Annotated in this window: 104 protein-coding genes, 1 pseudogene and 1 riboswitch (2 of these 106 running past the window's edge); of the genes and pseudogenes, 27 read left to right on the top strand and 78 right to left on the bottom strand. The window is 68.9% G+C overall.

Features of this window, described 5'->3' with window-relative positions; translation table 11 throughout:
• Together JOE57_RS16675 and JOE57_RS16670 are read right to left on the bottom strand one after the other, a co-directional pair.
• On the bottom strand, positions 1 to 457 hold the 5' portion of the coding sequence (locus tag JOE57_RS16675; protein ID WP_204919716.1) for an RNA polymerase sigma factor. The gene continues 26 nt to the left of window position 1, outside the view; only the first 457 of its 483 coding nucleotides appear in the window; the start codon lies at positions 455 to 457; the stop codon falls past the left edge of the window.
• 83 nt (positions 458 to 540) lie between these two features.
• Positions 541 to 1,254, bottom strand: coding sequence for a dienelactone hydrolase family protein (locus JOE57_RS16670; protein ID WP_239578978.1), 714 nt, complete (start codon positions 1,252 to 1,254; stop codon positions 541 to 543).
• A gap of 106 nt (positions 1,255 to 1,360) precedes the next feature.
• Between JOE57_RS16670 and JOE57_RS16665 the strand changes: the two genes are divergently transcribed.
• Positions 1,361 to 2,164, top strand: coding sequence for a trans-aconitate 2-methyltransferase (locus JOE57_RS16665; RefSeq protein ID WP_204919715.1), 804 nt, complete (start codon positions 1,361 to 1,363; stop codon positions 2,162 to 2,164).
• Entirely contained in the window at positions 2,161 to 2,793 is a 633-nt protein-coding gene (locus JOE57_RS16660; protein WP_204919714.1) for a GNAT family N-acetyltransferase, read from the top strand. The genes JOE57_RS16665 and JOE57_RS16660 overlap by 4 nt, the downstream gene beginning before the upstream one ends.
• Positions 2,794 to 2,868: 75 nt before the next feature.
• Here the strand turns inward: JOE57_RS16660 and JOE57_RS16655 are convergent, their stop codons facing one another.
• The 7 genes from JOE57_RS16655 to JOE57_RS16625 form a co-directional block, all read right to left on the bottom strand.
• The gene (locus JOE57_RS16655) at positions 2,869 to 3,765 is read right to left on the bottom strand and encodes a carbohydrate ABC transporter permease (protein ID WP_204919713.1); all 897 of its coding nucleotides are present in this window, start codon (positions 3,763 to 3,765) and stop codon (positions 2,869 to 2,871) included.
• Positions 3,762 to 4,655, bottom strand: coding sequence for a carbohydrate ABC transporter permease (locus JOE57_RS16650; protein WP_239578977.1), 894 nt, complete (start codon positions 4,653 to 4,655; stop codon positions 3,762 to 3,764). The genes JOE57_RS16655 and JOE57_RS16650 overlap by 4 nt, the downstream gene beginning before the upstream one ends.
• A 59-nt stretch (positions 4,656 to 4,714) precedes the next feature.
• Positions 4,715 to 6,067, bottom strand: coding sequence for an ABC transporter substrate-binding protein (locus JOE57_RS16645; RefSeq protein WP_204919711.1), 1,353 nt, complete (start codon positions 6,065 to 6,067; stop codon positions 4,715 to 4,717).
• Positions 6,068 to 6,387: 320 nt separating this feature from the next.
• The gene (locus JOE57_RS16640; RefSeq protein ID WP_204919710.1) at positions 6,388 to 7,650 is read right to left on the bottom strand and encodes an ATP-grasp domain-containing protein; all 1,263 of its coding nucleotides are present in this window, start codon (positions 7,648 to 7,650) and stop codon (positions 6,388 to 6,390) included.
• 17 nt (positions 7,651 to 7,667) lie between these two features.
• Positions 7,668 to 8,417, bottom strand: coding sequence for an alpha/beta hydrolase-fold protein (locus JOE57_RS16635; RefSeq protein WP_204919709.1), 750 nt, complete (start codon positions 8,415 to 8,417; stop codon positions 7,668 to 7,670).
• 55 nt (positions 8,418 to 8,472) lie between these two features.
• Complete coding sequence (locus JOE57_RS16630) at positions 8,473 to 9,093, bottom strand: hypothetical protein (RefSeq protein ID WP_204919708.1); 621 nt, start codon at positions 9,091 to 9,093, stop codon at positions 8,473 to 8,475.
• A gap of 9 nt (positions 9,094 to 9,102) precedes the next feature.
• Complete coding sequence (locus JOE57_RS16625) at positions 9,103 to 10,017, bottom strand: 3-hydroxyacyl-CoA dehydrogenase family protein (RefSeq protein ID WP_204919707.1); 915 nt, start codon at positions 10,015 to 10,017, stop codon at positions 9,103 to 9,105.
• 133 nt (positions 10,018 to 10,150) lie between these two features.
• On the opposite strand from JOE57_RS16625, the gene JOE57_RS16620 reads away from it, so the two are divergent.
• Complete coding sequence (locus tag JOE57_RS16620) at positions 10,151 to 12,142, top strand: penicillin-binding transpeptidase domain-containing protein (protein ID WP_204919706.1); 1,992 nt, start codon at positions 10,151 to 10,153, stop codon at positions 12,140 to 12,142.
• 261 nt (positions 12,143 to 12,403) lie between these two features.
• Here the strand turns inward: JOE57_RS16620 and dgoD are convergent, their stop codons facing one another.
• Positions 12,404 to 13,600 (bottom strand): galactonate dehydratase, encoded by a 1,197-nt coding sequence (gene dgoD, locus JOE57_RS16615; RefSeq protein ID WP_204920532.1) that lies wholly within the window; start codon positions 13,598 to 13,600, stop codon positions 12,404 to 12,406.
• Between the two features lie 111 nt (positions 13,601 to 13,711).
• Between dgoD and JOE57_RS16610 the strand changes: the two genes are divergently transcribed.
• From JOE57_RS16610 to JOE57_RS16600, 3 genes are all read left to right on the top strand, one after another.
• Positions 13,712 to 14,356, top strand: a complete 645-nt coding sequence (locus JOE57_RS16610; RefSeq protein WP_204919705.1) for a bifunctional 4-hydroxy-2-oxoglutarate aldolase/2-dehydro-3-deoxy-phosphogluconate aldolase — start codon at positions 13,712 to 13,714, stop codon at positions 14,354 to 14,356.
• Positions 14,343 to 15,107: a FadR/GntR family transcriptional regulator gene (locus JOE57_RS16605; RefSeq protein WP_204919704.1), complete on the top strand. Its 765-nt coding sequence runs from the start codon at positions 14,343 to 14,345 to the stop codon at positions 15,105 to 15,107. The genes JOE57_RS16610 and JOE57_RS16605 overlap by 14 nt, the downstream gene beginning before the upstream one ends.
• Before the next feature lie 73 nt (positions 15,108 to 15,180).
• On the top strand, positions 15,181 to 16,116 hold the full coding sequence (locus JOE57_RS16600) for a cation diffusion facilitator family transporter (protein WP_204919703.1): 936 nt from the start codon (positions 15,181 to 15,183) through the stop codon (positions 16,114 to 16,116).
• A 34-nt stretch (positions 16,117 to 16,150) separates the two neighbouring features.
• On the opposite strand, the gene JOE57_RS16595 is transcribed toward JOE57_RS16600, so the two are convergent.
• The 11 genes from JOE57_RS16595 to JOE57_RS16545 form a co-directional block, all read right to left on the bottom strand.
• Positions 16,151 to 18,016, bottom strand: a complete 1,866-nt coding sequence (locus JOE57_RS16595; protein WP_204919702.1) for a glycoside hydrolase family 2 protein — start codon at positions 18,014 to 18,016, stop codon at positions 16,151 to 16,153.
• Between the two features lie 114 nt (positions 18,017 to 18,130).
• Entirely contained in the window at positions 18,131 to 19,195 is a 1,065-nt protein-coding gene (dprA, locus tag JOE57_RS16590; RefSeq protein ID WP_204919701.1) for a DNA-processing protein DprA, read from the bottom strand.
• A 59-nt stretch (positions 19,196 to 19,254) separates the two neighbouring features.
• Complete coding sequence (locus JOE57_RS16585) at positions 19,255 to 20,808, bottom strand: YifB family Mg chelatase-like AAA ATPase (RefSeq protein WP_204919700.1); 1,554 nt, start codon at positions 20,806 to 20,808, stop codon at positions 19,255 to 19,257.
• Positions 20,808 to 21,182, bottom strand: a complete 375-nt coding sequence (locus JOE57_RS16580; RefSeq protein ID WP_338041354.1) for a YraN family protein — start codon at positions 21,180 to 21,182, stop codon at positions 20,808 to 20,810. Before JOE57_RS16580 ends, JOE57_RS16585 begins: the two co-directional genes overlap by 1 nt.
• A 152-nt stretch (positions 21,183 to 21,334) precedes the next feature.
• Positions 21,335 to 21,655, bottom strand: a complete 321-nt coding sequence (locus JOE57_RS16575; protein WP_204919698.1) for a DUF2469 domain-containing protein — start codon at positions 21,653 to 21,655, stop codon at positions 21,335 to 21,337.
• Positions 21,652 to 22,311 carry a ribonuclease HII gene (locus JOE57_RS16570; protein WP_204919697.1) on the bottom strand — a complete coding sequence of 220 codons (660 nt, stop codon included), beginning with the start codon at positions 22,309 to 22,311 and terminating at the stop codon, positions 21,652 to 21,654. Before JOE57_RS16570 ends, JOE57_RS16575 begins: the two co-directional genes overlap by 4 nt.
• Complete coding sequence (lepB, locus tag JOE57_RS16565; RefSeq protein WP_204919696.1) at positions 22,311 to 23,090, bottom strand: signal peptidase I; 780 nt, start codon at positions 23,088 to 23,090, stop codon at positions 22,311 to 22,313. The genes JOE57_RS16570 and lepB (JOE57_RS16565) overlap by 1 nt, the downstream gene beginning before the upstream one ends.
• Before the next feature lie 5 nt (positions 23,091 to 23,095).
• A complete protein-coding gene (gene lepB, locus JOE57_RS16560) occupies positions 23,096 to 23,842 on the bottom strand; it encodes a signal peptidase I (protein ID WP_204919695.1) in 747 nt (248 codons plus the stop codon).
• Positions 23,843 to 23,972: 130 nt separating this feature from the next.
• Positions 23,973 to 24,329: a 50S ribosomal protein L19 gene (rplS, locus tag JOE57_RS16555; RefSeq protein WP_204919694.1), complete on the bottom strand. Its 357-nt coding sequence runs from the start codon at positions 24,327 to 24,329 to the stop codon at positions 23,973 to 23,975.
• A 232-nt stretch (positions 24,330 to 24,561) separates the two neighbouring features.
• Complete coding sequence (locus JOE57_RS16550) at positions 24,562 to 26,133, bottom strand: ABC-F family ATP-binding cassette domain-containing protein (protein ID WP_204919693.1); 1,572 nt, start codon at positions 26,131 to 26,133, stop codon at positions 24,562 to 24,564.
• A 201-nt stretch (positions 26,134 to 26,334) separates the two neighbouring features.
• Positions 26,335 to 27,318: a Rossmann-fold NAD(P)-binding domain-containing protein gene (locus JOE57_RS16545; RefSeq protein WP_204919692.1), complete on the bottom strand. Its 984-nt coding sequence runs from the start codon at positions 27,316 to 27,318 to the stop codon at positions 26,335 to 26,337.
• A gap of 185 nt (positions 27,319 to 27,503) precedes the next feature.
• Between JOE57_RS16545 and JOE57_RS16540 the strand changes: the two genes are divergently transcribed.
• Positions 27,504 to 28,001 carry a SigE family RNA polymerase sigma factor gene (locus tag JOE57_RS16540; RefSeq protein WP_204919691.1) on the top strand — a complete coding sequence of 166 codons (498 nt, stop codon included), beginning with the start codon at positions 27,504 to 27,506 and terminating at the stop codon, positions 27,999 to 28,001.
• Complete coding sequence (locus tag JOE57_RS16535) at positions 27,994 to 29,523, top strand: hypothetical protein (protein ID WP_204919690.1); 1,530 nt, start codon at positions 27,994 to 27,996, stop codon at positions 29,521 to 29,523. Before JOE57_RS16540 ends, JOE57_RS16535 begins: the two co-directional genes overlap by 8 nt.
• Here the strand turns inward: JOE57_RS16535 and JOE57_RS16530 are convergent.
• The 3 genes from JOE57_RS16530 to JOE57_RS16520 are packed head-to-tail and all read right to left on the bottom strand — an operon-like array spanning position 29,520 to position 32,962.
• On the bottom strand, positions 29,520 to 30,266 hold the full coding sequence (locus JOE57_RS16530; protein WP_204919689.1) for a succinate dehydrogenase/fumarate reductase iron-sulfur subunit: 747 nt from the start codon (positions 30,264 to 30,266) through the stop codon (positions 29,520 to 29,522). The two genes, JOE57_RS16535 and JOE57_RS16530, sit on opposite strands and share 4 nt — an antisense overlap.
• Positions 30,263 to 32,251: a fumarate reductase/succinate dehydrogenase flavoprotein subunit gene (locus JOE57_RS16525; protein ID WP_204919687.1), complete on the bottom strand. Its 1,989-nt coding sequence runs from the start codon at positions 32,249 to 32,251 to the stop codon at positions 30,263 to 30,265. The genes JOE57_RS16530 and JOE57_RS16525 overlap by 4 nt, the downstream gene beginning before the upstream one ends.
• Entirely contained in the window at positions 32,252 to 32,962 is a 711-nt protein-coding gene (locus JOE57_RS16520; protein WP_204919685.1) for a succinate dehydrogenase/fumarate reductase transmembrane subunit, read from the bottom strand.
• Positions 32,963 to 33,116: 154 nt separating this feature from the next.
• Here JOE57_RS16520 and JOE57_RS16515 point away from each other — a divergent pair, with 154 nt between their 5' ends.
• Positions 33,117 to 33,821, top strand: a complete 705-nt coding sequence (locus JOE57_RS16515) for a hypothetical protein (protein ID WP_204919684.1) — start codon at positions 33,117 to 33,119, stop codon at positions 33,819 to 33,821.
• 39 nt (positions 33,822 to 33,860) lie between these two features.
• Positions 33,861 to 35,153 (top strand): HNH endonuclease signature motif containing protein, encoded by a 1,293-nt coding sequence (locus tag JOE57_RS16510; protein ID WP_204919683.1) that lies wholly within the window; start codon positions 33,861 to 33,863, stop codon positions 35,151 to 35,153.
• Between the two features lie 455 nt (positions 35,154 to 35,608).
• Here JOE57_RS16510 and trmD read toward each other — a convergent pair whose 3' ends face one another.
• The 4 genes from trmD to rpsP form a co-directional block, all read right to left on the bottom strand.
• Positions 35,609 to 36,763 carry a tRNA (guanosine(37)-N1)-methyltransferase TrmD gene (gene trmD, locus JOE57_RS16505; protein WP_338041352.1) on the bottom strand — a complete coding sequence of 385 codons (1,155 nt, stop codon included), beginning with the start codon at positions 36,761 to 36,763 and terminating at the stop codon, positions 35,609 to 35,611.
• Positions 36,763 to 37,317 (bottom strand): ribosome maturation factor RimM, encoded by a 555-nt coding sequence (gene rimM / locus JOE57_RS16500; RefSeq protein ID WP_204919682.1) that lies wholly within the window; start codon positions 37,315 to 37,317, stop codon positions 36,763 to 36,765. Before rimM ends, trmD begins: the two co-directional genes overlap by 1 nt.
• A gap of 97 nt (positions 37,318 to 37,414) precedes the next feature.
• On the bottom strand, positions 37,415 to 37,687 hold the full coding sequence (locus JOE57_RS16495) for an RNA-binding protein (RefSeq protein ID WP_204919680.1): 273 nt from the start codon (positions 37,685 to 37,687) through the stop codon (positions 37,415 to 37,417).
• A gap of 2 nt (positions 37,688 to 37,689) precedes the next feature.
• Positions 37,690 to 38,148 (bottom strand): 30S ribosomal protein S16, encoded by a 459-nt coding sequence (rpsP, locus tag JOE57_RS16490; RefSeq protein ID WP_204919679.1) that lies wholly within the window; start codon positions 38,146 to 38,148, stop codon positions 37,690 to 37,692.
• A gap of 388 nt (positions 38,149 to 38,536) precedes the next feature.
• Between rpsP and JOE57_RS16485 the strand changes: the two genes are divergently transcribed.
• Genes JOE57_RS16485 through JOE57_RS16470 form a run of 4 tightly spaced genes read left to right on the top strand, consistent with a single transcriptional unit; the run spans position 38,537 to position 43,010 of the window.
• On the top strand, positions 38,537 to 40,306 hold the full coding sequence (locus JOE57_RS16485) for a type 2 periplasmic-binding domain-containing protein (protein WP_204919678.1): 1,770 nt from the start codon (positions 38,537 to 38,539) through the stop codon (positions 40,304 to 40,306).
• A complete protein-coding gene (locus tag JOE57_RS16480) occupies positions 40,306 to 41,238 on the top strand; it encodes a carbohydrate ABC transporter permease (protein WP_204919677.1) in 933 nt (310 codons plus the stop codon). The genes JOE57_RS16485 and JOE57_RS16480 overlap by 1 nt, the downstream gene beginning before the upstream one ends.
• A gap of 12 nt (positions 41,239 to 41,250) precedes the next feature.
• Positions 41,251 to 42,237 (top strand): ABC transporter permease, encoded by a 987-nt coding sequence (locus JOE57_RS16475; protein WP_204919676.1) that lies wholly within the window; start codon positions 41,251 to 41,253, stop codon positions 42,235 to 42,237.
• Positions 42,238 to 42,266: 29 nt separating this feature from the next.
• On the top strand, positions 42,267 to 43,010 hold the full coding sequence (locus JOE57_RS16470; protein ID WP_204919675.1) for a dienelactone hydrolase family protein: 744 nt from the start codon (positions 42,267 to 42,269) through the stop codon (positions 43,008 to 43,010).
• Positions 43,011 to 43,020: 10 nt separating this feature from the next.
• Here JOE57_RS16470 and JOE57_RS16465 read toward each other — a convergent pair whose 3' ends face one another.
• The 20 genes and pseudogenes from JOE57_RS16465 to JOE57_RS16370 all read right to left on the bottom strand — a co-directional run bounded on the left by JOE57_RS16465 (position 43,021) and on the right by JOE57_RS16370 (position 67,655).
• Complete coding sequence (locus JOE57_RS16465) at positions 43,021 to 43,872, bottom strand: ABC transporter permease (protein ID WP_204919674.1); 852 nt, start codon at positions 43,870 to 43,872, stop codon at positions 43,021 to 43,023.
• On the bottom strand, positions 43,869 to 46,691 hold the full coding sequence (locus JOE57_RS16460; RefSeq protein ID WP_204919673.1) for an alpha/beta fold hydrolase: 2,823 nt from the start codon (positions 46,689 to 46,691) through the stop codon (positions 43,869 to 43,871). Before JOE57_RS16460 ends, JOE57_RS16465 begins: the two co-directional genes overlap by 4 nt.
• Positions 46,672 to 47,754 carry an amidohydrolase family protein gene (locus tag JOE57_RS16455; protein WP_204919672.1) on the bottom strand — a complete coding sequence of 361 codons (1,083 nt, stop codon included), beginning with the start codon at positions 47,752 to 47,754 and terminating at the stop codon, positions 46,672 to 46,674. The genes JOE57_RS16460 and JOE57_RS16455 overlap by 20 nt, the downstream gene beginning before the upstream one ends.
• A gap of 9 nt (positions 47,755 to 47,763) precedes the next feature.
• Entirely contained in the window at positions 47,764 to 49,332 is a 1,569-nt protein-coding gene (ffh, locus tag JOE57_RS16450) for a signal recognition particle protein (RefSeq protein ID WP_204920531.1), read from the bottom strand.
• A gap of 75 nt (positions 49,333 to 49,407) precedes the next feature.
• Positions 49,408 to 50,619, bottom strand: coding sequence for a signal recognition particle-docking protein FtsY (gene ftsY / locus JOE57_RS16445; protein ID WP_204919670.1), 1,212 nt, complete (start codon positions 50,617 to 50,619; stop codon positions 49,408 to 49,410).
• Positions 50,620 to 50,741: 122 nt separating this feature from the next.
• Positions 50,742 to 50,936, bottom strand: a complete 195-nt coding sequence (locus tag JOE57_RS16440) for a hypothetical protein (RefSeq protein ID WP_204919668.1) — start codon at positions 50,934 to 50,936, stop codon at positions 50,742 to 50,744.
• A gap of 300 nt (positions 50,937 to 51,236) precedes the next feature.
• Positions 51,237 to 54,812, bottom strand: coding sequence for a chromosome segregation protein SMC (gene smc / locus JOE57_RS16435; protein WP_204919667.1), 3,576 nt, complete (start codon positions 54,810 to 54,812; stop codon positions 51,237 to 51,239).
• Between the two features lie 106 nt (positions 54,813 to 54,918).
• Complete coding sequence (locus JOE57_RS16430) at positions 54,919 to 55,488, bottom strand: GtrA family protein (protein ID WP_204919665.1); 570 nt, start codon at positions 55,486 to 55,488, stop codon at positions 54,919 to 54,921.
• Between the two features lie 61 nt (positions 55,489 to 55,549).
• Positions 55,550 to 56,905, bottom strand: coding sequence for a mannitol dehydrogenase family protein (locus JOE57_RS16425; protein ID WP_204919663.1), 1,356 nt, complete (start codon positions 56,903 to 56,905; stop codon positions 55,550 to 55,552).
• The gene (uxaC, locus tag JOE57_RS16420) at positions 56,902 to 58,356 is read right to left on the bottom strand and encodes a glucuronate isomerase (RefSeq protein WP_204919661.1); all 1,455 of its coding nucleotides are present in this window, start codon (positions 58,354 to 58,356) and stop codon (positions 56,902 to 56,904) included. The genes JOE57_RS16425 and uxaC overlap by 4 nt, the downstream gene beginning before the upstream one ends.
• 249 nt (positions 58,357 to 58,605) lie before the next feature.
• Positions 58,606 to 59,460 carry a bifunctional DNA-formamidopyrimidine glycosylase/DNA-(apurinic or apyrimidinic site) lyase gene (gene mutM, locus JOE57_RS16415; protein ID WP_204919659.1) on the bottom strand — a complete coding sequence of 285 codons (855 nt, stop codon included), beginning with the start codon at positions 59,458 to 59,460 and terminating at the stop codon, positions 58,606 to 58,608.
• Positions 59,461 to 59,469: 9 nt separating this feature from the next.
• Entirely contained in the window at positions 59,470 to 60,213 is a 744-nt protein-coding gene (rnc, locus tag JOE57_RS16410; RefSeq protein ID WP_204919658.1) for a ribonuclease III, read from the bottom strand.
• 89 nt (positions 60,214 to 60,302) lie between these two features.
• Positions 60,303 to 60,494, bottom strand: a complete 192-nt coding sequence (gene rpmF, locus JOE57_RS16405) for a 50S ribosomal protein L32 (RefSeq protein WP_204919656.1) — start codon at positions 60,492 to 60,494, stop codon at positions 60,303 to 60,305.
• Positions 60,495 to 60,569: 75 nt separating this feature from the next.
• Positions 60,570 to 61,124 (bottom strand): YceD family protein, encoded by a 555-nt coding sequence (locus tag JOE57_RS16400; protein ID WP_204919654.1) that lies wholly within the window; start codon positions 61,122 to 61,124, stop codon positions 60,570 to 60,572.
• A 102-nt stretch (positions 61,125 to 61,226) separates the two neighbouring features.
• On the bottom strand, positions 61,227 to 61,736 hold the full coding sequence (locus tag JOE57_RS16395; RefSeq protein ID WP_204919652.1) for a hypothetical protein: 510 nt from the start codon (positions 61,734 to 61,736) through the stop codon (positions 61,227 to 61,229).
• Between the two features lie 193 nt (positions 61,737 to 61,929).
• Positions 61,930 to 62,424 carry a pantetheine-phosphate adenylyltransferase gene (gene coaD, locus JOE57_RS16390; protein ID WP_204919651.1) on the bottom strand — a complete coding sequence of 165 codons (495 nt, stop codon included), beginning with the start codon at positions 62,422 to 62,424 and terminating at the stop codon, positions 61,930 to 61,932.
• Positions 62,421 to 63,008, bottom strand: a complete 588-nt coding sequence (gene rsmD / locus JOE57_RS16385) for a 16S rRNA (guanine(966)-N(2))-methyltransferase RsmD (RefSeq protein WP_204919649.1) — start codon at positions 63,006 to 63,008, stop codon at positions 62,421 to 62,423. Before rsmD ends, coaD begins: the two co-directional genes overlap by 4 nt.
• Positions 63,005 to 65,273, bottom strand: a pseudogene (locus JOE57_RS16380) (ATP-dependent DNA helicase RecG). Before JOE57_RS16380 ends, rsmD begins: the two are co-directional and overlap by 4 nt.
• Entirely contained in the window at positions 65,270 to 66,868 is a 1,599-nt protein-coding gene (locus JOE57_RS16375; RefSeq protein WP_204919645.1) for a DAK2 domain-containing protein, read from the bottom strand. Before JOE57_RS16375 ends, JOE57_RS16380 begins: the two are co-directional and overlap by 4 nt.
• A gap of 85 nt (positions 66,869 to 66,953) precedes the next feature.
• Entirely contained in the window at positions 66,954 to 67,655 is a 702-nt protein-coding gene (locus JOE57_RS16370; RefSeq protein ID WP_204919643.1) for an ArsR/SmtB family transcription factor, read from the bottom strand.
• 113 nt (positions 67,656 to 67,768) lie between these two features.
• Between JOE57_RS16370 and JOE57_RS16365 the strand changes: the two genes are divergently transcribed.
• Together JOE57_RS16365 and rpmB are read left to right on the top strand one after the other, a co-directional pair.
• Complete coding sequence (locus tag JOE57_RS16365; RefSeq protein ID WP_204919641.1) at positions 67,769 to 68,011, top strand: hypothetical protein; 243 nt, start codon at positions 67,769 to 67,771, stop codon at positions 68,009 to 68,011.
• A gap of 142 nt (positions 68,012 to 68,153) precedes the next feature.
• Complete coding sequence (rpmB, locus tag JOE57_RS16360) at positions 68,154 to 68,339, top strand: 50S ribosomal protein L28 (RefSeq protein ID WP_204919639.1); 186 nt, start codon at positions 68,154 to 68,156, stop codon at positions 68,337 to 68,339.
• A gap of 138 nt (positions 68,340 to 68,477) precedes the next feature.
• On the opposite strand, the gene JOE57_RS16355 is transcribed toward rpmB, so the two are convergent.
• Positions 68,478 to 70,163, bottom strand: a complete 1,686-nt coding sequence (locus JOE57_RS16355) for an RNase J family beta-CASP ribonuclease (RefSeq protein WP_204919638.1) — start codon at positions 70,161 to 70,163, stop codon at positions 68,478 to 68,480.
• A gap of 909 nt (positions 70,164 to 71,072) precedes the next feature.
• Between JOE57_RS16355 and JOE57_RS16350 the strand changes: the two genes are divergently transcribed.
• On the top strand, positions 71,073 to 71,645 hold the full coding sequence (locus tag JOE57_RS16350; protein ID WP_338041350.1) for a GNAT family N-acetyltransferase: 573 nt from the start codon (positions 71,073 to 71,075) through the stop codon (positions 71,643 to 71,645).
• 21 nt (positions 71,646 to 71,666) lie between these two features.
• On the opposite strand, the gene JOE57_RS16345 is transcribed toward JOE57_RS16350, so the two are convergent.
• The 5 genes from JOE57_RS16345 to rpsO form a co-directional block, all read right to left on the bottom strand.
• Positions 71,667 to 72,380 carry an LmeA family phospholipid-binding protein gene (locus JOE57_RS16345; RefSeq protein ID WP_338041410.1) on the bottom strand — a complete coding sequence of 238 codons (714 nt, stop codon included), beginning with the start codon at positions 72,378 to 72,380 and terminating at the stop codon, positions 71,667 to 71,669.
• Between the two features lies 1 nt (position 72,381).
• On the bottom strand, positions 72,382 to 73,122 hold the full coding sequence (gene dapB, locus JOE57_RS16340; protein ID WP_204919634.1) for a 4-hydroxy-tetrahydrodipicolinate reductase: 741 nt from the start codon (positions 73,120 to 73,122) through the stop codon (positions 72,382 to 72,384).
• 55 nt (positions 73,123 to 73,177) lie between these two features.
• Complete coding sequence (locus JOE57_RS16335; protein WP_204919633.1) at positions 73,178 to 74,401, bottom strand: insulinase family protein; 1,224 nt, start codon at positions 74,399 to 74,401, stop codon at positions 73,178 to 73,180.
• A 111-nt stretch (positions 74,402 to 74,512) separates the two neighbouring features.
• Complete coding sequence (locus JOE57_RS16330) at positions 74,513 to 76,714, bottom strand: polyribonucleotide nucleotidyltransferase (protein WP_204919631.1); 2,202 nt, start codon at positions 76,712 to 76,714, stop codon at positions 74,513 to 74,515.
• A gap of 421 nt (positions 76,715 to 77,135) precedes the next feature.
• Positions 77,136 to 77,399: a 30S ribosomal protein S15 gene (gene rpsO / locus JOE57_RS16325; protein WP_204919629.1), complete on the bottom strand. Its 264-nt coding sequence runs from the start codon at positions 77,397 to 77,399 to the stop codon at positions 77,136 to 77,138.
• 201 nt (positions 77,400 to 77,600) lie between these two features.
• On the opposite strand from rpsO, the gene JOE57_RS16320 reads away from it, so the two are divergent.
• Positions 77,601 to 78,527, top strand: a complete 927-nt coding sequence (locus JOE57_RS16320; RefSeq protein WP_204919622.1) for a PfkB family carbohydrate kinase — start codon at positions 77,601 to 77,603, stop codon at positions 78,525 to 78,527.
• 41 nt (positions 78,528 to 78,568) lie between these two features.
• Here JOE57_RS16320 and JOE57_RS16315 read toward each other — a convergent pair whose 3' ends face one another.
• The 8 genes from JOE57_RS16315 to rimP all read right to left on the bottom strand — a co-directional run bounded on the left by JOE57_RS16315 (position 78,569) and on the right by rimP (position 88,111).
• Complete coding sequence (locus tag JOE57_RS16315) at positions 78,569 to 79,489, bottom strand: bifunctional riboflavin kinase/FAD synthetase (protein WP_204919620.1); 921 nt, start codon at positions 79,487 to 79,489, stop codon at positions 78,569 to 78,571.
• A 127-nt stretch (positions 79,490 to 79,616) separates the two neighbouring features.
• Entirely contained in the window at positions 79,617 to 80,513 is an 897-nt protein-coding gene (gene truB / locus JOE57_RS16310; protein WP_204919619.1) for a tRNA pseudouridine(55) synthase TruB, read from the bottom strand.
• 4 nt (positions 80,514 to 80,517) lie between these two features.
• Entirely contained in the window at positions 80,518 to 80,958 is a 441-nt protein-coding gene (gene rbfA / locus JOE57_RS16305) for a 30S ribosome-binding factor RbfA (RefSeq protein WP_204919618.1), read from the bottom strand.
• Positions 80,959 to 81,134: 176 nt separating this feature from the next.
• The gene (infB, locus tag JOE57_RS16300; RefSeq protein ID WP_204919617.1) at positions 81,135 to 84,101 is read right to left on the bottom strand and encodes a translation initiation factor IF-2; all 2,967 of its coding nucleotides are present in this window, start codon (positions 84,099 to 84,101) and stop codon (positions 81,135 to 81,137) included.
• A 221-nt stretch (positions 84,102 to 84,322) separates the two neighbouring features.
• Positions 84,323 to 84,601: a DUF448 domain-containing protein gene (locus tag JOE57_RS16295; RefSeq protein ID WP_204919616.1), complete on the bottom strand. Its 279-nt coding sequence runs from the start codon at positions 84,599 to 84,601 to the stop codon at positions 84,323 to 84,325.
• A 435-nt stretch (positions 84,602 to 85,036) separates the two neighbouring features.
• The gene (locus tag JOE57_RS16290) at positions 85,037 to 85,978 is read right to left on the bottom strand and encodes an endonuclease domain-containing protein (RefSeq protein WP_204919615.1); all 942 of its coding nucleotides are present in this window, start codon (positions 85,976 to 85,978) and stop codon (positions 85,037 to 85,039) included.
• 659 nt (positions 85,979 to 86,637) lie between these two features.
• Positions 86,638 to 87,621, bottom strand: a complete 984-nt coding sequence (gene nusA, locus JOE57_RS16285) for a transcription termination factor NusA (RefSeq protein ID WP_204919614.1) — start codon at positions 87,619 to 87,621, stop codon at positions 86,638 to 86,640.
• Between the two features lies 1 nt (position 87,622).
• On the bottom strand, positions 87,623 to 88,111 hold the full coding sequence (gene rimP, locus JOE57_RS16280; RefSeq protein WP_204919613.1) for a ribosome maturation factor RimP: 489 nt from the start codon (positions 88,109 to 88,111) through the stop codon (positions 87,623 to 87,625).
• A gap of 126 nt (positions 88,112 to 88,237) precedes the next feature.
• Between rimP and JOE57_RS19010 the strand changes: the two genes are divergently transcribed.
• Positions 88,238 to 89,272 (top strand): DUF4439 domain-containing protein, encoded by a 1,035-nt coding sequence (locus JOE57_RS19010; protein ID WP_204919612.1) that lies wholly within the window; start codon positions 88,238 to 88,240, stop codon positions 89,270 to 89,272.
• Between the two features lie 12 nt (positions 89,273 to 89,284).
• On the opposite strand, the gene JOE57_RS16270 is transcribed toward JOE57_RS19010, so the two are convergent.
• From JOE57_RS16270 to JOE57_RS16260, 3 genes are all read right to left on the bottom strand, one after another.
• Complete coding sequence (locus JOE57_RS16270; protein ID WP_204920529.1) at positions 89,285 to 90,037, bottom strand: sulfite exporter TauE/SafE family protein; 753 nt, start codon at positions 90,035 to 90,037, stop codon at positions 89,285 to 89,287.
• 42 nt (positions 90,038 to 90,079) lie between these two features.
• Complete coding sequence (locus JOE57_RS16265) at positions 90,080 to 91,840, bottom strand: proline--tRNA ligase (RefSeq protein WP_204919610.1); 1,761 nt, start codon at positions 91,838 to 91,840, stop codon at positions 90,080 to 90,082.
• Positions 91,841 to 91,971: 131 nt separating this feature from the next.
• Positions 91,972 to 92,979, bottom strand: coding sequence for a CapA family protein (locus JOE57_RS16260; protein ID WP_239579995.1), 1,008 nt, complete (start codon positions 92,977 to 92,979; stop codon positions 91,972 to 91,974).
• Here JOE57_RS16260 and JOE57_RS16255 point away from each other — a divergent pair.
• On the top strand, positions 92,951 to 93,226 hold the full coding sequence (locus tag JOE57_RS16255; protein ID WP_204919607.1) for a hypothetical protein: 276 nt from the start codon (positions 92,951 to 92,953) through the stop codon (positions 93,224 to 93,226). The genes JOE57_RS16260 and JOE57_RS16255 overlap by 29 nt on opposite strands.
• Before the next feature lie 37 nt (positions 93,227 to 93,263).
• On the opposite strand, the gene JOE57_RS16250 is transcribed toward JOE57_RS16255, so the two are convergent.
• From JOE57_RS16250 to dxr, 4 genes are read right to left on the bottom strand one after another with little or no spacing between them, the layout of a single operon-like run.
• Positions 93,264 to 94,127: a GNAT family N-acetyltransferase gene (locus JOE57_RS16250; protein WP_338041349.1), complete on the bottom strand. Its 864-nt coding sequence runs from the start codon at positions 94,125 to 94,127 to the stop codon at positions 93,264 to 93,266.
• Between the two features lie 17 nt (positions 94,128 to 94,144).
• Positions 94,145 to 95,290, bottom strand: coding sequence for a flavodoxin-dependent (E)-4-hydroxy-3-methylbut-2-enyl-diphosphate synthase (ispG, locus tag JOE57_RS16245; RefSeq protein ID WP_204919606.1), 1,146 nt, complete (start codon positions 95,288 to 95,290; stop codon positions 94,145 to 94,147).
• Positions 95,291 to 95,350: 60 nt separating this feature from the next.
• A complete protein-coding gene (locus JOE57_RS16240) occupies positions 95,351 to 96,652 on the bottom strand; it encodes a M50 family metallopeptidase (protein WP_204919604.1) in 1,302 nt (433 codons plus the stop codon).
• Positions 96,653 to 97,924, bottom strand: a complete 1,272-nt coding sequence (dxr, locus tag JOE57_RS16235; RefSeq protein ID WP_204919602.1) for a 1-deoxy-D-xylulose-5-phosphate reductoisomerase — start codon at positions 97,922 to 97,924, stop codon at positions 96,653 to 96,655. It abuts the gene before it with no gap.
• Positions 97,925 to 98,022: 98 nt separating this feature from the next.
• On the opposite strand from dxr, the gene JOE57_RS16230 reads away from it, so the two are divergent.
• Both JOE57_RS16230 and JOE57_RS16225 read left to right on the top strand, forming a co-directional pair.
• On the top strand, positions 98,023 to 99,114 hold the full coding sequence (locus tag JOE57_RS16230) for an LOG family protein (protein ID WP_204919600.1): 1,092 nt from the start codon (positions 98,023 to 98,025) through the stop codon (positions 99,112 to 99,114).
• Positions 99,115 to 99,180: 66 nt separating this feature from the next.
• On the top strand, positions 99,181 to 99,741 hold the full coding sequence (locus JOE57_RS16225; RefSeq protein WP_204919599.1) for a hypothetical protein: 561 nt from the start codon (positions 99,181 to 99,183) through the stop codon (positions 99,739 to 99,741).
• Positions 99,742 to 99,798: 57 nt separating this feature from the next.
• On the opposite strand, the gene JOE57_RS16220 is transcribed toward JOE57_RS16225, so the two are convergent.
• Positions 99,799 to 100,770 (bottom strand): cation diffusion facilitator family transporter, encoded by a 972-nt coding sequence (locus JOE57_RS16220; protein WP_338041348.1) that lies wholly within the window; start codon positions 100,768 to 100,770, stop codon positions 99,799 to 99,801.
• A gap of 111 nt (positions 100,771 to 100,881) precedes the next feature.
• Positions 100,882 to 101,122: riboswitch (cobalamin riboswitch) on the top strand.
• Between the two features lie 127 nt (positions 101,123 to 101,249).
• Between JOE57_RS16220 and JOE57_RS16215 the strand changes: the two genes are divergently transcribed.
• Both JOE57_RS16215 and JOE57_RS16210 read left to right on the top strand, forming a co-directional pair.
• Positions 101,250 to 103,838 carry a ribonucleoside-diphosphate reductase subunit alpha gene (locus JOE57_RS16215; protein WP_204919597.1) on the top strand — a complete coding sequence of 863 codons (2,589 nt, stop codon included), beginning with the start codon at positions 101,250 to 101,252 and terminating at the stop codon, positions 103,836 to 103,838.
• Positions 103,839 to 103,908: 70 nt separating this feature from the next.
• Entirely contained in the window at positions 103,909 to 104,910 is a 1,002-nt protein-coding gene (locus JOE57_RS16210) for a ribonucleotide-diphosphate reductase subunit beta (protein WP_204919596.1), read from the top strand.
• A 32-nt stretch (positions 104,911 to 104,942) separates the two neighbouring features.
• Here JOE57_RS16210 and JOE57_RS16205 read toward each other — a convergent pair whose 3' ends face one another.
• From JOE57_RS16205 to rpsB, 7 genes are all read right to left on the bottom strand, one after another.
• Positions 104,943 to 105,815 carry a prephenate dehydratase gene (locus JOE57_RS16205; RefSeq protein ID WP_338041347.1) on the bottom strand — a complete coding sequence of 291 codons (873 nt, stop codon included), beginning with the start codon at positions 105,813 to 105,815 and terminating at the stop codon, positions 104,943 to 104,945.
• A 108-nt stretch (positions 105,816 to 105,923) separates the two neighbouring features.
• Positions 105,924 to 107,039, bottom strand: coding sequence for a dual-specificity RNA methyltransferase RlmN (gene rlmN, locus JOE57_RS16200; protein WP_204919594.1), 1,116 nt, complete (start codon positions 107,037 to 107,039; stop codon positions 105,924 to 105,926).
• Complete coding sequence (locus JOE57_RS16195) at positions 107,036 to 107,926, bottom strand: phosphatidate cytidylyltransferase (protein ID WP_204919593.1); 891 nt, start codon at positions 107,924 to 107,926, stop codon at positions 107,036 to 107,038. Before JOE57_RS16195 ends, rlmN begins: the two co-directional genes overlap by 4 nt.
• 3 nt (positions 107,927 to 107,929) lie before the next feature.
• Entirely contained in the window at positions 107,930 to 108,484 is a 555-nt protein-coding gene (gene frr / locus JOE57_RS16190; protein WP_204920521.1) for a ribosome recycling factor, read from the bottom strand.
• A 63-nt stretch (positions 108,485 to 108,547) separates the two neighbouring features.
• Positions 108,548 to 109,261: a UMP kinase gene (gene pyrH, locus JOE57_RS16185; protein WP_204919592.1), complete on the bottom strand. Its 714-nt coding sequence runs from the start codon at positions 109,259 to 109,261 to the stop codon at positions 108,548 to 108,550.
• Positions 109,262 to 109,364: 103 nt separating this feature from the next.
• Positions 109,365 to 110,186, bottom strand: a complete 822-nt coding sequence (gene tsf, locus JOE57_RS16180) for a translation elongation factor Ts (RefSeq protein ID WP_204919590.1) — start codon at positions 110,184 to 110,186, stop codon at positions 109,365 to 109,367.
• Positions 110,187 to 110,225: 39 nt separating this feature from the next.
• The gene (gene rpsB, locus JOE57_RS16175; RefSeq protein ID WP_204919589.1) at positions 110,226 to 111,176 is read right to left on the bottom strand and encodes a 30S ribosomal protein S2; all 951 of its coding nucleotides are present in this window, start codon (positions 111,174 to 111,176) and stop codon (positions 110,226 to 110,228) included.
• Between the two features lie 354 nt (positions 111,177 to 111,530).
• On the opposite strand from rpsB, the gene JOE57_RS16170 reads away from it, so the two are divergent.
• Complete coding sequence (locus JOE57_RS16170; protein WP_204919587.1) at positions 111,531 to 112,544, top strand: M23 family metallopeptidase; 1,014 nt, start codon at positions 111,531 to 111,533, stop codon at positions 112,542 to 112,544.
• Between the two features lie 32 nt (positions 112,545 to 112,576).
• Here JOE57_RS16170 and JOE57_RS16165 read toward each other — a convergent pair whose 3' ends face one another.
• Positions 112,577 to 113,521 carry a tyrosine recombinase gene (locus tag JOE57_RS16165; RefSeq protein ID WP_204919586.1) on the bottom strand — a complete coding sequence of 315 codons (945 nt, stop codon included), beginning with the start codon at positions 113,519 to 113,521 and terminating at the stop codon, positions 112,577 to 112,579.
• A gap of 90 nt (positions 113,522 to 113,611) precedes the next feature.
• Between JOE57_RS16165 and JOE57_RS16160 the strand changes: the two genes are divergently transcribed.
• Together JOE57_RS16160 and JOE57_RS16155 are read left to right on the top strand one after the other, a co-directional pair.
• Entirely contained in the window at positions 113,612 to 114,691 is a 1,080-nt protein-coding gene (locus tag JOE57_RS16160; protein WP_204919584.1) for a lactonase family protein, read from the top strand.
• A gap of 10 nt (positions 114,692 to 114,701) precedes the next feature.
• Positions 114,702 to 115,343, top strand: partial view of an amidohydrolase gene (locus JOE57_RS16155; protein ID WP_338041346.1) — the 5' portion only. Its footprint extends 624 nt past the window's final position; only the first 642 of its 1,266 coding nucleotides appear in the window; its start codon is at positions 114,702 to 114,704; its stop codon lies beyond the right edge, outside the window.

Below are 115,343 nucleotides of genomic sequence, written 5' to 3'. Positions count from 1 at the left end.
TTCTGCGCAGGTTGTGGATGCCGTCGGCGGCGGCGCGGCGTGCCGCGGTCTCGCTGTTGCCGAGGATCCTGGCCACCTCGGCATAGGGAAGCCCGGCCAGGTGGTGGTAGGCGACGGCGGCGCGCTGCTTGTCCGGCAGCCTCCGCAGGGCCTGCCAGAGGTCGTCGGGGAGGCCGACCTCCGGAGGGTCGTCGGCCGGCTCGTACAGCTCTGCCAGCCGCTCGACCGGCACCGGCGCCCGCTTGCGGAGTCGATGCTGGTCGATGGCCTTGCGATGCGCGATGGTGACCAACCACGCCTCGATGTTGCTGGTGGCGGGCAGCTCCGGGTAGGCGCGCATCGCTGCCAGGAAGGTCTCCGACCAGGCGTCCTCGGCCTCCACCGGACCGAGCATGGCCCGACAGACTCGGAACACGGTGGCCCCATAGTCGGTGACGATCTGTTCGAACGGTCTCATGCTCACAACAGGTAGACGACGGTCATGGCCCGAATGTGAGCCCGCAGCCCCACCGCGATCTGATGGCCACGATCATGGTCCAGCTAGCCCCGCCCAGGCGCGAGTTTGTCGGTCAGGAAGGCGGCGGTGCTCTGCCAGGCAAGAGCCGACGCCTCCCGGTGGTGGAACGCGGGGTGGGGGTTGTCGAAGGCGTGCCCGGCCCCCGGATAGGTCTCGACGACCGTGTTCGGGCCGGCCACGGCGTCGCGAATGGTCTCGACGGTCTCCCTGTCGAGGTAGGCGTCGGCCAACCCGAAGTGGTGCAGACTCGGGGTGCCCACCTGACCTGCCAGACCCAGCAGGCTCGGCAGAGCAGAGCCGTAGTAGCTGACCAGCACGTCCGGGTCGCTGACGGCGGCGATGTTGAAGGCCAGCCCGCCGCCGAAGCAGAAGCCGATCAGGCCGACTCCCCCGCTGACGTCGGGCATCGAGCGCAGCTGCTCGAGTGCCGCCCTGCCGTCGGCCACGGCCGCGTCCCAGTCCAGTCGGTTGACCACGGCCATGGCCTGCTCCAGGAAGTCCGGCCGGGACTCGTCGATGCTGCTGTCATCCAGCCGCCAGTAGATCTCCGGGGCCACCACGACATAACCCAGGGCCGCCAGGTCAGCCGCCCGCTGCTTGATGTAGACGCTGACGCCGAAGATCTCCTGCAGAAGCACCAGCCCCGGTCCCGAGCCTGTTGGCGGCAGCCACCGGCTCGCAGGCATCGGCCCGCTGACGGTGCTGATCATGGTCGGCTGAGCTGCAGGAGTCGGCATGAGGCTCAATGTAGCCGTCGGCGGGACAGGTCGTCATCTATCTTGACCTCAAGAGATATTCCAGCTTATCTTGAGGTCAAGAGATCGACTGACGATCGGAGGTCCCATGCGACCCGCGGCCTGGCACCCGGCCACCTACCTGCAGTTCGCGGACGAGCGGTCCCGTCCCTTCGTCGACCTGACAAGCCGAGTCGGTGCATCTCGTCCATGCCGCGTCGTTGATCTCGGCTGCGGTCCGGGACAGCTCACCGCCACCCTGGCCGACCGTTGGCCGGAGGCGGAGATCGTCGGAGTGGACAACTCCGAGGAGATGATCAGCTCGGCCCGACAGTACTCCTCCGGTGGGCTCTCGTTCAGCGTTGCCGATATCCGGAACTGGCGGCCCCAGGAACCGGTCGACGTGATCATCAGCAACGCCGCTCTGCAGTGGGTTCCCGAGCACCGTTCGCTGCTGCCCCGCCTGGCCGATGGCCTGGCACCCGATGGCTGGCTGGCCTTTCAGGTGCCGGGCAACTTCGGTGAGCCGAGCCACCGACTGTTGCGCGAATGTGCGGCCGACCCCCGGTTCTCCGGGCACTGCCGAGATGTCGAGGTTCCGGACGCGTCCGGCCCCGAGACCTACCTGGCCGACCTGGTCACCTTGGGCTTCCGGGTGGACGCCTGGGAGACCACCTATCTGCATCTGCTGACCGGCCAGGACGCGGTGTTCCGCTGGATCTCGGGCACCGGCGCCCGGCCCGTGCTGCAGGCTCTGCCAGAGCCGCTGCGGGCCGAGTTCGAGCGGGAGTACAAGGAGCTTCTCAACCGGGCCTACCCGCCCCGCTCTTACGGCACCGTGCTGCCGTTTCGCCGGGTGTTCGTGGTGGCGCAGAAGGTCGCCGAGCCGGCGCCCGACCTGTCCGCGGCATGACGGGCGACTGGTACGAGCAGGTGCCGCTGGTCGGGCGTCGTCTGACCCTGGCACCGATCAGCACCGCCGATGCCGAGGAGTACCTCGCTGCACTGGGCGACCGGGCCACTGCCGAGGAGGTGACCGAGCACCTGAGCTTCCGCCCACCACAGACGGTCGAGGAGGCTGCGGCCCTGATCATCAGCGCGCAGCGGGCTCCCGGTCGGCTGGCCTACTCACAGCGCCTGACCAGCACCGGCGAGTATGTGGGTACGACCTCGTTCTACGACCTCGACCCGGAGCTCCGCTCGGTGGCGATCGGCCACACCTGGTTGGCGCGGAGATTCTGGCGAACCGGCCTGAACGCCGACTCGAAGCTGATCATGCTCACCCGGGCCTTCGAAGGGTTGGGTGCAGAACGGGTGGTGTGGCACACCGACATCCGCAACGTCCGGTCCCAGGCGGCGATCGAGCGTCTCGGGGCGACCCGCGAGGGCGTGCTGAGGCATCATCGGATCCGGCGGGACGGATCGTGGCGGGACACGGTTCAGTACTCGATGCTGGCAGCGGAATGGCCGGCTCTCAAGAGCGCCTTGACAGCAGACTGGTGGTCCGGCCCCCTCTCGGCTCCAGGCGCGGCGACGCCCTGACACGAAAAGCCCTTCCCGAGCCAGGCTCAGGAGGGGCTTCGCGCTTCTGCTGGGTTGTGCTGGTGCTCCTTCTGCCTACGTCTTGGACCCCGAGAGAGCGATACCCTCGACGATCTGACGCTGGGCGATGATGAAGACGATCAACAACGGTGCGGCCGCAAGGGTCGCCGCCGCCATCAGGCCCGTCCAGTCGGACGAGTACTGACCCTTGAACTGGTTGACCAGCAGCGGGATGGTGAAGTTGTCCTCGGTGTTCAGGAAGATCAGCGCGTAGAAGAAGTTGTTCCACTGCGCCAGGAAGGTGAAGATCCCCAGAGCCACCATCGGTGTCCGCAGCAGCGGCAGGATGATGGTGAAGAAGCTCCGGATCCGCCCGGCCCCGTCGATCGCGGCCGCCTCCTCCAGCTCGATCGGGATGCCCCGAACGTACTGCCTGAGCAGGAAGACCCCGAAGGCGCTGAACAGTGCCGGAGGCACGATCAGAGCCAGGTGGGTGTCCACCCAGCCGATCTTGGACATGATGATGTACAGCGGGATCACGGTCAGCTGCCCGGGCACCATCAGAGTGGCCAGGAAGATCGTGAACAGCAGGTTGTTGCCCGGGAACCTGATCCGGGCGAACCCATAGGCCGCCATGGCGCAGGTGAACAGGGACACCACGACGACGGTCAACGAGATGTAGATGCTGTTGAAGAACGCCCGGCCGAAGTTCGCCCCGGCCAAGGCGTTGGTGTAGTTCTCCGGCGCCCACTGGATCGGCAGCAGCTTGGGAGGCTGCAGGAAGATCTCACCCAACGGCTTGAAGGAGGAGAACACCATCCAGGCGAACGGCAGCGCCATACCCACCGCACCGACGGCAAGGATGAGGTGCAACGGGATCTGCGTCCACTTGAACGGCCTTCTGGTCCTGACGTCCTTCTCGTGAGCCACCGTCTCGACGGCGTTCGCACCAAGTGTGGAGATAGTAGTCATTCTGTGTAATGCACCCACCTTTTCTGTGCGGCCAGCTGGAGGCCCGTGAGAGCCAGCAGGGCGAGGAACAGAACGATCGCGATCGCGCAGGCCACGCCGAAGTTGAACTCGACGAAGGCCTTCTGGTAGATCTCGTACACGATCGTCCGGGACGCCGACGGTGCATTTGTCCCCATCAGCACGAAGACCAGGTCGAATATCTGGAACGAGCCGATGATCCCGGTGATCGAGAGGAACAGGATCGTCGGCGACAGCAGCGGCACCGTGATCTTGCGCATCTTCTGCCACTCGTTGGCACCGTCGATGTCGGCGGCCTCAAGCAGCGACTTCGGCACATTCTCCAGACCGGCCGAGAACATCACGACCTGGTAACCGATGCCCTGCCAGATCGCCACTACGGCGAACGCCGGAATCGTGAACCTGGCGTCCTGCAGCCAGTCCGGTGCCGGCAGGCCCATCTTCTTCAGGGTCGTGTTCAGCGGGCTGATGTCCGGGTTGAGCAGCCACAGCCAGATCACCGCTACCGCGACCGAGGAGGTCACCACGGGTGCGAAGTAGAAGGTCCGGTAGAACGACTTGCCCCGGACCACCTTCTGCAGCATCCACGCCACGATGAAACCTGACAGCAGCTGCCCCGGCACCGACAAGACGGCGAACCAGACCGTGTTCCTCGACGAGGTCACCAACTGCGGGTCGGTGAACACCGTCGCGAAGTTCTTCAACCCCGCAAACGTCATCGTGCCGAAGCCGTCCCAGTTCGAGAACCCCAGGACGAGCGCGAAGACGAGCGGACCGAGCATGAACACCAGCAGACCAACCAGCTGCGGACCGAGGAAGAAGTACCCGAGGGCCGTCTCCTTGCGCCGGTGGGCCTTGGCCGACTCCCGCATGGGCGGGGGGACGAACTTTGTCTTCCCCCCCGCCTCATGCTGCACCGCGGTGGCCATGACTAGCTGCCGCCGCCGGTGAGGATGGCCGTCAGCTTGTCGCTGAACGACTTCGGGGTCTCCTTCTTCGACTTGAGCATCTTGTCGATGTCCAGGCTGAACTTGGTCGCCACCTCAGGGTTGCTGACGATCAGCTTCGGCACTGCGAAGCCCTTGGCTGCGACCTCGGAGAAGAACTTGCCGTGCGCCGGGTCGTTGCCCTCGGTGACCAGGCTCTCCAGGCCCTTGATGGTCGGGACGGCGTTGCCACCGCCGGAGAGCCGGTACTGCTGGCCGTCCTTGTTGACGAAGTCGCTGGCGAACTTCAGCGTCACGTCCATGTTCTTCGCCTTCGGGTTCACCGACATGCAGGCGGTGTACACACCGACCGGCATGACGTCCTTACCCGACTCCGACGGCAGCGGCGCGATGTCGTAGTCGACCGTCTTCTTCAGCTTCTTCAGGTTCGGCAGGATCCAGCGACCGTAGCCGATGGCCGACGACTGGCCGGCGTAGAACAGCGCATCGACGCCCTGGCCCTTGGGCAGGGAGCCGCCATAGCTCATGTAGTCCTTCGACATCATGTCGAACAGCCAGGTGATGATGTCCTGCGCCTTCGAGTCATCGGCGAACTGCGGGTTGCCCTGATCGTCGAAGGTCTTGCCGCCGAAGGTGGAGATCCAGCTGAACAGCTCGAACCAGTTGCCCTCGAAGACGTAGCCGCGCTTGCCGGACCCCTTGACCTTCTCCAGCATCTTGGTGATCGCGTCCTGGTTCCAGGTGCCCGCCTCGTACCAGGCTGCCGGGTCCCCGTCGACGCCCGCTGCCTGGAGCACCTTGCGGTTGAACCAGAACAGCTTCGGGTTGCAGTCGACGGTCAGGCCGTACACGCCGCCGTCCGGACCCTTGCACCACTCGAGCAGCTTCGTGTACATGTCGTCGAGATTCACGGTGGCATCAGGGCTGGCCAGGAAGTCGTCGAGCTTGACAACCTGCTTGGCCTTGATCAGAGCGGCGATCGTGTCGTCGCCCACATAGAACGCGTCCGGGGCGCTGTTGCCCTGGAGCTGGGTCATCAGCTTGGTCTTGTAGTCGCCCACCACGGTCTGGTAGGTGATCTTGTTCCCGGTCTTCTTCGCGTAGTCCTTCGAGTACGCCTTGAAACGCTCGGCCTCGCCAGGGTTGGCCCAGGATGCCCAGGTCACCGAGCCGGTCTTCTTGCCACCACCACCGGCCCCGCCACCCGAGCTGCCGCCTCCACATGCCGCCAGCACCGAGCCGCCGGCTGCAACTCCCACGCCGGCCAGTGCCGTGGTGGTCAAGAACCTCCGCCTGGTCATCGGGCTGCGAGTGAAAGCGTCTTTGGTTTCTTCCATCGGTTTCCTCCTGTTAGGTATGGCACGGTGCCAGCGAAGGGAGCCGCTCAGCACGTGGAGCCAGGGCGCACCAGAATGCAGTGCTGGCCCCCCGAGGCGCAGAGTCACTCATCTTCTGTAATTCGTGTGTGATCTTTGTCCCATGCTAGGGGTGTGTCAATGGCATCGGGCGCAAAACAGGTCACGCCTTGATGACAGTTTCCATTGCGACGAAGAAAAGGGCGCAGGTCCCCCAGATAGCGGTTTCTCTGCGCTATCGTGCCCACCGACAGCCGCCTGACCGCCCGATCGAGGTCTACAGTCGTGTCGCACGGCCGCTCTCAGCCACCGACCGGGGAGCTTCCGCGCAGAGAGGCCTCGTCGCCGACCCACAGGCCGATCAGTCCCCGGAAATGCCCGATGAAGCGGTCCTGCTCATGTTCGGGATAGGTGGCCCGGACGGTGTCCAGCAGCAGCCGGTCGAACTGCGGGGACGACACCCATTCGAGCACCAGGTCGTCCAGGTCCGGCAGCGAGGTGGCGCAGAACTCGGCGTACCGGTCCTTCTCGAAGTGCAGGTCCGCCAGCTGCTGATAGCGGACCAGCTTGTCGCCGTAGGAGAGGTCCGGGTCGTCGCCGATGGCGAACCAGGGGTCGGGGTCGACATGCAGCCGGGCCTTGCGGTTCGTCGCCGCGCAGTAGGCGGTCCACCTCACCAGCGCCTTCATCGCCCAGGGGAAGTAGTAGTGCAGCGAGGTGACGGCAACGTCGGGGCAGGCGTTGGCGTAGTCGATCGGTAGCACGGTGTCGCCCTGCACCAGCATCTCGCAGGAGTTGAACTCCCATCGGAAGAAAGCGTTCACCGTCTGGCTGATGGTGACCGCCTCCTGGCCGGCCGCCACTGACAGGAAGTCATGATCAACTTGGTAGCGGTCATGCATCGGCTCGTCCGGACGGAAGTGCATGACCATCGACTCTGGCCCGATGGTCAGGGCGCGAGCGAACACGTCGAAGGGCTCGACCGCCTTCTGCAGGTGCATCAGCATCTCGCCCGAGTCGTCGTAGGCCGACCACAGGTCGGCCTCGTTGTTGATCCTGGACACCCCGCGCCAGCCGCCCCCGTCGAACGGCTTCATGAACAACGGGTAGCCCATCTTCTCCGCAATGGCCGCCAGGTCGAACGGGTCGTTGTAGTTCTTGGACGTGTAGGCCCACCGGACGTTGTCGATCGGGTTCTTGTACGGCACCAGCACGGTGTCGGGGATGCGCATGCCGAGCCTGATCAGCGCGCAGTAGGCCGAGTGCTTCTCCATCGACTGGAAGGTGAACGGCGAGTTCAGCAGGTAGACGTCGTCCATCAGGGCGACCTTCTTCAGCCATTCCCGAGGGTGGTAGTACCAGTAGGCGAGCCTGTCGATCACCACCTGATGACGGGCCGGGTCTCGGAGGTTGAACGGCGCGATCCGGACCCGCTCGGTGTCCAGGACGTGGCGTCGCCCGGCATGGGTGAAGACACCGATCCGAGACGTCAGCGCCTCGAACGCCCGCGGCCAGTCCTCCTCGGCGCCCAGCAGCAGACCCACCAGATGATGTTCCTCCGACACCTGCGCCTCCTCGTGGCTCAGCAGAATCGCGGCAGATGGTGGGCGAGCTGGCGCTGCCACCACTCCCAGTCATGACTGACGTCGAACCCCCACAGGTCGAGCTCGCAGCGGATGCCCTTCTCCTGCAGCAGACCGGCGATCTTGACCGTCGACGGCAGCGAGCCGGTGGGATGGGTCTCCCAGGCCCCCTGTCCCACCACCAGCAAGATCGACAACCGACCACGGAGCCAGTCGAGATGATCACCGTGCAGGTTGGGCACGTAGTCGGTGGGATTGGCGAAGTAGGTCGCGTCGCCGCGTTCGCCCCACGACTCCCAGGTGCTGACGTCGTAGTTGCCGGACAGCCCGATGGCCAACGGGACCAGGTCGGCGCGCTGAAGCGCGAAGTGCACGGCATGGTAGGCGCCCAGGCTGCAACCGACGGTGATCAGCTCGGCTCCGCTGGCGGTGTCCTGATGGATGAAGGGCACCACATGGTGGGTGAGCCAGCGGGTGTAGATCTCGTGCCGGGTGGCCCGCTCCTCGATCGGCAGGCCCTTGTCCGACCAGGTGTCGGCATCCAGCGAGTCGACACAGTAGAGCTTGACTCGACCATCGTCCAGCAGGTGCTGGATGCCCGCCAGCATCCCGTTGTTCTCGAAGTCCCAGGCGCGGCCAGCCTCGCTCGGGAAGACCAGCACCGGCCGGCCGTAGTGCCCGTACCGGATCACCGTCATGGCCGTGTCGACGCCACTACCCAGGGGAAGCTCGAACTGGTGCCGGTTCACACGCTCATCATTTGGCACCCGCGCGTGGAGCGCAAGGGCGCCGCCGAACCCGGCGTCAGTCCTCGTGCATCCGGGCGGGCAGTCGGAGACCGGCCCGGCGGAGCTCGGCGTCGGCGAGCCGGTGCACCACGGCCGGGTCACCGCGACGCCAGTCCGCCACCGGGTCGTCGCTGATGCCGGCCAGCACGTGCATCGGCTGGTTGGCCAACGCACGTAGAGCGAACAGGTCAAGGTCGGCCTGGGCATCGATGAACCGCTGCGCGGCGCGCGAGAGCCGGTAGAAGCGGATCCGCCTGGGCAACCAGAAGGCGACCACGATGGACACCGGGATCAAGAAGACCAGCCAACCCACCAGGTCGGCGATCCGCTCGACCGAGATGATCTGGTCGTTGAGGGACGTCATGATCTGGGTCAATGACTCGGCGGCGTTGTCGAAGGGCTTGCGCAGGTTGTCGCCGACCCCCGGCACCCGGGACATCTCCGACCCGGCCGAACGGAACTGGCCGGACAGGTCCGAGGCCGACGACGAGGCCCGGCGCAGCGGCGTCGCCACTGAGCCGATCGTGGCATCGATGAACCTGCCGGCGAGCGCCCAGAACACGCCCCAGGCCAGCACCAGGACGTCAACGGTCAGCTGCGCGGCGAAGCGGGCCGGCCGGCGTGCGTAGAGTCCCATGCAGGCACCCTATGCGGTGCTGCAGGCGCTGTCCGCCTCCTCCCCGACTGACGCCGTCGCACCCGCCGCCTGGGTCCAGCCGTAGAAGCCTCGTCCGCTCTTCCTGCCCAGCTCCCCCGCCGCGACCTTGTCCACCAGCAGCTGCGGCGGTGCGAACCTGTCACCGTAGGCCTGCTGCAGGTTCCGGGCGATGGCCAGCCGGACGTCCAGGCCCACCAGGTCGGTCAGCCGGAGCGGGCCCATCGGATGCCCGTACCCCAGCTCCATCGCCTTGTCGATGTCATCGGCGCTGGCCACTCCGTCAGCCAGCATCCTGATCGCCTCCAGTGCCAGCCCCACACCCAGCCTGCTGGTGGCGAAGCCCGGCAGGTCACGGACGACGATCGGCTCCTTCCCCAGCTGGGCGGCCAGCAGCAGGGCGCGATCGACGGTTTCCTGGGACGTCGCCTCGGCCCGCACCACCTCCAGCAGTGGCATGGACCAGACCGGGTTGAAGAAGTGCAGGCCCACCAGCGCTGCAGGCTCGGTCAGGGACTCGGCGAGGCTGCCGATCGGTATGCCGCTCGTGTTGGTACCCAGCAGCCCGGGCGCACGTCCTTCGGCGACCCGCAGCACCGATCGTTTCAGCCCGAGCTGCTCCGGCACCGCCTCGATGACCACGTCGCAGCTCAGCGGCATCCGTTCGATGCTGGCCACCCGTACCACCCTGTCGAGCAGTCCGGCCAGACCGTCCGGCGGCTCGTGCCGGGCGGCCGCCTTCTGGGCCTGCCGGGTGAGAGCAACCAACGCACGGTCGGCTTGCGCGTCGTCCGGCTCGACCAGCCAGACTCTGGCCCTGCTGTGGGCGAGGACGTAGGCGATGCCGACCCCCATCGTGCCGCCGCCGATCACGCCGGCGGTGTCAAACGCTAACTCCGATCTCATCCCTCAAGTCTCCCCGTTGCCGGCGACGACGTCATCTGGGAGCGCCGAGGGCCTGCGACCCGGGGACGACAGCACATCCTTCCGCGGGATGATCATGGTCTGCCCGTAGGCTGGCACCCTTGCTGAGACAGCCGTGACCGACACCCCCTTGAAGGGCCCGATGTTCCAGACCCGAAGAAGCCTCGCCGTCCTCCTCATCAGCGTCATGATCGTCCTGGCCGGTTGCACCGGCAAGGGCGGTGCACCGGACAAGCCGACGAACTCCAACACGGCCGAGCAGGCCGCCGCGGATCTCGCCCGGGCACTCAGTGCCGAGGATGTGTCGTCCCTGTCGGTGTCGGGGACGACCAGCGAGGAGGCCGACCGCCAGCTCACTGTCGTCACGGCCGGCATGAGGTCGGCGAAACCGACGTTCAGGGTCGCCTCCGTGACGACCGACGGCGCCGCCTCCGCGGTAGCTCTGAACGTCTCCTGGGCGATCCCCGGTCTGCAGCAGCCGTGGACGTACGACAGCAGCGCCCAGCTGGTCGACGAGGGTGATCTGTGGAAGGTGCGCTGGCAGCCGAGCATCGTGCATCCCGACCTCGACGGCAACAACCGACTGGTGCAGCGCCGTACCCCCGCCAGCCGCGGTGAGGTGCTGGACGGCAGCGGACACCCCATCGTGACCAGCCGTGACGTCTGGCGGATCGGCATCGACAAGACCCAGGTCCGCGCCGAGCGCGCCGCAGCCTCGGCCGTTGAGCTGGCCAAGCTGGTCGGCATCGACGCGAAGACGTACGCCGCCCGGGTCAAAGCCGCCGGCGCCCAGGCGTTCGTCGAGGCCATCGTGCTGCGGGACGGCTCCCCCGACCTGCCCAGCGACAAGCAGCTGGCGAGGATCGATGGCGCCATCGCGGTCGGCAGCACCCGGATGCTGGCCCCGACGCGAGAGTTCGCACAGGCCATCCTCGGCTCTGTCGGCGAGGCCTCCAAGGAGATCGTCGATTCGTCCGGCGGAAAGATCGTCGCCGGCGACCAGGTGGGCCTCTCCGGTCTGCAGCGCCGCTATGACGAGCAGCTGCGTGGCACTCCGGGAGTCGCGGTTCAGGTCACCCCGGTCGAAGACTCGACGACCCCCAGTCCGTCGCCGAGCGGAACCCCGACCCCGTCGGCGAGCGCCACGCCCACCCGGCCCGTCACCGTCTTCGAGACCAAGCCAGTCGACGGCAAACCACTCCGCCTGACCCTGGACACGGACCTGCAGCGGGCTGCCGAGAAGATCCTGTCCGACGTCAAGCCGGCCAGTGCCATCGTCGCGCTGCGTCCGTCCACCGGCGAGGTCCTGGTGGCCGCCAGCGGTCCGGGCAGCAAGGGTCAGGCCACTGCGACCACGGGCCAGTATCCGCCGGGGTCGACCTTCAAGATCGCCTCGTCGCTGGCTCTGCTCCGCTCCGGCCTGAAGCCCTCCTCGCCCGTGTCCTGCCCGCGCACGGTGACGGTCGATGGCAAGAAGTTCAAGAACTACTCCGACTATCCCAGCAGCTCGCTGGGTCGGATCACCCTGCGTACGGCGGTGGCGCAGTCCTGCAACACGGCGTTCATCGGCCAGTACGACCGCCTGGACGACGGTGCACTGGCCGAGGCTGCGGCCTCGCTCGGGGTCGGCACCGACTACGACGTCGGGTTCCCGGCCTACTTCGGCTCGGTGCCTGAGGACACGTCGAAGACGGGACGGGCAGCAGCGATGATCGGCCAGGGCAAGGTGCAGGCCTCTCCGCTGGCGATGGCCGCCGTGGCGGCGTCCGTGGAGGCCGGCAAGACGGTGATTCCCCATCTCGTGGACGGGCACCAGGCCTCTTCGACAGCCAAGCCGCTCACCTCCGCCGAGGCCAGGCAGCTGAAGCAGCTGATGGGTGCAGTGGTGAGCGACGGCAGCGGCAGGTTCCTGTCCAGCCTCAGCGGCCCCCCGGTCATCGCCAAGACGGGAACCGCGGAATACGGGACGAAGGAGCCGTTCCGCACGCACGCCTGGATGATCGCCGGTCAGGGCGACCTGGCGGTCGCGGTGTTCGTCGGCGACGGCCAGTCCGGCTCGCGGACCGCCGGACCGCTGCTGAAGAAGTTCCTGCAGCGAGCACAGTAGGTGGCCCTGCCCCTGCCGCGCCCTGAACCTGTCGCGCCCTGAGCCTGTCGCGCCCTGAGCCTGTCGAAGGGCGAAGGGCGAAACCCCTCGTACGGCAGCGTGTGGCTGGAAAAGTGGCGTCCGGGCAGCCATACGCTGCCATTGGCCATCCCCACGGCCCTTCGACCAGCTCAGGGCACGTACGGTCGGCCCTTCGACAAGCTCAGGGCACGGCAGGGCTCAGGGCGCGGCAGGGCTCAGGGCACGTGGGCAGGGCGGAGGTCACCACTCGGCGAAGGATCCGTCGGGATGGCGCCAGAGGGGGCCGCGCCAGTTGTGGCCGATCTCGTCGGCCCGGCGCACGGCGGCCTCGTCGACCTCGATACCAAGCCCGGGTGCCGTGCTGCGCTCGACGTAGCCGTCAGCGAAGGCGAAGACCGTCGGGTCGACCAGATAGTCCAACAGGTCGTTGCTCTGGTTGTAGTGGATTCCGAGGCTCTGTTCCTGGATCAGGAAGTTCGGCGTGGCGAAGTCCACCTGGAGGCTCGCCGCCAGCGCGATCGGGCCCAGCGGACAGTGCGGCGCCAGCGAAGCGCCGAAAGTCTCGGCCAGCGTGGCGATCCGGCGTACCTCGGAGATGCCGCCGGCATGGGAGAGGTCCGGCTGGGCGACCGCTATGCCGGCCTGCAGCACCGGCAGGAACTCCTGCCGCGAGAACAGCCGCTCACCGGTCGCGATCGGGATGTTGGAGGCGGCCATCAATGAGGGCAGCATGTGGCCCTCTTCGGGAAGCAACGGCTCCTCGACGAAGAAGGGCGAGGTCTCGGCCAGCAGCGGCAGCAGTCGGCGGGCGTTGGCCCTGCTCACCCGGCCATGGAAGTCGATGGCGAAATCACCGCTCGGGCCGAACGCCTCCCGCGCGGCCACCGCGCGGTCGACCACAGCGGAGATCTCGGCGGCACTGGCGATCGGGCCCATGGCATTGCTGGCGTTCATCTTGACCGCCGAGAAGCCGGCGGCTCTGCGTTCGGAGATCTGCTCAGCCACCTCGGCCGGCTCGTCACCGCCGACCCAGCTGTACACCCGCACCCGGTCACGAACCGGGCCTCCGAGCAGCTCATGGACCGGCGCCTTGCGCACCTTGCCGGCGATGTCCCACAGGGCCTGGTCGATCCCGGCCACTGCGCTGGCCAGCACCGCGCCGCCACGGTAGAAACCGGACTTGGTCATCACCTGCCAGAGATCCTCGATCCGCAGCGGGTCCTGCCCGATCAGGATCTCGGAGAGCTCGGCGACGCAGGTCCGTACGGTGGCCGCGCGGCCCTCGACGACCGGCTCTCCCCAGCCCACTACGCCCTCGTCGGTCCCGATCCGACAGAACAGCCAGCGCGGCGCAACCAGGAACGTCTCGACGGAGATGATCTTCACAGGTAGGTCCTTGTCCTCAGCGACTTCTAATAGTCGTACTGTAGTACGAATGCGTACCAGGATTGCGGATGCTCTCCTCCGCTGCCGCGCTTCCAGGTGGCATGCTGGCTGTCTGGCTCGCCGGAGCCACCAGCATCCGCCGACGACAGGAGTTGATCACCCATGGCCACGTCGCTCACCCGCTCCGACGTGATGGCGATCATCGCGGACGATGGTGTTGTCGGCATCGTGCGCGCCTCCGACGCCGACCAGGCCGTTTCACTGGCCCAACAGATCTGGGCAGCCGGGCTGTCCGTCGTCGAGATCGCACTGACCACACCGTCGGCGATGTCGGCCATCACCAGACTTGCGGAGCTGGCGGTCGGGCGACAGGTGATCGGCGCCGGCACCGTGCTGGATGCCGCCTCGGCCCGGCTGGCCGTGCTGTCCGGCGCCCAGCTGCTGGTCACGCCGACCCTGGAGGAGGACGTGATCGAGGTCGGACGGCGCTACCAGGCCGCGACCGTCATCGGCTGCGCCACCCCGACAGAGATGCTGCACGCCACCGAGCTCGGCGCGGACGCGGTCAAGGTGTTCCCGGCCAGCCTGTGGACGCCCCGTGTTCTCGCTGACGTGCTGCAGCCGCTCCCGCAGCTGCACTGCATCCCGACCGGGGGGGTCACGCCTGACTCAGCCGCCTCCTGGATCGAGGCGGGAGCGTTCGCGGTGGGCATCGGCTCGGCGCTGACACGGACTTCGGACCCGGCCGGCCAGGCTGGCAGGCTGCGCGAGGCCATCGCCAGGGCGAGGACGGATGTCCACAGCTGAGCGGCCCCTCCGCTCCGAGCAGACATCCAGCAGTCTGCGGGCACAGAGTGATCCGCCGCCGCTCCAGGGCGGCCTGCACGGACTGGTCATCGACCACCTGGGACGGCAGATCGCCAGTGGCGAGCTGGCTGCGGGCCAGCAGATCCTGCCCGAGGAGGTCGGTGGGCGGCTGAACGTGTCCCGGACGGTGGTCCGGGAGGCTCTGCGCGACCTGCAGGCCAAGGGCATGGTGCTGCCGCGACCCAAGACCGGCACCCGGGTGCTCGGGGTGGAGTCCTGGAACCTGCTGGACGAGCAGGTGATCGGTTGGCGGGTCCGCACCTCGGCGCGCCAACAGCAGCTCCGCGAGCTGATGGACCTGCGCTCGGCGGTGGAGGTGGCCGCTGTCCGCGGCAGCTGCCGGTCCGCGACACCGGAGGATGTCGGCCGGCTCACCGCCTGCTGCGACTCGATGGCCGTGGCGCTCCAGCACGATGATCTGCACGCGTTCACGGAGGCCGACATCGAGTTCCACACTGTGCTGCTGCTCGCGTCCGGCAACCTGGTGTTCCGGCGTTTCATCGCACCGTTCGCCGCCGTCCTGCGGGCTCGTGACGATCTTGATCTGCTGCCCGCACCGGTGCAGAGTTCAGTCGTGGAAAGCCACCGTGAGCTGGCCGACGCCATCGCTGCCGGCCGGCCGGACCGGGCGGTGCCCGTGGCCCGCGGGCTGATCGACCACGCCAGGGCGGAGATGGGGCTGGCACCCTGATGGGACCACGCTGGCCCGCGCCACCGACGCCACGCGCGCATGTATCAGGCTCATCGACAGGTCGGAACCGCTGATGGCTGCGGGACATGGGCACGCGCATGGTCACGCGCCGGAGGTCGTCGGGGCGACACACCGCCGCCGGCTGGCAGTGGTGTTCTCGATCACGCTGGCGAACCTCGTGGCCCAGCTCGTCGGTGCAGGGCTGTCCGGAAGCCTGGCGCTGATCGCCGACGCGGGCCACCTGCTCACTGACGCGCTCGGGCTGCTGCTGGCGCTGACCGCCGCCTCGCTGATGCTGCGGGCCGCCAGCCGTCGACGCACCTGGGGGTTCCACCGGGCCGAGGTGCTCGCAGCCGCGGTCCAGGCGCTCGTGCTGGTCGGTGTCGGCGGCTATGTCGTGGTCGAGGCCATCAGACGCCTGATCAGCCCACCCGCGATAGCCACCGGTCCCATGATCATCTTCGGTGGCCTGGGGCTGGTGTGCAACATCACCGCCATGTTGATCTTGCTCCGGGACCGGTCGAGCAACCTCAACCTGCGCGCGGCTTTCCTCGAGGTCCTCAATGATGCTCTGGGCTCGATGGCGGTGATCGTCGCAGCGATAGTGATCGCCACCACCGGCTGGCGGCAGGCCGACGCCGTCGTATCGCTGCTGATCGGGGCCTTAATCCTGCCTCGGTCGGTGCTGCTGCTGCGCGATGCAGGTCTGGTGCTGCTCGAGTCCACCCCGAAGGGCCTCGATCTGGACGAGGTCCGCCGCCACATCCTCGAGCTCCCGCACGTACACGCGGTGCACGATCTGCACGCCTCACAGATCGCCACCGGAATACCGGTGCTGACGGCTCACGTCGTGGTGGACGACTCCTGCTTCCTCGACGGTGACCTACCCCGACTGCTGGACCAGCTGCAGAGCTGCGTTGCCGACCACTTCGCCGTCGGGATCGAGCACTCCACCTTCCAGTTCGAGCCGCTCAGCCATCAGGGACACGAGCCCGCGACCCACGACTGAGCGACCCGGAGCGCACCGCACCTTGGGCGGCTGGTCACTCCCCCGTACGCTTCGTCCCCGACTCGTACGCGGCCCGCGCGTTCTGGGTCCTGCGGATCCGCTCCAGGTCGAACTTGGCCGTCCGGTCGAAATGGTAGATGCCGTTGGTCTCCTGGAAGACGTCGGTGAGCTGGGTGTAGCAGTAGCCGAACATGAGCGGGTTGCCCAACAGCGCCTCGACCAGTCCGTCGAACCGCTGGTGGAACTCCTCGATATCGCGGACGCGTTCGCCGTAGCCCCAGGTCTCTGACGTCGGGTCGGCCGCAGCCGCCTCCTCGGCGTTCCACCAGATCCCGCCGAACTCGCTGACGAAGTAGGGCTGGCCGTTGTACGGAAGGTTGAACTCGCCGCGTCGGCCGCCGTTGTTGGAATACGGTCGCCCCTCGGCCAGGCCCGCCAGCTGGTCGGCGAACAGGGCCGGGTCCTGCTCGTAGTTGTGGCTGTCCCAGACGTCGGTGTCGAACACCCGATGGCTGTAGCCGGAGGTGTCCAGCACGGGGCGGGTCAGGTCAGCGGCCTTGGTGGCCAGGAACATGGCCCTGGTCACGTCGTCCAGCACGGTAATCCGGTCGTGCAGCACCTGATGGGTCTCGTTCAGCGGGCACCAGCCGATGATCGCGGGGTGGTTGTAGTCGCGGTCCAGCACCTCCAGCCACTGCGTCACATAGGTGGCGCTCGGACGCTGGTTGTCCCGTTCTGTGCCCACCGAGCACCCCCAGTCGGCGAACTCGCCCCAGAGCAGGTAGCCCATCTTGTCGGCGTGATAGAGGAAGCGCTCCTCGAACACCTTCTGATGCATCCGGGCACCGTTGAAACCCGCCTCCATCGACAGCCGGATGTCGTCGATCAGGGCCTGCTCGCTCGGTGCCGTCATCAGCGACTGGGGCCAGTAGCCCTGGTCCAGCACCAGCCGCTGGAACAGCCGTTCGCCGTTCACCAGGATCGCCTGACCGTCGATCGAGACCGACCGCAGCCCGGCGTAGCTGTCGACGGTGTCGACGACCGTGCCGTCGGCGCCGAGGATCGTCAGGGTGAGTCCGTAGAGGAACGGGTCCTCCGGGCTCCACAGCCGACGGTGCTGCTCGTCCACGTCGAGCACCAGCTGCGCCGCGAGCTCGGTGCCGACCGCGGCCGAGTCGGTGCTGATCTGCTGGCCGTCCACGAGCAGATCGGCCCGGACCCGCAGTCCGTGACGGCCGCGGTTGGTGAGGGGTACCCGCAGGTGGAACCGGCTGCCGGCGACATCCGGGGAGATCCGCGGCCGTTGCAGGTGCGCCACCGGCACCGGCTCCAGCCAGACGGTCTGCCAGATCCCGGTGGTTCGGGTGTAGTCACAGTCGTGGTTGTGGAACAGCGAGGACTGCTTGCCGCGTGGCTGCGGCTCGTCGCGGGTGTCTCGGGCCCGAACCACGATCTCGGCCACGTCGTCCTCGACCAGGGCTGCGGTGATGTCGGCGGAGAACGGCGAGAAGCCCCCGCGGTGCCGGGTCACCTCGATTCCGTTCACCCACACCGTCGCGTCGTAGTCGACGGCCTGGAAGTGCAGCAGGATCTGCTGCCCCTGCCAGTCGGCCGGGACCTGCACCTCCCGCCGGTACCAGACGGCGTGCAGGAAATCGGTGTTGCCGATGCCCGACAGCTCGGCTTCGGGCGCGAACGGCACAGTGATCGACGAAGCCAGCGGGCGGGACAACAGCCCCCGCTCCAGTCCGGAGTCGCCCTGGTCGATCTCGAACTCCCACTCACCGTTGAGGTTCAGCCAACGCTCGCGCACCAACTGCGGACGCGGGTATTCCGGCCTGGGGACGCTGTCGTCGCGGGCGGCGGTCGTGGTGGCGGTGGAACCGGGGTCGGCGGGCATCGCTGGTCCTTGATCTGGGAGGGGACGGTTCGGCCCCGGAGTCTAGTTGTCGGACCGCTGCGGCCGTCACCCCTCGGCTCAGCGACTGGACCCGCGGGGTCCCGCGTCGGCTCATCAGCTGATCCGCCAGCCATCGGCGCTACTCCGGACCAGACCGGCCGACTCGAGTGCGGCGAGCTCGGCCAGGCAGAGCGGAACGGTGACGCCGGCAGTCAGCGCGATGTCATCCACCCGGGCAGGTCTGCGGGCCGGGACCGCCTCGAAGACGGCCAGCCGCTGCGGACCGAGCTGGTCAGTCGACCGCTCGGCGCCGCGCCGGGTGGCCAACAGGTGCTCACCGATCGGCGCGATCGCTTCCAGCACCTCGGCCGCCCGGGTGACCAGGAGGGCCTGCCCGTCCCGGATCATCTCGTGCGGAGCCACCGACAGCGCCGAGTGGACCGGTCCGGGGACCGCCATCAGCGGCCGCCCGCACTCCTGCGCCCAGGCTGCCGTGTTCCGAGCGCCGGAACGGATGGCCGCCTCGACCACGACCGTGCCGCGGCCCAGGGCGGCGATCATCCGGTTCCGTGCCAGGAAGCGCATCTTGGTCGGCGTTGCGGCGGGTGGCAGCTCCGACACCAGCAGGTGGTCCCTGGCGATCCAGTCGAACAACCGGGCGTTGGACCGTGGATACGGCACGTCGACGCCACAGGCCAGTACGGCGATGGTCGGCCCCCGGACGGCGAGGGCACCCCGGTGGGCGGCGGCGTCGACGCCGTAGGCGCCACCGGAGATCACCGTGACCCCGTCCTCGGCCAGCTCTGAAGCCAGATCCGCCGCAACACCAGCGCCATAGCTGGTGGCCGCGCGCGACCCGACAATGGCGACGGACCGCTCTGTCATCGCCGCCAGATGCCCTGGCCCCCTGACCCAGACCCCGATCGGCGGTCCACCCCGCCGCTGCACCGCCTGGCCATGCCCGAGGTCCTCCAGCCCCGACGGCCACTCGTCGTCATCGGGCACCAGGAAGCGTGCTCCACAACGGTCGGCCAACTCGTCGATCCGGTCACAGTCGACCTGTGCCGCCCGGGCGGCCAGCGGCGCTCCCAGGTCGCCGTCGGCCACCGACGACCAGGCTGCCTCGGCCCCAGCAGTGGCCACCAGACCGGCGACGGTGACATCGCCCGACTCGACCACACAGCCCAGGGCCTTCCGCGCGTCACGGTCACCACGGGGGCGCCTCGCTGACTGACTTCTCACATCGCTCCCCGTTCCTGTGCTCCACCGGACTCGCCGCGGCGCATCGCCAGCGCGATGTTCACCTGCTCCGGTCCGGGTCGGTCCCGGCCGGCCAGGTCGGCGAGGGTCCAGGCGATCCGAAGGATCTTGTCCACCCCGCGTGGGCTCAGCCGGCCCCGCCGAACCGCCTCCTCGACCGCGCCGAGACCTTCCGGCAACGGCAGATGCGAACGCAGGTAGGGCCCGGACACCTCGCCGTTGGTCTGCCAGCCGCTGCCCGCCAGCCGACCCCGCTGCCGTTCCCGGGCCTCCGCGACCCGGCCGGCGACAACAGCCGAGGGTTCGGCCCGTTCCAGGGCCGCCCGCAGGAAGGCCTTCTTCATCGGCAGGAAGGTCTGGTGGATGTCAATCCGGTCACGGATGGGCCCGGAGATCTTCTCGCGGTAGCGACGCACGGCCAGCGGCGGACAGGTGCAGTCGGCCCCAGGGGTCGCCGCCAGTCCGCACGGACACGGGTTGGCGGCCAGGATCAGCTGGAAACGGGCCGGGTAGCGGGCCTGCACCTCGCTCCGACCGAGGGTGATCACCCCCGACTCCAGCGGCATCCGTAAGGCGTCCAGCACCCGGGCGCTGAACTCCGGAGCCTCGTCCAGGAACAGGACGCCACGGTGAGCACAGGAGATCGCCCCGGGTTTGGCCATCCGGGCACCGCCGCCGACGATGCTGGCCAGCGACGCGGAGTGGTGCGGGTCGGCGTACGGCGGTCGCCTGATCAACCCGTCGGTGAGGTGGAACCCGGCCAGGGAGTGCACCGCCGACACCTCGAGCGCCTCGTGCAGATCGAGATCGGGGAGCAGCCCCGGCAGACGCTCGGCCAGCATCGTCTTGCCGACGCCCGGCGGACCGCTGAAGAGCAGGTGATGCCTGCCGGCCGCGGCCACCTCCAGGGCCCACTTCGCCTCCAGCTGACCCACGACGTCGCACAGGTCCGGCGCCCGGCGGCTCGTTCGCACCCGCTCCCCGGCCAGCGGTATCGGCTCGACCTTCGGCATGGTCTCCCGGTTGAGCAGCGCTATCAGCTGGCCCAGGGAGGCCACCCCGAAGACCTCCAGGTCGTCGACCAGGGTGGCCTCGGCCGCCTGGGCGTACGGGACGATTGCCCGCCGGAAGCCCTGCTGGGACGCGGCCATCAGCGCCGGCAGCACGCCGCGGATCGGTCTGACCCGGCCGTCCAGGCCCAGCTCGCCGAGCAGCACCGTATCGGCGAGCTCCTGGCGGTCCCTGATCACCTCGGCCGCGGTCAGCACCGCAGCCACGATCGCCAGGTCGTAATGCGACCCGGCCTTCGGCAGGGTGGCCGGTGAGAGGTTGATGGTCAGCAGCGACTGGGGCCAGCACTGACCCGAGTTCGCGACCGCCGCTTTGCACCGGTCACGTGCCTCGTAGAGCGACGTGTCCGGGAGGCCGACGAGCACCGTCCGGGGCAGTCCGGAGCCGATGTCGGCCTCGACCTGGACCGGACGCCCGTCGAGCCCGACCAGGGCCACCGACCAGGAGGACGCGAGCACCATCAGCCGATCGCCCGCACGTGGGTGATCACCGGTTCGGCGCCGGGAGACAGCACCACCCCCACAGCATCCAGCCTGATGTCATCGGCGTGAGTCCCTTCGGCCACCAGCCAGTGCGCCGCCAGCTGTCGGAGCCGGCGGAGCTTCTGGCCGGTGATCGCCTCCAGCGGCGAGCCGAACCCGAGCCCGCTGCGACACTTGACCTCGCAGAACACCAGCGTCCGTCGATCGCCGTCGTTCTCCAGTGCGACGATGTCCAGCTCGCCGAGCCGGCATCGCCAGTTGCGCGCCAGTATCTGCATCCCGGCCTCGGCCCGCAGATAGTCAGCTGCCAGGTCCTCCCCTCGAACCCCAACGTCACGCTTCGACGACGGCACCTGCCCTGCACCTTGGCTCAACCGCGACTCGGCCATCTCGCACCTCCCGCAGTAACACTGCGGATCGGCGGGCAAAAAGTGCAGCAGGCCGGGCGTCCTGTGGAAACCGGCGGTACGGGCCTGTGGATACCGGCCGGGTCAGGGCCGCCGGGTCACTCGCCGGAGACGCTCTTGGGCACCTGCAGCTCACTGTGCGCAATCTCCTCGATGGAGACGTCGCGGAAGGTGAGCACCTTGGCACTCTTGACGAACCGGGCCGGACGGTACATGTCCCACACCCACGCATCACCCATCGAGACCTCGTAGTAGACGTCACCGCCCTCGGTGCGCACCTTCAGATCCACCGCGTTGCACAGGTAGAAGCGCCGCTCGGTCTCCACCGCGTAGGTGAAGATGCCGACCACGTCCTTGTACTCGCGGTAGAGCTGGAGCTCAAGGTCGCTCTCGTACTGCTCAAGGTCTTCGGCGCTCATGACGAAGAAACTCTAGCCGCTCGGGCCACGTTCACGTAACGCATCCGGTGGGTGGCGCAGGGACCGTGACGGTCCAGCAACTGCTGGTGCTCGGGCGTGCAGTATCCCTTGTGGGTGGCGAAGTCATACTCCGGATAGGTCTCGTGCAGCTCGATCATGATCCGGTCCCGGGTCACCTTGGCGACCACAGACGCCGCCGCGACGCAGGCCGCCACCCGGTCGCCCTTCCAGACGGCCAGGCCGGGAACGCCCAGCCCGTCGACACTGAAGCCATCGGTGAGGACGTAGGTCGGGGCCAGATCCAGCCTGTGCAGGGCCCGACGCAGGGCGGAGATGTTCGCAACGTGCATTCCCAGCCGGTCGCATTCGCCAGGCTCGACGCTGACCACCGACCAGGCCAGTGCCTTGGCCATGATCTCGTCGTAGCAACGGTCCCGCTGAGCCGCGGACAGCAGCTTGGAGTCACGCAGCCCGCGGATCTCCTTGGACTTCGCATCGGACAGGATCACCGCAGCAGCGACCAACGGTCCTGCGCAGGCTCCCCTACCCGCTTCGTCAGCTCCCGCGACCGGCGCCAACCCGGCCCGCCGGAGGGCGCGCTCATAGCCGTACAGGCCGCTGTTGCGGCGGACGACGATGCTGGCGGAGGTGCTCATCAGCAGGTGACGCCCTTGGGCTTGATCACCGCTCGGGACGGGGCGGGCTTGCTCGGGGGCGGCACCTGGGCGAAGGTCTTGGGAGTGTCCAGAAAGTGGGCGTGCTCGAGCGGGGTGGCGACGGCGAAGGCACGGCCGACCACCAGGTCGATCGGGACGAACGCCACCATTCCCGCCGCCTGGTCCCGAGACAGGTCCGACAGGTGACAGCGCGAGTCCGCACTGGCGTCGCGATGGTCACCCATCACGAAGATCCGGCCTGCGGGCACGACCACCCTGAACCGGATGTCGGACGGGTCGACCCGGATGTTCTCCTCGGAGTACAGGTAGGACCGCTCGTCCAGCGGCTGATCGTTCACCGTGATCCTGCCCTTGCTGTCGCAGCAGACCACCGTGTCGCCCGGCATGCCGATCACCCGCTTGATCAGATGCTCGGTGCTGGTGTCCGGAAGCACTCCGACGAACTCGAAAAACTGCCCGATCGGGCTGCGTTCCTCGGGGGCGCTGTCGCCCATCCAGCCGCCGGGGTCGGCGAAGACGACGACGTCGCCACGGTGGAAGTCGGTGATCTTCTGTACGACCACCCGGTCACCGATCCGCAGGGTGTTCTCCATCGAGCCTGACGGGATGATGAACATCTGCCCGACGAACGCCCGGAGCAGGGAGGAGACGATGATCGCGCCGACCACGACGACGATGATCTCCTTCACGAACGAGCCGACCCGCTGACCGGCCGTCGACCCACTACCCGAGTCGGCTGTACCTCTCGCCCTGGCCATACGGCTCAACAGCTCGCTTCGGGCCCGGCATCGATCTGCGGCTGAGCGGGAGCGGGCTTCTTTCCGGGTGGCACAGTGTCGAATGTAGCCGGAATCCTCAAACGCGACGCCGAGCTCAGCGGCCAGACCACGGCAAAGCCCCGGCCGACCACCAGATCCAGCGAGACGAAGCCGTTCAGGCCCTTCGGACCACCGGACCGCTCATCGTTGAGGTGGCAGCGCGAGTCGCGGCTGTTGTTGCGATGGTCGCCCATGACGAACATCCGGTCGGCCGGGACGACGACGTCGAACGGGATCTCCGACGGGGCCACCTGGGTGCCGTCGGCCGCACGGTAGAGATAACCGCTCTCGTCCAGAGCCTGACCGTTGACCGTGATCCTGCCCTTGTCATCGCAGCAGATGACCTCGTCGCCGGGAAGCCCGATCACCCGCTTGATCAGGTGTTCGGTCCCGGTGTCCGGCAGCACGCCGACAAACTCCAGCGCTCGGCCGACGGGACCGCGCTCGGCCGGTGCGGGACCGCTCAGCCAGCCGCCCGGGTCAGCGAACACGACGACCTCGCCGCGCTTGACCGAGCTGATCTTCTCCACCGCCACCCGGTCGTTGATGAGCAGGGTGTTCTCCATCGAGCTGGAGGGGATCAGGAACATCTGGCCGACGAAGCCACGCAGCAGCGACGCCACGATGACGGCGCCGATCACGACGACCACCAGCTCCTTGGCGAAGGCCAGGACGTGCTGGCCGAAGGTCATCGACCGAGGCCCGGCGTCCTCATGCGCTTCGTGCCTCCCGAGCACCTCAGGCTCGAGGCCGGCGGGCTCGGGGCCCACCTCCTGCCGCGGCCGCAGCTCGTCGTCCGATTCGGACGAGACGCGCGACACGTCAGCCGACGACTGAGCGCTTCTCCTTGATCTTGGCGGCCTTGCCGCGCAGACCACGGAGGTAGTACAGCTTGGCCCGGCGGACGTCGCCCTGCCGGTCGACCTCGATCTTGTCGATGATCGGGCTGTGCAGCGGGAAGGTGCGCTCGACGCCAACGCCGAAGCTCACCTTGCGGACGGTGAACGTCTCCCGCAGGCCACCACCGACGCGGGAGATCACGACACCGGCGAAGACCTGCACCCGGGAGCGGTTGCCCTCGACGACCTTGACGTGCACCTTGACGGAGTCGCCAGGACGGAAGACCGGGATATCGGTCCGCAACGAAGCCGAGTCGAGCTCGTTGATCAGCTTGCTCATGATGCAATCCTCGCCAGTGCCACAGGTCACCACGGTGGTGTGTTTCGATGGGATGTGCCTGGGCCTTGGACAGTCCCCCTGTGGCAGGAGCCGAGACCAGCAAGCAACAGCGCACCAGTTTGCCACATCGGTGCTGCCGGGACGAAATCGGCGACCTGCGCCGTTCGGCTGGCTGACGCTCGTCGGCCGGCACGACTCGGAGCGTGGCTGCCAGGCCGTCGACCGCCTCAGTCTAGGGCGCCCCCAGCTCAAGCTGCCCGGTCAGCCCGATGTCTTCGAGGAAGGGCTGGTCGTGGCTGGCGACGAGCAGCGCCCCGCGGTAGGCGCAGAGCGCGGCGGTCAGCTGCCGGACGCTGTCCAGATCCAGGTTGTTGGTCGGCTCGTCCAGGATCAACAGCTGCGGCGGCGGCTCGCTCAGCAGCAACGCGGCCAGGCTGGCTCGGAAACGTTCGCCGCCGGACAGGCTCCCGGCCGGCCGGGCGATCATGTCGGCGTCCAGCAGGAACCGGGCCAGTTGGGCCCGCAGAGTGTTGTCATCCGCACCCGGCGCCAGCTTCGACACCCCCGCGAGCACGGTCAGGTCGTCGTCGAGCACCTGCAGCCGTTGCGGCAGCAGCCGGTGCGGCACCCGCAGGTCGACGGAGCCGGAGCGAGGCTGAATCGCCCCACGCACGGTGTCGATCAACGTCGTCTTGCCGGCACCGTTGGGACCGAGCAGGCCGATCCGTTCCGGCCCACGAAGGTGCGCCGACACCCGCACCCCGTGGCGCAGCACCACATCGTCCAAGATCAGCACATCCCGACCCGGTGGCACCAGGGTCGAGTCCAGCTCGATCCTGATCACGTCGTCGTCGCGGACCCGCTCCTCGGCGGCCTCCAGCCGCTGCCGCGCCTCGGCCAGGTCGGCCTCGTGCCCGCCCCGCAGCTTCGCGGCCGAACCCTCGGCCTGGTTGCGCTTGGCGTTGGCCACGATCTTGGGCAGGTTGTCGGACTGGCTCCGGGCAAACCGTTGCCGCCGGTCCAGCTTGGTCTGCGCCTCGATCAGGTCACGTCGCTGCCGGCGCACCTCGGCCTCAGCGCTGCGTACGCCCCTGGCGGCAGCCTCCTGTTCGATCGCGAGCGCCTCCGTATAGGCGCTGAAGTTGCCGCCGAAGAAGCGCAGGGACCCCTCGCGCAGCTCGGCGATGGAGTCGACCAGCTCCAGCAGGGCACGGTCGTGACTGACCATGATCGCTGTCCCCCGCCAGGACGCCACCGCCTCAAAGAGCCGCTCACGGGCAGCGACATCGAGGTTGTTGGTCGGCTCGTCCATGATCAACAAGTCCGGCCCGGCGACGAACAGGCCGGCCAGTGCGATCAGGACCGCCTCACCGCCGGAGAGGGTACCGATGGTCCGGTCAAGATCGACATCGGCGAAACCGAAACGGGTCAGCACCGCCGCCGAGCGCGCCTCGACGTCCCACTCGTCGCCGACGGTTTCGAAGTCAGCAGGCTCACCGGCCCCGGCGTCGATACGGCGGAGGGCGGCAACGACCTCGCCGATGCCGAGGACGTCGGCGACTGTCAGCTCTTCGGCCAGCACCAGGTTCTGCGGCAGGTAGCCGATGCTGGTCGGCACGGAGAGCCGACCAGAGGTGGGCGACAGCTCGCCGGCGAAGATCTTCAGCAGGGTGGACTTGCCGACGCCGTTGCGCCCGACCAGCCCGGTGAGACCAGCCGGAAAGACCGCATCGAGCTGGGTGAAGACGGTCTCGCCGGAGGGCCAGCCGAAGGTGAGGTCATGACAGACTAGCGAAGGGTGCATCTGTGCTCCTGAAGTCGAAAAGGGTGCAGCGCCGTGACAATGGGTCACGGGCTGGCGGGTGGAGGTTTCGACCTCAGAGCGACACGGGCTGTCCTTCGATCGGCGACAGGGACCCGTAAAGGCTAAGACAGCCGCCCGACGCCCGCAACACAGTTTCTGCTGCGGCTCGGAAGGCGCCACAGGCCACCGACGGCGTCGCAGCTAGCGGAGATCCCAGAGCCGCAGCAGCTCGGCTTCCCGCTCGGGGCTGAGCCCGGCCCGCCGTCGCCGGCCGAGTCCTCGCCGCCGCTCGTCGTCCAGTGTCTCGGCGATCAGCTGGTCGACCGGTGCCAGCCGTAGTCCTGCCTGCTTCGCCGCCGCATTCGACCTGGCGCCGAACCCCTGATAGCCGGAGGGCAGCCAGAGCGGCAGCGACTCCGGTCCCGACCAGTAGCCCACCTGCTGCTCGACCAGCCAGTCGTGATCGACTCGGACCTGGTCGCCACGATGGTCAGCCACCCGTTGCACCCGGTCGAGCAGCTCGGGCAGCGGGAGTGGTTCACCGACAGCGTTGAAGATCCCGGTCGTGCCGTTCGCGGCCGCATCGACGACCCACCGCGCCAGGTCGTGCACACCGATCACCTGGGTGTGCCGACCGTCGTTCGGCACCAGCACCCGTTCATCCGGTTGCCGGGCGAACCTTGCCGGCCAGTAGCCGAACCGGTCGCTGCCGTCGCCGGCACCCGCAATCAGCCCCGGTCGGCTGATCTGCAGCCGGTCACCGACCGCCGCCAGCGTGGCCTGTTCACAGGCCACCTTCGCCTCGCCGTACCTCTCGGCCGACACCGGGCCGTCGCCCACCTCCGCAGCCAGCAACGGCGCCGACTCGTCCGCCCCCGGGACGTCGTTGTCGGCGTACACCGAACAGGTCGACACGTAGGTCCAGTGCCCCGTCCGCTGGGCCAGGGCGGCCAGCGCCTGCCGGACCTGTCGGGGCTGCCAGGAGACCTCCACGACGGCGTCCCAGTCACCGGCCGGATAGGCCTCGGCGCCGCTGTCACGGTCGGCCCGGATCCACCGTGCGCCAACGGGCGGCTCGGCTGTGGTCCCGCGAGCCAGGCAGCTGACGTCGATACCACGACTGAGAGCCTCACGCGCGACGGCCGCGGACAGGAAGGCGGTTCCGCCAAGGATGAGTAGGCGCATGTCCCGATCCTGGCAGATCGAGCTCCGACGCTGCCGCCGTCCGGCCATCACACCGGCCGTCGCGATGAAAGAGTGGGCGGTGACGTCCTTGCCCGCGACACCCCCGCCCGCACATCCGGTGGTCGAAGCATGCAACCTGGCCCTGCCCGGCAGCGTAGAGACAGCAGTAATGAGATGGAGGACTGGTGGACGAACAAGCGTTCGACGTGTTCTACACCCAGTCCTTCGGACGACTGGTCGGCCAGATCTACGCCATCTGTGGCAACCTGACCGAGGCCCAGGACTGCGTCCAGGAAGCGTTCGTACGAGCGTGGGACAAACGCAGGACGCTGGACACCGACCAGTCGCCGGAGGCCTGGGTCAGGACTGTTGCGTACCGGCTGGCGGTCAGCCGGTGGCGCAGGGCCCGACGCGCCTTCCTGCCACCGGACCGGGCCCACGAGCCGGCGCCGCCGCCGCAGCCCGACGTCACCCGCGTCGCCCTCAACGACGCACTGCAGACACTTCCCCACGACCAACGGCGAGCCATCGTCCTGCACCACCTGTGCGACCTGTCGGTCGCCGACGTGGCGCACGAGGTCGGAGCGCCGGTCGGCACGGTCAAGGCTCGACTGTCGCGCGGCCGCGCCGCACTGGCCCGGCTGCTCGCCGACGAGGTACCTCAGGAGTTGCGCCATGGCTGAGAACAACCACTTCCCCGGGCTGGAGGAGTTGGCTCACGAGGGTGAGCGCTACGCCACTCCATTGCCCGCCGAGCGGGTCCGCGAGCTCGGCACCCGCCGTCGCCGGCGCCGGCACGCCGTCGCCCTGGCTGCGGCACTGGCCGCTGTCATCCTCACCGGTGGCGCTGTGGTCACCGGGAACGGCCTCTTCACGACGCTGCCGCCGCCGGTGGCGCACACGCCGAAGCCCCAGCGCACCGCTGCGCCGGTGCCGCTGGTGTCAGCCACCAACCTGCCGACCGAGGCCGACCTCGAATGGCATCAGCCCGGCGACTTCAAGGTCTCCGAGACCTACTCGGGCGCCGGTCAGGATGTGGCGAGCAGCTGCTTCCTGGCCAACCCCGAGTCGTTCGGACCGGTGGCCATCTTCCGCCGCGACTATGTCCTGTCCGGCAGCACCAAGGGCAACTTCGCCAGCGCCGTCACCATGCAGTTCGACACGGCTGCCCAGGCTGAGGCAGTCGTCAAGACGATGACCGGCTGGGCCGATGACTGCGCTCGGACGCTCACCCGGCAAGGTCATCACAAGGCCGGCCATGGTGACTGGTATGACGTGGACGCGGGCGCCGGTCAGGCGAAGTTCATCGAGGTGTACGCCGACGTGCTCGGCGCCCCCGGCTCGAGCCCGCTGAGCTTCGACTACTACGGGCTGGTCCGGGTGGACGAGCGGGTCACGTTCGTCTCCATGCTGACGAGCGGCCAGGACTCCCACTGGTCCTACGACAAGGGCTCAGCCAAGCTCCCACTGCAGCCGATGTTCCGGTCGCTGCCCAAGGTGGCAGAGCGCCTGGCGGGCACCCGGGCCACGGATCGGCCGTCCCCGAAGACCCGTACGCTCAGCAGTCGAAATCTCATCCCGGCGGCCGACCTTCCGCCGCGGCCGGCCTATCGGATCGCCTCGTCCCGCCAGATGCCGGCCGGTGTCGGCCGTAGCCTGGATCAGCTGTCGGTCTGCCAGCGGGCCGGGCTGGAGGTGCTGGGCGCGAGCAGCCGGCTTGGGCGCAACTACCGTGAGGTGCCCCCCACCAAGCCCGCCGCCGACTACCCCCTCAGGGACCTGCCGAACATCTACACCCTCGTATTGCAGTTCCCTGACGAGGCAACGGCGCGGAAGGCCTTCCGCACCTACACCGGCTGGGTCGACAGCTGTCCCGGCGCGCTGGCCCAGGCCGGCTTCCAGGTCCGCGAGACCCAGAACGGCAAGCCCAGCAGGCCCGAGTGGTATCCGGTCACGGTGGAGAACGGCAGCGCGAAGTTCACCGAGATCGTCTACAAGCGGCCGGCCGAGACCACCCGGGACGCGGGCTACTTCGAGGGCATCGGGATGACCGTGGTCGGTGACCGGATGATGATCGGCGTGTACCTCTGGTACGGCACCGAGCACTACTGGGCGGTCGACCCGACCAACGATCCCTCAGGTGGCGGGCCGCATCCGCTGGCCCGGATCCTGCCGTTGGCCGCAACCGCCCTCGGTCGTGGCTAGGCCTGGTTGCGGGAGAGGGCGCCCAGCAGGTCCCGGTTCATCCTCGAGATCGTCTCGAGCGGGATCCCCTTCGGGCAGACTGCGGTGCACTCGCCGATGTTGGTGCAGCTGCCGAACCCCTCCTCCTCGTGCTGGGCCACCATGCCCAGCACCCGGGAGTCGCGCTCCGGCTGACCCTGCGGCAGCAGCCCGAGGTGGGTGATCTTGGCGGCTGTGAAGAGGGTCGCCGAGCCGTTCGGGCAGGCGGCCACGCAGGCCCCGCAGCCGATGCAGGTGGCGGCGTCGAAGGCATGGTCGGCGTCGCGCTTGGGCACCGGCGTCGCGTGCGCGTCGGGTGCCGAGCCGGTCGGTACGCTGATGAACCCGCCTGCCTGGATGATCCGGTCGAAGGCGCTCCGGTCCACCACCAGGTCCTTGATCACCGGGAACGGCTCCGCCCGCCACGGCTCTACGTCGATGACCGCCCCGTCGGCGAACGACCGCATATGGAGCTGGCAGGTCGTGGTCTGCTGCGGCCCGTGGGCGATGCCGTTGATCACCACACCGCACATCCCACAGATGCCCTCCCGGCAGTCATGATCGAAAGCGATCGGGTCGTCGCCCTCCAGCGTGAGTCGCTCGTTGAGGACGTCCAGCATCTCCAGGAAGGACATGTGCTCGGAGACGTCTTCGACCCGGTAGGTGACCATGCGGCCCTCGGCCGCAGCGTTGGGTTGACGCCATACGCGCAGGGTGATGTTCACTTGTAGCTCCGTTGTTTCATCTCGACGTACTCGTACTCCAACGCTTCCTTGTGCAGGACGGGCTGACCGCCGTTGCCGAACTCCCAGGCCGAGACGTAGGCGAACTCGTCGTCATGCCGCAGCGCCTCACCGTCCTCGGTCTGTGACTCCGACCGGAAGTGACCGCCGCACGACTCCCGGCGGACCAGGGCATCCACGCACATCAGCTCGGCCAGCTCGAAGAAGTCGGCCACCCGGCCGGCCCGTTCGAGGGTCTGGTTGAGCTCCTCGTTGGTGCCGAGCACCTTGACGTCGACCCAGAACTCGTCCCTGAGCTCGCGGATCCGGGAGATGGCCTTGCGCAGGCCCTCCTCGTTGCGCTCCATCCCGCAGTACTCCCACATGATGTGGCCGAGCTCCTTGTGGAAGCTGTCCACTGTCCGGGTGCCGTTGATGGAGAGGAACTTCTGGATCCGCTCGTTGACCGACTGGACCGCCTCGAGGGCGGCCGGGTGCGCAGCGTCGACCGGCTCGAACGGCCCGGCGGCCAGGTAGTCGTTGATCGTGTTCGGCAGCACGAAGTAGCCGTCCGCGAGACCCTGCATCAGAGCGCTTGCTCCGAGCCGGTTGGCTCCGTGGTCGGAGAAGTTGGCCTCTCCGGCCACAAACAGCCCGGGCAGGTTGGACTGCAGGTCATAGTCGACCCACAGACCGCCCATCGTGTAGTGCACTGCCGGGTAGATCCGCATCGGCGTCTCGTAAGGGTTCTCGCCGGTGATCTGGGCGTACATGTCGAACAGGTTGCCGTACTTGGCCTCGACTGCCTTCCGGCCCAACCGTTGGATGGCATCGGCGAAGTCCAGGTAGACACCCAGGCCACCGGGGCCGACCCCCCGACCCTCGTCGCAGACATACTTCGCGGCGCGGGACGCGATGTCCCGCGGCACCAGGTTGCCGAACGAAGGGTAGATCCGCTCCAGGTAGTAATCCCGGTCGGCTTCGGGGATCTCGCGCGGGTCGCGCTTGTCCTCGCCGCTCTTGGGGACCCAGATCCGGCCATCGTTGCGGAGCGACTCGCTCATCAGGGTCAGCTTGGACTGATACGCACCACTGACCGGGATGCAGGTCGGGTGGATCTGGGTGTAGCAGGGATTGGCGAACAGGGCGCCCTTGCGGTGCGCCCGCCAGGTGGCGGTGACGTTGCAACCCATGGCGTTCGTGGACAGGAAGAACACGTTGCCGTAACCGCCGGAGGCCAGCACCACAGCATCGGCGAAGTGCGTCTCGATCTCACCGGTGACCATGTCGCGGGCCACGATGCCGCGGGCCTTGCCATCGACGACGATCAACTCCAACATCTCGTGCCGGGTGTGCATCTCAACCGTCTTCGCGGCCACCTGACGTTCCAGAGCCTGGTAGGCACCGATCAGCAGCTGCTGGCCCGTCTGCCCACGGGCATAGAAGGTCCGCGAGACCTGGACCCCGCCGAAGGAGCGGTTGTCCAGCAGGCCGCCGTACTCGCGGGCGAACGGCACCCCCTGAGCCACGCACTGGTCGATGATCTCCACACTGACCTGCGCCAGCCGGTAGACGTTGGACTCGCGGGAGCGGAAGTCGCCACCCTTGACCGTGTCATAGAAGAGCCGGTAGATGGAGTCGCCGTCGTTACGGTAGTTCTTAGCCGCGTTGATGCCGCCTTGGGCGGCGATCGAGTGCGCGCGCCGCGGGCTGTCCTGGTAGCAGAAGCTCTTCACCCGGTACCCCGCCTCGCCCAGAGTGGCAGCCGCCGAGGCACCTGCCAGCCCGGTTCCGACGATGATCACCGACAGCTTGCGCCGGTTGGCCGGGTTCACCAGCTTGGCGGTGAACCGGCGCAGGTCCCAGCGCTCGTTGATCGGGCCGCCGGGCGCCTTGTCATCCTTGATCGGAGCACCCTCGGTGTAGAGCGTGTCCGCGTCGACGGACTTCAGGGTGTCGACAGCGGCTGCTGTCGTGTGTTCGGTCATCTATCTCACCAATCCAAAGAGGACGAAGTACGGCGGGAGCAGGAACCCGACCGTGATCACCACTGCGACGAGCCAGGCGAGCCCGTTGAGGACGGACCGGGTCTTGGCGCTCCGGTTGGCGCCCAAGGTGGCGAAGGCACTCCAGAAACCGTGACGCAGGTGCAGGCCCACCGCGAGCATGGCGATGGTGTACGACAGCACCACCCACCAGATGGAGAATCCGTTGACGACCCGCTGGTACGGCGAGGCCGAGGCACCTCCAGGCGCGATCACGTTCGCCGTCAGGTGCAGCAGGTGGTAGATCACGAAGAGCAGGATGATCACTCCTCCCCAGCGCATCGTGAACGACGAGTAGGAGCGCTGGACCCCGCGACGTGCCCGACTGCTCTGGTAACGGCTGACGCCTCCGCGAGCCCTGTTGTTTCGCCGCCACAAGGTGATCGCCGCATAGAAGTGGATCAGCACACTGGCCAGCAGGACCACCCGGATGATCCACAGCAGGCCGGAGTGCGGCAGCAGCGGATAGAGGATCACACGCAGATGGTGGGAGTAGCCGTCGAACGCCTCCCGACCGGCGAACAGCTTGAGGTTGCCGTACATGTGCAGGATGAGATACCCGACCATGATCAAGCCGCTGATGGCCATCAGGCTCTTCAGCACCACAGTCGACCTGACAGCCCGCTGTTGCGGGGTCAAAGAAGTTGTCGCCACGTGGTCAACACTAGAACGCAGCCGGGCAAACCGCTAAGTTAGGCAAGCCTGGCGTGGCGTACGTCTCATCCTGCGTCGGACCCGCAATCGCGTCGCTCCGGGAGCGTCGTAGCGCAGCCTTCTCCTTCACCACCGGCTGGCCTAGATTGAAGGCATGAACCAGGACCGCTTCTCCGGTGACCCCGACGACTCCGACGAGGATTGGGAGCCGGAGTTCTCGGCTCGGAGCGCGGCCGCGGTGCGTCTCGCCGCACAGGACGTCATCGAGGCCTTCAAGCATCATGTCGACGTCGTCTGCGCCGCCACCAGCCCCGCGGCCGAGGACAGTATCGACACGTCGGCCGAGGTGCTGCGTGAGGCTCTGCACCGCTTCACGGAACGGCAGTCTGACCACTGCGGCGAGTGGACGCCGTTCTACGACGCGTTCGAACCCGAGGACGACGAGGAGGACGAGCTGGACGACCTATTGGAACAGCTCATCGACGGCGACGACGGCCTCGGGCCCGTAACGGGCATCAGTCGGCTGGCCCGCTGGGACTTCGAAGTCGTCGACGAGGACGCCGTGATCGCGGCCGGCAAGGCGGCGTGGCGGGAGGAGTACCCCGACACCACCGAAGACGACCTGGCCAGTCACAACCACAATGTCGGCCTGGCCATCTACAACATCACCCACGTACGCGGCCAGGAGGCCCTGCTGGAGACCGAGGGCCTGGAGCCGACCTGGGGCTACATCGCGACCTACCAGCAACAGGAGCTGGGTCCGCTGGAGACCGATGACGGCTCAGACGAGGTGTTCGCGATGGAGCGCCCACCGCTGTTCTCCGAGGAGTATGTCTTCAGCGAAGATGAGCCTTCCTGAGGTCTTGTATTCGAACGCATGTTCGATTAACATGGATCCATGGAACTGCTGGATCAGCTGGACAGGGTACTGGCTGACCTGATCGCGCTCGCGGAGAGCGGAGGGCTTCAGAACCTCAACGACGAGTCCCTGGCCGAGTTCGGGCAGGACTTCGAACGAGTCAGAAATCGGCTGGCTCTCGTGGATCATCAACTGATCGCCGAGTGTGACCAGCGTGGCCTTGGGCGACGGTGGCTTCAGCGCGATACGGCGGGACTGCTCAGCCAACTGCTGAGCGTGTCTTCGGGCGAGGCCCGGAACCGGGTCAGGGCAGCCGAGGCGTTGCGCCCTCGGTCGACGCTGCAGGGCGATCCGTTGCCGCCGAACCGGCCGGTGTTGTCAGACCTGCTCCGCAGCGGACGACTCAACCCGGAGCAGCGCACTACCGCGATCGACACCCTGGAGCTGCTCGAACGTGCCGGTCTCGACCCGACCGAGGTGTCGGCTGCAGAGCAGACGCTGACGGACCTCAGCGGACAGCTCGTACCGAAGGACTTCCGCAAGGCGGCCAGCAAGCTGGTGGAAGTGCTGCTACCCGATGGCCGGCTGGACGACATCGCGCACAGCAACCTGCGCGACTTCTGGCTGCGACCGAACCGCGATGGCTCCTTCACCCCCGGCGGGAGGGTGACTCCCGGACTCGGCGCCAAGCTGTTCGCGGTCCTTTCGCCGTTGGCAGCGCCCAGACCCACCGACGCCGACGGTCCGGACCCACGGAGCGCCGGTCAGCGACTCCACGACGCGTTGGAGGATGTCGCCTCCCGACTGCTGCGTGCGGGCGGACTGCCGGACTCGGGCGGAACGCCGGCCACGGTAGTCGTCATGATCGACGTGGAGAAGCTGTTGGCGCGGTGCGGCCATGGTGAGACCTCTGACGGCACCCTGCTGCCGGTGAGTGAGGTCCTCAAGCTGGCCAACGAGGCCGAGATCATTCCCGCCGCCTTCACCCGGAGCGGCCTGCCGCTCGACCTTGGCCGTGACCGTCGGATCGCCAACAAGAACCAGACGCTGGCCCTGATGGCTCGCGATGGCGGCTGCTCATTTCCCGGCTGCAGCGCCCCACCGGAGTGGTGTGAACGGCACCATGTGCGTTCCTGGCTCGACGGTGGCCGCACGGAGGTCAACAATCTGACGCTCCTCTGCGGCTACCACCACCGGGAGTTCGCCGACCGCGGCTGGAGCTGCGTCATGATCAACAAGCTCCCCGCCTGGGTACCCCCGCGATGGCGCGACCCCGCCCAACGCCCCCTCGTCCACCATCGAATCCGACAGCGATTCGGCCTCGCCGCCTGACCGTCTGACCTCGCCCCTCAACCTGTCGCCGCGCCCTGAGCCTGTCGCCGCGCCCCGAGCCTGTTTATATGCGCCCTGAGCCTGTCGAAGGGCGTGCCCTGAGCCCGTTTACGCGCCCTGAGCCTGTCGAAGGGCCTAGCACCACCGCCCGCTGAGCCCGTTTACGCGCCCTGAGTCCGTCGAAGGGCCCCACACCACCGCCCGCTGACCCTGTTTACGCGCCCTGAGCCTGTCGAAGGGCGGACCTGAGCTCGAAGGGCACTGCACCAGGTCTTCGACGAGCTCAGACCACGTAGTCCGCAGGGAGTCGGGGGTCTTCGACGAGCTCAGACCACGTAGTCCGCAGGGGGTCGGGGGTCTTCGACCAGCTCAGACCACGTGGTCCGCAGGGGGTCGGGGGTCTTCGACAAGCTCAGACCACGTAGTCCGCAGGGGGTCGGGGGTCTTCGACAAGCTCAGACCGCAGGGTCGGGGGGCGCGATCCGCATGCTTTGACAGGTAGCCGGCGCGAGCCGTTGGATCTCGGCCCGGAGTCGTTCGCCGATCCCACGGTTCCGCAGGTCGGGCACCACCATCGGCCTGCCGACGCTCCAGACCTCGCCATCGACGACCTCACCTCGCGCTGAGCCCACCAGCCGGCCGTTCTGGCGGGCCACCAGCACGGTGGCGCCCTGCAGCGAGGCCAGCACGTCATCCAGCGTCACGGACGACGTATCAGCGGCGCCGGCGGCCAGCTGCAGGGTCAGCAACTCCCCTGCATCCGACGAGGTGGCCTCGCCGACGATGATCTCGCGCAACTCAGCCGGCAGCAGGTCGGGTCGGCGTGCCCGGGTCTTCTCCACCGCCTGTTCGCGCCGCCAGCGAGCGATCTCGCCGTGATGGCCTGAGAACAGGATGTCCGGCACCTGCAGGCCTCTCCAGCTGGGTGGCTTGGTATACACCGGATACTCCAGCAGGCCGTCGTGGCCGGCGGAGTGGGACTCCTCGGCCAGTGACTCCGGATTGCCGATAACGCCGGGAATGAGTCGGACGAACGCCTCGGTGATCACCAGTGCAGCAGCCTCGCCCCCGTTGAGCACGTAGTCGCCGATGCTGATCTCGTCGACGCGCATCCGAGCGCGGGCATGCTCGACCACGCGTGCGTCGATGCCCTCATAGCGCCCGCAGGCGATGACCAGGTGCCTCTCCAGGGCGAGCTCGCCGGCGAGCGCCTGGGTGAACGGTCGACCCGACGGTGTCATCACCAGCAGCCTGGGCGCGCCGACCAGAGCCCTGTCGTCCTGAGACCGGTCATCGGGGGCCTGATTCCCTTGAAGTTCGTCGTCCCGCCCCAGCTGGGCTGGGACCGGCGCGTCTGGGACCGGCGCGTCAGGGACCGGCGCGTCTGGGACCAGCTCGTCCAGAGCCTCTCCCCACGGCTCCGGCTTCATCACCATCCCGGCGCCGCCACCGTAAGGCGTGTCATCGACGGTCCGATGCCGGTCGTGGGTCCACCGCCTGAGGTCGTGCACCCGCAGGTCGACCAGCCCGGACTCGATCGCCTTACCCGGCAGCGACAGCGACAGCGGGGCCAGGTAGTCGGGGAAGATCGAGACGATGTCCAGCCGCACTAGTGGTCCGTCCCGGCGTCGTTCGCGACCTGGTCATCCTCGTCGGCCAACAGGCCCGGGACCTCGGCCAGCCGGAGGAGGCCAGCCGCCAGGTCAACCTCGGGCACCAGGGTGGCCACGAACGGCACCAGCCGGGCCGAGCCGGCCGTACTGATCTCCAGCAGGTCCTGGGCCGGCAGATGGACCACCTGCAGCACCTTGCCGACCTCACGACCGGCCGCGTCCAGGACGCGCAGTCCCACCAGCTGCCGGTCGTAGTACTCCCCGTCATCCTCCGGCGTCTCGTCCTGGGGCACCCGGGCCACCAGAAGCAGGCCACGCGCGCCCTCGACGGCCGTGCGGTCAGTGAGCTCGGCGAACGTCAGCAGCAGCCGACCGTTGTGCATCCGTCGGGCGGCGACGGTGAGCGTACGGTCCTCGTCTTGCACCGACAACACCTGGCCGACAGCGAACCGCCGCTCGGGCTCGTCGGTGCGCAGCTCGATGGCGACCTCACCCCGAAGGCCGTGCGGCCGGCCGATGACGCCGACGATCACCTCGACTGTGCTGGTCATGCTTCCTCTCGTGTCGACCCGGAAATGCCGGACGCCCCGGTCCGATCCCGAGGGATCAGCCAGGGCGCCGGTGCGTTCAGCTGCGCAAGGTTAGGGATCAGCGCCGCCCGCGGCTTTGGCCACCGGATCGAGGACGCTTGTCGACATCGACGAAGTCGACACGCACCTGCTCCCGACCCGCCAGTGCGGCGACGACGGTGCGCAGAGCCGTCGCCGTGCGACCAGAGCGTCCGATCACCTTGCCGATGTCACTCGGGTCAACGCGAACCTCGAGCATCCGACCGCGACGCAGATCCTTGTCCTCGACCCGGACCTCGTCCGGGTTGGACACGATGCCACGGACCAGATGCTCGAGCGCCTCGGCCAGCACGATCAGCCTTCGGCGCCGGTCGACCCAGCCTCGTCAGACGCGGCCACGTCGGACTGGTCGGACGAAGTCTCGTCCTTGTCGCTCTTCTTCGACCGCGAGATGGCGGCGCTGGTCGGCTCGTCCTTGGAGTCGGCCAGAGCGGCGTTGAAGGCCTCGGTCTTGTTCTTCTTCTCCGGCTGCGGGTCGACGCCAGACGGGCTGGTGTCGCCGGTGAACTTCTGCCAGTCACCGGAGCGCTTGAAGATGGCGATGACAGCCTCCGTCGGCTGGGCGCCGACAGACAGCCAGTGCTGCGCCCGCTCCGAGTCGACCCGGATGACCGACGGGTCGTTCTTGGGGTGGTAGAGACCGATCTCCTCGATGGCACGACCGTCGCGCTTGGTGCGCGAGTCGGCGACCACGATGCGGTAGTGGGGCGAGCGGATCTTGCCCAGTCGCTTCAGACGAATCTTGACAGCCACGTGTGTGGATACTCCTGTATGGGTGTGCCTGGGTCCTGGCCCAGACTGTACGGGTGAACTCGTCATCTGGCGTGGGGCACCAGGAACTCGTTCGGATGGATCTGCATGCCCGGCGATGAGAGGGCACCATGACATACAGACGCAGCGTGCATTCTGCCAGACAGGATGGCCTCGATGCGAACCGAACCACCCGCGGTCCCCGTGGGGTCAGGACCGGCCACCCTTCCCGTTTGTGCGTCAGCCCACCGCTGGACTAGATAACGATCTAGGATGACACCCTCGAACAGTGGCCATGTCGTTGACAAAAGTCTGATCTTTGATGAATGATCCAGTCAGGCTTCCGCCTACAGACCTGTCCCGACCCACATCGAAGTGGAGATTCGCCGCTATGTCATCAGATGTATTGCCTGGATCATCATCGAATGTTTCGCGCAGAGCGTTCTTCAAAGCAGCCGGCCTAGGGCTGGGAACGGTTGCCTTCCCCTCCCTCCTGACCGCCTGCACAGGCGAGAAGACCAGCAGCGGTGACAAGCCCAAGGGCCTCGAGAACGTCAAGAAGGTCGAGTTGGGCGAGGCGACGCCGGGGGTTCTCTACCCCGAGGGCTACGTCGGGCCCCGCGCGACCCAGAAGAAGCCGTTCCATGACGGGTCCAAGACCTTCAAGGTCGTCGTGCAGCAGAACGCGCAGGTCGTCGGCGACTGGAACAAGAACGGCTTCACCAAGTGGATGGAGGAGCGGACCGGTCTCAAGGTCGAGTTCCAGGCCATCCTCACCACCGGTTCCGATGGCTCGATCGACCTGACCAAGGTCAACGCCATGATCGCCTCCGGCGAGCTGCCGGACGCCTTCCTCGGCATTCCGTTCAGCAATGACCAGATCTCGCTGTACGGCCAGCAGGGCATCTTCGTCGCCCTGGACGACTACATCGAGACCTATGCCCCCGAGATGCGGCGGGCGCGGACGGACTACCCCGGCTTCAAGACGCTCACCGCGGCCACCGACGGCAAGACCTACCAGTTCTCCGGCATCAACGACTGCTTCCACTGCCGGATCAGCCCTGGACGTGCCTGGATCAACAAGAAGTACCTGGACAAGGTCGGCGCCAAGATGCCAGAGACCACCGATGACCTGCGTCAGGTGCTGAAGCTGTTCAAGGACAAGGACCCGACCGGCAAGGGCAACATCATCCCGTTCGGCGCCAACGTGAACAACCAGGTCGACCGCTACATCATGAACGCCTTCCTCTACAACCCGGGCGGCGACGCCAATGGTGGCTGGATGCAGCTCAAGGACGGTAAGGTCGACTTCGTGGCCAACAAGCCCGAGTGGCGCGAGGGTCTGAAGTTCCTGCGGACGTTGTACGACGACGGCACGCTGACGCGGGACGCCTTCACCATGCCGGACGAGGCCTTCCTCAAGGCGGGCAACCAGGGGCGGCTGGGCTTTGTCCGGGCCTACTACTGGGGCAGCTTCATCGACATCACCTTCAACGGCAACGACCCGTGGCGCGACTACATCGCAGTGCCGCCGTTGAAGGGTCCGAACGGCGTGCAGTACGCCGGCTGGGACCACTACGGCTACCAGTCCCAGTCGCTGCTCATCACCAGCGCCTGCAAGAACCCGGAGCTGCTGGTGCAGTGGGGCGACTACCAGATGGAGCTCGAGGCCATCATGGGCGCCTACGGCGGCACCAAGGACAAGAACTGGGAGTGGGCGCAGCAGGGCGACAAGGGCATCAACGGCAAGCAGGCCGTCTTCCGGCTCACCAAGTTCCCGGCTCCCGAGGGCCAGGGCTGGGACCAGTACTCGATCATGTACCGCTCGAACGACTTCCGGCTCGGCCAGTACATCGACCCGAAGAAGCCGGACTTCGAGAAGGACCTCTACGAGGCGTCGGTCGGCTACAAGCCGTTCGCCGAGCCCGAGGACATGCAGGTCCCGCCGTTGCTGTTCGACGAGTCCGCAGCGGCCCAGAAGGCCGATACCGCGGCCGCCATCCAGACCCACGTCAAGCAGAGCCTGGCCAAGTTCTCGGTCGGCGAGCTGGACATCAACGATGACAAGGCCTGGAGCGACTACACCAAGAAGTTCGACGCGATCGGCCTGAAGGCCTACCTCGACATCTACCAGCAGGCCTACGACAAGCGGCCCAAGTGATGGCAGTGACCACGGCTGAGGCCACCACACCCCGGAAGGCTCGGCGGATCGCCGAGCCCCGGGGTGACCGGGCCTTCAACATCATCAACTACACCGTGCTGGCGGTGTTCACGCTGTCGGTGCTGTATCCACTCATCTATGTGATCAGCTCCTCGTTCAGCAGTGCGGCGGCGATCAACTCGGGTGCGGTCAAGTTTCTTCCGGTCGGGTTCAACGTCGACGCCTACCAGACGATCCTCGAGTCCCCGCGGCTGGTGACCGGCTTCATGAACTCGGCAATCTATGCCGTGGCCGGCGGTCTGCTCGGTACCGCGTTGACCGTGCTGGCCGGCTACCCGCTCTCCCGTGACGACCTGCCCTTCCGCCGAGTCCTGACCTTCTTCTTCCTCATCCCCACTCTGCTCTCGGCCGGCATCATCCCGACCTACATCGTGGTCCGCCAGCTGGGTCTGCTCGACACCCGCTGGGCGATCATCCTGCCGGGCTGCATGAGCGTCTTCAACATGATCATCACCCGGACCTTCTACAAGATCACCGTCCCCAGCGAGATGCTCGAGGCGGCCAAGGTCGACGGTGCCAGCGACTTCCGGTTCTTCTTCCGGATCGCGCTGCCGCTGAGCAAGCCGATCATCGCGGTGAACCTCCTGTTCTACGGGATCGCGCAGTGGAACGGCTGGTTCTCGGCGTTCATCTACCTGACCAACGCCGATCTCTACCCGCTACAGCTGGTGCTGCGGGAGATCCTCGCCCAGAGTGCTGTTAACCCGGCGCAGATCGGTGGCCCGGACGTCGGCGAGCTACTGCGACGCAAGGAGCTCTTCGACAAGCTCAAGTACGCGCTGATCGTGATCGCCATGGTGCCACCACTGATCGCCTACCCCTTCGTCCAGAAGCACTTCGTCAAGGGTGCTCTCATCGGATCCTTGAAGTAGCAGGAGGACGACATGGCTATCGAACAGCTGGACGCCAAGATCCCAGCAACGCCGAACGGACCGTCCCCCAGGGGCCTCCGGACCGGTTACCGTCACACGCTCGGTCGAAGGATGGCCCGCGGCTGGCAGCTGTACGTGCTGCTGCTGCCGCCGACGATCTACGCCATCCTCTTCCTGTACTGGCCGCTCTACGGCCTTCAGATCGCATTCAAGAACTTCAGCGTCGCCAGGGGCATCACCGGCAGCGCCTGGGCCGGCTTCAAGTACGTCGAGCAGTTCCTGACCTCATACCAGTTCTGGCCGATCCTCAAGAACACACTGATCCTCAACTTCTACGAGCTGATCGCGCTGTTCCCGTTGCCGATCATCCTCGCGCTGCTGCTCAACACGGTCCGGAGCAACCTCTACCGCCGTGGTGTCCAGCTCATCACCTATGCTCCGCACTTCATCTCCACCGTGGTCGTGGTCGGCATCCTGATCATGCTGTTCTCCCCGAGCGGCGGCATCGTCAACCAGGCCATCCAGTTCTTCGGTGGGCAGCCCACGGACTTCTTCAGCGAGTCCCTGTTCCGACATACCTATGTCTGGTCCGGGGCCTGGCAGACGCTCGGCTACTCGGCGATCATCTACCTGGCTGCCCTCTCCGGCATCGATCCGCAGCTGCATGAGGCCGCCAAGGTCGACGGCGCCAGCCTCGTCAAGCGGATCTGGCACATCGACCTGCCGGGCATCCTGCCGGTGACCATTACCTTGTTGATCCTCAACATGGGCTCGATGCTGTCGGTCGGTTTCGAGAAGGTGCTGCTGATGCAGAACCCGCTGAACCTGTCCGTGTCCGAGGTGATCGACACCTACTCCTACCGGGTGGCCTTCGTCTCGGCGCTGCCGCAGTACTCGTACGCGACCGCGATCGGCCTGTTCAAGTCCGTGATCGCACTGTCGATGCTGCTGCTCGCCAACTGGCTGGCCCGCCGGGTCGCCAAGGAGAGCCTGTTCTGACCGGCGGCAGCTGAGACTAGGTTTGCTCCATGCACACCCATCTCAGTCATGTCGTTCTCGACCCGGGCAGAGGCGGCAGCACCCGGCAGGTGCAGGCAATCCTCGTCCGGCCCAGCGACCCTGGTCCGTGGCCGGGCGTGGTGATGGTGCACGAGGCATTCGGGCTGGACGACGTGCTGGAACGGCAGGCCAGGCGGCTGGCCGAGGCTGGCTACGTCGTGCTGGCGCCGGACCTGTTCAGTGCGGGACCTCGCCTCCGCTGCCTGGTCAGCACCTTCAGGACGCTGCAGGCCGGGGCAGGCCCCGCGTTCGCCGACCTGGAGGCCGCGCGGCAGCACCTCAAGGCCGATCCCGGCTGTACCGGGCGGGTCGGGGTGATCGGCTTCTGCATGGGCGGCGGCTTCGCCCTGCTGCTGGCCCGCCGCGGCTTCGACGCCAGCTCGGTCAACTATGGCCGGCTGCCGGAGGACCTGGACGCCGCCGTCGCCGGCAGCTGTCCCATCGTGGCCAGCTACGGTGCCCGCGACAAGGGTCTCGCCGGCGCCGCACCGAGGCTCGCCGAGGCTCTGCGCAGAGCCGGCGTCCGGCACGACGTCGCGGAGTACCCCACCGCCGGCCACAGCTTCCTCAACGACGCCCCGAACGGACCTCGGGTGCTGCGGCCGCTGCTGCGGATCGCCGGGGTGGGACCCGACCCGGTCGCAGCGGCGGACGCCTGGCGGCGGATCGAGGAGTTCTTCGCCGAGCAGCTGGGCTCCCCTGCCGAGTCGTGACCAGCTCTGGTCAGCTGGTGATGTCCTTCCGCAGGAAGTGCCAGACAGCGGCGGCGACCAGCACCACCGCATAGCCGAGCGACCAGAGCGCACCGGTGGCCATGTCGGAGTAGTCGACCCGCGGCGCCAGCGCATCGGCCCACGCGTAGGCATAGTGGCCCGGCAGTGCCTGGCGCAGGTCGCCCAGGGCGGTGATCGAGTCCAGGATGGCGGACAGGATCATCAACAGCACCGCGCCGCCGACCGCGGCCAGTGGTGCGTCGGTCCAGACCCCCAGGGCGAAGGCGAAGGCACCCACCACCAGCAGGCTCACCATCAGATAGCCGGTGATGAGCAGTAGCCGCAGCCCGAACTCCGGCCAGCCGATCTGCTCCCCGGTCGGCCCGACGTAGGGTCCCCAACCGTAGGCCACTCCGCCGACCAGCAGCGCCCAGGCCGGCAGGAAGACCAGCGCTGCGGCGGAGAACACGCCGGCCGCCAGCAGCTTCTGACGCAGCAGGCGTTCCCGGCGGACGGGAGCCGCGAGCAGGTACCGCAGGCTCGACCAGCTCGCCTCGGACGGCACCGGATCGCCGCAGAACAGCGCGACCACCACGACCAGCAGGAAGCTGGTCGAGGCGAACAGGGCGAACACGACCAGGTTGGCCGCGCTCTCCTGGGCCAGGTCCACGAAACCTCGGGGGCCGGTGTCGTTCGGGTCGTCACCGAGGGCGAAGGCGCCGATCAGGATGAGCGGCAGCAGCACGAGCACGACGAAGACCCCCCGGGTCCGGCGACGGCGCAGCTGGCGGCCGATCTCGGCCCGCAGCGGCAACGACCGCCGCCGTATGACGGGCGACCATGGGCGGGGCAGCTGGGTCATGAGACCTCCGCCGGCGCCGTCACCAGGCTCATGAAGACCTCCTCAAGGTGACGGTGGCCATCGACCCCGTCGATGCCGAAGCCATGCTGCACCAGGGTGGACACCAGTTCCGCCCGCGGCCGGTCGCCGTGCACCCGCAACCCGTGGCCCTCGACCTGCACCTCGAGGCCCAGTTCCCGCAGCACCGCCGCCGCAGATGCCGGGTCGGTGTCGGGTTCGAAGCCGATGACCGTGACGTCAGGAGTGACGGTCAGCTCGTCGATGGCCCCGGACAGGACCACCCTGCCGTTGTGCATCACCACCACATGGCTGCACGTCTGCTCGACCTCGGCCAGCAGGTGACTGGAAACGACAACGGTGCGGCCGGTCGCCGCATAGTCGGTGAGCACCGTCCGCATCGCCTTGATCTGTGGCGGGTCGAGACCGTTGGTCGGCTCGTCGAGCAGCAGGAGCTCGGGCAGCCCGAGCATGGCCTGAGCGATCCCCAGCCGCTGCCGCATTCCCTGGCTGTAGCCGCGGACCCGCCGATGCACGGCGCTGCCGAGGCCGGCGATCTCGAGCGCCTGCTCCAGTCGGGCCTCAGCCGCGGGGCGCCCGGTGGCCTGCCAGTACGCCTGCAGGTTCTGCAGGCCGGTCAGATGCGGCAGGAAGCCGGGACCCTCGATCAGGGCGCCGACCGAGCCGAGCACGTCGGCGCCGGCGTGCACCGCCTCGCCGGCGACCCAGATGCCGCCCGAGTCGGGTCTGATCAGCCCGACCATCATCCGCATCGTGGTGGTCTTGCCAGCTCCGTTGGGGCCGAGCAGCCCTATCACCTGGCCAGCCTCAGCACTGAACGAGACCCCGTCCACGGCCCGGGTCCCGTCGCGGTACGTCTTCACCAGGTCCTCCACCACCAGCGGCGTCCCGCGCAGCTCCGGCCGCGGATGCGCGCTGCGCCGACGCAGCCACAGCACCACCATCGCGACCAGCGCGGCCAGCACCAGTGCCGCGACGACCACCAGCAGCGGTAGCGGCACCCTCACCGTGGCGGTGTCGAGTGGCGCCCCGGTGACGTCCGGCAGGCTCAGCACCGGCTCACCGGCCAGGCCGACGGTGTAGACGGTCGGGCTCGTCGGGATGGCGTACGCCTGGTCGGTGCTCGACACCACCAACTGCAGCCGGTGACCGACCGGGACCCGGTGCACCACCGGCGGCAGGGCGAGCCGGACCGTCGTCGGCCGGCCCGGCACCAGACCAGCCAGGTGGAGCGGTGCCACCGCCTGCTGGGGCAGGACCGCGGTCGAGGGGCCGGCGTCGGTCGCAGGACCGAGGTCCCACAGGGTGGCGAACAGGGTCGCGGTCGACGTCGACGACGTGACCGTCAGGCTCGCCGCGCCGCGTCCCACCAGCGTCCGCGGGCGGTCCAGCGGGTCGGTGGTGAAGATCACGGACTGTCCCGGCAACACCCCCAGCGGGTAGCTGCCGGCGCCCGCGAGGCCCGACAGCGCGCCTCTGCTGCCGGGCAGGCTGGTCAGCGCGGCCGGGCTGCCACCCGGCGGCGACACCATCGTCTGCTTCTGCCCATGCAGGCGGACGTCGTCTCGACGCAACGCCGTGCCTCGACCGGGGTAGGCGGTCAGCGAGAACTGCTCGGGCTCCCGGGTGCCGCCGTCGCGTCCGACCAACGAGGTCTGTGGCACGACGTAGTCGAAGCCGGCTGCCGCCGGTGTCTGGTCGTGCTTCAGGTACCTGCCGAACCACCCCGTCAGCTCGGGCAGCAGGGCGTCCAGGGAGATCTGGCTGTCGTGGCCACCAGCCACCCAGCTCATCCGGGACGGGGTGCTGGCGGGCAGCCCGCGCAGGTTGGCATCGGCGTGGTCCAACGGAAAGAGCGTGTCCTGCTCGCCCTGGATGATCAGAGTTGGTGCCGTGATCCGGCCGAGGAAGGGCTCGGTGCTCGACTGGTCCAGCAGCGTGACCAGCCCGCGGTCCGGTCGGCCGCTGCGTGCGGTCGCGGTATAGCCGCGGCAGAGCTCCAGGGTGAAGCGGCCGCACAGCTCCCGCCCGGCTGACCGGCCGGCTCCGTCGTCGGAGGCACCGCCGGTGTTGAGGCCGCCACCGTTGAGGAAGAACAGCGAGGCCCAGCGCTGCTTGAAGACGCCGGCCTGGCGGACCGGCGACACCTCGGCCGGGCTGCTCTGCCGGCCGGTGGTCGCATACTGCGGGAACAGCGCCTGGGTCAGGCTGTGCCAGGTGAAGGCCGGCGCGATGGCGTCTATCCGTGGGTCCAGCCCGGCCGCCAGCAGAGCCACCGCACCCCCGTACGACGCGCCGGCGAACCCGACCACCGGGTCACCATCGATCTTCTGCACCTCCGGCCGCGTCGCCGCCAGGTCGACGACCCGGGTCGCGTCCCGACCCTCGAAGCCGGGGTTGTCGAGATGGATCTTGCCGCCCGAACGGCCGAACCCGCGGGCGGTGTAGGTGAAGACCACGTAGCCGGCCCGGGCCAGTGACCGGCCGACGCCGGCGCTGTCGGTCTTCCTGCCGCCGAACCCGTGCGCGAGCACCACTGCGGGACGTGGCTGGTCGGACCTGGTCGCCAGCATGGAGACGTCGAGCCGGACCGGGGTCCCGTCCGGCTCGGGGGTGCCGCGAAGCGTCATCGCGGTCTCGATGACCGGAAGGTCGTCGGCGCCGGCCAGGGCCGGCCGAGCGACCAGCAGCGGCAGAGTCAGCAGCAGGACCAGCAGTACGGCGGCGGCCCGCTGGCGGTGCCGACTGACCGGGGTTGCCCGACCGACGCACCGCCGGCGGTCAGCCGACGAGCCGGCCACGCAGGATCACCAGCCGTGGATGCCGGAGCACGCCCAGCTCGGTGCGTGGGTCGGCGTCGAAGACGACCAGGTCCGCCGGCGCGCCGTCGGTGAGCGCGTCGGGTCGCCCGAGCCAGCGGCGCGCTCGCCAGGAGGCCGCGCCCAGGGCGTACTCGGTTGAGCAGAACTGGCCGAGCGCCTGCACCTCCTGCCCGATCAGTCCGTGCGGCAGCACTCCGCCGGCGTCCGTGCCGGCGTAGATCGGCACCCCTGCCTCGACGGCGTCGGCGAACACCTGCAGCCGGCTGGCATACAGCGATCGCATATGGGCGGCGTAGCTGGGAAACTTCGCCTCCCCGGCAGCGGCGAACGCCTCGAAGTTGTCCAGCTGGACCAGGGTCGGGACCAGCGCTACCTGGCGTTCGGCCATCGTCGCCAGATGGTCTGCGGTCAGCCCGGTACCGTGCTCGATGCCGTCCACCCCGGCGGCCAACAGCTCGGTCAGGCCCTCCTCGCCGAACATGTGGGCCGTCACCCGCACCCCCAGCTGGTGCGCCCGGTCAACCGCGGCCATGAGCGCCCGCTGGGGCCACAGCGGGGCCAGGTCGCCGACGTCCCGGTCGATCCAGTCACCGACCAGCTTGACCCAGCCGTCGCCCGCCCGGGCCTGCCGCTCCACCGTGGCGCCCAGCTCGTCCGGCTCCACCTCGTCGGCGTAGTTGCGGGTGTAGCGCCTGGGCCGGGCGATATGCCGACCGGCGCGGATGATCCTCGGCAGATCCTCCCGGCCATCGATCCAGCGGGTGTCGGCGGGAGAGCCGGCGTCGCGCAGCAGCAGAGCACCCGCGTCACGATCGGCCAGCGCCTGCCGCTCCGCCGTCTCATCCGGCACCGCGCCATCGGCATCCAGCCCGACATGGCAGTGCGCGTCCACCAGTCCCGGCATCAGCCAGACCCCGGTCGCCACCGTGTCCGCGTCACGGACCGGCTCGGTCCGTACCACCCCCTCGACCACCCACAGGTCGCGCTGGTCCCCGTCCGGCAGTACGACACCTCGAAGGTGCAGACGGCGGTGGTGGGGCACGGGTCGGGCTTACTTGCCTGGTTTACCGAACATGTTGCGCAGGTCGGGCGGCAGCTGGAAGTCCCCCATCGCCTCCTGCAGCTGTTTCGGGTCGAGGTCCTGCGCTCCGGCGCCGAAGGCGGCAGCGGGGTCGACGGCCGGCTGCGGCTGAGCCGGCTGGTTGCGCTTGGCCGGGTTGCCGGAGACCTTGCGTCCCTTCTTCTTCTGCTGCTTGGCCTGCTGCTTGCGGGCGCCACCGCCCATCCCGGGCAGGCCCGGCATGCCGGGCATCTTGCGGGAAGCCATCGACATCATCATCTTGCGCGCCTCGAAGAAGCGGTTGACCAGGCTGTTGACCTCGGACACCTCCACCCCGGAGCCACGGGCGATCCGGGCCCGGCGGGAGCCGTCGATGATCTTGGGGTTGTCCCGCTCGGTCGGCGTCATCGAGTAGATGATCGCCTCGATCCGGTCGACCTCCTTCTCGTCGATGCCGGCGATCTGCTCCTTCATCTCCCCCATGCCGGGCAGCATCCCGAAGATCTTCGACAGCGGGCCCATCTTGCGGACCATCTGCATCTGCTGCAGGAAGTCGTTCAGGCCGAACTCCCCACCCTGCCCGGTCAGCTTGGCGGCCGCCTTGGCCGACTGCTCCGCGTCGAAGGTCTTCTCCGCCTGCTCGATCAGGGTCAGCATGTCACCCATGCCGAGGATCCGGCTCGCCATCCGGTCGGGATGGAAGACGTCGAAGTCCTTCAGCTGCTCACCGTTGGAGGCGAACATGATCGGCCGTCCGGTGACCCGGGCGATCGACAGTGCCGCGCCACCACGGGCATCGCCGTCCAGCTTGGTCAGCACCACCCCGTCGTAGCCGACCCCGGCGGCGAAGGCGCGGGCGGTGTTCACCGCGTCCTGGCCGATCATCGCGTCGACGACGAACAGCACCTCGTCCGGGTTGACGGCGTCGCGGATGTCCGCGGCCTGCTGCATCAGCTCCGAGTCGACACCCAACCGGCCGGCGGTGTCGACGATGACGACGTCGTACAGCTTGTGCTGAGCCTCGCTGACCGAGTCGCGCGCCACCCGGATCGGGTCACCGACCCCGTTGCCGGGCTCGGGTGCGAAGACGTGCACACCGGCACGCTGGCCGACGACCTGGAGCTGTGTGACCGCGTTCGGGCGCTGCAGGTCGGCAGCCACCAGCAGCGGCGAGTGCCCCTGCTCCTTCAACCAGAGCGCGAGCTTGCCCGCCAGGGTGGTCTTGCCGGAGCCCTGCAGGCCGGCCAGCATGATGACGGTCGGCGGCCGCTTGGCGAAGCGGAGCACCCGGGTCTCCCCGCCGAGGATGCCGATCAGCTCGTCGTTGACGATCTTGATGACCTGCTGGGCCGGGTTCAGCGCACCCGACAGCTCCGCGCCGCGGGCCCGCTCCTTGACCGCGGCGACGAAGTCCTTGACCACAGCCAGGGCCACGTCGGCCTCCAGCAGCGCGATCCTGATCTCGCGGCAGGTCGCGTCGATGTCGGCGTCGGAGAGGCGGCCCTTGCCCCGGAGGGTCTTGAAGGTGGCGGCCAGGCGGTCTTGCAGGGTGTCGAACACGGTGTCCCTCTTGTTCTCGGCGTTCTTCTTCGTCGGCGCCACACGGCGGCGCCTGGGCTGTGGTGCCCCGTCAGCCTACTCGGCGGTGGCCGGAGAGCCGGTGTCGAGCAGCGCGTCGACGAAGACCTCGGCATCGAACGGCGCCAGGTCGTCGACACCCTCACCCAGCCCGATCAGCTTGACCGGCACCCCCAGCTCACGCTGCACCTGGACCACGATGCCGCCCTTGGCAGATCCGTCCAGCTTGGTCAGCACAATGCCGGTGACCTGCACCACCTCGGCGAAGATCCGCGCCTGGGTCAGCCCGTTCTGCCCGGTGGTGGCGTCCAGCACCAGCAGCACCTCGCTCACCGGAGCCTTCTTCTCGACCACCCGCTTCACCTTGCCGAGCTCGTCCATCAGGCCGGTCTTGGTGTGCAGCCGGCCGGCGGTGTCGATCAGCACCACGTCAACCTCGCCCTCGATCCCGGCGCGGACCGCCTCGAAGGCGACGCTGGCGGGGTCGGCGCCCTCGGCGCCGCGGACGGTGGGAACACCGACACGGCTACCCCAGGTCTCCAGCTGGTCCGCCGCCGCTGCCCGGAAGGTGTCGGCCGCCCCGAGCAGTACGTCCTTGTCCTCGGCCACCAGCACCCGGGCCAGCTTGCCGACGGTCGTGGTCTTGCCGGTGCCGTTGACACCCACGACCAGCACCACTGCCGGGGTGTCGGTGCGCTGGGTGTTGAGCGAGCGGTCCAGGGTGGGGTCGACCAGTCTGACCATCTCCTCCCTGAGCACCGCCCGGGCCTGCGCCGAGTCGGCGACGCCGTCGACCCGCAGCCGCGAGCGGAGGGCCTCGACCAGCTCGGTGGTCGGTCCGACGCCGAGGTCGGAGGTGAGCAGGGTGTCCTCGAAGTCCTCCCAGGTCTCCTCGTCGATGCGGTCACGAGACAGCAGCGCGAGCAGGCCGCGGCTGAGCGCGTTGTCGGATCCGGCGAGTCGCTGCCGCAGCCGGGCGAGCCGACTCCTCGGCGGTTCCGGCCGTTCGAGTACCGGCACCTCGGGCTCGGCGACAACCTCGGGCAGGGTCGGTTCGGCGGGTCGCTCCAGCTCGGGAGCGGGTGGCGCGGCTACGCCGCCTCCCTCCGATTCTCCGGGGGCACCAGGCGGGCGGGGAGCCGGTGGCAGCTCCTTCTGCTCGGCGGCCCGGCGCAACGCGGCACGGCGGTTGACCGCCACCAGCCCGACGATGGCGAGCAGTGCGACGAGGGCGCCGCCGACAATGAGCCAGAGTGTCAAAGGATCCACCCAGACATCCTAATGGCGCACCGGCACCGGCCTCACCAGCAACCGAGCCACCGGACGCCCCCTACGGCGGCCTCCCACCAGCCGGCCTCCGAGAAGCCGGCCTCCGGCCAGCGGCTCCCGGACTAGTGGCCGAGAATCCGGGTCAGCTGCCGCGGCGGCGTCCCGTCGCCGTTCAGGTGCTGAGCCGCGCGGGCCATCTGGTCGGCCAGCTTCGGGGCTCGGGCCTTGAACCTGCCCTCGATGCCGACAACGACGACACCGACCACCGCAGCTGCGAGGCCGAGGATGATGATCATGGCCAGGACGTAAACAGTCACAGGTCTTGCCTTTCAGACAGTCAGAAGACGAGGGGGAAGGAACTGTCGTCTCGGTCGTGCGGGTGAAGCGACGTGAGGTTGGGTTGACGTGCGGCTGAAGCCACTGTGCCGGGTGACGAGTTCAGGACCCATTCTCGCAGCGCGGTGATGAGCGACACCGCGTCACCACGCGGCCGGTCAGTATCATTTCGGTCACAGATCACCGGTCCACAGCGCCTCCGGCACTCTGGCTCCGGCACAGGTGTGGCAGCCGGACGGCGTCCGACGGGGGTGGGTCCACGGCCGCCGAGGCCTGTGAGCTCAGGCCACCGACTCGGCGTTGCGGAGCCGTTGGCTGATCACGGCCGAGACCCCGTCACCTCGCATCGTGACTCCGTAGAGCGCATCCGCGACCTCCATCGTCCGCTTCTGATGGGTGATCACCAGCAGCTGGCTGTTGGTGCGCAGCTCCTCGTAGATCTCCAGCAGCCGCCCGAGGTTGGTGTCGTCGAGCGCCGCCTCGACCTCGTCCAGGATGTAGAACGGGCTGGGCCGGGCGATGAACAACGACACCAGGAAGGCGACGGCGATCAGCGACCGCTCACCGCCGGACAGCAGTGACAGCCGCTTCACCTTCTTGCCCGGGGGACGCGCCTCGACGTCCACCCCGGTGGTGAGCCAGTTGCCCGGTTCGGTCAGGATGAGCCGGCCCTCCCCTCCCGGGAACAGCCGGGCGAACACCCGCTCGAACGCCTGCTCGACGTCGGCATACGCCTGGGCGAACACCTGCTCGACCCGGTGGTCGACCTCCTCGATGATCTCCATCAGGTCCCGACGGGTCCTTCTGAGGTCGTCCAGCTGCTCGGACAGGAAGCGGTGCCGCTCCTCCATCGCGTCGAACTCCTCCAGCGCCAGCGGGTTGACCCGGCCCAGCACGCCCAGGGCACGCTCGGCCCGCCGGAGCCGCTTCTGCTGTTCCTCCCGTACGTACGCCACCGGCGCCGGCTGCTCGTCCTCCTCGGTCAGCGCGCTGCCGTCGTCCCGGGTCAGCACCGGCACCGGCTGGTCCGGCCCGAAGTCGGCGATCAAGGCCTCGGCCTCCAGCCCCAGCTCGGTGAGCCCCTTCTCTGCCAGCGACTCCACCCGCATCCGCTGCTCGGCCCGCGCCATCTCGTCGCGATGAGCCGAGTCGACCAGGGACTCGAAGTCGGCCCCCAACGCCCGGACCTGCTTCCGGACGCTGCTCAGCTCCGCCTCCGCCTCGGCCCGGGCCGCCTCGGCCGCTGTCCGCTCGGTCGCAGCCAGCGTCAGCGACAGCTCGACCCGGGCCGCCAGCTGGGTGGCGCCGTGGTGCACGGCCCTGGCGACCTGAGCCTCCCGGATCAACCGCTCCCGCCGGGCCCGTGCCTTCGCCCGGGCCTGCCGTTCATGTTCGGCGGCGCGGCGCAGGTTGTCGGCCCGTCCGGCCAGCGCCCTGACCCGTTCCTCCTGGGTCCGCAGGGCAAGCCGGGCGTCCATCTCGGCTGCCCGCGCAACCCGGGCCTGCTCGGCCAGGCGATCCCGCTCCGTCGGGTCGGGCTCGACCTCATCGACGGTCTCGCTGGCCACCTCCAGCCGGTGCTCGAGGTCGGACAGCCCGGACAGGTCGGAGTCACGGGCCGCCTCGGCAGCGGCGATCGCCTGCTTCAGCCGCTCCGCCTCGCCCATCGCCGACTTCGCCGTCGAGCTGAGCTGGCCCAGCTCCTCCGCGATGGCGGCCATCGCTGCGTCGGACTCGTGCAGCCGGGCCAGGGTCACCTCGACCTCCGCCACCGCCTCGCTGTGCTTCTGCTGGAGCTCGGTCTGGGCGAACCGGAGTCGTTCGCAGGCATGATTGGCCTCCGCCAGACGCTGCTCGGCGTCGTCGATGGCCGCCTGCACCTCGATCAGGCTCGGCTGGGCTGACGAGCCGCCGGCGGCGAAGTGGGCGCTGAGCACGTCGCCGTCCCGGGTCACGGCAACCAGGTCGGGCAGCCGGCTCACCAGCGTCCTGGCCGCGTCCAGATCGTCGACCAGCGCCACCTTGCGCAGCACCCGGTGGACGGCCGGCAGCAGATCGGCCCGGCAGTCAACCACCTGGACGGCGTAGCGGAACCCGTCCGGCAGCGGCGGCCACTGGCCGGGGTCGTCGGTCGGACCGGCATCGCCCAGCAACAAGCCTGCCCGGCCCAGGTCCTCGGCCTTCAGATGGTCGAACGCGCCGACAGCGGCGTCCAGGCCGGCGACGGCGACGGCGTCCGCCGCTGCCCCGAAGGCGGCGGCGATGGCGGTCTCATAGCCGGCCTGGACACTGACCAGAGCCGCGACCGAACCGAGCAGCCCACTCACCTGGTCGGTGGCGGCCAGCAGCGCCCCGGCGGCGTCCTTGCGGGTCAGACCGAGCTGCAGTGCCTCCACCCGGGCGGCCAGCCCGGCCCGCTCCTGGGCGGCGGCCGACTCCTCGGAGCGCACCCGGGCCAGCTGCTCGTCGAGCTCGTCCAGCACGTGCTGCGCCGCCTCATGCTCCGCGTCCAGACCCAGCTCGCCCGCATCCAGCCCGGCCACCTTCGTCTCCAGGGAGGTGAACGCCCGGGAGGCGTCCTCCGCGCGCCGCTGAGCCAGCTGCTGGGCCGAGGTCAGTCGGCCGATCTCAGCCTCTGCCGCCTCGGCCCGGCTGCGCAGCGAGTTCACCTGGCCGGTGAGCCGGGCCAGCCCTTCCCGCCGGTCCGCCGCGGCACGGACCAGGCCGGCCAGCCGGGTCTCCTCGGCCTGGTGCGCGGCCTCGACATCACCTCGGTGACTGGTGGCGGCCTTCAGCGCCTCGGCTCGAGCCTGCACCTCGACCGCCAGCTGCCGCTCCTGCACCGAGACCCGGTCCGCCTCCGCCTCCAGGTCCTCCGGGTCGCGACCGCGGCGCTCCTCGGCCGGGTCGTCGTCGGCATTGCGCATCCGCTCGGCCGCGATCGAGACGGTCGTGGCCACCCGTTCACGCAGCGCCGCCAGCGAGTACCAGGTCTCCTGTGCCGACGTGAGCCGCGGCAGCCCGCTCCGGACCGCCTCCTCGGCAGCGGTCTCCGCCTGCCGGGCCTGCTCGAGGGCGGCCTCAAGGCTGCGGCGGCGCTCCCGCATCGCCGCCTCGTCGGCCAGCTCGGACTCGAGCGCCAGCGTGGCCTGGACCAGGTCATCGGCGATCAGCCGGGCCCGTGCGTCGCGTACCTCGGCCTGGATCACGGCGGCCTTGCGGGCCACCTCAGCCTGGCGGCCCAACGGCTTGAGCTGGCGCCGGATCTCGGTGATCAGGTCGGACAGGCGGTTCAGGTTGCCCTCGGTCGCCTCCAGCTTGCGGAGGGCCTTCTCCTTGCGCTTGCGGTGCTTGAGTACGCCGGCGGCCTCCTCGATGAAGCCGCGCCGACCCTCCGGGGTCGCCTGCAGGATGGAGTCCAGCTGACCCTGCCCGACGATGACGTGCATCTCACGGCCGATGCCGGAGTCGCTGAGCAGGTCCTGCACGTCCAGCAGTCGGGCGGAGCTCCCGTTGATGGCGTACTCGGAGCCGCCGTTGCGGAACATCGTCCGCGAGATGGTGACCTCGGCGTACTCGATCGGCAGCGCCCCGTCGGTGTTGTCGATGGTCAGCACCACCTCGGCCCGGCCGAGCGGCGCCCGGCCGGCGGTGCCGGCGAAGATGACGTCCTCCATCTTGCCGCCGCGCAGCGACTTCGCCCCCTGCTCGCCCATCACCCAGCTCAGCGCGTCGACCACGTTCGACTTCCCGGAACCGTTCGGTCCCACCACACAGGTGATGCCGGGTTCGAAGTTGAGGGTCGTCGCGGAGGCGAAGGACTTGAACCCTCGCAGGGTCAGGCTCTTGAGGTACAAGGGGACTTCCTTTTCTCACCCGCGGGAAGGCTTCTTCACTGTAACCGACCCGACACCCTAACCTCTCGACCTCGGGCCGGGGCCCGATGGTGTGTCACGGCAGCGCTCAGAGCGGGGCGACGGGTGTCTGCTCGTCGACGTCCACCGGGGTGCGGCCACGGACGGACGAGAACGTCCAGAGCTTGTTCACCACGAACGACAACGGTGTGGTGATGCCGATGGTGATCAGCTGGGCCCAGTAGAGCCGGGTGCGCAGGCCGCTGGAGTTGTCGAAGATGGTGGGCGACAGCGAGAAGATCGATCCCGGATGCATCAGCAGGGTCAGGATCCCCAGCCCGATCATCTGGGTCACCAGACCGACCGCGAGAAACGGCAGGTACTCACGCCACCAACCGGAATGCCTGGCACTGCGGAACGTCCAGTGCCGGTTGAGCTGGAAGTTCCACAGGTTGGCCACCAGGAACGCGATGGTCGAGAAGGCGTGGTACCAGCGGATGTTGAAGTCCGTCAGCGGCAGGTCAAGGAAGACACTCTCCGGGTCGGGGCCCAGCCGCTTGGCCGCGATCAGGGCCAACATGTTCACGAGAACGCCGGAACCACCGACCAGTCCGAACCGGAAGAGGAGCAGCCAGTTCTGTCCGTGCCGGACGAAGAGGTAGTGCCTGAGTCGTTCCACGATTGAGGGAGCCTACCGCCCTCAACTGTGAGAGCCCAGTTCCGTACGGGCCCGTACCCGCTCAGTCCGCGGCCAGCCGCGCGACCAGTGCCACCAGCTCGGGGTCAGAGGCGAGCTCGGCGTCCAGCAGCCGCAGCGTGCTCGCGGCCGCCTCGTCGAGCGGCCCGGTGGAGGCCGCCAAGGCGGCGTCGCGGCGGCTGTCGGCGAGTGACGGCGGGTCCGAGCGCAGATAGCGGAGCCAGGCGGCGACGACCCTGGCCGCACCCTCGCCGGACCTGCCGGCCGCCCGCTCGGCGCGCAGGGTCGGTAGCACCCGAACCGGCAGCTTGTCCGAGCCGTCGGCGGCGATCTGACTCAGCAGGTGCCGGATCCGCGGGTTGGCGAAGCGGGTCTGCAGACTGGTGCGATAGTGGGCGATCTCCACATCCGGGAGCTCCAGGTGCTGCGCTGCCTCGTCCCACCAGCGGGTCATGGCCTCGACCAGCTCGGGGTCGGCGACCGCCTCCGAGACGAGCTGATGACCCTTCAGCAGACCCGCGTAGGCCAGCAGCGAGTGGGCACCGTTCAGCAGCCACAGCTTGCGCCGCTCGAACGGCTCCACGGACTCGACCAGCCGGGCGCCGGCGGACTCCCAGTCGGGTCGACCGGCCGGGAAGTCGCCGCTGATCACCCATTCGCTGAACGGCTCGGTGACCACCGGGGCCAGGTCCCTCACCCCGGTCGTCGCTGCGACCGACGCCAGGTCATCGTCGGTGGTCGCCGGCGTGATCCGATCCACCATCGAGGTGGCGAAGGCGGTGCGGCGCACCAGCGCGGTCAACTGCGGGTCGACCTCGCCGGCCAGCTCCTGCACCATCAGACCTGCCACGACGCCGTTGTCGGGCAGGTTGTCACAGGACAGCACGGTGACGCCCGGCAGGCCGGCCTCGGCGCGGGCGAGGAGACCGGCGAGCAGCCGTGCGGGGGCGGTCCGGACCGGTGCTGCCGAGTCGCGTCGGAGCGCGGCGATGTCGTCGCGGACATCAGGGTTGGCCAGGTCCAGGCGGCCACCGCTGTCACGGCAGTAGCCCTTCTCGGTGACGGTCAGGGTGACCACGGCCAGGTCCGGCAGTCGCCAGCAGCGGAGCAGCGCCTCGTGGTCGTCGCCGGGATGCGCCTCCACCAGGTTGCCGATGACCTCGGTGTGGTCTCCGTCTGCGGCCCGGACGACCAGGGTGTATAGACCGCCCTGCTCGGTCAACGCGTCCGCGAGCCGGCGGCTGCTGCCGGAGAACGCGGCGATCCCCCAGCCCGCGGCGTCGGCGGCATGGGCGGTGTACCAGGCCTGGTGGGCCCGGAAGAAGTTGCCGAGCCCCAGGTGCAGCAGCCGGACCGGCGGCGCAGGCGTGTCGGCACCGCGGCGAAGCTGCGGTGTCATCGGATCGGCCCATCCAGCTTGAAGGCGGTTCGGGGGTTCTGCCGGACCAGGGCTACCGCCGTCTCCAGCGCCTCGTCTTCGGCCAGCCGGTGCTCGGCGACCAGTCCGGCCAGGTAGCCGCTGTCCAGCCGGCGGGCCATGTCGTGCCGGGCAGGGATGGAGCAGAAAGCGCGGGTGTCGTCGATGAAGCCAGAGGTGCGGCTGAAGCCGACCGTCTCGGTGACCGCGGAGCGGTAGCGGCGGATCGCCTCGGGCGCGTCGATGAACCACCACGGGGCCCCGACATAGACCGACGGGTAGAACCCGGCCAGCGGAGCCAGCTCGCGGCTGTAGACATCCTCGTCGATGGTGAACAGCACGAGGTGGAAGCCTGGATGGGTCCCGTACCTGCTGAGCAGGGGCTGGAGAGCGCGGGTGAACTCCGCCGCGATCGGGATGTCGCTGCCGACATCGGCCCCGAACCGGGTGTAGGTGGGTGCGTGGTGGTTGCGGTAGACAGCCGGGTGCAGGGTCATCACCAGGCCGTCCTCGCAGGACATCCGTGCCATCTCGCCGAGCATGTGTCGCCGGAAGGCGACGCACTCGGCGGGGCTGGCCTGCCCCGCCCGGGCGGCGCCGAAGATCCGCGCCGCCTCTGTCGGGCTCAACGGCTCGGTCTGGACGTCGGCGTGGCTGTGGTCGGCGGAGGTGGCGCCGTGCTCGACAAAGTAGCGACGCCGAGCCTCCAGTGCGGCCAGATAGCCGTCATAGTCGCCGGTGTCGATGGCGGCCACCGTCGCCAGCCGGTCGACGTCGTCGTTCCAGGTGGCGATGGCGGGCTCGAGGTAACGGTCCGGTCGGAAGGTCGGGATGACCCGGCCGGTGAATGTCGGGTCGTCGCGAAGCTGCCGGTGCGCTGCCAGGTCGTCGCAGGGGTCGTCGGTGGTCGCCAGGACCTCGATGCCGAACCGGTCGAACAGCGCCCTCGGCCGGAACTCGTCGGTGGCGAGCGCGGCGGCGATCTGGTCGTAGATCGTGTCGGCGGTCTGCGCGGACGGTCGCAGCGTCACGCCGAAGATATCGACCAGCTCGTCCTCCAGCCAGTAGCGGACCGGGGTGCCGCGGTAGTCGGCCCAACGCTCACAGAGCAGCCGCCAGGCGACCCTGGCCTCCTGCTCCGGAAGTGGACCGGCCTCGGGGTCCCGGCCGACGCCGAGCCGGTCCAGGCCGACGCCGCCGGCGTGCAGCATCCGGGTCACGTAGTGGTCGGGGGTGATCAGCAGCGAGGTCGGGTCGGTGAACGCGGTGTTCGCCGTCAGCCACTGCGGCGGCACGTGGCCGTGCGGCGAGACGATCGGCAGCTCCCGTACAGCCTGGTACAAGCGGCGGGCGACGTCGCGGATGCCCGGATCGGCCGGGAAGAGCCGGTCCGGATGCAGGCTGAGCTGGGGGTGGGCTGACATGACACCCATCGTCGCCACCCGCCGTCGGTCTGGGCAACCGGTTGCCAGAAATTGCCGAGCCCCGCTGTGCCTGAGCCTGTCGGCCCTGGCAGGTGTGGGTGCAAGAAACCGACCAGTCATCCGTCTCGGGCAGGAACGCTCCGCCTCCGGGCGAGGCAGCAGCCACGATGAATGGTCGATTCCTTGCATGACCCCTCCGCGCCGGGGCAGCGACGGATCAGGGCAAGGGCGACACAGACTCCGGGAGGGGCTGCCGGCTCACCAGCGGGCGTGCCGGGGCACCCGCTGGCAGCGGGGACAGCGGAAGGACGAGCGGTTCATGAACGGCTCCCGCCGGATCGGAGTGCCACAGCGGGGGCACGGCCGGTCCTGCTGCCCGTAGACATTGAGCGAACGGTCGAAGTAGCCGCTGGCTCCGTTGACATTGACATAGAGCGCGTCGAAGGAGGTCCCGCCCAGGCCGAGCGCGTCGGCCATCACCTGGGTCACCTGGCTGATGAGCTCGGCTGCGGCCCGTTTCGGCAGCGTGTCGGTGGCTCGGGCATAGTGCAGCCGAGCCCGCCAGAGCGCCTCGTCGGCGTAGATGTTGCCGATCCCTGAGACCAGCGTCTGGTCGAGCAGGGCCCGTTTCACGCCGGTGCGCTTCACTCTCATCCGGGCCACCGCGCGCTCCGGGTCGAAGCTCGGGTCGAACGGGTCGGGCCCGATATGGGCGATCTCGGCGGGCAGCTCGGCACCGCCCGGTGACAGCGACAGGCCGCCGAACATCCGCTGGTCGACGAAGCGCAGCTCGCTGCCCTCGTCGGCGAAACGGATCCGGATCCGGGTGTTCGGCTGGTCCGGGCTCAGTGGCGCGTCCAACCGGAACTGCCCACTCATCCCCAGGTGCGCCAGAATCGCGTCGCCGTCATCGAACGGCAACCACAGGTATTTGCCCCGTCGGCGGGGTTCGGCGAAGGTTCGGCCGGTCAGCTGGGCGGCGAAGTCCGCCGCGCCCAGCAGGTGGCGGCGCACCGGACGGGGATGCAGGACGGTGACGGTGGAAATGGTGCGGCCGGTGATGCTCCCGGCGAGTCCGCGGCGCACGACCTCAACCTCGGGCAGCTCGGGCACGGTCTCGGGTCAGCCGGCCTCGTCGGCACCGGCCGCGTCGGGGGTGGCCGGGCTGCTGGCGTCTGCCGCGGTCTTGAGCGTCTGGAACGCCAGTGCGGCCGCCTTCTGCTCGGCTTCCTTCTTGTTCCGGCCACCGCCCGGCCCGTAGCTCCGGCCGGCCAGCACGACTCGGGCCTCGAACACCTTCTCGTGGTCGGGACCGGACTCAGTGACGTCATAGGCGGGCACGCCCAGTCCGGCCAGGGAGGCGAGCTCCTGCAGGCTGGTCTTCCAGTCGAGGCCGGCGCCCATGGTGGCCACCCGGCCCATCATCGGGTCGAACAACCGGTGCACGAACGCCCGGGCGCCGTCGATCCCGTTCGCCAGGAACACGGCGCCGATCACGGCTTCCATCGTGTCAGCGAGGATCGACGACTTGTCCCGGCCGCCGGTGCTCTCCTCACCGCGTCCGAGCCGCACCGCGGACCCCAGGTCGAGGCCGCGGGCGACATCGGCCAGGGCGCGGGAGTTCACCACAGCGGCCCGGAACTTCGCCAGCTGACCTTCCGACAGGTCCGGATGGGTCGTGTACAGATGCTCGGTGACGACCAGGCCGAGTACGGAGTCCCCGAGGAACTCCAACCGTTCGTTGGTGGGCAGGCCACCCTGCTCGTAGGCGTACGAACGGTGGGTGAGGGCGCGCTCGACCAGCTCGGGATCGATTGTCATCCCGAGCTCGGCGATCACACCCTCGGCAGTGAGGCGGGTTCTCATCGCCGCGTCGGCGTCCAGGTTTCTCGCCGTGTCGGCGTCCAGGTTTCTTGCCGCGTCGGCGTTGAGGATTCTTGTCGCCTCATCGGCATTCAGGACTCGAGGACCTGACGACGTGCAGCGCGCGGACCGTACTGTCCGCAGGACGGGCAGGCGGTGTGCGGCAGGTGCTTCGCGCGGCAGGCGGGGTTGGCGCAGGTCACCAGGGCGGGCACAGTGGCCTTCCACTGGGAACGGCGGTGCCGCGTGTTGCTGCGTGACATCTTCCTCTTGGGAACGGCCACGGTTCTCTCCTCAGTTCATTCCAGACGAATCTGGCCAGATGGATCTGGATTGTTGGGTCTATCAGGGTGTTGCGGTCATTCGGTCTCGCCGGTCTTCTCCCACGTCGCCAACTGGCCCCAGCGGGGGTCGATCCGCGTCTGGTGGTCATGCCCGGGGTCTGCGTTGAGGTTGGCGCCACACTCGACGCACAGCCCGCGACAGTCCTCCCGGCACAACGGCTGGAACGGCAGGTCCAGCACCACCTGGTCGCGGACGAGCGGCTCGAGATCGAGCAGATCGCCCTCAAGCCTGCTGGCCTCGTCCTCGGTCGCCTCGCTGCCGGGATAGACGAACAGCTCCTGGATGTCGATCTCCAGCTCGTCGGAGATCTGCTCCAGGCACCGTACGCATTCACCCTGCACCTCAACCACCGCGGTACCGGTGACCAACACGCCTTCGACCACCGCCTCGAGCCGGACGTCCAGCTCGATGGGTGAACCGGGTGGCACCCCGATCACGGCGATCCCGAGATCCGCCGGTGCGTCGACGGAAGTGCGAACCTCTTTCATCGCGCCCGCACGACGACCCAGTTCATGGGTGTCGAGGACCAGTCCCGAACGGGGGTCCAGCGAGCGATGGAACGACTTCATCGCATTTCCCTTCACACACGGCGGCCCGACTTCGTCATGACCGACGTCAAACCTTACCGGTGAGCGCTCCGAAACCTCAAACCGCCTCGCAGCCGACGGCTCTCAGCTGGGCATCGGCGCCTCGCGCTCGGCCTTCGGATCGAGCTCGCTGCGCTCAGCGAGCCGGGAACGAGCGGTCTTGACCTGGCTGGCCGTCTTGTGCAGTACGGACTCGAAGCTGGCCATCCGCGAGTCGATGAAGGTGTCGGTCTCCTTGCGGAGTGCCGCGGCCTCCTCCTCGGCGTCCGCCCGGATCTTGGCTGCCAGCTCCTCCGCGACCCGGACGACCTCGCTGTGCTGAGCCAGCCTGGTGGCGTGCTCACGGGCCTCACCGAGGATCCGGCCCGCCTCGGCCTCACCTTCGGCGACCTTGGCGCGGGACTCGTCGATCACGCCCTGAGCCCTGGCGATCTCCCCCGGCAGGTGCTCGATCACGTCGTCGATCGCCGCCAGCACGTCGCCCCGGTTGATCACGCAGGACGCCGACATCGGCATCGCCCGTGCGTTGGCGATCAGTTCGCGCAGCCGCGCCAGCTTCTCCTCCGCCGGCCCGTGCCCGTCTTCCATGCTCAACGTCTCTCCTTCTCCGCCACGACCACCGTGAAACAGCTCACGTGCGTTGCCCGATCCAGCCGGACCGGCACTGTCACGAAGAATCTAGTCGCTCGGCTGACCGGCACCAAAGCTCATCTGCTCCCAGCCCTCTTTCACTCGAGCAGGTCGAAGCCCCTCGAGTCCAGCGCGACGGAGCCTCCTCGGCCAGCCGTCAGCTGCTGCCGGTCAGACGGGCCGCGATGCGCTCCGCGGTCAGTCTGGCGATGCTCGGCGGCAGGAACTGCTCGACATCGCCGCCCAGCGTCGCCACCTCGCGCACCAGGCTGGACGACACGTACGACCAGGCCGCCGCGGCCGGCATGAACACGGTGTCGATGCCGGTCAGCTGATGGTTCATCTGCGCCATCTGCAGCTCGTAGTCGAAGTCGGAGACGAACCGCAGGCCCTTGACGATGACATCCACCCGGTTCGCGCTGCAGAAGTCCACCAGCAGCCCTTCGAACAGCTGCACCCGGACCCCGGGCCACTCGCTGCACGCCTCACTCAGCATCTCCACCCGTTCGGCCGGTTCGAACAGGGCGTTCTTCGACCGGTTCTTGCCGACCGCGACGATCACCTCGTCGAACATGTTGGCGGTCCGCTCGATGATGTCGAGATGCCCGTGCGTCACCGGGTCGAACGATCCCGGGCAGACGGCTCGGCTCATGGTGCTCCTCGGGTGGCGTAGTAGAGGGTCGTCTCGCCGTAGCGCTTCTGCCAGCTCTCGGCGAACGCCGCTGGCCAGGTCACCGGCTCGGACCGGACCGACCGCTCGACCACGATCAGACCGTCGTCCAGCAGCCAGCCGCCGTCCACGATGGACGCCAGCAGCATATCCACCTGGTCGGTTGCCAGATCGTACGGCGGGTCGAGGAAGACGACGTCGAAGCGTTGTGTCGGTGTGCCGCGCAGATACTGCTCCGCCCGCACCTGCTGGACCGACACCGGCAGACCCAGCGTCTTGACGTTCGCCCTGGCCACCTCCGCCGTCCGCCGATCCGCCTCCACCAGCACCACCGGATCGGCTCCCCGACTGGCTGCCTCGAGTCCGACCGCGCCGGAGCCGGCGAAAAGGTCACACAGCGCCAGCCCGGCCAGTGACTGCTCCGCCGCCCCGGCGGCCGTACCGGCCCAGGAGGCGACCGCGGAGAACAACGCCTCCCGCACCCGGTCGGTGGTCGGTCGGGTCCGGTCGGTGGCCGGCATCGTCAGCCGGCGACCGCCGCGGGATCCCGCGATGATCCGGCTCACGTCCGCTCCAGCCACTCACCGGCGGCCTGCAGCTCGATCTGGCCGACGGTGTCGGCGAGTCCCGCGTCGCGCAGGTCCGGGTCCTGCTGCACACAGCGCTCGGCCAGCACCCGAGCCTCGGCGATCAGGTCGGCGTCGCTCAGCACCCGCAGCAGCCGCAGGCTGGACCGGACCCCGGACTGGCTGGCACCAAGTACGTCACCCTCGCGCCGCTGCTCGAGGTCGACGTCGGCCAGTGCGAACCCGTCCCGGGTGGCGGCGACGGCGTCCAGTCGCTGCCGGGCCAGGCTGCCGTCGGGGGTCCTCGTCAGCAGCAGGCAGACCCCCGGATGCCCACCCCGGCCGATCCGGCCGCGCAGCTGATGCAGCTGCGAGATGCCGAAGCGGTCGGCGTCGCAAATGACCATCACCGAGGCGTTCGGGACGTCGACGCCGACCTCGATCACTGTGGTGGAGACGATCACGTCGGTCTCCCCGGCCGAGAACCGGCGCATCACCGCGTCTTTCTCCTCGGCCGCCAACTGTCCGTGCAGCATCTCCACCCGGACCGCCGACAGTGGACCGGCGCTCAGCTCGGCGAACAGGTCCTCGACCGCGGTCGCCGGCTCGGGCGCGTCGCCCTCGTCCAGGTTCTCCTCGGGCTTGCTGCCCGGCTTGTCGGCGGACGAGATCCGGGCGCAGACGACATAGGCCTGCCGGCCCTGACGCACCTCCTCGACCACCCGTTGCCAGCCGCGGTCGACCCACTTCGGGTTGCGTCGGGCGTCGACGACGACCGTGCTGACCTCGGCCCGTCCGGCCGGCAGCTCGCGCAGGGTGGACACCTCCAGATCACCGAACACCGTCATCGCGACCGAGCGTGGGATCGGGGTGGCGGTCATCACCAGCACATGTGGCCGTGCCTCGGCCTTGGCGCTCAGCGCGGCCCGCTGCTCGACGCCGAACCGGTGCTGCTCGTCCACCACGACCAGCCCGAGCTCAGCGAACTGGACATGCTCGGCCAGCAGGGCGTGGGTCCCGATGACGATGCCGGCGGCACCGGAGGCGGCCTTGAGAGTGGCTGCCCGCTTCTGCGCCGCGCTCATCGACCCGGTCAGCAGGGTGATCTCGGTGGACTCGTCGGTGCCGGCCAGCAGTCCACCCTGCCCGAGGTCGCCCAGCAGGGCGCTGATGCTCTGGAAGTGCTGTCCGGCGAGCACCTCGGTCGGGGCCAGCAGCGCCGCCTGGCCGCCGGCGTCGATGACGGCCAGCATCGCCCGCAACGCGACGAGGGTCTTGCCCGAGCCGACCTCACCCTGCAGCAGCCGCTGCATCGGCACCGGCCGGGCGAGCTCGGTGAAGATCTCCTCGCTCACCTGCTGCTGGCCCCGGGTGAGGGTGAAGGGCAGTCGCGCGTCGAACGCGTCCAGCAGTCCACCGGGTCGGCGCGGCCGGGCGACCGCGCCGTGCCGGGCCGCGTCAGCGCGGCGGTACGCCATCGTCAGCTGCATCCCGAACGCCTCGTCGAAGCGAAGCCGGTCGATGCCGAGCTCGGCGGCGGCCCGGTCGTGCGGGCGGTGGATGTCGTGGAAGGCACGGCTGAGCTCGACCACGCCGGCCTCGGCCCTGATCCACTGTGGCAACGGGTCGGCCAGGTCGCCGAGGAAGTCGAGGGCGATGCCAGCGGACTCGGCGATGGTCCAGGTCCGCAGCTTGCCGGTGGCCGGGTAGAGGCCGATCAGGGAGTCCGTCTGGGAGACGTTGGCCATCGCCAGGTTGCGCTTCGCGCCGCCCGACACCTGCCCCTGCTCGTCCAGGATGACGAAGTCCGGGTGGGCCAGCTGCAGCTTGCCGTTGAACTCGCCCACCTTGCCGGCGAAGATCCCTCTGGTTCCGGTGGTGAGCTGCTTCTCCCACCAGTCGATCCGGCCACTCGGACCGAAGAAGGCAAGCGTTAGATAGCCGCGATGGTCGGTGATGGTGGCCTCGATCCGCAGCCGCGGCGCGTTCTTGCCCCATCCTCCCCCGCTGGCGGGCCGGCCCATGCACGACGCAGCGGACCACCTCAGCCATCACGGCCACCTCCTCGCCGACCTGCAGTGCGGACAGGTCGCTGAGCTCGGTCCCGGACTGGTAGCGCCGCGGCAGGTGATGCATCAGGTCACCGACTGTCGCCAGCTTGAGCGCCTCGAAGTACTTGGCGGTACGGGCGCCCAGCACCCGGTCGAGGCCGGTGCCGAGCCGACGGTACGTCTCGGTCCGCCAGCCGCCTGCCGGGGCGCTCACTCGACCCCCACCAGAAGCAGGTAGCGCTGCTGGTGGCCGTCCAGCGTCTCCACGTCGACGCCGTCGTGGCCGCGCCGCACCGCCGTCTCCACCGTCTTCGCCAGCTCCGGGTCGGCACCGGCGCCGGTGATCAGCGTCAGCAGCTCCCCGCCGGCGCTGAGCAGCCGCTCGACCACCTCAAGGGCCACAGCGCTGACCGAGTCGCCGATCACCACGAAGTCGCCGTCGACGACACCGAGCACGTCACCCACCTCGCACCGCCCCGCCATCGTCATCGCAGGCGACTCGGCGATGGTCACGGCGCCGTGCCGGGCGTGTCCGGCGGCCGAGCTCATCGCCACCACCGCCGACTCGAACTCGGCCGACGGCTCGTGCACGGCGATCGCCGCCAGGCCCTGCACCTGGGCCACGGTCGGGATGACGGCGATCCGCCGGTCCCTGCTCCTGAACTCGGTCGCCAGGTGCCTGGCGATCTCCAGGTTCTCCATGTCGTTCGGCAGGATGACGATCTCGCCCGAGCTCTGCTCCAGCACCTGCGCCAACTGGTCGACGGTGACCGGGCCGCGGGCCAGCAGCAGCGGCGTCCCACCGAGCCCGGTCACGGCCTCAGCCAGCCCCTCACCGGCCACGATGGAGATCACGGTACGGCTGCCGGCCGGTACCGCAGCGCTGCCGGCCAGTGCGGTGACCCGGATCCGGCTCAGCCGGCCGCGCCCCAGTGCGGCCTCGATGGCAGCGCCCGGCTGAGCGAGGTGTACGTGCACCTGCGCCACGGCGTGGTCACCGACGATGACGACGCTGTTACCCAGCTCGGACAGCAGCCGCCGGAGCTCGTCGAGCGCCGCCCGGCCGGCGCCGCGCAGCGCGTACATCACCTCGTACTCGAGCTCGCGCAGCACCGGGCGGTGGACAGGTGCGGCGACCGGCAGGCCGGCCAGCGGCTCAGCCCGGGGGCCGCCGAGCACCTCCACCAGGACGTCGAGCAGCAGCACGTACGCCTGCCCGCCGGCGTCGACGACACCGGCCCGACGCAGCACCTCCAGCTGCTCCGGCGTTCGCTCCAGCGCCAACCTGGCCCCGTTCTGGGCGGCCACGGCGACGGCGAGCGCATCGGCCGGCGCCGCCGCTGCCGCTTCCTCGGCGCTGCGGGCGGCCTCGTCGGCAACGGTCAGGATGGTCCCGGCCACCGGCCGGGCGACGGCCTGGGTGGCTGCGGCGGCGACGGTCCGCAGCAGGGCGGCTATCACACCGCCGGGCGGCACCAGCCGGAGCCGGTCGCCGCGGTGCTCGAGGGACCGGCAGATGCTGGTGAACATCTCGGCCACGATCGCGCCGGAGTTGCCATGCGCCGACAGGATGGCCGCCTGGACCACGTCGTCGAGTGCCTCCCTGGTGAAGTGCGGCACCGCGCGCGCCACGCCGGCCAGCGTGAGCTTCAGGTTGGAGCCGGTGTCGGAGTCGGAGACCGGGAAGACGTTCATCGCGTTCAGCGCGTCGGCGGAGTCACCGATCACCTCGCTGGCCCGTCGCAGCCAGGCATCGCAGGCGGCCCACAAGGTGAGCGGCCGCCCGCCAGCGGCGTGATCGGTTGGCACCGGATCAGCCTAGTAGGAGAAGGAGGAGGTCCGGTCGTTGCCGCGGTCGGTCGGCACGGTCAACCCTCCCTGTGACGACGCCTGGTCACGACGGGTGAGGACCGGAGACGTCGTCCACCGCTCCCGGCGGCGGCACCTCCGGCATGATCGACCAGAAGGTGGCGACTCTGGTGCGCCCGGGTCCCGGCTCGTTGGACCAGCCGCCCTCGGCCAGCTCCAGGATCGCCCGGTCGACCGACTGGGCGACGAAGTCGGCCTGCTCGTCGGTCAGCCACAGCTCGGCCTTGGCCATCCCGATGAACACGGCCCGGCGTTCGGGCGGCAGGTCGCGCAGGGCCCGGGAGCGACGGGTGAGCTCGGCGAACGAGCGGGACCGCAACGCCTCGGCCGCCGCCTGGCCGCCTGCTCCCTCGGTGACGATGCGGATGCCCGTCCCGGCGGCACGCCACGGTCGCTCCCGTGCGTCTGCCGACTCGGGCACCCGCTCAACCACGCCCCACCGCTCCAGGGCCCGCAGGTGATAGCTCATCGCACTGGGCGACAACCCCGTCAGCTTCGCCAGCTCGGTCGAGGTGAAGGGTCTCTGCTCGGCGTACAACACGTCGATGACCCGTTGCCGCGCCTCATGCGCGAGAGCCCGGATGGCACGCGCGTCGCGGATCTCGACCTCGTTGACCCTGGTCCCGGTCGCCTTCTCCCAGCGCGCCTGCAGGTCGCGCTGCAGCTGGGTCATCGGCACCGCAGAACCCTCGCTGGGTGCCGGCGTGCCCTTCTCCGCGGCCGTCATGCGGCCAGCCTAACAATCTCGCCGCAGTTATGAAGCATGTGCTTGACGTATCGATTCTGAAGGCGTACCTTCAGATGTGTGAAGCATCCGCTTCAGGTAACTCGGAGGACATCATGGACGCTCTGTACTGGGCCGTGACGCATACCCCCTCAGCCATCTGGCAGCACGCCACCGTGGCAGACGACTCCGTGCAGCCGTCAGGTTCGGCGGCCCACCGACGTTATGCGCGCTGGGTCGAACGCGCCCAGCTGGTGCGGGAGGCTCAGCAACGGCGGCGGCTGCCGCGGCAGGCTGCCCGCTCCCAACGGCACACGGTGTCGGCGGACCTGAGGGCAGGCCTGGTCGCCTCCAGCTGACCCGGCTCGACGGGGATGGGCAGTCGATTGGCCTTCAGCGGCCCGGCTCGGGTACTCTTGACCGGTTCCCCGTCGGGGACCAATGACCAGTTGAGACATGATGCCCGCCTCGGTGCGGGTCCTGAGTAATGGGAGAGCTCCAGTGGCTGCCGTATGTGACGTTTGCGCCAAGGGACCGGGCTTCGGCCACAATGTGCCTTGGTCGAAGAAGAAGACCAAGCGTCGCTGGAACCCGAACATCCAGCGCGTGCGGGCGATGGTGTCGGGCAGCCCGAAGCGGCTCAATGTCTGCACCTCCTGCCTCAAGGCGGGCAAGGTCACTCGCTGACCTCACCGACCCCAAAGAGGACCCGTCCCCTGTGGACGGGTCTTTTTGTTTGCCCGCTGCTCTGTTGACCCTGCCTGTTGGTACGGCCAGTGGACGTGATCACGCCCGGGACGCGGTGACGAGGCAGGGCCGCGTCGCTCAGCCGTCGATGACAACCGGAATGATCATCGGACGGCGCCGGAAGCTGTCGCTGACCCATCGACCGAGCTGACGGCGGATCACCTGCTGCAGCCGGTGCGGGTCCTCCACCCCCTCCAGCAGCGCCGACTCCAGAGCCTCGGTGATTCGCGGCAGTACCGCATCGAAGGCTCGGTCGTCCTCGACGAAGCCGCGGGCATGCACGTCCGGACCGCTGAGGATCTTGCGCGACTGGGTGTTGACCACCGCGATGACGGAGATGAACCCCTCCTCACCCAGGATCTTGCGGTCGGTCAGGGCGGACTCGCTGATGTCGCCGACAGTGGAACCGTCGACGAAGATGTAGCCGCAGTCGACCTTGCCGACCACTCTCGCCCGGCCCCGATGCAGGTCCACCACCATCCCGTCCTCGGCGAGAATCGTGCACTCCGCCGGTACGCCGGTGGCCACTGCCAGGTCGGCGTTGGCGATCAGGTGGCGCGCCTCACCGTGCACCGGCATCACGTTGCGCGGCTTGATGATGTTGTAGCAGAACAGCAGCTCCCCTGCGCTGGCGTGTCCGGACACGTGCACCAGGGCATTGCCCTTGTGCACCACCTGGGCGCCGAGCCGGCTCAGGCCGTTGATCACCCGGTAGACCGCGTTCTCGTTGCCGGGGATGAGCGAGCTGGCCAGCACAACGGTATCGCCGCGCTCCAGCTGGACGACCGGATGCTCCCGGTTGGCGATCCGCGACAGCGCCGACAGCGGCTCCCCCTGCGAGCCGGTCGAGATGATCACCACCTCGTCCGGCCGGTAGTTGTCGATGTCGCGGAGCTCGATCAGAGTGTCGGCCGGTACGTGCAGGTAGCCGAGGTCGCGGGCCACCCCCATATTGCGCAGCATCGAACGGCCGACGTAGACCACCTTGCGGCCGTCAGCGACGGCGGCGTCCAGCACCTGCTGGACCCGGTGCACGTGCGAGGCGAAGCAGGCCACGATGACCCGCTGGTCGCTCTTGTGGAAGATCCGCTCCAGCACCGGCGAGATGTCCCGCTCGGAGGTGTTGAAGCCGGGCACCTCCGCGTTCGTGGAGTCGATCATCAGCAGGTCGACGCCCTCCTCGCCGAGCCGAGCGAACGCGCGCAGATCCGTGATCCGGCCGTCGAGCGGAAGCTGGTCCAGCTTGAAGTCACCGGTGTGCAGCACGGTGCCGGCGTCGGTGCGTACGGCCACCGCAAGCGCGTCGGGGATCGAGTGGTTGACGGCGATGAACTCCAGGTCGAAGCCGCCGACGCGGAACCGGTCACCATCGGTGACGACTCGGCTCACGGTCCCCCGGATCCGGTGCTCGCGGATCTTCTCGGCCACCAGCGCCAGGGTGAGCTCGGAGCCGATCAGCTCGATGTCGGAGCGCTGCCGCAGCAGATAGGGCACGGCGCCGATGTGGTCCTCGTGGCCATGGGTCAGGACCAGGCCGACGACATCGTCCAGCCGATCGGCGATCACATCGAAGCCGGGCAGGATCAGGTCGACACCGGGGTGGTCGTCTTCCGGGAAGAGCACCCCGCAGTCGATCAGCAGCAGCTTGCCGTCGATCTCGAGCACCGCCATATTGCGCCCGATGTCACCGAGCCCGCCCAGCGGGGTGATCCGCAGCGTCTCCGGCGGGAGGTCCGGTGGCGCGCTCAATCTGGTAGCCGACACGGCTGAAAGGCTATCGCGCCGAGGCCGTGAGGGTGGTCGTGAGACCAGCCTCGAGCAGGTGGGTATCTCCGCCCCACTCGGCCCCAACTCCAGCGCTGAGCTCGCCTGCCCCCTGGCCCGCGCCCAAGCCCGCCTGCCCCCTGCCTGGCCTGCCCCTTAAGAGTCGAAAACTCGTCAGAACGCGACATTTGTCCGACGATCCGGCCAGTGAGGGGTGGAAAACTCGTCAGAACGCGACATCTATCGTCGGTCCGGCCAGTTGGGGAGCCGAGAACTCACCAGAACGCGACTTGTGGCGAGATCGGCCCGTATGGGAGTGGCCCGCAGAGCTCTCGCTGCCTGACCGCGAACGACCCGGGCCGAGAACTCGTGTTCTGTTGAGATTTCGGCCCTGAACGGCCGGCGGTGCCAGGAACACTCGCGTTCTGATGACATTTCGCCGCCCGAACGGCCAGACTGGGGCCCAGAACTCGCGTTCTGTCGAGATTTCGATCCTGAACGGCCAGACTCGGGCCAGAACCCGCGTTCTGTGAGCTTTCGACCCCGAACGGCCAGTGGCGCCAGGAAAACTCGCGTTCTGATGACATTTCGCCGCCCGAACGGCCAGATCCGGGCCCAGAACTCGCGTTCTGATGAGTTTTCGACCCTGGACGCCCTGAGGCGGCTCGTAATCCGATCACCGGCCTGGAGCTGGCTCGGGTCGTTTTCGAGCGCGGCAGGGCCTGGACATGAAAGAGGTCCGTGGCCGCCTGCTCGGGGGTTCAGGTGACCACGGACTTCATAGAGGTAATCGTTGCAGCGTGCCGAAACGTTACAGGTACCTCGAGGTGACCTGTGTCACATAACGTGGTGGGCGCTTGATCATGCTGCCGATCAGTCGCCGGCCACGGGGCGGTAGCATCGATCCTCGTGACCACCCCCGACTCCGCACCCGACAGCGCCGGCCGGCTGGCCGACTCGGTCCGGCTCGCGCTGGCCTCCGAGGCGCGGGCGATCGCCGAACTTCAGCGACGGAGCTGGTCGGCCCAGCTCCCGGCGGAGCTGGTACAGGGGCTGCTGGCTGAGGTGGACCTGGTCGCCATGACCGAAGCCTGGGAACAGGCGATCCACCGACCGCCCGAGGCCCGCTTCCGCGTCCTGGTTGCGGTCGCGGATAGACGCGTGGTCGGTTTCGCCAGTACGATCCCGAGCCCCGACCCGGACGCCGACGCCCGGAACGACGGTCTCATCGACGAGTTCCTGATCGACCCGCCCGCCCAGCGCCGCGGCCACGGCTCCCGGCTGCTGAACGCCTGCGTGGACACGCTGCGCGCCGACGGCTTCTCCCGGGCCACCCGCTGGCTCAGCTCCACCGACGATGTCAGCCGCGCGTTCCTGACCGGGGCCGGCTGGGCACCAGACGGCAGTCATCGCGAGATCGGCCCCGACGACGAGTCGGTGCGGATCAAGCAGGTGCGGATGCACACCGACATCAGCGACTGAGCCACCCGGTCCGGCCGACGCTTACAGCTGGGCCACCACGACGCCCCTGGCGCCGAGCCCGCAGTCGACGCCGTCGGGCCCGGCGGTGATGCTGCTCAACCGCAGGCCGAGCGGCAGCCCATCGACAGCGATGGGCTTGAGCACGCGGGCGAGCAGCTGCTCGGTGACCGCGGCCGGCAGCTCGAGCCCGGCGACGCTGATCTCGGGGTCCACCAGGTCCACCGTCTGGGCCCGGACATCCAGCCCCAGCTTGCCGGTGACCTTCGCCGTCATCGACACCCCGAGCACCGTGGTCTGCACAGTCAGCCGGACGCGTTGGCCGTCGCCGGCGTAGCTCAGTTTTCGCCCGGAGTACGTCGACAGCGCCGCATAGCCCACCCGGGCAGAGCCCTGCACCGTGGCAGCGGTGAACGTCCGGTAGCCGTGCGTGGCGGCGACGTCGGCCATTCTGAGATCCAGCTGTTCCAGGTCGGGGCCTCCCCCGGGCGGGGAGACACCGGAGGCGACGATGTGCACTTCGCTGAAGCGTCGGCCCACCACCTGGGGCAGGAACCAGTCGCCGGCGATGTCCACCGTGGGCGGCTCGACGGTGCCGAGCGAGCGCTGCAGCTCGGCCGTGACCCGGTTCTCGGCGTACCCGTGCAGCAGGCGGTCGCCGGCCACTGTCGCAGCACAGACCAGCACCGCGACCAGCAGCAGCACCATCGCTGACCGGGCTGGGCGGCGGCGGTGCACCTCAGCCAACGCCGAGGATCTGCTCGATCCCGATGGTGAGCCCCGGCCGCTCGCCGACGGCACGGACGCCGGCGATGACGCCCGGCATGAACGAGGCACGGTCGAGCGAGTCGTGCCGGATGGTGAGCGTCTCGCCCTCGGCGCCGAACAGCACCTCCTGGTGCGCGACCAGGCCGCGCAGCCGGACGCTGTGCACCCGGACCCCCTCCACCGATGCCCCTCGGGCGCCAGCCAGCTCCTGAGTGGTGGCATCCGGCGGTGCGGACAGCGCTGCGGCGGCGCGCGCCGCCGCCACTCGCCGAGCGGTCGCCGCCGCGGTGCCCGAGGGGGCGTCCACCTTGTTGGGGTGGTGCAGCTCGATGATCTCCACGCTCTCGTAGAACGCGGCGGCCTGCGCCGCGAAGTGCATCATCAGGACCGCACCGATGGAGAAGTTGGCCGCCACCAGCACCCCCACCCCGGGATGCTCGGCCAGTTGGTCCCGCAGGACGTCCAGCCGGTCCTCGGTGAAGCCGGTGGTGCCCACGACCGCATGCTTGCCGTGCTCGATGCACCAGGACAGGTTGCGCATCACCGCATCCGGGGAGGTGAAGTCGACCACCACCTCGGCCGAGGCGGCGGCGGCCAGGTCGTCGTCGACGTCGAGGGCCGCCACCAGGCTCAGCCCCTCGGCTGCCTCGACGGCACGGCAGACCTCGGAACCCATCCTGCCCTTGGCACCGAAAACAGCGACACCCGTCATCGGGTTCTCCCTCACAGCTCGTGCCGACGCTGTGGCGCCGGTCTCGGGTCTGGAACTATCCGGGCCAGTCTTTCAGGATGGTCTGCAGCGGTCGACGCGGCACCTTCGGACCGACCAGACCGAGCACCGGCGGCTGCCCGAAGAGCTGTCCGGCCTCGCGTTGCACGTCCTCAGCGCTGACCTGGTCGAAACGGTCCAGGATGTCACCCAGCGTCCGACGGTCCCCGATCAGCTCGCTCGACCCGAGCCGGCTCATTCTGGAGGCGGCCCCTTCGAAGGCGAGGGCCGTCTGACCGCGCATCTGACCCTTGGCCCGCCTCAGCTCGGCGCCGGTCACGCCGTGCTCGGCGACGTCATTCAGGGTCGCCTTCACCAGGGACAGGATGTCGGCCAGCTTGTCGGGCGCGCACTGCCAGTCCACCGACCACAGACCGGCGTCGGAGTAGGCCGTCTCCCCTGCGTCGATGCCGTACGTGAGACCGCGCCGTTCCCGGATCTCGACGAAGAGCCGCGACGACATGCCACCCCCGACGATCAGCGACAACAACCCGAGCGGGTAGCGCCGGTCGTCGAAGATGCCCGGGCTGGCCAGGGCCAGCACCGCACTGCACTGCTCGAGGTTGCGAGACCGGGTCAGCAGCGCCGGCTCGGTGTTGATCCTGCTCGGAGCGGACCGCCGGCGACTGCCGTCCCGGCCGGTGCCGAACCCGGCCAGCAGCTCGCACAGCCGCTCATGCTCGACGTCCCCGGCGGCACTGACCACCATCGACGATGGTTGGTAGTGCCGACGCCAGTGCCGGACGATCTGCTGCCTGGACAGGGCGCGGATGGAGGCCTGCGAACCGATCACCGGCAGCCCCAGGGCCGCCTCGCCGAACAGGTGCGAGGTGACCAGCTCGGTGGCCGTCTCGCCCGGATCGTCGCTGTGCATGGAGATCTCGTCCAGGATCACCTCGCGCTCGGCGTCCACCTCGCGGCTGAGCACCAGCGAGTCGGTCAGCATGTCGGTGAGCACGTCGACGGCGAGGTCGGCGTCCTCGGCCAGCACCCGGGCGTAGAAGCAGGTGTGCTCCTTGGCCGTGTAGGCGTTGATGTCGCCGCCCACTGACTCGATCGCGGCCGAGATCTCCTCCGGGCCGCGGCGGTTGGTGCCCTTGAACAGCACATGTTCGAGGAAGTGCGAGGCGCCGTGCAGGCTGGCGACCTCGTGCCGGGAACCGACGTCGATGAAGAAGCCGATGCTGAAGGTGTGGCTGCCCGGCACCCGTTCGGTGACCACGCGCAAACCGCTCGGCAGCACCGTCCGGCGGACGTGTCCACCGAGGTGCCACCGAGCGGTTGCTCGTGACTTATGACCTGTCACAGGTTTCCTACCGACAGAACGGTTCGATCAGCTCTCGGCTGCCGCCACGTCCTCGACGACCGGCACCAGGGACAGCTTGCCGCGGTCGTCGATGTCGTTGATCTCAACCTGGATCTTCTGGCCGACGCTGACCACGTCCTCGACGTTCTCGACCCGTCCGCCACCGGCGAGCGGCCGCAGCTTGGAGATGTGCAGCAGCCCGTCCTTGCCCGGCAGCAGCGAGACGAAGGCGCCGAACGGGGTGATCTTGACGACGGTACCGAGGTAGCGCTCACCCTTCTCCGGCATCGTCGGGTTGGCGATGGCGTTGATCAAGGCGCGAGCTGCCTCGGCCTTGTCGCCACTGTCGGCTCCGACATAGATCGTGCCGTCGTCCTCGATGCTGATCTCGGCGCCAGTGTCGTCCTGGATCTGGTTGATGACCTTGCCCTTGGGCCCGATCACCTCGCCGATCTTGTCGACCGGGATCTTGATGGTGATGATGCGCGGCGCGTAGAGGCTCATCTCGTCCGGGCGGTCGATGGCCTCCGACATCACGTCGAGGAGCGTGTTGCGCGCGTCCTTGGCCTGGGTCAGCGCCCCGGCCAGCACCGAGGCGGGGATGCCGTCGAGCTTGGTGTCCAGCTGCAGCGCGGTGATGAAGTCACGGGTGCCGGCGACCTTGAAGTCCATGTCGCCGTACGCGTCCTCGGCCCCGAGGATGTCGGTCAGCGCGACATAGGAGGTCTCACCGTCGACGGTGTCGGAGATCAGGCCCATCGCGATGCCGGCGACCGGTGCCCGCAGCGGCACACCGGCGTTGAGCAGCGCCAGGGTTGAGGCGCAGACCGACCCCATCGAGGTGGAGCCGTTTGAGCCGAGCGCCTCCGACACCTGCCGGATGGCGTACGGGAACTCCTCCCGCGTCGGCAGCACCGGAACCAGCGCCCGCTCGGCGAGTGCGCCGTGGCCGATCTCGCGCCGCTTCGGGGAGCCGACCCGGCCGGTCTCACCGGTGGAGTAGGGCGGGAAGTTGTAGTTGTGCATGTAGCGCTTCGACGTCTCCGGCGCGAGGGTGTCGAGCTTCTGCTCCATGCCCAGCATGTTGAGGGTGGTGATGCCCAGGATCTGGGTCTCGCCACGCTGGAACAGCGCCGAGCCGTGCACCCGCGGCACCACGCCGACCTCGGCCGACAGGGTCCGGATGTCGGCCAGACCGCGGCCGTCGATGCGGATCTTCTCCTTCAGCACCTTCTGCCGGACCAGCTTCTTGGTCAGTGCCCGGAAGGCGCCGGTGATCTCCTTCTCCCGGCCCTCGAACTGCCCGGAGAGCTCGGCCACCAGCTTGTCCTTGAGGGTCTCGGTGGACTCCTCGCGGGTCTGCTTGTCGGCGATGCTCATCACCTGGGCCAGTTCGGCGCTCACCGACTGCTCGACGGCGGCGTACACGTCGTCGGCGTAGTCGAGGAAGACCGGGAACTCGACGGTCGGCTTGGGGAACTTGGCAGCGAGCTCGGCCTGCGCGTCGCAGAGTGCCTTGATGAACGGCTTGGCCGCCTCCAGGCCGGCAGCGACGACATCCTCGGTCGGGGCGGTCCGGCCGCTGTTGACCAGGTCCCAGGTGTGCTCGGTGGACTCGGCCTCGACCATCATGATCGCGACATCACCGTCGGTGAGCACCCGGCCGGCCACGACCATATCGAAGCTGGCGTCCTCGAGCTGACTCACGGTCGGGAAGCCGACCCATTGGTCGCCGATCAGGGCGACACGGACGCCGCCGATCGGGCCGGTGAAGGGCAGCCCTGCCAGCGTGGTGGACAGCGAGGCGGCGTTGATGGCGACGACGTCGTAGGCGACGTCCGGGTTGAGTGCCATCACCGTGACCACCACCTGGACCTCGTTCCGCAGGCCCTTGACGAAGCAGGGGCGCAACGGGCGGTCGATCAGGCGGCAGGTGAGGATGGCTCCCTCGGACGGGCGGCCCTCGCGGCGGAAGAACGAGCCGGGGATGCGGCCCGCGGCGTACATCCGCTCCTCGACGTCGACCGTCAGCGGGAAGAAGTCCATCCCCTCGCGCGGCTTGCTCTGCGCGGTGGTGGCGGACAGCAACATGGTGTCGCCGTCGATGTAGACGGTCGCCGAGCCGGCGGCCTGCCGGGCCAGCAGGCCCGACTCGAAGCGAACGGTGTGGGTGCCGAAGGATCCGTTGTCGATGACGGCTTCGGTGAACTGCAGGTCAGGTCCCTCCACGGGATCTCCTTTTCTGTGACGGATTGCCTCCGCACATCTCCGGCAGGCGGCCCTGTGGTGGTTCGACCATGGTGGCGCTGCGGCGGGAAGGGGCGGTGCGGTTCTCATCTGATCCGCACTCACCATCCGGCTGCTGGGTGGAGGCCGGTCTTCGATCGAGGTCTGCGGCGTGACCCTGCGGGCCTTCCGAAAACCACTACCGAGGACCGAGGCACTCCTGGCGCCAGCAGCGTGTGGATGCAATCTCTGGTGGTGTCCAGCCAGGTTGGCTGGACGGCTTTTCTGTCTTGCGATGTCCGTATTGAGTTGGACGTCTTGAGTTGTACCTATTGAGTTGTGGCTGGTGGGCGTTCGGCGCCCGGTGAGTCGGTGCGGAGCGGCACCGCGCGACACTGCTGTCGCGGCACCGCTCCGCGTCGGCTCAGCGGCGCAGTCCGAGGCGCTCGATCAGCGAGCGGTACCGCTCGATATCGGTCTTGGCCACGTAGTTGAGCAGCCGGCGGCGCTGGCCGACCAGCAGCATCAGGCCACGACGGCTGTGGTGGTCGTGCTTGTGTTCCTTGAGGTGCTCGGTCAGGTGAGCGATCCGCTTGGTCAGCAGCGCGACCTGGACCTCGGGAGAGCCGGTGTCGCCCTCGGTGGTCCCGTACTCTTCGATTGTCTTCTTCTTCTCAGCAGCATCCATCGAGACGTGCTCTCCTCTCGGTTTCCCGTTGCGCGGCGCTCCCCAGTGCCTGGTACGAGTCGGTGTGATTCGTGCCTGCGGCATTCCACAGGTGCGGAGGTGGGAGCTCTTGGGCTTCCGCGGCCGTTCTGACGGCAGTGTCAGGTTACCAGCGGGTCGCCTGTCGGACTAATCGGCTGCCGGCCCCGATAGTCTCGCGCTGTGATCACGGTTGCCGGCATCAGCCCCTCCCTGGACCTCACCTACCTGGTCGAGTCCCTGCGTCTCGGCGCCATCCACCGGCCGACGTCGGTGGTGCGCTGTGCCGGTGGCAAGTCACTCAACCTGGCTCGGGCGGCGACCGCAGTCGGCGCCGACGTCACCGTGGTCGCGATCCTCGGCGGACAGACCGGGACCGGGCTGGCCCGCTCGCTCGCCGCCGCCGGGATCGAGGTGGTCGCAGTCGACACTCCGGCCGAGACCAGGACCTGCGTGTCGATCGCTGCCGCCGACACCGGCGAGCTGACCGAGGTGTACGAGTACGCCCCGGAGATCCCCGTCGCGGTGTGGCAGCGGTTCGCCGCCCAGACGGGTGAGGCGTTGGCTGGCCGGACCGGCTGGCTGGCGGTCTCCGGAGGTGCGCCCAGCGGGCTGCACCCGACCGCGCTCGCCGAGCTGGTCCGGTTGGGCCGGCGGCACGGAGTCAAGGTCGCGGTCGACTCGCACAGCGCGGCACTGCCGGCCGCGGTCGACGCCGGGCCGGACCTGGTCAAGGTCAACCGCGCCGAGGCCGCCGATCTGCTCGGCCTGGCCGTCGAGACCGAACTGGTGCGGATGGCCGAGGCGATCCGGGAGCGGACCGGCGGCATGGTGGTGCTCACCGACGGTGACGGTGGGGCGGTCGGAGTCGATGACCAGGGTGCGGTGCGGGTGGGCCTGCCGCCGCTGCGCGGACGGTTCCCGGTCGGCAGCGGCGACTCGTTCCTGGGAGGCCTGCTGGCGAGCCTCGACGCCGGAGGCAGTCTCGCCGAGAGTCTGGCGCTGGCGACCGCGTGCGGCGTCGCCAACGCGCTGGTGCCGGGACCGGGGCAGTTCGACCCGGCCGCTGTCGCCGACCTCCGCGGCCAGGTGGTCGCCGTCCGGGAGTAACGCGCCGACCGGGCTGACGGGGCCGACCGTGGAGAACAGGGTTAGTGCTCCTCGAGCCCGGCCAGCAGGTGGCGGGCCTGTTCGACGTCCAGACGCATCTGACGGACCAGGGCGGGCATCCCCTCATACTTGACCTGCCCGCGGAGCCGCAGATAGAAGTCGATCGCGATCGGCACGCCGTAGAGTTCCAGGTCGTCTCGGTCGAGGACGTACGCCTCGATCCGGCGGGACTCGCCGGCGAACGTCGGGTTGCTGCCGACCGAGATGGCGGCCGGCCAGCGTTCGGCATCAGCACTGTCCTGTCGGGTGACCCAACCGGCGTAGACGCCGTCCTCGGGCACCGCCATCCCGGGCTCGACGTCGACGTTGGCGGTCGGGAAGCCCATCTCCCGGCCGCGCTGCGCGCCCTTGACGACGACGCCGGAATAGCGGAAGACATGGTCGGTCAGCTCCCTGACCCGGCCGAAGTCACCCTCGGCCACCGCGTGCCGGATCAGCGTGGACGAGCTCGGCACGGTGCCATCGGTCAGCAGCGGAAGGGCCTGAACGGTCCACTGTCCGTGGCTCAGCTCGTTCAGCGTCTGCACGGTGCCGGCCGCCCGGAAGCCGAACCTGAAGTTCTGCCCGACCACGATCCGCACCGGGTTCAGCGGCCGGATGATCTCGTCGACGAACTTCTCCGGACTCCAGTTGGCCACCTCCGGGGTGAAGTCGACCACCACCACCTCGTCGACCCCCACCGAGTGGAGCAGCTCCTTGCGCCGCGGCAATGACGTCAGCAGCAACGGGGCCCGGTCGGGTCGGATCACTGACATCGGATGCGGCCAGAAGGTGACGGCCACCAGCCGGGTGTTTGGCTCCGACCTGGCTGCCGTGTGGGCCAGCTCGACGTGGCCACGGTGGACCCCGTCGAAGTTGCCGATGATGACGACGGATGGCGCCGCTGGAGCCTCACTGGTCATCGGCTGCCTCTTCCTCGTCTCCGTCAGGACGGTCCCGATCGGTGTGCGCGCGTCTGCGATGGTGCCCCGACGATCTTAGCCATCCTGCACTGTGGGCAGTGGGGCTGCATCCGAAGCGGGCTCCGGATCAGACGAACACGCTGACCGGCTCGGCGCTCGGCCCGACCTGCCGGTAGAGGGCCAGGAACTCCCCTGTCCCGGTCATCACGGCGCTGGTCTCGGCCGGCAGCGTCACCTCGGGCAACCGGCGGCCGTGCCTGACCCAGGAGGCCTGTTCTTCGTCGCAGGTCCAGGTCGGGAAGCACCGCCGGGCCACGTCGTCGATGTCGATCAGGTCCAGCTCGACGGCCGCCTGGTCCAGCGTGCTGGCCTGGTCGAGGCCGAAGGGTCCGACCCGGGTGCGGCGGAGTGCGGTGAGGTGGCCGCCGACTCCGAGAGCTGCCCCGAGGTCGCGGGCCAGGGCCCGGATGTAGGTGCCCGACGAGCACTCGACCAGCACCTCGAGGTCGAGCACGTCGACCATCTCGCCGGGCGTGACCGGCTGACCGGAGCGGCGGACGTCGACCAGGTCGTAGCGGCTGACCCGGACCGACCGGGCCGCCAGTTCCACCTGCTCGCCGGCCCGCACTCTGGCGTAGGAGCGGACTCCGTTGACCTTGATCGCTGACACGGCGGTGGGCACCTGCTGGATGTCGCCGCGGAACTGCGGCAGCAGAGCGGCCACGTCGGACTCGGTGACAGCCGAGGCGCCGAGCGCAGTGGTGACCTCGCCCTCGGCGTCGTCGGTGAGAGTGCCGACCCCCAGCCGGATGGTGGCCCGATACTCCTTCTCGGTCAGCATCAGGTGCCCGAGCAGACGGGTGGCCCGGTTGAGACCCACCAGCAGCACGCCGGTGGCCATCGGGTCGAGGGTGCCGGCATGGCCGACCTTGCGGGTGCCGGCCAGCCGACGTACCCGCCCGACGACCTGATGCGAGGTCCAGCCGGACGGCTTGTCGACCACCAGCAGGCCGGAGCCCGTCACCCGGTCAGTCAGCGGAGTCCTCGTCCGCCTCGCGCGGCTTGCGATAGGGGTCCTCCTCACCGGCGAAGGCAGCCTTGGCCGCCTGCTCGGCGACGGCCGCGTCACCGGACTTGGCGACGGCCAGCAGATCCTCGATCTGGCGGGCCGTCTTGGGCACCGCGTCCGGGATGAACGCCAGCGTCGGCGCGAACTTGAGCCCCAGCTGCTTGCCGACCTGGGACCGGATCAGGCCGGTCGCCGACGCCAGAGCCACCGCCGTCAACGCCTGCTCCTCGTCATCGCCGTAGACGGTGTAGAAGACCGTGGCCTCCCGGGTGTCGCCGGTCAGCGACACATCGGTCACCGTGATGAAACCGAGCCGGGGATCCTTGATCCGCCGCTCCAGCATCTCGGCCACGATCACCTTGATCTGGTCGGCCAGCTTCAACACCCGTGGCGATGCCATGACGTTCCCTTTCGTTGCACTGTCAGCCCGCCCCTCCCAGACCTGGGCGGGCGGGAAATTCGGCTACCGGGCTCGGCGTTGCAGCGCGGAGGCGGGGTTACCGCTGAGGCCGCCCCGCGTCCGCGCTGCTGGGCGAGGTTCGGTAGCCGACAGCCTCGCCCAGCAGCCCGGTCTGCCTACGACCGCGCCTTCTCCCTCATCTCGTACGTCTCGACGATGTCGCCGACCTTCACGTCGGAGTAGTTCGAGAGGGTCAGACCACACTCGAAACCTTCCCTGACCTCGGTCGCGTCATCCTTCATCCGACGCAGCGAGTTGATCGAGGATTCGGTCACCACCACGCCGTCACGCAGCAACCGCGCCTTGGCGTTGCGCCGCATCAGGCCGCTGGTGACCATACAACCGGCGATGGTGCCGGCCTTGGACGAGCGGAACACGTCGCGGATCTCGGCGGTGCCCAGCTGGACCTCCTCGTAGATCGGCTTGAGCATGCCCTTGAGCGCCGCCTCGATCTCGTCGATGGCCTGGTAGATGACCGAGTAGTAGCGGATGTCGACGTTCTCTCGATCCGCCATCTCGGTCGCCTTGCCCTGCGGCCGGACGTTGAAGCCGATGATCACCGCGCCCGACGCTGCCGCCAGGCTGACGTTGGTCTCGGTGATGGCACCGACACCGCGGTCGATGACCCGCAGCGACACCTCGTCGCCGACATCGATCTTCGACAGGGCGTCCTCGAGTGCTTCGACCGAGCCCGACCCGTCGCCCTTGAGGATGAGCAGCAGCTCCTGCGTCTCGCCCTTCTCCAGCTGCTCGAACAGCTGGTCGAGGGTCTTGCGCCGGGTGCCGGCAGCCTGGGCTGCCATCCGCAACCGGGCCGCACGACGTTCGGCGATCTGACGCGCCATCCGGTCGTCCTCGACCACGATGAAGCTGTCGCCGGCGCCCGGAACCGCGGTCAGACCGAGGACCTGGACCGGCATCGACGGCGGAGCTTCGTCCACCGTCTCGCCGAGGTCGTTGAGCAGCGCCCGGACCCGGCCGTACGCCGGACCGGCGACGATCGAGTCACCGACGTGCAGCGTGCCGCGCTGGACCAGGACGGTCGCAACCGGACCGCGGCCCTTGTCCAGGTGCGCCTCGATGGCGACACCCTGGGCGTCCATGTCCGGGTTGGCCCGCAGGTCGAGGGCGGCGTCAGCTGTCAGCACGATGGCCTCCAGCAGCTCGTCCAGACCCTGGCCGGTGGTGGCGGAGACGTCGACGAACATCGTGTCGCCGCCGTACTCCTCCGGTACCAGGCCGTACTCGGTGAGCTGGCCGCGGACCTTGGTCGGGTCGGCGTCCGGCTTGTCCACCTTGTTGACGGCCACCACGACCGGCACATCCGCAGCGATGGCGTGGTTGAGCGCCTCGATGGTCTGCGGCATCACACCGTCGTCGGCGGCCACCACCAGTACGGCGATGTCGGTCGACTTGGCACCGCGAGCACGCATGGCCGTGAAGGCCTCGTGACCCGGGGTGTCGATGAAGGTGATTTTGCGCTCGGTGCCGTCGACCTCGGTCGCCACCTGGTAGGCGCCGATGTGCTGGGTGATGCCACCCGCCTCGCCGCCGGCCACGTTGGACTTGCGGAGCGCGTCCAGCAGCTTCGTTTTGCCGTGGTCGACGTGACCCATCACGGTCACCGCCGGCGGCCTCGGCGCCAGCTCGGCCTCGCCACCCTCGTCCTCACCGAACTCGATGTCGAAGCTCTCCAACAGCTCGCGGTCCTCGTCCTCGGGCGAGACGACCTCGATGTCGTAGTTGAGCTCGTTGCCGATCACCTGCAGGGTGGCGTCGCTGACCGACTGGGTCGCAGTGACCATCTCACCGAGGTGGAAGAGCACCTGCACCAGCGATGCGGCGTCGACGCCGATCTTCTCGGCCAGGTCGGTCAGCGAAGCACCACGGGCCAGCCGGATCTTCTGCCCGTCGCCCTGCTTGACGCGCACGCCACCAATCGACGGCGCCTCCATCTGGTCGAACTCTTGACGACGCTGCTTCTTGGACTTGCGGCCACGACGCGACGGTCCACCGGGACGACCGAAGGCGCCCTGGGTTCCACCGCGACCGCCGCGACCACCGCGGCCGCTCGGAGGAGGCCCACCCGGACCGCCGCCGGGACCACCGGGTCCACCGCGGCCCGGAGCACCACCGCGGCCACGACCGCCGGCGGGCGCTCCCCGACCACGGGTACCGGGGCCGGTGGCCCCGCCCAGCTGGCCGGAGCTCTGCTTGGGCATCATGGCCGGGTTCGGCCGGGGCATTCCGGGTACGCCACCGGGACGGCCAGGGCCACCCGGGGTGCGGGCTGCCGGCGGACGAGGTCCGCCGGGACGCGCAGCGTCCTGTCCGGGACGCGGGCCGCGGGGCTGCGTCCCCATCCCCTGAGACGGGGCGAACGGGTTGTTGCCCGGCCTTGGGGCGCCGCCACGACGCGGCGGGGCCGGGGTTGCGCCCGGCAGGCCACCGGTCGAGCCGGGACGAGGCCGTGGCCCTGAGGGCTGGCCGCCGCCGGGCCGCTCCTGGCGTGGCTCGCGCTGCTCGCGGGTCTCGGGGGCCCTGGACGCCGGACGTCCGGGCACCTTGGGTACCGGACCGGGGCGTGCACCGGGCCGTGCCGTCGGACCCGGCCGGACGCCAGGCGCCCTGGGTGCTGACGACTCGGTCGGACGCGCTTCGGCCGCCGGTGCCTCGAAGGCCGGTGCCTCGGCAGCCGGCGGCTGGACGGCCGGAGCCTGGGCCGCAGGGGCCTCGACCGCCGGAGCCTCAGCCGCGGGTGCCGGTGCGGCCTGCTCGACCCGGGGTGCGACCTGCTCGGCCCGCTCCGCCGGAGCGGTGGGACGCGGCCGGGGCGCCTCCACCTTGACCTCGGCGACCCGTGCCTGGGCCGGCGCGCTGGGCGCAGGCCTGTTGGCCGGGGCCTTCTTGGCGACCGGCTTCTGTTGGTTGTTGAGTTTCTCCTGCAACCGTCGAACGACGGGGGCTTCAATGGTCGACGACGCCGACCGAACGAACTCTCCCATGTCACTCAGCGTGCTGAGGACGACCTTGCTTTCGACTCCGAGCTCTTTCGCCAGCTCGTAGACACGGACCTTTGCCACTGCTCTCCCTTGAGGTCCGGGCCTTCTCGAGCCTGGACCAGTTAGTTGTCTTGCATGCTCATTGAGGTGTACTCATCGAGTGGTCATGAGCGTTAAGCCCACCTTCTGGTTTCCTGACCTGCCCACGTTGGACAGGCGTACGCGCATCTCCCCGGAGCGGTTCGATGTCAGTAGAGAACTCTATGCCCACCACCGGCGATTCGCCTAAGCGCCCACCCCGATCAAGCCGAGGTGTCGGCACCGACCGCCGGTTCGAGCAGCTGGGCGACCTGGTCTGAGTTGACCCCGGTGACCCGCAGTGCCCGGCCCACCGCTCGGCGACGGATCGCCAGCTCGAGGCATTCCGGTCGGCGGTGCAGGTACGCACCGCGTCCCGGGGCCACCTGGTTCCGGTCCAGCGCCACCTTCGACGCAGCCCAGACCAAGCGGACGAGATGGGATTTCTGCTCTCGCTCCCGACAGCCGACGCAGGTGCGCACCGGCAGGTGGTGGCGATTCACGACTCCAGTTTAGCGTGCTGACCCAGCGGTCGCACCTGCCTCTGCCGCAGGGTACGGAACCGCCGCCCGCCCCTGCCCTGGCCCTTCCCACGGGTCCCTGCCCCGCCCTCGCCCCGGCCACGCCCCGTCCTTGCCACCCCCCGACTGCGAAAACTCATCAGAACGCGAGTTTTCCGGGCCCCAAGGCCGGATCCCGCCCGAAAACTCATCAGAACGCGACTTCTCCCAGTCCCACGGCCGAATCCCGCTCCAAAACTCATCAGAACGCGAGTTCCCCTGGCCCCACGACCGAATCCCGCCCCAAACTCATCAGAACGCGAGTTCCCCTGGCCCCACGACCGAATCCCGCCCCAAAACTCATCAGAACGCGACTTCTCCCAGCCCCACGACCGGATCCCGCCCGAAACTCATCAGAACGCGACTTCTCGAGTACCGCTATTGACTGAAGTGCCGGGTCCACTCAGAGCTGAGCCTTCGCGGCACCCCGACCGCTCCCCGCTCGACCAGGGCCTTCTGGATCCTCTTCAATGTCGCGTCCGGCTCGGAGTAGATGCCCTGAGATGTGACCACGATGATGCGCCAGCCCATCTCATCGAGCTCTTCGCGTCGTCCGATGTCGCGGAGCCACTGCCGATCACTGTCCGCGTGCTGTCGTCCGTCGTATTCGATGATCAGCTTCAGCTCCGGGTACGCCAGGTCGAACCTCAGTCGCCAGCCGCCCTCGTCGTTCCGGATGATCCAGTTGATTCTGGGCTCCGGCAGACCGGCAAAGACAACCAGCAGGCGGAGTCTCGTCTCCATCGGTGAGTCAACACCAGGGCGTACGAGACGTGCCGCCCGACGGGCCAGCCTGGCCCCCCGACCACGCCATTGCTTCGCTGCGCTCACGAAGTCCTCTGGGCCCACGTTCGCAGACTTCACCAGGGAGTCGCCGGCGATGACCAGGTCGACCAGGCTGGCTCCCATCGTCGCCAGCTCCAGAAACGCCTGCGTCGGCGAGGCCACCGGCATCCCCCCGAGAGCGACGATCGCCGCACCGGGCAGAGCGAGATGGGACTTGATCCCCTGCCGTACGGAGCGGACGCTGCCCGAGACCACGCTGATGTGGGTCTGAGAACTGTCGGGCGAGACACCGCCCCAGAGCTCAACGGCCGTGCAGTGGCTGATGTGGGACCCGGACGGCATGACGCGCAGAGCCGCTCGGGCTCGGGTTCTCACGTCAACGGGTGTCGAGAAGTTGACATAGATGCCCTGGAAGATCCGTCGGAAACGCTCACCCCGGAGATCGACATCGGTCAGCCCGGCAGCGAGCGCCTCATAGCGGAAGAACGGTGACCGGGTGTCGAACGGCGGGACCTGACGTGGAACGCGGCGCATGTACCCAGGCTCCGGCCATGGGAACGGCTCGCAGGCCCACTGAACGAGATTTGTGGATAACTCGGACCTGCGATTGGCGCCGGGGAATCTCGCGTCGTGATGAGTTCTCGGGCCAGAGCCGCCAAAGCAGGCGTCCCAGAAGTCGCGTTCTGCCGAGTTCTCGAAGCACACCCGCCCAGATCGCGCGCCAGAACTCGCGTTCTGATGAGTTCTCGACCCCAAACGGCCAGACCCGAGCCTAGAACTTGCGTTCTGATGAGTTCTCGACCCCGAAACGGCCAGATCGCGCCCTAGAACTCGCGTTCTGATGAGTTCTCGACCCCAAATGGCCAGATCCGAGCCTAGAACTCGCGTTCTGATGAGTTTTCGAACAGGTGGCGTCACCAGGGCAGAGGCCCAGGGGCGGAAGGGCTAGGGGCGGAAGGGCTAGGGACGGACCGGTTCAGACGGAAAGGAGCGGAGGACGGACAAAGGGCGGGAGGGATAGGGCCGAACCGGATCGAGCGGGCGAGGGCGACCGGCTGGGGAGGAAAGGACGCGCGGGCCGGGGCGACCGGCTGGGGAGGAAAGGACGCGCGGGCCGGGGCGACCGGCTGGGGAGGAAAGGACGCCGGGGGCGAGAGCGACCCGCTGGGGTGGAAAGGACGGGAGGTCGGAGGTCAGGCCTCGGGGGCAGGGACCTCGGTGTCGGAACGGATGTCGATCCGCCAGCCGGTCAGCCGGGCGGCGAGGCGGGCGTTCTGACCCTCTCGCCCGATCGCCAGGGACAGCTGGTAGTCGGGCACCACGACCCGGGCGGCGCGGGCGGCCGCGTCCACAACCGTCACCGACGAGACCTTGGCCGGGGAGAGCGCCTGGCCGACGAAGGTCGCCGGGTCGGGCGAGTAGTCGATGATGTCGATCTTCTCCTCGTTCAGCTCGTGCATGACGGCGCGGACCCGCTGGCCCATCGGTCCGATGCACGCACCCTTGGCGCTGACGTCCGGGTTGTGGCTGACAACGGCAATCTTGCTCCGGTGCCCCGCCTCGCGGGCCACCGCCTTCACCTCGACCGTGCCGTCGGCGATCTCGGGCACCTCCAGCCGGAACAGCTTCTCCACCAGCTGCGGATGGGTCCGGGAGACCACGACCTGCGGTCCCCGGAGCTCCCTGCGCACCGAGACCACGTACACCCGGAGCCGCTTCCCATGGGTGTACGACTCCCCCGGCACCTGCTCGGCCAGCGGCATGATCGCCTCGATCTTGCCGAGGTCGACCAGCACGGTCCGTGAGTCGCTGCCCTGCTGGACGACGCCGGAGACGATGTCACCCTCGACGCCGGCGAAGTGGCCGAACTTCTGCTCGTCCTCAGCGTCCCGCAGCCGCTGCATGATCACCTGGCGCGCCGTCGAGGCGGCCACCCGGCCGAAGCCCTCGGGGGTGTTGTCGTACTCCCCGATCTTGTGGCCTTCCTCGTCGAGCTCGGGCACCAGCACGCTGACGTGGCCGGACTTGCGGTTCAGCTCGACCCGCGCACCCGCGACCGCATGGTCGGTCTTCTCGTACGCCGACAGCAGCGCCTCCTCGATGGCCCGGGCCAGCACCTCGAACGGCAGGTCCTTCTCCCGTTCCAACACCCTCAGCACCGCGATGTCGATGTCCACGTCAGTCGTCCCTCTCCTCGTCATCGGCCTGCTGGCGGTTCAGCTCGACCTGGATCAGCGCCTTCGCGACCTCGGCGAACGGCACCGTGCGTGTTGTCTGGTCGACCTCCAACGTCGCGCTCTCCTCGGTGCTCTTCATGATCCGCCCGGTGAACGTCTCCCCGCCGGTGAGGCTGACCTGCACCAGTCGGCCGGCGTTCCGGCGCCAGTGCCGCGGCAGCGCCAGCGGCCGGCTGACCCCACGCGAGGACACCTCCAGGGTGTACGGATTCGCCCCGGTCACGTCGGTCTCGTCCAGGGCGACCGAGATGGCCTTGGTGGCCTCGGCGATGTCATCCAGCAGCGGGCCGCGGCCGGTCGGACCGTCACCGTCCACCACCACCCGCAGCAGGCTGCGCTTGCCCGCTGGCACCAGATCCACGGCCTCGAGCTCGAGATCGAACTGGGCCAGGACTGGAGTCAGCAACGACACGATCTGACTTTCTTTCATCTGGCCATCCCTCGATCCGATTGTGAAGTGCAGTTGTCGGCCGCCCTCGCAGGCGTCGGCGGATCAGCCCTTCCAAGCACGTTACCGCTAGCGGCATTGTCGCACGCGGTGAGATAACGTCTCCGGGTGGCATCGGAGAGGCAGCGCCCTGCACCAGGCCGGCGCGGCTTCCTGCTCGGCGCCTTCGGACTGGGCCTGGTGGTCACCTCCACCGCCGCCGGCTGCAGCCTCACCGACCCCCGGATCGACACCTCCGGCCTCAAGCCCCGGCCGATTCCGACGCCCAGCCCGACACCCTCCCTACCCGGCTCGGCTGCCGGAGCCGACACCGAGCAGGCGTTGGCCCGGCTCGCCACGGCAGTGCTCGACAGCCGGGACGCCGCCCGGCTCGGCGCCCAGGTGCGGATGCTGGTCGGGCTGGTACTCGCGGATCACCGCGACCACGTCGTCGCCCTCCGCAGCCCACAGCCCACCAGCCGGCCGGTACCCACCGGCTCCCCCTCGCCGACGACCCGGACGAGCCCCGGCACCGGCGCCGGCAAGGCGGCGACCGCGCTCCGCCGGTTGGTTGCCGGTGAGCGGGCCGCGGCCCGGCTGCACCGAGCCGCCGCGGACGCCACCAGCGGCTACACCTGTCTGCTGTGGGGGTCGCTGGCCGCGGCCGCCGGCCAATACGCCGACGCCCTGGAGAGCGGAGCCCGTACGGCGGCGCCACCGAAGCCCCAACAGCGCAGGCCGCTGGTCCCGGTAACCGACCTCGAGGCCATCCAGGCCCTGCTCCGGCAGTCCCACGCCATGGTCTACGGCTACCAGCTCGCGCTCGGCAAGCTGTCCGGAGCCAGGGCCGACCGCGCGGCCGGCCGGCTGGCCCAGCACCGGGTTCTGCGGGACAGGCTGGTCGACCTGCTGAACGAGCGGAGCGCCGACGTTCCGGCGGCCGAGCCTGCCTATGTGCCCCCGATCGAGGTCTCCAACGCCAGCCGCGCCGTCGTCCTGCTCCGGTTGATGGAGACCCGCTTCCTGCCGTTCGTCGGACAGTGGGTGGCGGCCGCCGCGACCGGCCCGACGCGTTCCCTGGCCCTGGACGAGCTGAGCGCGGCGACGCTGTCTGCGCGGGCCTGGGGCGCGGCCCTGCAGGACTGGCCCGGCTGGCCCAGCTGACCGCGCAGGTGGTCAGCCGGTGAACTGGCCGACGACGTCCCAGCCGAGCTTGACCACCAGCCCCGCGATCACCAGCAGGTAGACCTTGCGGACGAACCCGTTGCCACGGGTCAGCGCCATCCGCGCCCCCAGGAAGCCGCCCAGCAGATTCGCTCCGCCCATCAGGAGCCCGAGCTTCCAGATCACCGATCCACTCAACCCGAACACCGCGATGGCGGCCAGGTTGGTCACTAGGTTGGCGATCTTGGCCTTGGCACTGGCTTCCAGGAAGCCGTAGCCGAGCACGGCGACCAGCAGGATCACGAAGAACGACCCGGTGCCGGGTCCGAGGATGCCGTCGTAGGCCCCGACCCCGAGGCCGATCCCAGCCGCCCGGAGGTAGTGGTGGCCGCCGGAGTGCTTGATCTCGGTGGTCAGGCCGAGCTCGGGCCGCCGCCAGGTGTAGATGCCGACCCCCACCAGCGCCACCAGCACGATGGGGGTGAAGTACTCCTTCGGCAGGAACCTGGCCGCGTGGGCCCCCAGCGCCGACCCGGTCGCCGAACAGACCACCAGCGGGATGATCGTCCGCCAGTCCGGTCTGATCTTGATCGCGTACGTGATCGAGCTGGTCAACGTCCCCCACACCGAGGAGATCTTGTTGGTGCCGAGGATGGACGCCGGCGCGGTCGAGTCCGGCAGCCCGATCAGGAGAGCGGGCAGCTGGATCAGACCGCCTCCGCCGACCACCGCATCCACCCAGCCGGCGGCGAAGGCGGCCAGCATCAGCAGCACCACCGTGGCGGTGGTGATCTCCAGGCCGGTCAACTACGGAGCGATCGGGGTGCCCCGCAGGACGCCCAGCACGTGGTCATGGGCAGCGGCGACGTCGACGTCCACCCGCTCCCCGGACCGACGGTCGCGGACCTCGATCTTGCCGTCGGCGAGTCCCCGACCGACGACCACGATGGTCGGCATCCCGAGGATCTCCGAGTCGGCGAACTTCACCCCCGGGCTGGCCTTACGGTCGTCGAGCAGCACCTGGACACCGGCCGCGGACAACGAGGCGGCCAGGTCCTCGGCCGCCTGGGCGACAGCGGCGTCCTTGCCGGTGGCCAGGATCTGGACGTCGAAGGGGGCCAGCTCACGCGGCCAGCAGAGCCCCTTGTCGTCACAGGTCCCCTCGGCTACGGCGGCGACGGCCCGGGACACCCCGACACCGTAGGATCCCATCGTCACGGTGACCAGCTTGCCGTTCTGGTCGAGCACCTTCAGGCCGAGCGCGTCGGCGTACTTGCGGCCGAGCTGGAAGATGTGGCCCATCTCGATCCCGCGGGCCAGCTCGAGCGGCCCCGAGCCGTCCGGCGCGGGGTCCCCGGCCCGGATCTCGGCCGCCTCGATGGTGCCGTCCGGGGTGAAGTCACGCCCGACCACCAGGTCGAAGACGTGCCGCCCCGGCTCGTTCGCGCCGGTCAGCCAACGGGTCCCCTCCACCACCCGGGGGTCGACGAGGTAGCGCAGGCCGGTGGCCGACGTGCTGCCCAGGGCCTGCGGCCCGATGTAGCCCTTCACCAGACCGGGATGCTCGGCGAAGTCGGCATCGGTGAACGGCTCCACCTCGATCGGCTCGAGCTGGCCCTCCAGCCGCTTCAGGTCCACCTCGCGGTCGCCCGGCAGGCCGATCACGACCGGCTCGCGCTTGCCGTCGGGATGGCGGAAGTTCACCACGACGTTCTTCAACGTGTCGGCTGCCTGCCACTGCCGGTCGGCCCGGGGGAAGCGGGCGTTCGCCAGCGTCACCAGCGACTCGATGGTCGGGGTGTCGGGAGTGTCCTCGACGTGCGCGGCCGGCGCGTCGTCGTACGGCAGCGGGTCCGGTACAGCGACCTGGACCGCCTCGACATTGGCCGCATAGCCGCCCGGGGAGCGGACGAAGGTGTCCTCGCCGTTCTCCGCGATCGCCAGGAACTCCTCGCTGCGGGACCCACCCATGGCTCCGGAGGTGGCAGCCACGATCACATAGTCGAAGCCCAGCCGGTCGAAGATCCTGATATAGGCCTGGCGGTGCGCCTCGTAGGAGACCTGCAGGCCGGCGTCGTCGATGTCGAAGGAGTACGAGTCCTTCATCACGAACTCGCGGCCCCGCAGAATGCCCGCCCGTGGCCGCGCCTCGTCGCGGTACTTCGTCTGGATCTGATAGAGCGACAGCGGCAGGTCCTTGTAGGAGGAGTACAGGTCCTTGACCAGCAGCGTGAACATCTCCTCGTGGGTCGGACCGAGCAGATAGTCACCGTCCTTGCGGTCCTTGAGCCGGAACAGGCTGTCGCCGTACTCGGTCCAGCGGCCGGTCGCCTCGAACGGCTCTCTCGGCAGCAGGGCCGGGAAGTGCACCTCCTGCGCGCCGATCGCCTCCATCTCCTCGCGGACGATCTTCTCCACGTTGCGGAGCACCCGGTAGCCGAGCGGCAGCCAGGAGTAGATGCCCGGGGCGGCCCGCCGGATGTAACCCGCACGCACCAGCCACCGGTGACTGGGGACCTCGGCATCCGCCGGGTCGTCACGCAGGGTGCGTACGAACAGTTCGGACATCCGGGTCATCACGGCTGGGTCGCCTCTCTGGTGGGCCAATGGTGCTCTGCGCACACTATCGGCGCGGGGCCGCCGACGGCGACCCGGTTATGCCGCCGGAGCCACTCGAGGGGCGGGGTGCAACCTTCGCCTCAGCCCCGGGTCAGGCCCTTGACGTGATGGCTCAGCACCACAGCCGAGGTCCGCCGCTGGGCCAGCAGCAGCCTGTGCCGCGAGACGGCACCCGGGTGGCGCAGGGCCTGGGAGACCACCAGCACCCGGGCCGGATGGCCGGGCTCGTAGTGCGTCACGAGGGTCGGGATGTACTCGGCCCTGCTCACCCGGAAGCGCCCGTTCGCCGTGCGGGTGAAGGTGAACCGTGCCGTCACACCCTCATAGCTGCGGGCCACCGGTGTGCGATGCTGGGCGACGGTGTTGCCCAGGCCGAAGACGACCCACTTGCCGTTGATCCTGGTCCAGGGCTGGACCACGTGCGCGTGATGGCCGTAGACGAGGTCGATGTCGGGCGAGGCCGTCAGAGCCCGGGCGACCTGGCGCTGCTGGGCGTTCTCCTTCGGGGAGTACTCGTCACCGGCGTGGATGGCCGCCAGCACGATGTCGGCGCCGGCCCGGCGCGCCCGCTTCGCCCGGGCCAGCATGGCCGGCACGTCCAGCTGGTCCACCGACCAGGGTCGGCCGCGGGGCACCGGGAGCCCGTTCAACCCGTAGGTGCCGGCGACGACGGCGATCCGGACCCCCTGACGGGTGGTGAACAGCTCAGGCGTGCGCTCCTCCGCCGCGCTGCGCGCCGTTCCCGCATGCAGGATCTTCGCCCGGTCGAGATCCTCGAGCGTCCGGACGATCCCGGCGAAGCCGCCATCCACGCTGTGGTTGGAGGCGGTGGTGCACAGGTCGTAGCCGGTCGCCCTGATGCCGGCGACCACCTGCGGTGGGGCGGCGAACTGCGGGTAGTTCGAGAACGGGCCGCCCTTCGGTGCCAGCGGCACCTCCTCATGGCAGATGGCCAGGTCGGCGGTGGACACCACCGGCTTCAGGCCCGCCAGCAGGGGTGCGAAGTCGTAGCCGCTGCGACCGCGAGCCCGGGCATCCTCGGCGGCGCTGGACCACAGCGTGTTGTGCCAGAGCAGGTCACCGTTCATCACCACCGTCACGCTCCCCGAGGCTGGTGCCGGCGTCTTCGACGGCGTGCTGCTCGGGCGTCCGGCCGCCGACGGCGTCCGGCTGTTCGACGAGGACTGGGCTGGTGGGGTCCGGGCTGGCGGGGTCTGGCCAGGCGCGGACTGGGCCGCCGACGGGGATGGGTTCGGCGCCGATGTGCGGGCGCCCGGCTCCGGGATCGTTCCGCAGCCGACCAGAGTAGCCAGCAGCGCCACCGCGCAGACGTAGGGTGACAGTTTCCGGGGACGCGGTAGCCGAGCCACGATCAGTACAGGATGGTGGCGAACTCGCCGACGTCGGTGAACCCGACCCGGGCGTAGGTGGCCCGGGCCGGCAGGTTGAAGTCGTTCACGTAGAGCGAGACGGTCGGGACCACCGTCCGGGCCAGCCGCACCACCCCGGCCATCGCCGGTGCGGCCAGGCCACGGCCCCGCAGCTCAGGCTCGAGCCAGACGCCCTGCACCTGGCTGACGCTGCCGGAGACCGAGCCGAGGTCGGCCTTGAACAGCACCCGGTCGCCCTCGAAGATGCCGAACGCGCGACCGGAGGTGATCAGCTGCCGGACGTAGAAGCGATAGCCGGCCGGGTTGCCGAGCAGCGGCGAGACGCCCACCTCCTCGGTGTACATCTTCACCGCCGCCTCGTAGTAGGCGTCCCAGTGCTCCAGCGTCACCCGGCGCACCCGCGGGTCGGCGGCCACCACCGGGTCTGCACTGATCGCCATCACCGGTTGGTGCGGGCGCGTCTCCCGGACCCGTGACCAGCTGGCGCCCCAGCGCTCGGACAACCGCCGCCAGAGGCTCATCGCCACCTCGGCCGGGCCGATGATGGAGGAGCAGATCCGTTCCCGGCCGGCGAACTCGGCGAAGGCCTCGACAGCGGCAGCGTCGGCGTTCACCGGCACCATGTTCGAGCCGGCGTGGCAGATCGAGCGGAGCAGTCCGCCGCTCTCGTACCCCCAGATCGGGCAGCCCAGGTTGGCCGCGTCGACTCCGGCGGTGCGGATCCGGGAGGCGACGAACACGTTCTCGATCGGGTTGGCGGAGACGATGCTGACGGCGGCGGCCAGGTCGCGCTGGGTCAGCACCCGGACGCTGCCGACGGTCGAGCCGCCGGTGCGTCCCGACACCGCCGCCTCCCCCACGGTCAGCCCACGCTCACCTGAGGGGCGCCCTCGCCGGCCGGCATCTCCTCGGCCAGCCGCATCGCCTCCTCGATCAGCGTCTCGACGATGTCGCTCTCCTTGACCGTTTTGATCACCTGACCGCGGACGAAGATCTGGCCCTTGCCGTTGCCTGACGCGACCCCGAGATCGGCCTCCCGCGCCTCGCCCGGCCCGTTCACGACACAGCCCATCACCGCCACCCGGAGCGGCACCTCCAGGCCCTCCAGCCCCGCCGTGACGGCGTCGGCCAGCTTGTACACGTCGACCTGGGCCCGCCCGCAGGACGGGCAGGAGACGATCTCCAGCTTCCGCGGCCGCAGGTTCAGCGACTCCAGGATCTTCAGGCCGACCTTGACCTCCTCGACCGGCGGCGCGGACAGCGACACCCGGATGGTGTCGCCGATGCCGCGGGACAGCAGCGAACCGAAGGCGACGGCGGACTTGATGGTGCCCTGGAAGGCGGGTCCGGCCTCGGTCACGCCCAGGTGCAGCGGCCAGTCCCCCCGCTCGGACAGCATCTCGTAGGCGCGGATCATCACCACCGGGTCGTTGTGCTTGACCGAGATCTTGAAGTCGTGGAAGTCGTGCTCCTCGAACAGCGAGGCCTCCCAGACGGCCGACTCGACCAACGCCTCCGGGGTCGCCTTGCCGTACTTGGCCAGCAGCCGCTTGTCCAGCGACCCGGCGTTGACCCCGATCCGGATCGAGACCCCGGCGTCGCTGGCCGCCCGGGCGATCTCCTTCACCTGGTCGTCGAAGGCCCGGATATTGCCCGGGTTCACCCGGACCGCGGCGCAGCCGGCGTCGATCGCCGCGAACACGTACTTGGGCTGGAAGTGGATGTCGGCGATCACCGGGATCTGGCTCTTCTTCGCGATCGCCGGCAGCGCCTCGGCGTCGTCCTGGCTCGGTACGGCGACCCGGACGATGTCGCAGCCGGTTGCGGTCAGCTCGGCGATCTGCTGCAGGGTGGCGTTGATGTCGGAGGTCAGTGTCGTGGTCATCGACTGCACACTGATCGGGGCGTCGCCCCCGACCGAGACCTTGCCTACCTTGATCTTGCGGGTCTTGCGTCGCGGCGCCAGGGTCTCGGGTGGGAGTGCTGGCATGCCCAGGTCGATGTCCATCGTGACTTTCTTTGCCGTCGGTGATCGGGTCGTGGTGGTCGTGCTCAACGAACGGTCGAGCTAGAGCAGCTTGATCGGGTCGATGATGTCGGCCAGGATCAGCACCGCGCCCGAGAGCGCGATGATCCCTCCTACAACATAGGCGACCGGCAGCATCTTGGCCGTATCGACGTGCCCCGGGTCGGGGCGGCCGAGCAGCTTCGCCAACCAGCGCCTCAGTCCCTCATAGAGGGCGCCCGCGATGTGTCCGCCGTCCAGCGGCAGCAGCGGGACGAAGTTGAACAATGCGACGAACAGGTTCACCGAGCCGAGCAGGCTGAACAGGGTGGCCACCTTGTCCGCAGCGTTGATCTTGTCGGTGGCGGCCACCTCGCCGGCCACCCGGCTGGCGCCGACGATGCTCATCGGCCCGTAGACGTCCCGCGGCTTGCCGGTGACCAGGTTGGCGGCGGTGAAGTAGACCTTCGCCGGGAACCGGACCAGCGCATACCCGGTCTGCCTGGTCATCCGCCACATGTCCTGCAGGACCACGATCGGGCCGCCGCGCTCGAGCGCCTGGTCGGGCGAGACACCGAAGAAGCCGGCCTGGACCGTCCGCGACGGGTCCCACTTGTGCGGTACGCCGGTGATCACCGTGTTGACCGGAGCGAGGTCGACCCGCTGGCCGGAACGCTCGACGGTCACCACGGCACGATGGTCGAGGTTGGCCCGGATCAGCTCCGACATCTGGTCCCAGGAGGTGATCCGCTGCCCGTTGAAGGCCACGATCTTGTCGCCCGGCCGGACGCCGGCCTGGAAGGCGGGCGTCTTGGGGTCCCCGGCGCGGCAGGTCTGGTCGGCGCGGCTGGCCGGGACGATGCACTCGCTGACGTGCGAGACGGTGAGCTGGGTCCTCGGCATGCCGTACAGACCGGTGACGGCAAGCAGGATCAGGAAAGCCAGCAAGATGTTCATCGCCGGTCCGCCGGCCATGATGATGAGCTTCTGCCAGGTCTTCTTCTGGTAGAACAGCCGACCCTCGTCCTCGGGCGTGATGTCCTCCCACTCCGCCGAGCGGGCCTGGTCGGCCAGCGACTGGAAGATCCCGGTGCGGGCGGCCATCACCTTGGTCGGCGCCTCCTTCGACGGAGGGTACATGCCGACGAACCGGACGTAGCCGCCGAGCGGCAGGGCCTTGACGCCGAACTCGGTCTCGCCGAACCGGCGCGCCCACAGGGTCTTGCCGAAGCCGACGAAGTACTGGGTCGTCTTGACGCCGAAGAGCTTGCCCGGCACCAGGTGGCCGACCTCGTGCAGCGCGATCGAGGCCATCACCAGGGCGAAGAACAACACCGCCCCGAGGATGTAGATCACGATGTCCATCTAGAGAGTCCGCTCCATCTGCCCGTCGACGCCTGGGTTCCTGACGGTCAGCTCCCGCGCCCGCGCACGGGCCCAGGAGTCCGCTGCCAGCACGCTCGGCACATCCATGTCGGCCGAACTGACCAATCTAGAGCCTACGTCCGGGACGGAAGCCCCGGCCAGTCCGCCCGGTGCGCAGTGCTCGTCGAGCACGCTGCGGACGATGTCGAGGATGTCGAGGAAGGAGATCCGGCCCGCGTGGAAGGCGTCCACGCACTCCTCGTTGGCGGCGTTGAAGACCGCCGGGGCGGTGCCCCCGAGCCGGCCGGACCGCCGCGCCAGCTCGACGGCCGGGAAGGCCTCGTTGTCCAGTGGCTCGAAGGTCCAGCTGCTGGCCGTGCTCCAGTCGCAGGGGGCGGCAACGCCGGCCATCCGGTCCGGCCAGCTGAGCGCCAGCCCGATCGGCAGCCGCATGTCGGGCGGCGAGCACTGCGCCAGGGTCGAGCCGTCGACGAACTGCACCATCGAGTGCACGATGGACTGCGGGTGCACCACTACATCGATCCGGTCCAGCTCGACGCCGTAGAGCAGGTACGCCTCCAGCAGCTCCAGCCCCTTGTTGACGAGCGTCGCCGAGTTGGTGGTGATCACCCGGCCCATGTCCCAGGTCGGGTGGGCCAACGCCTCAGCCGGTGTGACGGCCGCCATCTGCGCCCGGCTGCGGCCGCGGAACGGGCCGCCGCTGGCGGTCAGGATCAGCCGGTCCACCTCGGTCGGGGTGCCGCCGCGGAGACACTGGGCGAGCGCGGAGTGCTCGGAGTCGACGGCGACCAGCTGCCCCTCGGCGGCCGCACCGGTGACCAGCGTGCCACCGATCACCAACGACTCCTTGTTGGCCAGCGCCAGCCGGGCGCCGCTCCGCAGGGCGGCCAGCGTGGGCTCCAGCCCGGCCGAGCCGGTGATGCCGTTGAGCACCACGTCGCAGGGATGGCCGGCGGCTTGCGCGGCAGCGTCCGGTCCGGCCACGATCCTGGGCAGCATCACCTCGCCCGACGACCAGCCGCGCTTGCTGGCCTCGGCGTACAACGCCAGCTGCAGGTCCTGCACCGCCGACGCCCGGGTCACCGCCACCAGCCGGGCCCCGGTGTCGAGCACCTGCCGGGCCAGCAGCTCGATGTTGCCGCCGCCGGCAGCCAGCCCGACCACCCGGAACGACTCCGGCTGAGCGGAGATCACCTCCAGGGCCTGGGTGCCGATCGATCCGGTGCTTCCCAATATGACGACGTCACGCACCCGCACATCCTCGCAGGTGCGGGTCGCACTCGACAGGCTACGGCCGCGCCCGTGCGCCGCCTCTCTGCCGGGGGCCGCCTTCTAGACTCACAGCCACCATGACACGGCGGACACTGGAGATCGAGTCGCTGGCCGACTTCGACGCGCACCTGGCGGCCACCCGGTCGCTCCATGGCTGGTTCATCCAGTCGGTCGACCTGACGGGCCGGGTGGCCGAGCTGCGGGCCGTCGACCCGCACGGAGCGGTCTTCCTCGGCTGCGAGTTGAGCGATGCGCAGGCGGTCGACCTCCGCACCCGCGGGGCCATGCTGTTCCCCCGGCTTCCCGACCTGCCGTTCGACCCGTACCGGCCGGGACTGTACGACGCCGCCGAGCTGTACGGCGGCGGCCCGTACGCCGAGAGCGTCGACGCGGCCATCTACGCCTGGTCCCAGTCGGGCCAGCACACCCTGGACCGGACCCTGGCCGCCGCCCTCCATGACCATGCGATCACCGACGCCCTGGACGAGGAGATGGCCAGGATCCCGGCCGGCGACGCCGTCGGGGTGATGGGTGGCCACACCCTGCTGCGGGACGGTGCCGACTACCGACTGGCGGCCCAGCTCGGTTGCCGGCTGGCGACGGCCGGCAAGACCGTCGTCACCGGCGGCGGTCCCGGAGCGATGGAGGCCGCCAACTTCGGCGCCTACCTGAGCCCCTGGCCGGATCGGCTGGACGAGGCGCTCGGCATCCTGGCCGAGATCCCCAGCTACCGGCCACGGGTGGACGCCTGGGCGGCCCAGGCCTTCCGGGTCCGGGACCGCTGGCCGCTGGCGCGGGCCGGCTCCAGTATCGGTATCCCCACCTGGTTCTACGGGCACGAACCGTCGAACCCGTTCGCCACCAGGATCGCCAAGTACTTCACCAACGCGCTCCGCGAGGACAGCCTGCTGCAGCGGTGCGGTGGCGGCATCATCTATCTGCCGGGAGCGGCCGGCACCGTCCAGGAGATATTCCAGGCCGTCACGGAGAACTTCTACGCCGCCGACGACACCCAGGTCACCCCGATGGTGCTGGTGGGTCGCGACTACTGGACCGAGGAGTTCCCGGCCTGGCCGCTGCTGCAACGGCTGGGCCATCGGCGCCCGATGGCGGCGAGCATCCACTGTGTCGAGGACATCGCCGCCGCCGCCGAGATCGTGCTCGGATAGCGATCCACAGGTTCCTGCCAGGTTGCCACCAGCGGGGCGCCAGGATCGACCGGCACAGTTGCCCACATGATGCGATCAAAGAAGACCACAGCAGCCGCCATCACCGGAGGCCTGCTGGCCCTCGGTGCCGGCATCGGCGTGGCCGGCCTCGCCTCGGCCGACCCGACCACCACCCCGTCAGCGACATCGTCATCCAGCGCCGCTCCCGACCGCCGGACCGACCGGCCGGGCCGGTTCCACGGCGAGCACGGGCAGCGTCAGGATGACCTCGCCAGGAGCCTGGCCGACAAGCTCGGCGTCACCGAGGCCAAGGTGACCGCCGCACTGCGGGCCATCAGGGACGAGAACAGGCCGACCGCCCCGCCGTCGGCCGGCACCGACCGCCCGACACCGGCGGCGCGCGACGCTGCACTGGCCAAGCAGCTGGCCGCGAAGCTCGGCATCCCCGAGGCCAAGGTGAAGGCGGCACTGGACCAGATCCGGACCGCCGCCCAGGCCGAGCGCGCCGCGGCACTCAAGAGCAGGCTCGACGCGGCGGTCAAGGCCGGGACGCTGACCCGGGCCGAGGCGGACGCGGTGACGAAGGCGGTGCAGAAGGGTGTGATCGAGGTCGGCGGCCCGCGCTGACACCCGGTCAGGTCCCACGGCTCCTCGGACGGACGACTCCGGCCACCGCGGGTGAGCTCAGCTCAACGAGGGCTCATCCGCGGTGGCCAGTGTCAGTACCGCCTCCTCGACGAACTCGTCCTTCTCCAGCGCCCGCTCGACCGCCCGCAGCCTGACGGCCAGGTCGTGCTCGGCGTCGTCGCCGGTCATGTCCACCGCAGCCACCAGGAAGACCCGGCTCGGTCCGACGAACTCAAGGTGCAGGTAGGTGATGCGCTCGATCTCGTCGAGCTGCAGCAGCCGCGACAGCACCCGGCTCCGCAGGCCCGGCGTGACCGCCTGTCCCACCAGGAAACGCCGGTTCCGGTCGATCAGGACGACAGCCACCACGCCCAGCAGGAGGCCGACCAGGATCGACCCGATGGCGTCGGGCACCGGTGAGCCGGTGAGCTGGTGCAGGCCGATTCCGGCGGCGGCGATCAGCAGCCCGAGCAACGCCGCCGAGTCCTCGAAGAACACCGCTCGCAGTGTCGGGTTGGAGGTCTTCATCACATGCGACAGCAGCTCGCGGTCGAGGGCGCGGGCCGACTTGCGGGACTGGAGGAACGCCTGGGTGAACGAGACGCCCTCCAGCACGAAGGCGATCGCGAGAATGATGTAGTTGATCGTGTAGTCCGTCGCCGGCTCCGGCGCCACCAGCGCCTGGACGCCGTGCATGATCGACACCACTGCTCCGGCGGTGAACAGCCCGAAGGCGGCGATCATCGACCACACGTAGGACTCTCGGCCGTAGCCGAGCGGGTGCTTGGTGTCCCGCCCGCGGTCGCCCTTGCGCTCAGCGACCAGCAGTAAGACCTCGTTGCCGGTGTCAGCCCAGGAGTGGGCCGCCTCGGCCAGCATGGACGCCGACCCGGTCAGGAAGGCCGCCACCGACTTGGCGATCGCGATCAGCAGGTTGGCGCCGAAGGCGATCACCACTGTCAGCATGCTGCTGTCCTGCGACGACTCGGCCGACGAGCCGGTCAGCGGTTCCTGCTTCGTGGTGCTCACCGTCTGACGATAGCGGTGGATGACCTAGGGAGCCTCCTTTCCCAGGGCAGTTTCGTGGACCTGGATCCAGAACCACTAGATCTAGGTAGTTACATTCGTGTCATTTCCATATATGGTGGTCTTGCAGCTGGTTCATCCGCTCAGCCAGAGCGGGTGTCGCAAGAGGGAATCCGGTGCGAGACCGGAACTGCCCCGCAGCGGTGAGCGAGAACGAACGTCGTCAGATGCACTGGGAACACCTGGGAAGCGACGACCAGTAGGCCACCGAGACGGCCCCGACCGGTGATCATCCCCGGCCGAGCCCGATCGGCTGCTCGCGAGTCCGAAGACCTGCCAGCGCATCTCCCGCGCAGAGTCGGGAGATGGTCCGCGGCTCCGTGGGAGAGCCAGGGGACGTGCCGCGCCGTCTCGGCGGTCGGTCCTCCCTGCCTCCCAGAGACCACGGGCTGCACCAGTCAGTGCGACACGAGGGATGTCCCATGCAGTCAGAGCCCACCCACCACCATCCAACGATCACCCCGGCGGACGTCAGCGTCGTCAAGCGTGACGGCAGCATCGAGCCCTACGACGGCTACCAGGTCGCCCGCTCGATCGAGGAGGCCGCCCGCGGTCTCGATGACGCCGTCACCCGTGCCACCCAGATCCAGTCCGAGCTGGAGATCACCCTGTTCGACCGGATCACCAGCGAGCAGCTCGACGAGTCCGTCATCCAGGTCGCCCTGCAGAACGTCAAGGAGGACCCGGCCTTCGACACGATCGCCAGCCGGCTGCTGGTGAAGACCCTGTACAAGAAGGTGCTCGCCCGACCGGCGGAGTCCGGCGCGGCGTTCTGCGCCGACCCGGACCAGCTTCGGCGCCGGCACCGCGACCTGTTCGAGGGCTACCTCCAACGAGGTGTCAACCAGGGCCTGCTGGACCACAGGCTGCCGGGGGCGTTCGACCTGCCGAGGCTTGCGGCCGCGCTCGACCCGGGCCGGGACGACCTGCTGCACTACATCGGTGCGCAGACGATGAGGACCCGCTACCTGCTGAACGGTTCCGATGCGCAGCCGATCGAGGTGCCGCAGTTCTTCTGGATGCGGGTCGCCATGGGCCTGTCCCTGAACGAGGCGGACGCCACCGCCGCCGCGCTGCAGTTCTACGACAAGATGTCGCGGCTGGAGTACCTCGCCGCCGGCTCCACCCTGGTCAACGCGGGCACCGCGTACGCGCAGCTGTCCAACTGCTTCGTGATGCAGCTGGAGGACGATATCGAGCACATCGCCAAGTCCATCCGCGACGTCATGTGGCTGACCAAGGGCACCGGTGGCATCGGGCTGTCCGTCACCAAGCTGCGCTCGGAGGGGTCCCCCATCCGCAGCAACAACACCACCTCCACCGGGCCGATCCCGTTCATGCACACCATCGACTCGACGCTGCGGGCCGTGTCCCGGGGCGGCAAGAAGTTCGGGGCGTTGTGCTTCTATCTGGAGAACTGGCACCTCGACTTCGCCCAGTTCCTGGACCTGAGGCAGAACGCCGGCGACCCCTACCGCCGGACCAGGACCGCCAACACCGCGGTCTGGATCTCGGACGAGTTCATGAAGCGGGTCCGCGCCGACGACGACTGGTATCTGTTCGACCCGCTCGAGGTGGCTGACCTGCCCGAGCTGTACGGTGCGGAGTTCTCGGCCCGCTACGCCGATTACGTCGAGCAGGCCGAGCGCGGCGAGCTGCGCCGGTTCAGCAGGATCCGGGCCCGCGAGCAGTTCAGGGCCATCCTGATCTCCCTGCAGACGACCTCGCACCCCTGGCTGACCTGGAAGGACACCGTCAACACCCGGGCGCTGAACAACAACACCGGCACCATCCACCTGTCCAACCTGTGCACCGAGATCTGCCTGCCACAGGACCGCGACAACGTCGCGGTCTGCAACCTGGCGTCGATCAACCTGTCCCGGCACCTCCACGGCTCGAAGGGACAGGCCAGGATCGACTGGGACCAGCTCAGACAGTCCACCCGGCTGGCCGTCCGTCAGCTCGACAACCTGATCGACATCACCATCTCCTCGGTGCCCGAGTCGGAGCGGTCCAACGAGCGGAACCGGGCGATCGGTCTGGGTGTGATGGGCTTCACGGACCTGGTCGAGCGGCTCGGCTTCAGCTACGAGAGCGAGCAGTCCTACGCCCTCGCCGACGAGATCTGCGAGTTCGTCAGCTACCACGCCATCGACGCCAGTGCCGACCTGGCTCGGGACCGCGGCAGCTACACCAACTTCCCCGGGTCTGCGTGGAGCCGCGGGCTGGTCCCGATCGACACCCTCGACCTGCTCGAGCAGGACCGTGGCGTGGCCGTGCAGGTGGACCGGACCAGCCGGCTGGACTGGGACGCGCTGCGGCACAAGGTCCGCGGCGGGATCCGCAACGCCACCCTGATGGCGATCGCACCGACCGCCTCGATCGGGCTGGTGGCCGGCACCACGCCCGGGCTCGACCCGCAGTTCAGCCAGCTGTTCAGCCGGGCCACCTCGTCCGGCAAGTTCCTCGAGGTCAACCGCAACCTGGTCGAAGACCTGAAGCGACTGGGGCTGTGGGAGGAGGTGCGCGAGGACCTGCTGCGGGCACAGGGGGACGTGTCCGGCCTGGCCATGGTGCCGGACCACCTCAAGTCGGTCTACCGGACCTCGTTCCAGCTGTCGCCGTACGCCTACCTGCAGGTGGCGGCCCGGGCGCAGAAATGGGTGGACCAGGCGATCAGCCGGAACATCTACCTGGCCAGCCGGGACGTCTCTGAGATGGTCGAGCTGTACACCGCCGCCTGGGAGCGGGGAGTCAAGACCACCTACTACCTGCACATGATGCAGCGCCACACGGCCGAGCAGAGCACCGTCAGTGTCAACAAGGCGGCCGGGCTCCGCAGTTCCGCCGGCACCGGGCGCGGCTTCGGCTTCGGTCGCCCCGCCCCGGTCCGAACCAACACTGTCGACGAGCCACCGCGTCAGGCTCTAAGCACAGCCGTCGAGCTGATCGGCGATGCCGCCTGCCCCATCGACCCACAGGAGAGGTTGCAGTGCGACTCCTGCCAGTAGCCGACCCCGACCTCCTCTCCACTGCCTCACTTCCTTCTGCCCCTTCTCCCCTGCCGTACAGGAGCAAGCCATGAGCACCTCGACCATCCAGACCGGCATTCTCGGTATCGGGCTCCAGGAGGGCCTGCTGCTCAAGCCGGTCAGCTACCCCTGGGCGTACGAGCTCTACCACCAGGCGGTCGCCAACACCTGGTTCCCGCACGAGGTCCAGCTGGGCGAGGACCTGGCCGACTTCGCCCGGATGACCGACCAGGAACGGCACGCGTTGACGTTCCTGCTGAGCTATTTCAACCCGAGCGAGCTGCTGGTCAACAAGGCGCTCGCGTTCGGCGTCTACCCCTACCTCCGCTCGGCCGAGTGCCATCTCTACCTGGCCAAGCAGATGTGGGAGGAGGCCAACCACTGCATGGCCTTCGAGTACGTCCTGGAGACCTTCCCCATCGACCGCGCAGCCGCCTACGACGCCCACATCGGGGTGCCGTCGATGGCCGCCAAGGAGCAGTTCGAGATCAGCTACCTGCGGCGGATGACCGAGCAGACGCTGGACATCACCAGCATCGAGGGCAAGCAGGACTTCGTCCGCAACCTCGTTGCCTACAACGTGATCCTGGAGGGCATCTGGTTCTACTCCGGCTTCGTGGTGGCGTTGTCGTTCAGGCAGCGGAACCTGCTGCGCAACTTCGGTGCCCTGATCGACTGGGTCGTCCGGGACGAGAGCCTGCACCTCAAGTTCGGCATCAACCTGGTCCTGACCGTGCTGGAGGAGAACCCGGACCTGCAGACCGACGAGTTCGCCGACGAGATCCGCCAGATGATTTTGGACGCGGTGGCACTGGAGGAGCGGTACAACAACGATCTGCTGCCGACCGGGATCCTCGGGCTGAACGCCGACTATGTCAACGGCTACGTCCGTTACCTGGCCGACCGCCGACTGGAGGAGCTCGGGTTCGCGCCGGCGTTCCACGCCGTGAATCCGGCCAAGTGGATGGCGACCGCCAATGACACCCTGCAGCTGGTGAACTTCTTCGAGTCGATCAACACGGCCTACGAGGTGGATGCCCGCGCCCACTGACAGCACCGAGAACGGGGCGGCCGACGCCGCGGCTACCCGGCCGCAGCCGCCCGGCGGTACGGGTCGGCCGGGTAGACGCCGAGGATCTTGACATCGGTGGTGAAGAAGGCCAGCTCCTCCAGTGCGTTCCTCAGCGGGGTGTCCTCGGGATGGCCGTCCACCTCGGCCAGGAACTGCGTGGCGGTGAACTCTCCACCGACCATGTAGCTCTCCAGCTTGGTCATGTTGACACCGTTGGTGGCGAAGCCGCCCAACGCCTTGTACAGCGCGGCCGGCAGGTTGCGGACGTTGAAGATGAAGCTGGTCACGGTCGGTCCGTTGCCGGCCGGGGCGATCACCGGTTCCCGTGACAGGGTGACGAAGCGGGTGGTGTTGTGATCCTCGTCCTCGGCGTCGGCAGCCAGTGTCACCAGCCCGTAGATCTCGGCGGCCAGCGGGGTGGCCAGCGAGGCGATGGTCGGGTCACCGGCCTCGGCCACCTCCCGCGCCGAACCGGCCGTGTCGCCGGAGATCACCGGCGTCAGGCCGTACCGGCGGATGATCTTGCGGCACTGGCCCAACGCGTGCACGTGGCTGTGCACGCTCTTGATCGTCTCCAGTGACGAGCCGGGGATGCCGAGCAGCTGGAACTGGATCGGCAGGAAGTGCTCACCGATGATGTGCAGGTCCGAGGTGGGCAGGAAGTGGTGGATGTCTGCGACCCGGCCGGCGATCGAGTTGTCGATCGGGATCATCGCCAGCTCCGCGACGCCGCCGGAGACGGCGGCGAAGACGTCCTCGAACGAGGCGCACGGCACCGACTGCCAGTCAGGATAGGCGCGCTGGCAGATGATGTGCGAGTTCGATCCGGGCTCGCCCTGGTAGGCGATCCGGCCGGTGCCGGTCAGGTGGTCGGTGCTGGTCACAGGTGCCAGTTTTGCACCCTGCACCTCCGAAGACCCAAACCGCGCTCCGAGCCATCCGCGCCTGAGCCCGTCGAAGGGCCGCAGCCGCTGTGAGACCGGGTCGGAGTCTCAGGCCTCGTGCGCCGCGAGCTGCCCGCAGGCACCGTCGATCTCACGGCCGCGGGTGTCGCGGATGGTCACCGGGACGCCCTTGGCCCTCAGCCGGGCCACGAACTCCTCCTCGTCCCGCCGCCTCGAGGCCGTCCACTTCGACCCGGGGGTCGGGTTCAGCGGGATCAGGTTCACATGCACCCAGCCCCAGTTGCCGCGCCGCTTCAGCACCTTCGCCAGCAGGTCGGCCCGGAACGCCTGGTCATTGATGTCGCGGATCAGGATGTACTCGATCGACACCCGGCGCTTGGTGGTCCGGGCGTACTCCCAGGCCGCGTCGACGACCTCGTCGACGTTCCACCGGGTGTTGATCGGCACCAGCTCGTCGCGCAGCTCGTCATCGGGGGCGTGCAGCGACAGCGCCAGGGTCACCGGGATGCCTTCGGTCGCCAGCTGCTGCATCCGCGGCACCAGGCCGACGGTCGAGACGGTGATGCCGCGGGCGCTCATTCCCAGACCGTCCGGCTGGGGGGCGGTCAGCTGCCGGACGGCGCCGATCACGGCCTTGTAGTTGGCCAGCGGCTCGCCCATGCCCATGAAGACGACGTTGTTGACCCGGCCGATGCCACCCGGCACCTGACCGGCGGCGAGCTTCCGGGCGCCGTCGAGGACCTGCTCGACGATCTCGGCTGTGCTCATGTTGCGCTGCAGCCCGCCCTGTCCGGTGGCGCAGAACGGGCAGGCCATCCCGCAGCCGGCCTGGCTGGACACGCACATCGTGACCCGGTCCGGGTAGCGCATCAGCACGCTCTCGACCAGGGCACCGTCATGCAGCTTCCACAGCGTCTTGACCGTGGTGTCACCGTCGCAGCTCAGCACGTGCACCGGGTGCAGCAGCGGCGGCAGGAACAGCTCGCTCAGCTGCGACCGGACAGCGGCCGGGATGTCGGTCCAGTCAGCCGGGTCGGCAGCCAGGCGTTCGAAGTAGTGCACCGACAGCTGCCGCGCCCGAAAAGCGCTCTGGCCGGCGGTCACCATCGCCTCTCGGCGTTCGGACACGCTCAGGTCCGCCCAGTGCCTGGGCGGCTGGCCGCGCCTCGGGGCCTCGAACACCAGCGGGAGTTGTCGGCTCATCCGCCGGGCACCAGTACATACATAATCAGCCAGGCTACCGGAGCAGCGATCAGCAGCGAGTCGAGACGATCCATCACCCCGCCATGGCCGGGGATGAAGGAGCTCATGTCCTTGATCCCCATATCGCGCTTGATCATCGACTCGACCAGGTCACCGCAGGTGCCCACCGCCACCAGTGACACACCGAGGATCAGGCCGACCCAGAACGGGACGTGCAGACCGTAGATCGCCATCAGGACGCCGGCGACGACTCCGAACAGGAACGAACCGGCCAGCCCTTCCCAGGACTTCTTCGGGCTGATCCGCGGCGCCATCGGGTGCTTGCCGAACAGCACCCCCAGCACATATCCGCCGGTGTCGCCCATCACCACCACCAGCAGGAACGTGACCACCCTCACGGTGCCGTTCTCACCGGCCAGCAACAGTGCGCTGAAGGAACCCAGCAGCGGCACATAGCCGATGATCATCAGGCTGGCCGCCGCGTCCTTGACGAATCCCTGGGCCCCCTGCGGCATCCGCCACAGCAGGCAGGCCAGCACGGTCAGGGCCAGCGACGCCAGCAGGATGGAGTTGGTGGCGAACACCACCGGCTCCTGCTGGCCGGCGAAGTACGACCCGATCACGATGGCGATGGTGCCGATGAGGATCGGCACGATGGCCGCCTTCATGCCCTGGCGCTGCAGCGCCTGGTAGAGCTCGACCGAGCCGAGGCAGAGGGCGAGGGCCACCAGGGCGACGAAGCCCCAGTTGAAGAAGAGCAGGGTGAGCACGACGTAGGCGCCCAGCCCCACCCCGACCGCGATCGCCACCGGAAGGTTGCGACCGGCCCGACCATGTCGCTGTACCGGGGCGGTCGAGGGGACCTCGGCGGGGGGGGTGTCGGTCACAGATCAGACCTCGAGGAGCTCGGCTTCCTTGTGCTTGAGGACGTCGTCGATGACATCGGTGTGCTTCTTGGTGGCAGCGTCGAGCTGCTTCTCCGCCCGGACCGCCTCGTCCTCACCGACCTGCTTGTCCTTGACCAGCTTGTCCAGGGCCTCCTTGGCGGTCCGGCGGGCGCCGCGGATCGAGATCCGGGCGTCCTCCGCCTTGGTCTTGGCCAGCTTGATGTACTCCTTGCGCCGGTCCTCGGTCAGCTCGGGCAGGCTGACCCGGAGCGTGGTGCCGTCGTTGGTCGGGTTGGCGCCCAGGTCGGAGTCGCGGATCGACTTCTCGATCGCGCTGGTGGCGTTCTTGTCGAACGGGCTGATGATGACCATCCGAGCCTCCGGCACCTGGAAGGTGGCCAGCTGCTGGAGCGGGGTCTGGGTGCCGTAGTAGTCGGCGGTCAGCTTCGCGAACATGGCCGGATGTGCACGGCCGGTACGGATCGCCGCGAACTCCTCTTTGGCGTACTCGATCGCGTTGGCCATCTTGGATTCGGCGTCGCGCAGGATGTCGGAGATCACGATGATCCTCTCTGGGTCGTGGCTGGTGCCGGCGGCAGCCCGGGTCGATCCGGGCCCGCGTCAGTTGTGGACTGTTGTACCGATCTTCTCACCCGCGACGGCCCGGCCGATGTTGCCGTCGTCGTCCAGGCTGAAGAAGATCATCGGCAGCGAGTAGTCGCGGGCCATGCTGATGGCGGTGGCGTCGGCCACCTTCAGGTCCCGTGCCAGATACTCGTCGTAGGTCAGGTCGTCGAACTTGACCGCGTCCGGGTTGTGCGCGGGGTCGGAGTCGTACACCCCGTCGGTTCCCTGCTTGCCCATCAGCAGCACCTCGGCCCCGATCTCCAGCGCGCGCTGAGCAGCCACCGTGTCGGTGGAGAAGTACGGCATGCCGGAGCCGGCGCCGAAGATCACGACCCGACCCTTCTCCAGGTGCCGCTCGGCCCGGCGCGGAATGTAGGGCTCCGCCACCTGGCCCATCGCGATCGCGGTCTGCACCCGGGTCTGGACGCCGGCCTTCTCGCAGAAGTCCTGCAGCGCCAGACAGTTCATCACCGTGCCGAGCATGCCCATGTAGTCGGCCCGGTCGCGTTCCATCCCGCGCTGCTGCAGCTCGGCCCCACGGAAGAAGTTGCCGCCGCCGACGACGATGGCCACCTGGACGCCGGTGGCCACCACCTCGGCGATCTGCTTGGCGACACTGGCCACGACGTCGGGGTCGACGCCCACCTTGCCGCCGCCGAACGCCTCACCGGAGAGCTTCAGCAGGACTCGTCGATAGGGATGGGTCATTTCTGCCTCCGTTGACCTGTGCTGTCGGATGACTGCGGGTGAAGATGCGACATGCGCTACGAATCTACGGCTCGTAGCGCATGTCCACCACTGGCCGGTCGGCTCAGGCGCCAGCCGCCTCGAAGCGCACGAAACGCTTGACGGTGACCCCGGCGGCCTCGAGCTGCTTGCCGACCGTCGACTTGCTGTCGGTGACCGACGGCTGATCGAGCAGCGCCACCTCCTTGAAGAAGCCGTTCACCCGACCCTCGATGATCTTGGGCAGCGCCTTCTCCGGCTTGCCCTCCTCCTTGGCGGTGGCCTCGGCGATCCGACGCTCGTTCTCCACCGTCTCGGCGGGGACCTCGTCGCGCGTCACGTACAGCGGCCGCATCGCGGCGATCTGCATCGCTGCTGCGCGGGCGGCGGACTCGTCGCCGCCCTCATACTCCACCAGCACGCCCACCTGCGGTGGCAGGTCCGAGGCCCGCTTGTGCAGGTAGACCACGGTCTGGCCGTCGAAGTAGGCGGCGTTGCTGAGCTCCAGCTTCTCCCCGATCACCGCAGCCAGGCCGCTGATGGCCTCGGCAACGGTCTTGCCGGACGGCAGCTCGACGGCGTTGACCGCGTCGACACCATCGACCTTGCCGGCTGCTGCGGCGCTGACGATCTCGCCGGCCAGGGCCTGGAACTGGTCATTCTTGGCCACGAAGTCGGTCTCGGCGCCAAGCTGGATCAGCGCGCCGTTCTCGCTGGCCACCAGCCCGTTGGCGGCCGAGCGCTCGGCGCCCCGCTTGGCGGCCTTGGCCTGACCGCTCACCCGCAGCACTTCGATCGCCTTGTCGAAGTCACCGTCGGCCTCGGTCAGGGCCCTCTTCGCATCCATCATTCCGGCGCCGGTGGCGTCCCGGAGCTTCTTCACATCGACAGCGGCAAATGTCGCCATATATATCCCTCGTCCTGTCTCGTCGTTCTCGTCAAACGGTTACTTGGCGTCCTCGGCCGGGGCATCGGCGTCGGCCGACGCCGCGACCACCTCTGCTGCCTCAGCAGAGGGAACCGGGGCGGGCTCCTCGACAACGGTCGGAGCCTCGGCAGCGGCGGGGGCCTCAACAGCGGCCGGCTCCTGGGTAGCCGGTGTCTCAGTCTCGGCGGCGGCGGGCGCCTCGGCAGCGGCCGGGGCCTCGCCGAGCAGCTCGCGCTCCCAGTCGGGCATCGGCTCGGAGGCCTCGGCGGCGGAACCACCGGAGCGCGACAGCAGGCCGTCGGCGACAGCGTCGGCCAGCACCCGGGTGAGCAGTGCGACGGAGCGGATCGCGTCGTCGTTGCCGGGGATGGCGTAGTCGACCTCGTCCGGGTCGCAGTTGGTGTCCAGGATGCCGATGATCGGGATCCGCAGCTTGCGGGCCTCGTCGACGGCCAGGTGCTCCTTCTTGGTGTCGACGATCCAGACCGCCTGCGGCGTCCTGGTCATCTCCCGGATGCCGCCCAGGGTCTTCTCCAGCTTGTCCTTCTCCCGGCGGAGGCCGAGCAGCTCCTTCTTGGTCAGGCCCGAACCAGCGACGTCGTCGAAGTCCGTGCCCTCCAGCTCCTTGAGGCGCTGGATCCGCTTGACCATGGTGTGGAAGTTGGTCAGCATGCCGCCGAGCCAGCGGTGGTTGACGTAGGGCATTCCGACCCTGGTGGCCTGCTCGGCGATGGCCTCCTGGGCCTGCTTCTTGGTGCCGATGAACAGCACCTGGCCGCCCTTGGAGACGGTGTCCTTGACGAAGGCGTACGCCTGGTCGATGTAGGACAGCGACTGCTGCAGGTCGATGATGTAGATGCCGTTGCGCTCGGTGAAGATGAAGCGCTTCATCTTCGGGTTCCAACGGCGGGTCTGGTGTCCGAAGTGGACGCCGCTCTCGAGGAGCTGGCGGGTGGTTACGACGGCCATGGCCGGGTCCTCCTTGTGTCGACCGCCGCTGGGCGCGCCGACGTACGGTTGTCCGGTACCGAGCCTTTCGGTACCGCCTGATGCAGACGCAAGACGCCCCAGAACTGGCCTGGACCGTGCGTCTTGCTCACCCGGTACGGGAGAAGAGCCTGCATGCGAAGTCACCCCGAGGGGTGCAAGGGCTGAGTTTACGTGGTTTTCGCCCCCTGAAGCCAATCGTCCCCGAGGCCGCCGAAGCGGCGTCCACAGGCCGCACCGCAGTCCGAGCGCCATCCACAGATCCGGTCGACCCCCGCACGGTTCCTGCTGCCGTCCGCAGTGTGAGGACATGACCTCCGCCCGCAGGATCAGAACATGAGCGTGCGACCGCCCGCCACCCCCGCTGGCCGACTGCCTGGCGGGCTGCTGATCAGCCTGCTGCTGGCGCTGATGACGTGGCTGCATCCCGTACCGGCGCTGGCCGAGCCGCTGCTGCCGCCCCCTGCCGGCTGGCCGTTGGCCGGCCGTCCGCAGGTGCTGCGCGGGTTCGATCCGCCGACCTCGAGGTGGGGGCCGGGACACCGCGGGGTCGACCTCGCCGCCGACGTCGGGGACCCGGTGCTCGCGGCCGCGGCCGGAACGGTCACGTTCGCCGGCCGGGTCGCCGGTCGCGGCGTGGTGGTGGTCGACCATGGTGCCGCCCGGACCACCTACGAACCGGTCGCGCCGCTGCTTCCGGTCGGCGCTCGGGTGCGGGCGCAGACGGCGCTCGGCGTCCTGACGACGGGCGACCACTGCCTGCTCCGGTCCTGTCTGCACTGGGGCCTGATCAGGGACGGCAGCTATCTCGACCCGTTGGCCCTGGTGGGACCCGTCCGGGTCCGGCTGCTCCCCCGCTCGGCCGTCGGCGAGGCGCAACGGCGGGCGGTGCAACGTGCGGTGCTGGCAGCGGCCGCGCCGGCCGCTGCAGCCGCTGACCTGGTCCCGGCGGGCCGGCACGGCTTCAGCCTGCCGGTGGCGGGTGCGGTGACCTCGCGGTACGGCATGCGACGGCACCCGGTGACGGGGATCTGGAAGCTGCACGACGGTACCGACTTCGCCGCCGGCTGCGGGACGCCGATCCGCGCCGCTGCGGACGGTCGGGTGAGCCAGGTGTCGGCCAACCCGGGCTACGGGAACCGGCTGCTGCTGGACCACGGCAGCGTGGACGGCCGACGGGTGGTGACCGGGTACAACCATGCGCTGCGCTACACGGTCGGGGTCGGGGTGACGGTCCGGCGGGGGCAGCTGATCGGCTACGTCGGCAGCACCGGCTGGTCCACCGGCTGTCATCTGCACCTGATGCTCTGGTTGGACGGCGCACTGACGGACCCGCTGCTGTGGTTCTGAGCCTCCGACCGCTGTGTCCTGAGGCGGTGCCGTCAGGCTCTCGGGTGGGCCTGCTCGAACGCGCGGCGGAGACGCTCGTTGCTGACGTGGGTGTAGATCTGGGTGGTCGCCAGCGAGGCGTGCCCCAGCAGCTCCTGCACACTGCGCAGGTCGGCGCCCCCCTCCAGCAGGTGGGTCGCCATCGCGTGCCGGAGCCCGTGCGGTCCGAGGTCTGGCGCACCCTCCACCAGCCCCAGGGCCCGGTGCACCACCCGCCGGACAACCCGTGGGTCGATCCGCCGACCGCGTTCGCCGACGAACACCGCCGCCCCGGAGCCGGCGTCCGCCAGCTCACCACGCCCCCCGTCGAGCCAGCCGGTCAGCGCTCGCAGTGCGGGGGCACCGAGCGGCACCGTCCGCTCCTTGTTCCCCTTGCCGAGTACCCGGATCACCCGGCGCTCCTGGTCCACGTCGGACAGGTTCAGCCCGCACAGCTCGGACACCCGGATGCCGGTGGCGTACAGCAGCTCGAGGATCGCGACGTCGCGTTCGGCCACCGCGCCGCCGCCATCCTCGACGGCCGCGATGGCGCGGGTCAGCATCGCGTCCGCATCCGACTGCTCCAGCGTGGGCGGGAGCCGCCGGGCCGCCTTCGGGGACCGCAGCGAGGCGCCCGGGTCGTGCGACGCCCGCTGGGTCTCGTGCGCCCAGCTCAGGAAGACCCTGGCAGCGGCGGCCCGCCGTTGCAGGGTGGTGCGCGCCTGTCCCAGCGTCTGCTGCTTGGCCAGCCAGCTCCGCACGGCCCGGACGTCGACGTCGTCCAGGCTGCTGTGCCCCAACCGCTCGAGGTGGCGCAGCAGGGTGGCGATGTCGCCGCGGTAGGCGCGGATGGTGTGCTCGGAGAGGTTACGCCGCAGAGTGAGGTGGCGGACGTAGTCCTCCAGCAGCCGGTCGAAGGCGGCACCGAGCTCGTCCGGATCCTGGGCAGCATCGGTCACAGCCCCACCCTGACCGCAGTCCCTGTCCCGCGCAAGGCGCCGCACCGGGTCGCCGACCGCGATGTCCGGCCCCGTGATATCCAGGACGGCATGGCTACAGACGGCGTCCCAACGCAGGTTTCCCACATCTACATCGGCGGCTACACCTCGGAGATGGACGGCGAGTCCGCCGGGATCCACAGTCTGGCCGTCTCCACGACCAGCGACGACCAGGTGGAGCTGCTCGAGCTCGACCCGACCCCGCTGGTCTCCCCCACCTACCTGGTCCGGCACCCGTCGCAGCCCTGGCTGTACGCCGTGTCCGAGGGCAACCCGGGCCAGGTCAGCAGCCTGCGGATCGACGAGACGGGCGCCCTCAGCCTGCTCAGCACCGTCGGTTCCGGAGACGACGGCGGCTGCCACCTGTGCCTCGACCCCACCGGCAGGTTCGTTGTGGTCGCCCACTACACCTCCGGGTCGGTGGCCACCTTGGCGGTCGGCGCTGACGGGTCGCTCGGCGAGGTGAGCGACCTGATGCGGTTCACCGGCTCGGGACCCGACCCGGAGCGGCAGGAGGCGGCACACGCCCACCAGGTGGTCTGCGACGGTGACACGATCCTGGTGCCGGACCTCGGCTCCGACCAGGTGCACGTGATCAGGGTCGACGAGCACGGGATGATCAGCACGGCCGGCGAGCCGGTGCGGCTGCCGGCCGGCTCGGGACCGCGACATCTGGTGGTCGTCGACGACCATCTGGTGGTGGCCTGCGAACTGTCCGCCGAGCTGTGGGTGGCGCCCCGACGCGACGGCGGCTGGGGTCCCGGCCGGGCTGTTCCCAGCTCCGCAGCGGAGACGACAGCCCGGATCTACCCGTCGGCAGTGGTCGCCGACGGCCGGCAGGTCTTCGTCGCCAACCGCGGTTCGGACACCGTGGCCGTGTTCGCACTGGACCCGGCTGCCCGCACCCTCACCCCTGTCGGCGAGTTCGGCACCGCCGGCCAGTGGCCACGTGACCTCGTGCTCAGCCCGAATCATGCCTGGGTCGCGAACCAGGCCAACCACGTCATCTCGGTCTTCGACCGGACCGGCGACCTGGCCGATCCGCGGCTGGACTTCCAGATCCCCTCACCCTCGCCGGCCTGCATCGTGCTGACTGCGGTGGCTGGTTCGGACCAGGCGGCCGCGCGATAACCTGTCGGCCGTGACGGAACATCGACAGCAGACCCCTGCCGGCAGCCGATCCGATCTGGCGATCGTCGGCGGCTATGTGGTGCCGGTGGTCGGCGAGTCCATCGAGGGCGGCACCGTGTTGATCATCGACGGCCGGATCGAGGCGGTCGGCTCGGATGTGGAGCTGCCGGAGGGCATCGAGACGATCGACGCCACCGGCCGATGGGTGCTGCCGGGCTTCGTCGAGGCCCATGGTCATGTCGGTGTCCACGAGGAGGGCAACGGCTGGGCCGGCCAGGACACCAACGAGATGACCGATCCGGTCGGAGCCCGTTTCCGGGCGCTGGATGCGATCAACCCGGCCGACGAGGGGTTTCGCGACGCGCTCTCCGGTGGGGTCACCTCGGTCGTGGTCAAGCCGGGCTCGGGAAACCCGATCGGCGGTCAGACGGTCGCTGTGAAGTCGTGGGGTCGGATCGTCGACGAGATGGTCTTCGCCCAGCCGTGCAGTGTGAAATCCGCTCTGGGCGAGAACCCCAAGCGGGTGTACGGGGAGAAGAAGCAGACCCCCTCGACCCGGCTCGGGGTCGCGTCGGTCATCCGCGACGCTCTCCGCAAGGCCGAGGACTACCGGGCCAGGCGCGACTACGCCGCCCAGGAGCAGAAGCCGTTC

Origin of the sequence: Microlunatus panaciterrae, assembly GCF_016907535.1 — a bacterium.
Classification (GTDB): domain Bacteria; phylum Actinomycetota; class Actinomycetes; order Propionibacteriales; family Propionibacteriaceae; genus Microlunatus; species Microlunatus panaciterrae.
The sequence above is the reverse complement of the archived record's forward strand: the minus strand, read 5'-3'. Positions and strand labels throughout refer to the sequence as shown.

Excerpts from the sequence above, each read along its gene's own strand:
- JOE57_RS16210 (WP_204919596.1), top strand. The coding sequence starts at position 103,909 with ATGAGCACCTCGACCATCCAGACCGGCATTCTCGGTATCGGGCTCCAG.
- JOE57_RS16240 (WP_204919604.1), bottom strand. The coding sequence starts at position 96,652 with ATGGACATCGTGATCTACATCCTCGGGGCGGTGTTGTTCTTCGCCCTG.
- JOE57_RS16630 (WP_204919708.1), bottom strand. The coding sequence starts at position 9,093 with ATGGGACTCTACGCACGCCGGCCGGCCCGCTTCGCCGCGCAGCTGACC.
- JOE57_RS16610 (WP_204919705.1), top strand. The coding sequence starts at position 13,712 with ATGGCCACGTCGCTCACCCGCTCCGACGTGATGGCGATCATCGCGGAC.
- rplS (WP_204919694.1), bottom strand. The coding sequence starts at position 24,329 with ATGAGCAAGCTGATCAACGAGCTCGACTCGGCTTCGTTGCGGACCGAT.
- JOE57_RS16225 (WP_204919599.1), top strand. The coding sequence starts at position 99,181 with ATGATGCGATCAAAGAAGACCACAGCAGCCGCCATCACCGGAGGCCTG.
- JOE57_RS16665 (WP_204919715.1), top strand. The coding sequence starts at position 1,361 with ATGCGACCCGCGGCCTGGCACCCGGCCACCTACCTGCAGTTCGCGGAC.
- JOE57_RS16545 (WP_204919692.1), bottom strand. The coding sequence starts at position 27,318 with ATGCGCCTACTCATCCTTGGCGGAACCGCCTTCCTGTCCGCGGCCGTC.
- rimP (WP_204919613.1), bottom strand. The coding sequence starts at position 88,111 with ATGAAAGAAAGTCAGATCGTGTCGTTGCTGACTCCAGTCCTGGCCCAG.
- JOE57_RS16625 (WP_204919707.1), bottom strand. The coding sequence starts at position 10,017 with ATGAGATCGGAGTTAGCGTTTGACACCGCCGGCGTGATCGGCGGCGGC.
- JOE57_RS16605 (WP_204919704.1), top strand. The coding sequence starts at position 14,343 with ATGTCCACAGCTGAGCGGCCCCTCCGCTCCGAGCAGACATCCAGCAGT.
- JOE57_RS16480 (WP_204919677.1), top strand. The coding sequence starts at position 40,306 with ATGGCAGTGACCACGGCTGAGGCCACCACACCCCGGAAGGCTCGGCGG.
- JOE57_RS16585 (WP_204919700.1), bottom strand. The coding sequence starts at position 20,808 with ATGGTGCTCGCGTCCTCCTGGTCGGTGGCCCTGGTCGGGCTCGACGGG.
- rbfA (WP_204919618.1), bottom strand. The coding sequence starts at position 80,958 with ATGGCATCGCCACGGGTGTTGAAGCTGGCCGACCAGATCAAGGTGATC.
- JOE57_RS16315 (WP_204919620.1), bottom strand. The coding sequence starts at position 79,489 with ATGACCAGTGAGGCTCCAGCGGCGCCATCCGTCGTCATCATCGGCAAC.
- rlmN (WP_204919594.1), bottom strand. The coding sequence starts at position 107,039 with ATGAGCCGACAACTCCCGCTGGTGTTCGAGGCCCCGAGGCGCGGCCAG.
- JOE57_RS16485 (WP_204919678.1), top strand. The coding sequence starts at position 38,537 with ATGTCATCAGATGTATTGCCTGGATCATCATCGAATGTTTCGCGCAGA.
- JOE57_RS16470 (WP_204919675.1), top strand. The coding sequence starts at position 42,267 with ATGCACACCCATCTCAGTCATGTCGTTCTCGACCCGGGCAGAGGCGGC.
- JOE57_RS16600 (WP_204919703.1), top strand. The coding sequence starts at position 15,181 with ATGGCTGCGGGACATGGGCACGCGCATGGTCACGCGCCGGAGGTCGTC.
- JOE57_RS16645 (WP_204919711.1), bottom strand. The coding sequence starts at position 6,067 with ATGGAAGAAACCAAAGACGCTTTCACTCGCAGCCCGATGACCAGGCGG.
- JOE57_RS16570 (WP_204919697.1), bottom strand. The coding sequence starts at position 22,311 with ATGAGCACCTCCGCCAGCATCGTCGTCCGCCGCAACAGCGGCCTGTAC.
- JOE57_RS16270 (WP_204920529.1), bottom strand. The coding sequence starts at position 90,037 with ATGCTGGCCGCCTTCGCCGCCGGCTGGGTGGATGCGGTGGTCGGCGGA.
- JOE57_RS16290 (WP_204919615.1), bottom strand. The coding sequence starts at position 85,978 with ATGCGCCGCGTTCCACGTCAGGTCCCGCCGTTCGACACCCGGTCACCG.
- tsf (WP_204919590.1), bottom strand. The coding sequence starts at position 110,186 with ATGGCGACATTTGCCGCTGTCGATGTGAAGAAGCTCCGGGACGCCACC.
- JOE57_RS16535 (WP_204919690.1), top strand. The coding sequence starts at position 27,994 with ATGGCTGAGAACAACCACTTCCCCGGGCTGGAGGAGTTGGCTCACGAG.
- rpsB (WP_204919589.1), bottom strand. The coding sequence starts at position 111,176 with ATGGCCGTCGTAACCACCCGCCAGCTCCTCGAGAGCGGCGTCCACTTC.
- lepB (WP_204919695.1), bottom strand. The coding sequence starts at position 23,842 with ATGACCTTCGGCCAGCACGTCCTGGCCTTCGCCAAGGAGCTGGTGGTC.
- JOE57_RS16670 (WP_239578978.1), bottom strand. The coding sequence starts at position 1,254 with ATGCCGACTCCTGCAGCTCAGCCGACCATGATCAGCACCGTCAGCGGG.
- JOE57_RS16515 (WP_204919684.1), top strand. The coding sequence starts at position 33,117 with ATGAACCAGGACCGCTTCTCCGGTGACCCCGACGACTCCGACGAGGAT.
- JOE57_RS16215 (WP_204919597.1), top strand. The coding sequence starts at position 101,250 with ATGCAGTCAGAGCCCACCCACCACCATCCAACGATCACCCCGGCGGAC.
- JOE57_RS16595 (WP_204919702.1), bottom strand. The coding sequence starts at position 18,016 with ATGCCCGCCGACCCCGGTTCCACCGCCACCACGACCGCCGCCCGCGAC.
- rpsO (WP_204919629.1), bottom strand. The coding sequence starts at position 77,399 with ATGGATGCTGCTGAGAAGAAGAAGACAATCGAAGAGTACGGGACCACC.
- JOE57_RS16465 (WP_204919674.1), bottom strand. The coding sequence starts at position 43,872 with ATGACCCAGCTGCCCCGCCCATGGTCGCCCGTCATACGGCGGCGGTCG.
- uxaC (WP_204919661.1), bottom strand. The coding sequence starts at position 58,356 with ATGGGTGTCATGTCAGCCCACCCCCAGCTCAGCCTGCATCCGGACCGG.
- JOE57_RS16230 (WP_204919600.1), top strand. The coding sequence starts at position 98,023 with ATGACACGGCGGACACTGGAGATCGAGTCGCTGGCCGACTTCGACGCG.
- coaD (WP_204919651.1), bottom strand. The coding sequence starts at position 62,424 with ATGAGCCGAGCCGTCTGCCCGGGATCGTTCGACCCGGTGACGCACGGG.
- rimM (WP_204919682.1), bottom strand. The coding sequence starts at position 37,317 with ATGACCAGCACAGTCGAGGTGATCGTCGGCGTCATCGGCCGGCCGCAC.
- JOE57_RS16475 (WP_204919676.1), top strand. The coding sequence starts at position 41,251 with ATGGCTATCGAACAGCTGGACGCCAAGATCCCAGCAACGCCGAACGGA.
- pyrH (WP_204919592.1), bottom strand. The coding sequence starts at position 109,261 with ATGACCCATCCCTATCGACGAGTCCTGCTGAAGCTCTCCGGTGAGGCG.
- JOE57_RS16550 (WP_204919693.1), bottom strand. The coding sequence starts at position 26,133 with ATGCACCCTTCGCTAGTCTGTCATGACCTCACCTTCGGCTGGCCCTCC.
- JOE57_RS16660 (WP_204919714.1), top strand. The coding sequence starts at position 2,161 with ATGACGGGCGACTGGTACGAGCAGGTGCCGCTGGTCGGGCGTCGTCTG.
- JOE57_RS16370 (WP_204919643.1), bottom strand. The coding sequence starts at position 67,655 with ATGACGGCCGCGGAGAAGGGCACGCCGGCACCCAGCGAGGGTTCTGCG.
- JOE57_RS16160 (WP_204919584.1), top strand. The coding sequence starts at position 113,612 with ATGGCTACAGACGGCGTCCCAACGCAGGTTTCCCACATCTACATCGGC.
- JOE57_RS16425 (WP_204919663.1), bottom strand. The coding sequence starts at position 56,905 with ATGACACCGCAGCTTCGCCGCGGTGCCGACACGCCTGCGCCGCCGGTC.
- JOE57_RS16265 (WP_204919610.1), bottom strand. The coding sequence starts at position 91,840 with ATGTCCGAACTGTTCGTACGCACCCTGCGTGACGACCCGGCGGATGCC.
- ispG (WP_204919606.1), bottom strand. The coding sequence starts at position 95,290 with ATGGACATCGACCTGGGCATGCCAGCACTCCCACCCGAGACCCTGGCG.
- rnc (WP_204919658.1), bottom strand. The coding sequence starts at position 60,213 with ATGAGAACCCGCCTCACTGCCGAGGGTGTGATCGCCGAGCTCGGGATG.
- JOE57_RS16365 (WP_204919641.1), top strand. The coding sequence starts at position 67,769 with ATGGACGCTCTGTACTGGGCCGTGACGCATACCCCCTCAGCCATCTGG.
- JOE57_RS16260 (WP_239579995.1), bottom strand. The coding sequence starts at position 92,979 with ATGAACGGTGACCTGCTCTGGCACAACACGCTGTGGTCCAGCGCCGCC.
- JOE57_RS16170 (WP_204919587.1), top strand. The coding sequence starts at position 111,531 with ATGAGCGTGCGACCGCCCGCCACCCCCGCTGGCCGACTGCCTGGCGGG.
- lepB (WP_204919696.1), bottom strand. The coding sequence starts at position 23,090 with ATGGCCAGGGCGAGAGGTACAGCCGACTCGGGTAGTGGGTCGACGGCC.
- JOE57_RS16525 (WP_204919687.1), bottom strand. The coding sequence starts at position 32,251 with ATGACCGAACACACGACAGCAGCCGCTGTCGACACCCTGAAGTCCGTC.
- dapB (WP_204919634.1), bottom strand. The coding sequence starts at position 73,122 with ATGACGGGTGTCGCTGTTTTCGGTGCCAAGGGCAGGATGGGTTCCGAG.
- JOE57_RS16575 (WP_204919698.1), bottom strand. The coding sequence starts at position 21,655 with ATGAGCGCCGAAGACCTTGAGCAGTACGAGAGCGACCTTGAGCTCCAG.
- JOE57_RS16510 (WP_204919683.1), top strand. The coding sequence starts at position 33,861 with ATGGAACTGCTGGATCAGCTGGACAGGGTACTGGCTGACCTGATCGCG.
- JOE57_RS16655 (WP_204919713.1), bottom strand. The coding sequence starts at position 3,765 with ATGACTACTATCTCCACACTTGGTGCGAACGCCGTCGAGACGGTGGCT.
- JOE57_RS16400 (WP_204919654.1), bottom strand. The coding sequence starts at position 61,124 with ATGAAGTCGTTCCATCGCTCGCTGGACCCCCGTTCGGGACTGGTCCTC.
- JOE57_RS16650 (WP_239578977.1), bottom strand. The coding sequence starts at position 4,655 with ATGCGGGAGTCGGCCAAGGCCCACCGGCGCAAGGAGACGGCCCTCGGG.